The organism is Sphingomonas sp. EC-HK361, assembly GCF_902498785.1.
Classification (GTDB): Bacteria; Pseudomonadota; Alphaproteobacteria; order Sphingomonadales; family Sphingomonadaceae; genus Sphingomonas.
In genome coordinates, this window is the sequence record NZ_LR701493.1 from 806,724 (window position 1) to 921,303 (window position 114,580).

At 66.9% G+C, this 114,580-nt stretch carries 105 protein-coding genes, 2 tRNA genes, 1 pseudogene and 1 riboswitch (1 of these 109 running past the window's edge); of the genes and pseudogenes, 69 read left to right on the forward strand and 39 right to left on the reverse strand.

What is annotated here, in order from left to right; genetic code table 11:
* Positions 1-77 precede the first annotated feature (77 nt).
* Positions 78-923, reverse strand: coding sequence for a 16S rRNA (cytidine(1402)-2'-O)-methyltransferase (rsmI, locus tag BOS5A_RS05285; protein ID WP_151954121.1), 846 nt, complete (start codon positions 921-923; stop codon positions 78-80).
* On the opposite strand from rsmI, the gene BOS5A_RS05290 reads away from it, so the two are divergent.
* Entirely contained in the window at positions 922-2,151 is a 1,230-nt protein-coding gene (locus BOS5A_RS05290) for a penicillin-binding protein activator (RefSeq protein ID WP_151954122.1), read from the forward strand. The genes rsmI and BOS5A_RS05290 overlap by 2 nt on opposite strands.
* Positions 2,152-2,292: 141 nt before the next feature.
* Here BOS5A_RS05290 and hemW read toward each other — a convergent pair whose 3' ends face one another.
* From hemW to rph, 4 genes are all read right to left on the reverse strand, one after another.
* The gene (gene hemW, locus BOS5A_RS05295; protein ID WP_151954123.1) at positions 2,293-3,441 is read right to left on the reverse strand and encodes a radical SAM family heme chaperone HemW; all 1,149 of its coding nucleotides are present in this window, start codon (positions 3,439-3,441) and stop codon (positions 2,293-2,295) included.
* Between the two features lie 137 nt (positions 3,442-3,578).
* Positions 3,579-6,626, reverse strand: a complete 3,048-nt coding sequence (locus BOS5A_RS05300) for a TonB-dependent receptor plug domain-containing protein (RefSeq protein WP_151954124.1) — start codon at positions 6,624-6,626, stop codon at positions 3,579-3,581.
* Positions 6,627-6,798: 172 nt separating this feature from the next.
* Positions 6,799-7,437, reverse strand: a complete 639-nt coding sequence (rdgB, locus tag BOS5A_RS05305; RefSeq protein WP_151954125.1) for an RdgB/HAM1 family non-canonical purine NTP pyrophosphatase — start codon at positions 7,435-7,437, stop codon at positions 6,799-6,801.
* Complete coding sequence (gene rph / locus BOS5A_RS05310; protein WP_151954126.1) at positions 7,434-8,150, reverse strand: ribonuclease PH; 717 nt, start codon at positions 8,148-8,150, stop codon at positions 7,434-7,436. Before rph ends, rdgB begins: the two co-directional genes overlap by 4 nt.
* 146 nt (positions 8,151-8,296) lie before the next feature.
* Between rph and BOS5A_RS05315 the strand changes: the two genes are divergently transcribed.
* Positions 8,297-9,583 carry a homoserine dehydrogenase gene (locus tag BOS5A_RS05315; RefSeq protein WP_151954127.1) on the forward strand — a complete coding sequence of 429 codons (1,287 nt, stop codon included), beginning with the start codon at positions 8,297-8,299 and terminating at the stop codon, positions 9,581-9,583.
* A 140-nt stretch (positions 9,584-9,723) separates the two neighbouring features.
* Here the strand turns inward: BOS5A_RS05315 and BOS5A_RS05320 are convergent, their stop codons facing one another.
* Positions 9,724-10,185, reverse strand: coding sequence for a hypothetical protein (locus tag BOS5A_RS05320; protein ID WP_151954128.1), 462 nt, complete (start codon positions 10,183-10,185; stop codon positions 9,724-9,726).
* Between the two features lie 119 nt (positions 10,186-10,304).
* Here BOS5A_RS05320 and BOS5A_RS05325 point away from each other — a divergent pair, with 119 nt between their 5' ends.
* Complete coding sequence (locus tag BOS5A_RS05325) at positions 10,305-10,499, forward strand: hypothetical protein (protein ID WP_151954129.1); 195 nt, start codon at positions 10,305-10,307, stop codon at positions 10,497-10,499.
* Here BOS5A_RS05325 and BOS5A_RS05330 read toward each other — a convergent pair whose 3' ends face one another.
* Genes BOS5A_RS05330 through BOS5A_RS05340 form a run of 3 tightly spaced genes read right to left on the reverse strand, consistent with a single transcriptional unit; the run spans position 10,500 to position 13,013 of the window.
* The gene (locus BOS5A_RS05330; protein ID WP_199857221.1) at positions 10,500-11,372 is read right to left on the reverse strand and encodes an MliC family protein; all 873 of its coding nucleotides are present in this window, start codon (positions 11,370-11,372) and stop codon (positions 10,500-10,502) included.
* Positions 11,369-11,707: a DNA primase gene (locus tag BOS5A_RS05335; protein WP_151954130.1), complete on the reverse strand. Its 339-nt coding sequence runs from the start codon at positions 11,705-11,707 to the stop codon at positions 11,369-11,371. The genes BOS5A_RS05330 and BOS5A_RS05335 overlap by 4 nt, the downstream gene beginning before the upstream one ends.
* A gap of 58 nt (positions 11,708-11,765) precedes the next feature.
* Positions 11,766-13,013, reverse strand: a complete 1,248-nt coding sequence (locus BOS5A_RS05340; RefSeq protein WP_151954131.1) for a multidrug effflux MFS transporter — start codon at positions 13,011-13,013, stop codon at positions 11,766-11,768.
* Positions 13,014-13,117: 104 nt separating this feature from the next.
* Between BOS5A_RS05340 and BOS5A_RS05345 the strand changes: the two genes are divergently transcribed.
* Positions 13,118-13,615 (forward strand): hypothetical protein, encoded by a 498-nt coding sequence (locus BOS5A_RS05345; RefSeq protein ID WP_151954132.1) that lies wholly within the window; start codon positions 13,118-13,120, stop codon positions 13,613-13,615.
* 47 nt (positions 13,616-13,662) lie between these two features.
* On the opposite strand, the gene BOS5A_RS05350 is transcribed toward BOS5A_RS05345, so the two are convergent.
* The 3 genes from BOS5A_RS05350 to BOS5A_RS05360 form a co-directional block, all read right to left on the reverse strand.
* Complete coding sequence (locus BOS5A_RS05350) at positions 13,663-14,613, reverse strand: aldo/keto reductase (RefSeq protein WP_151954133.1); 951 nt, start codon at positions 14,611-14,613, stop codon at positions 13,663-13,665.
* Complete coding sequence (locus BOS5A_RS05355) at positions 14,610-14,783, reverse strand: hypothetical protein (protein WP_199857223.1); 174 nt, start codon at positions 14,781-14,783, stop codon at positions 14,610-14,612. Before BOS5A_RS05355 ends, BOS5A_RS05350 begins: the two co-directional genes overlap by 4 nt.
* 77 nt (positions 14,784-14,860) lie before the next feature.
* Positions 14,861-15,184, reverse strand: coding sequence for a hypothetical protein (locus tag BOS5A_RS05360; protein ID WP_151954134.1), 324 nt, complete (start codon positions 15,182-15,184; stop codon positions 14,861-14,863).
* 109 nt (positions 15,185-15,293) lie between these two features.
* On the opposite strand from BOS5A_RS05360, the gene BOS5A_RS05365 reads away from it, so the two are divergent.
* The 4 genes from BOS5A_RS05365 (at position 15,294) to metH (ending at position 21,031) form a co-directional block, all read left to right on the forward strand.
* Positions 15,294-16,262 carry an ArsR/SmtB family transcription factor gene (locus BOS5A_RS05365; RefSeq protein WP_151954135.1) on the forward strand — a complete coding sequence of 323 codons (969 nt, stop codon included), beginning with the start codon at positions 15,294-15,296 and terminating at the stop codon, positions 16,260-16,262.
* Positions 16,259-17,200, forward strand: a complete 942-nt coding sequence (metF, locus tag BOS5A_RS05370; RefSeq protein WP_151954136.1) for a methylenetetrahydrofolate reductase [NAD(P)H] — start codon at positions 16,259-16,261, stop codon at positions 17,198-17,200. Before BOS5A_RS05365 ends, metF begins: the two co-directional genes overlap by 4 nt.
* A complete protein-coding gene (locus BOS5A_RS05375) occupies positions 17,197-18,243 on the forward strand; it encodes a homocysteine S-methyltransferase family protein (RefSeq protein ID WP_151954137.1) in 1,047 nt (348 codons plus the stop codon). Before metF ends, BOS5A_RS05375 begins: the two co-directional genes overlap by 4 nt.
* Positions 18,244-18,379: 136 nt before the next feature.
* Positions 18,380-21,031 carry a methionine synthase gene (gene metH / locus BOS5A_RS05380; protein ID WP_151954138.1) on the forward strand — a complete coding sequence of 884 codons (2,652 nt, stop codon included), beginning with the start codon at positions 18,380-18,382 and terminating at the stop codon, positions 21,029-21,031.
* Between the two features lie 165 nt (positions 21,032-21,196).
* Here metH and BOS5A_RS05385 read toward each other — a convergent pair whose 3' ends face one another.
* Positions 21,197-21,805 (reverse strand): flavodoxin family protein, encoded by a 609-nt coding sequence (locus tag BOS5A_RS05385; RefSeq protein ID WP_151954139.1) that lies wholly within the window; start codon positions 21,803-21,805, stop codon positions 21,197-21,199.
* 116 nt (positions 21,806-21,921) lie between these two features.
* Here BOS5A_RS05385 and BOS5A_RS05390 point away from each other — a divergent pair, with 116 nt between their 5' ends.
* The gene (locus BOS5A_RS05390) at positions 21,922-22,371 is read left to right on the forward strand and encodes a hypothetical protein (protein ID WP_151954140.1); all 450 of its coding nucleotides are present in this window, start codon (positions 21,922-21,924) and stop codon (positions 22,369-22,371) included.
* 41 nt (positions 22,372-22,412) lie between these two features.
* On the opposite strand, the gene BOS5A_RS05395 is transcribed toward BOS5A_RS05390, so the two are convergent.
* Together BOS5A_RS05395 and BOS5A_RS05400 are read right to left on the reverse strand one after the other, a co-directional pair.
* The gene (locus tag BOS5A_RS05395; RefSeq protein WP_151954141.1) at positions 22,413-23,774 is read right to left on the reverse strand and encodes an HlyD family type I secretion periplasmic adaptor subunit; all 1,362 of its coding nucleotides are present in this window, start codon (positions 23,772-23,774) and stop codon (positions 22,413-22,415) included.
* Positions 23,771-25,504, reverse strand: coding sequence for a type I secretion system permease/ATPase (locus BOS5A_RS05400; RefSeq protein ID WP_234419218.1), 1,734 nt, complete (start codon positions 25,502-25,504; stop codon positions 23,771-23,773). The genes BOS5A_RS05395 and BOS5A_RS05400 overlap by 4 nt, the downstream gene beginning before the upstream one ends.
* 266 nt (positions 25,505-25,770) lie before the next feature.
* Between BOS5A_RS05400 and cysD the strand changes: the two genes are divergently transcribed.
* From cysD to BOS5A_RS05450, 10 genes are all read left to right on the forward strand, one after another.
* Complete coding sequence (gene cysD / locus BOS5A_RS05405) at positions 25,771-26,682, forward strand: sulfate adenylyltransferase subunit CysD (protein ID WP_151954142.1); 912 nt, start codon at positions 25,771-25,773, stop codon at positions 26,680-26,682.
* On the forward strand, positions 26,682-28,580 hold the full coding sequence (gene cysN / locus BOS5A_RS05410) for a sulfate adenylyltransferase subunit CysN (RefSeq protein WP_151954143.1): 1,899 nt from the start codon (positions 26,682-26,684) through the stop codon (positions 28,578-28,580). Before cysD ends, cysN begins: the two co-directional genes overlap by 1 nt.
* Before the next feature lie 87 nt (positions 28,581-28,667).
* The gene (locus tag BOS5A_RS05415; protein WP_151954144.1) at positions 28,668-30,971 is read left to right on the forward strand and encodes an FdhF/YdeP family oxidoreductase; all 2,304 of its coding nucleotides are present in this window, start codon (positions 28,668-28,670) and stop codon (positions 30,969-30,971) included.
* Between the two features lie 82 nt (positions 30,972-31,053).
* Positions 31,054-32,889 carry a DUF885 domain-containing protein gene (locus tag BOS5A_RS05420; RefSeq protein WP_199857224.1) on the forward strand — a complete coding sequence of 612 codons (1,836 nt, stop codon included), beginning with the start codon at positions 31,054-31,056 and terminating at the stop codon, positions 32,887-32,889.
* A complete protein-coding gene (locus tag BOS5A_RS05425) occupies positions 32,886-34,373 on the forward strand; it encodes a S10 family peptidase (protein WP_151954145.1) in 1,488 nt (495 codons plus the stop codon). Before BOS5A_RS05420 ends, BOS5A_RS05425 begins: the two co-directional genes overlap by 4 nt.
* 50 nt (positions 34,374-34,423) lie before the next feature.
* Positions 34,424-35,185 (forward strand): COG4705 family protein, encoded by a 762-nt coding sequence (locus BOS5A_RS05430; RefSeq protein WP_151954146.1) that lies wholly within the window; start codon positions 34,424-34,426, stop codon positions 35,183-35,185.
* Between the two features lie 28 nt (positions 35,186-35,213).
* A riboswitch (cobalamin riboswitch) is annotated at positions 35,214-35,412 on the forward strand.
* Between the two features lie 100 nt (positions 35,413-35,512).
* Positions 35,513-37,399, forward strand: coding sequence for a TonB-dependent receptor plug domain-containing protein (locus tag BOS5A_RS05435; RefSeq protein WP_151954147.1), 1,887 nt, complete (start codon positions 35,513-35,515; stop codon positions 37,397-37,399).
* Positions 37,396-38,202 carry an ABC transporter substrate-binding protein gene (locus BOS5A_RS05440; RefSeq protein ID WP_151954148.1) on the forward strand — a complete coding sequence of 269 codons (807 nt, stop codon included), beginning with the start codon at positions 37,396-37,398 and terminating at the stop codon, positions 38,200-38,202. Before BOS5A_RS05435 ends, BOS5A_RS05440 begins: the two co-directional genes overlap by 4 nt.
* A complete protein-coding gene (locus BOS5A_RS05445) occupies positions 38,202-39,164 on the forward strand; it encodes a FecCD family ABC transporter permease (RefSeq protein WP_151954149.1) in 963 nt (320 codons plus the stop codon). Before BOS5A_RS05440 ends, BOS5A_RS05445 begins: the two co-directional genes overlap by 1 nt.
* On the forward strand, positions 39,155-39,919 hold the full coding sequence (locus BOS5A_RS05450; RefSeq protein ID WP_151954150.1) for an ABC transporter ATP-binding protein: 765 nt from the start codon (positions 39,155-39,157) through the stop codon (positions 39,917-39,919). The genes BOS5A_RS05445 and BOS5A_RS05450 overlap by 10 nt, the downstream gene beginning before the upstream one ends.
* Here BOS5A_RS05450 and BOS5A_RS05455 read toward each other — a convergent pair.
* The gene (locus tag BOS5A_RS05455) at positions 39,909-40,775 is read right to left on the reverse strand and encodes a LysR family transcriptional regulator (protein WP_151954151.1); all 867 of its coding nucleotides are present in this window, start codon (positions 40,773-40,775) and stop codon (positions 39,909-39,911) included. The two genes, BOS5A_RS05450 and BOS5A_RS05455, sit on opposite strands and share 11 nt — an antisense overlap.
* 107 nt (positions 40,776-40,882) lie before the next feature.
* Here BOS5A_RS05455 and BOS5A_RS05460 point away from each other — a divergent pair, with 107 nt between their 5' ends.
* The 6 genes from BOS5A_RS05460 (at position 40,883) to mmsB (ending at position 46,802) form a co-directional block, all read left to right on the forward strand.
* Positions 40,883-42,382, forward strand: a complete 1,500-nt coding sequence (locus tag BOS5A_RS05460; protein WP_151954152.1) for a CoA-acylating methylmalonate-semialdehyde dehydrogenase — start codon at positions 40,883-40,885, stop codon at positions 42,380-42,382.
* A 58-nt stretch (positions 42,383-42,440) separates the two neighbouring features.
* Entirely contained in the window at positions 42,441-42,830 is a 390-nt protein-coding gene (locus BOS5A_RS05465) for a hypothetical protein (RefSeq protein ID WP_151954153.1), read from the forward strand.
* Positions 42,827-43,972 carry an acyl-CoA dehydrogenase family protein gene (locus BOS5A_RS05470; RefSeq protein WP_151954154.1) on the forward strand — a complete coding sequence of 382 codons (1,146 nt, stop codon included), beginning with the start codon at positions 42,827-42,829 and terminating at the stop codon, positions 43,970-43,972. Before BOS5A_RS05465 ends, BOS5A_RS05470 begins: the two co-directional genes overlap by 4 nt.
* The gene (locus BOS5A_RS05475; protein ID WP_151954155.1) at positions 43,969-45,018 is read left to right on the forward strand and encodes an enoyl-CoA hydratase/isomerase family protein; all 1,050 of its coding nucleotides are present in this window, start codon (positions 43,969-43,971) and stop codon (positions 45,016-45,018) included. Before BOS5A_RS05470 ends, BOS5A_RS05475 begins: the two co-directional genes overlap by 4 nt.
* Positions 45,019-45,030: 12 nt before the next feature.
* Positions 45,031-45,807, forward strand: coding sequence for an enoyl-CoA hydratase (locus BOS5A_RS05480; RefSeq protein WP_199857225.1), 777 nt, complete (start codon positions 45,031-45,033; stop codon positions 45,805-45,807).
* Between the two features lie 113 nt (positions 45,808-45,920).
* Positions 45,921-46,802: a 3-hydroxyisobutyrate dehydrogenase gene (gene mmsB, locus BOS5A_RS05485; protein WP_151954157.1), complete on the forward strand. Its 882-nt coding sequence runs from the start codon at positions 45,921-45,923 to the stop codon at positions 46,800-46,802.
* 25 nt (positions 46,803-46,827) lie between these two features.
* Here the strand turns inward: mmsB and BOS5A_RS05490 are convergent, their stop codons facing one another.
* Complete coding sequence (locus BOS5A_RS05490; RefSeq protein WP_234419219.1) at positions 46,828-47,412, reverse strand: methyltransferase family protein; 585 nt, start codon at positions 47,410-47,412, stop codon at positions 46,828-46,830.
* Complete coding sequence (locus tag BOS5A_RS05495) at positions 47,412-49,136, reverse strand: M1 family metallopeptidase (RefSeq protein WP_442800499.1); 1,725 nt, start codon at positions 49,134-49,136, stop codon at positions 47,412-47,414. Before BOS5A_RS05495 ends, BOS5A_RS05490 begins: the two co-directional genes overlap by 1 nt.
* 55 nt (positions 49,137-49,191) lie before the next feature.
* Between BOS5A_RS05495 and lon the strand changes: the two genes are divergently transcribed.
* The 3 genes from lon (at position 49,192) to BOS5A_RS05510 (ending at position 52,186) form a co-directional block, all read left to right on the forward strand.
* On the forward strand, positions 49,192-51,597 hold the full coding sequence (gene lon, locus BOS5A_RS05500; RefSeq protein ID WP_151954159.1) for an endopeptidase La: 2,406 nt from the start codon (positions 49,192-49,194) through the stop codon (positions 51,595-51,597).
* A gap of 164 nt (positions 51,598-51,761) precedes the next feature.
* Positions 51,762-52,034 (forward strand): HU family DNA-binding protein, encoded by a 273-nt coding sequence (locus BOS5A_RS05505; RefSeq protein WP_151954160.1) that lies wholly within the window; start codon positions 51,762-51,764, stop codon positions 52,032-52,034.
* A gap of 77 nt (positions 52,035-52,111) precedes the next feature.
* Positions 52,112-52,186, forward strand: a tRNA-Val gene (locus BOS5A_RS05510).
* A 169-nt stretch (positions 52,187-52,355) separates the two neighbouring features.
* Here BOS5A_RS05510 and BOS5A_RS05515 read toward each other — a convergent pair.
* The 4 genes from BOS5A_RS05515 to BOS5A_RS05530 form a co-directional block, all read right to left on the reverse strand.
* A complete protein-coding gene (locus tag BOS5A_RS05515; protein ID WP_151954161.1) occupies positions 52,356-53,354 on the reverse strand; it encodes an IS30 family transposase in 999 nt (332 codons plus the stop codon).
* Positions 53,355-53,619: 265 nt separating this feature from the next.
* On the reverse strand, positions 53,620-56,334 hold the full coding sequence (locus BOS5A_RS05520) for a TonB-dependent receptor domain-containing protein (RefSeq protein WP_151954162.1): 2,715 nt from the start codon (positions 56,332-56,334) through the stop codon (positions 53,620-53,622).
* Positions 56,335-56,411: 77 nt separating this feature from the next.
* The gene (locus BOS5A_RS05525; protein ID WP_151954163.1) at positions 56,412-57,986 is read right to left on the reverse strand and encodes a hypothetical protein; all 1,575 of its coding nucleotides are present in this window, start codon (positions 57,984-57,986) and stop codon (positions 56,412-56,414) included.
* 188 nt (positions 57,987-58,174) lie between these two features.
* Positions 58,175-58,855, reverse strand: a complete 681-nt coding sequence (locus BOS5A_RS05530) for a prolyl hydroxylase family protein (protein WP_151954164.1) — start codon at positions 58,853-58,855, stop codon at positions 58,175-58,177.
* A 108-nt stretch (positions 58,856-58,963) separates the two neighbouring features.
* Between BOS5A_RS05530 and BOS5A_RS05535 the strand changes: the two genes are divergently transcribed.
* The 20 genes from BOS5A_RS05535 (at position 58,964) to BOS5A_RS05630 (ending at position 76,205) form a co-directional block, all read left to right on the forward strand.
* A complete protein-coding gene (locus BOS5A_RS05535; protein WP_151954165.1) occupies positions 58,964-59,806 on the forward strand; it encodes a type II secretion system protein N in 843 nt (280 codons plus the stop codon).
* Positions 59,803-62,007: a type II secretion system secretin GspD gene (gene gspD, locus BOS5A_RS05540; protein WP_151954166.1), complete on the forward strand. Its 2,205-nt coding sequence runs from the start codon at positions 59,803-59,805 to the stop codon at positions 62,005-62,007. Before BOS5A_RS05535 ends, gspD begins: the two co-directional genes overlap by 4 nt.
* The gene (locus BOS5A_RS05545; RefSeq protein ID WP_442800500.1) at positions 62,004-63,545 is read left to right on the forward strand and encodes a GspE/PulE family protein; all 1,542 of its coding nucleotides are present in this window, start codon (positions 62,004-62,006) and stop codon (positions 63,543-63,545) included. The genes gspD and BOS5A_RS05545 overlap by 4 nt, the downstream gene beginning before the upstream one ends.
* 119 nt (positions 63,546-63,664) lie before the next feature.
* Entirely contained in the window at positions 63,665-64,888 is a 1,224-nt protein-coding gene (gene gspF / locus BOS5A_RS05550; RefSeq protein WP_151954168.1) for a type II secretion system inner membrane protein GspF, read from the forward strand.
* A gap of 7 nt (positions 64,889-64,895) precedes the next feature.
* Positions 64,896-65,339 carry a type II secretion system major pseudopilin GspG gene (gspG, locus tag BOS5A_RS05555; protein ID WP_151954169.1) on the forward strand — a complete coding sequence of 148 codons (444 nt, stop codon included), beginning with the start codon at positions 64,896-64,898 and terminating at the stop codon, positions 65,337-65,339.
* Entirely contained in the window at positions 65,314-65,820 is a 507-nt protein-coding gene (locus BOS5A_RS05560; protein ID WP_151954170.1) for a GspH/FimT family pseudopilin, read from the forward strand. Before gspG ends, BOS5A_RS05560 begins: the two co-directional genes overlap by 26 nt.
* The gene (gene gspI / locus BOS5A_RS05565; protein WP_267903812.1) at positions 65,807-66,187 is read left to right on the forward strand and encodes a type II secretion system minor pseudopilin GspI; all 381 of its coding nucleotides are present in this window, start codon (positions 65,807-65,809) and stop codon (positions 66,185-66,187) included. The genes BOS5A_RS05560 and gspI overlap by 14 nt, the downstream gene beginning before the upstream one ends.
* Positions 66,188-66,318: 131 nt before the next feature.
* Complete coding sequence (gspJ, locus tag BOS5A_RS05570) at positions 66,319-66,945, forward strand: type II secretion system minor pseudopilin GspJ (RefSeq protein ID WP_234419220.1); 627 nt, start codon at positions 66,319-66,321, stop codon at positions 66,943-66,945.
* Complete coding sequence (gspK, locus tag BOS5A_RS05575; protein WP_151954172.1) at positions 66,929-67,915, forward strand: type II secretion system minor pseudopilin GspK; 987 nt, start codon at positions 66,929-66,931, stop codon at positions 67,913-67,915. The genes gspJ and gspK overlap by 17 nt, the downstream gene beginning before the upstream one ends.
* Positions 67,912-69,000 (forward strand): type II secretion system protein GspL, encoded by a 1,089-nt coding sequence (gspL, locus tag BOS5A_RS05580; protein WP_151954173.1) that lies wholly within the window; start codon positions 67,912-67,914, stop codon positions 68,998-69,000. The genes gspK and gspL overlap by 4 nt, the downstream gene beginning before the upstream one ends.
* On the forward strand, positions 68,997-69,470 hold the full coding sequence (gspM, locus tag BOS5A_RS05585; RefSeq protein ID WP_151954174.1) for a type II secretion system protein GspM: 474 nt from the start codon (positions 68,997-68,999) through the stop codon (positions 69,468-69,470). Before gspL ends, gspM begins: the two co-directional genes overlap by 4 nt.
* Complete coding sequence (gene gspN, locus BOS5A_RS05590) at positions 69,467-70,192, forward strand: type II secretion system protein N (RefSeq protein WP_151954175.1); 726 nt, start codon at positions 69,467-69,469, stop codon at positions 70,190-70,192. Before gspM ends, gspN begins: the two co-directional genes overlap by 4 nt.
* A 48-nt stretch (positions 70,193-70,240) precedes the next feature.
* Positions 70,241-70,317, forward strand: a tRNA-His gene (locus tag BOS5A_RS05595).
* 21 nt (positions 70,318-70,338) lie between these two features.
* Complete coding sequence (locus BOS5A_RS05600) at positions 70,339-71,391, forward strand: Glu/Leu/Phe/Val family dehydrogenase (protein WP_151954176.1); 1,053 nt, start codon at positions 70,339-70,341, stop codon at positions 71,389-71,391.
* Positions 71,392-71,444: 53 nt separating this feature from the next.
* Complete coding sequence (ccmC, locus tag BOS5A_RS05605) at positions 71,445-72,170, forward strand: heme ABC transporter permease CcmC (protein ID WP_151954177.1); 726 nt, start codon at positions 71,445-71,447, stop codon at positions 72,168-72,170.
* 97 nt (positions 72,171-72,267) lie between these two features.
* Positions 72,268-72,699: a cytochrome c maturation protein CcmE gene (gene ccmE / locus BOS5A_RS05610; RefSeq protein ID WP_151954178.1), complete on the forward strand. Its 432-nt coding sequence runs from the start codon at positions 72,268-72,270 to the stop codon at positions 72,697-72,699.
* Positions 72,696-74,630, forward strand: a complete 1,935-nt coding sequence (locus BOS5A_RS05615) for a heme lyase CcmF/NrfE family subunit (protein WP_151954179.1) — start codon at positions 72,696-72,698, stop codon at positions 74,628-74,630. Before ccmE ends, BOS5A_RS05615 begins: the two co-directional genes overlap by 4 nt.
* Positions 74,627-75,154, forward strand: coding sequence for a redoxin family protein (locus BOS5A_RS05620; protein WP_151954180.1), 528 nt, complete (start codon positions 74,627-74,629; stop codon positions 75,152-75,154). Before BOS5A_RS05615 ends, BOS5A_RS05620 begins: the two co-directional genes overlap by 4 nt.
* On the forward strand, positions 75,154-75,558 hold the full coding sequence (locus tag BOS5A_RS05625; RefSeq protein ID WP_151954181.1) for a cytochrome c-type biogenesis protein: 405 nt from the start codon (positions 75,154-75,156) through the stop codon (positions 75,556-75,558). Before BOS5A_RS05620 ends, BOS5A_RS05625 begins: the two co-directional genes overlap by 1 nt.
* Positions 75,558-76,205 carry a tetratricopeptide repeat protein gene (locus tag BOS5A_RS05630; RefSeq protein ID WP_151954182.1) on the forward strand — a complete coding sequence of 216 codons (648 nt, stop codon included), beginning with the start codon at positions 75,558-75,560 and terminating at the stop codon, positions 76,203-76,205. Before BOS5A_RS05625 ends, BOS5A_RS05630 begins: the two co-directional genes overlap by 1 nt.
* On the opposite strand, the gene BOS5A_RS05635 is transcribed toward BOS5A_RS05630, so the two are convergent.
* Together BOS5A_RS05635 and ald are read right to left on the reverse strand one after the other, a co-directional pair.
* Positions 76,206-76,424, reverse strand: a complete 219-nt coding sequence (locus BOS5A_RS05635) for a DUF3072 domain-containing protein (RefSeq protein WP_151954183.1) — start codon at positions 76,422-76,424, stop codon at positions 76,206-76,208.
* A gap of 53 nt (positions 76,425-76,477) precedes the next feature.
* On the reverse strand, positions 76,478-77,584 hold the full coding sequence (ald, locus tag BOS5A_RS05640) for an alanine dehydrogenase (protein WP_151954184.1): 1,107 nt from the start codon (positions 77,582-77,584) through the stop codon (positions 76,478-76,480).
* Positions 77,585-77,707: 123 nt separating this feature from the next.
* Here ald and BOS5A_RS05645 point away from each other — a divergent pair, with 123 nt between their 5' ends.
* On the forward strand, positions 77,708-78,151 hold the full coding sequence (locus tag BOS5A_RS05645) for an Lrp/AsnC family transcriptional regulator (protein WP_151954185.1): 444 nt from the start codon (positions 77,708-77,710) through the stop codon (positions 78,149-78,151).
* Between the two features lie 138 nt (positions 78,152-78,289).
* Positions 78,290-80,206, forward strand: a complete 1,917-nt coding sequence (locus BOS5A_RS05650; protein ID WP_151954532.1) for a potassium transporter Kup — start codon at positions 78,290-78,292, stop codon at positions 80,204-80,206.
* Between the two features lie 127 nt (positions 80,207-80,333).
* Here the strand turns inward: BOS5A_RS05650 and greB are convergent, their stop codons facing one another.
* Both greB and BOS5A_RS05660 read right to left on the reverse strand, forming a co-directional pair.
* Positions 80,334-80,810, reverse strand: coding sequence for a transcription elongation factor GreB (gene greB / locus BOS5A_RS05655; RefSeq protein WP_151954186.1), 477 nt, complete (start codon positions 80,808-80,810; stop codon positions 80,334-80,336).
* Positions 80,811-80,880: 70 nt separating this feature from the next.
* Complete coding sequence (locus BOS5A_RS05660) at positions 80,881-82,878, reverse strand: lytic transglycosylase domain-containing protein (RefSeq protein ID WP_151954187.1); 1,998 nt, start codon at positions 82,876-82,878, stop codon at positions 80,881-80,883.
* Positions 82,879-82,965: 87 nt separating this feature from the next.
* Between BOS5A_RS05660 and dapA the strand changes: the two genes are divergently transcribed.
* The 12 genes from dapA (at position 82,966) to BOS5A_RS05720 (ending at position 97,239) form a co-directional block, all read left to right on the forward strand.
* Positions 82,966-83,850 carry a 4-hydroxy-tetrahydrodipicolinate synthase gene (gene dapA / locus BOS5A_RS05665; protein ID WP_151954188.1) on the forward strand — a complete coding sequence of 295 codons (885 nt, stop codon included), beginning with the start codon at positions 82,966-82,968 and terminating at the stop codon, positions 83,848-83,850.
* Positions 83,851-83,908: 58 nt separating this feature from the next.
* The gene (locus tag BOS5A_RS05670; protein WP_151954189.1) at positions 83,909-84,244 is read left to right on the forward strand and encodes a hypothetical protein; all 336 of its coding nucleotides are present in this window, start codon (positions 83,909-83,911) and stop codon (positions 84,242-84,244) included.
* Positions 84,245-84,312: 68 nt separating this feature from the next.
* Complete coding sequence (gene smpB, locus BOS5A_RS05675) at positions 84,313-84,795, forward strand: SsrA-binding protein SmpB (RefSeq protein WP_151954190.1); 483 nt, start codon at positions 84,313-84,315, stop codon at positions 84,793-84,795.
* Positions 84,795-85,343, forward strand: a complete 549-nt coding sequence (locus BOS5A_RS05680; RefSeq protein ID WP_151954191.1) for a DUF2062 domain-containing protein — start codon at positions 84,795-84,797, stop codon at positions 85,341-85,343. Before smpB ends, BOS5A_RS05680 begins: the two co-directional genes overlap by 1 nt.
* A 72-nt stretch (positions 85,344-85,415) precedes the next feature.
* Positions 85,416-87,491 carry a M13 family metallopeptidase gene (locus BOS5A_RS05685; protein WP_151954192.1) on the forward strand — a complete coding sequence of 692 codons (2,076 nt, stop codon included), beginning with the start codon at positions 85,416-85,418 and terminating at the stop codon, positions 87,489-87,491.
* Positions 87,492-87,647: 156 nt separating this feature from the next.
* Positions 87,648-89,642 carry a M13 family metallopeptidase gene (locus BOS5A_RS05690; RefSeq protein ID WP_151954193.1) on the forward strand — a complete coding sequence of 665 codons (1,995 nt, stop codon included), beginning with the start codon at positions 87,648-87,650 and terminating at the stop codon, positions 89,640-89,642.
* Between the two features lie 106 nt (positions 89,643-89,748).
* Complete coding sequence (locus tag BOS5A_RS05695) at positions 89,749-92,136, forward strand: hybrid sensor histidine kinase/response regulator (RefSeq protein WP_151954194.1); 2,388 nt, start codon at positions 89,749-89,751, stop codon at positions 92,134-92,136.
* Between the two features lie 54 nt (positions 92,137-92,190).
* On the forward strand, positions 92,191-92,544 hold the full coding sequence (locus tag BOS5A_RS05700; RefSeq protein ID WP_151954195.1) for a response regulator: 354 nt from the start codon (positions 92,191-92,193) through the stop codon (positions 92,542-92,544).
* 43 nt (positions 92,545-92,587) lie between these two features.
* Positions 92,588-94,309, forward strand: a complete 1,722-nt coding sequence (gene ilvD, locus BOS5A_RS05705) for a dihydroxy-acid dehydratase (protein ID WP_151954196.1) — start codon at positions 92,588-92,590, stop codon at positions 94,307-94,309.
* Complete coding sequence (locus BOS5A_RS05710) at positions 94,296-94,688, forward strand: hypothetical protein (RefSeq protein ID WP_151954197.1); 393 nt, start codon at positions 94,296-94,298, stop codon at positions 94,686-94,688. Before ilvD ends, BOS5A_RS05710 begins: the two co-directional genes overlap by 14 nt.
* Positions 94,685-96,046 (forward strand): NAD(P)H-hydrate dehydratase, encoded by a 1,362-nt coding sequence (locus tag BOS5A_RS05715; RefSeq protein WP_151954198.1) that lies wholly within the window; start codon positions 94,685-94,687, stop codon positions 96,044-96,046. The genes BOS5A_RS05710 and BOS5A_RS05715 overlap by 4 nt, the downstream gene beginning before the upstream one ends.
* Positions 96,043-97,239, forward strand: coding sequence for a class I SAM-dependent RNA methyltransferase (locus BOS5A_RS05720; RefSeq protein ID WP_151954199.1), 1,197 nt, complete (start codon positions 96,043-96,045; stop codon positions 97,237-97,239). The genes BOS5A_RS05715 and BOS5A_RS05720 overlap by 4 nt, the downstream gene beginning before the upstream one ends.
* On the opposite strand, the gene truA is transcribed toward BOS5A_RS05720, so the two are convergent.
* Both truA and fmt read right to left on the reverse strand, forming a co-directional pair.
* On the reverse strand, positions 97,211-97,957 hold the full coding sequence (gene truA, locus BOS5A_RS05725) for a tRNA pseudouridine(38-40) synthase TruA (RefSeq protein ID WP_151954200.1): 747 nt from the start codon (positions 97,955-97,957) through the stop codon (positions 97,211-97,213). The two genes, BOS5A_RS05720 and truA, sit on opposite strands and share 29 nt — an antisense overlap.
* Positions 97,954-98,859, reverse strand: coding sequence for a methionyl-tRNA formyltransferase (gene fmt / locus BOS5A_RS05730; protein WP_151954201.1), 906 nt, complete (start codon positions 98,857-98,859; stop codon positions 97,954-97,956). Before fmt ends, truA begins: the two co-directional genes overlap by 4 nt.
* Positions 98,860-98,913: 54 nt before the next feature.
* Here fmt and recR point away from each other — a divergent pair, with 54 nt between their 5' ends.
* From recR to rmuC, 3 genes are all read left to right on the forward strand, one after another.
* A complete protein-coding gene (gene recR / locus BOS5A_RS05735; RefSeq protein WP_151954202.1) occupies positions 98,914-99,510 on the forward strand; it encodes a recombination mediator RecR in 597 nt (198 codons plus the stop codon).
* Between the two features lie 50 nt (positions 99,511-99,560).
* Complete coding sequence (gene def / locus BOS5A_RS05740) at positions 99,561-100,085, forward strand: peptide deformylase (RefSeq protein ID WP_151954203.1); 525 nt, start codon at positions 99,561-99,563, stop codon at positions 100,083-100,085.
* 88 nt (positions 100,086-100,173) lie between these two features.
* On the forward strand, positions 100,174-101,544 hold the full coding sequence (gene rmuC, locus BOS5A_RS05745) for a DNA recombination protein RmuC (protein ID WP_151954204.1): 1,371 nt from the start codon (positions 100,174-100,176) through the stop codon (positions 101,542-101,544).
* Positions 101,545-102,096: 552 nt separating this feature from the next.
* Here rmuC and BOS5A_RS05750 read toward each other — a convergent pair.
* The 8 genes from BOS5A_RS05750 to BOS5A_RS05785 form a co-directional block, all read right to left on the reverse strand.
* Positions 102,097-102,894: a TrmH family RNA methyltransferase gene (locus BOS5A_RS05750; RefSeq protein ID WP_151954205.1), complete on the reverse strand. Its 798-nt coding sequence runs from the start codon at positions 102,892-102,894 to the stop codon at positions 102,097-102,099.
* Between the two features lie 2 nt (positions 102,895-102,896).
* Entirely contained in the window at positions 102,897-103,523 is a 627-nt protein-coding gene (locus BOS5A_RS05755) for a hypothetical protein (RefSeq protein ID WP_151954206.1), read from the reverse strand.
* 88 nt (positions 103,524-103,611) lie between these two features.
* Complete coding sequence (locus tag BOS5A_RS05760) at positions 103,612-103,881, reverse strand: HPr family phosphocarrier protein (RefSeq protein WP_151954207.1); 270 nt, start codon at positions 103,879-103,881, stop codon at positions 103,612-103,614.
* Complete coding sequence (locus tag BOS5A_RS05765; RefSeq protein ID WP_151954533.1) at positions 103,878-104,285, reverse strand: PTS sugar transporter subunit IIA; 408 nt, start codon at positions 104,283-104,285, stop codon at positions 103,878-103,880. Before BOS5A_RS05765 ends, BOS5A_RS05760 begins: the two co-directional genes overlap by 4 nt.
* Position 104,286: 1 nt before the next feature.
* On the reverse strand, positions 104,287-105,222 hold the full coding sequence (gene rapZ, locus BOS5A_RS05770) for an RNase adapter RapZ (RefSeq protein ID WP_151954208.1): 936 nt from the start codon (positions 105,220-105,222) through the stop codon (positions 104,287-104,289).
* Positions 105,219-105,653, reverse strand: a complete 435-nt coding sequence (locus tag BOS5A_RS05775) for an HPr kinase/phosphorylase (RefSeq protein WP_442800501.1) — start codon at positions 105,651-105,653, stop codon at positions 105,219-105,221. The genes rapZ and BOS5A_RS05775 overlap by 4 nt, the downstream gene beginning before the upstream one ends.
* Positions 105,653-107,218, reverse strand: a complete 1,566-nt coding sequence (locus BOS5A_RS05780; protein ID WP_151954209.1) for a sensor histidine kinase — start codon at positions 107,216-107,218, stop codon at positions 105,653-105,655. The genes BOS5A_RS05775 and BOS5A_RS05780 overlap by 1 nt, the downstream gene beginning before the upstream one ends.
* Positions 107,187-107,891, reverse strand: coding sequence for a response regulator transcription factor (locus tag BOS5A_RS05785; protein ID WP_151954210.1), 705 nt, complete (start codon positions 107,889-107,891; stop codon positions 107,187-107,189). The genes BOS5A_RS05780 and BOS5A_RS05785 overlap by 32 nt, the downstream gene beginning before the upstream one ends.
* Before the next feature lie 200 nt (positions 107,892-108,091).
* On the opposite strand from BOS5A_RS05785, the gene BOS5A_RS05790 reads away from it, so the two are divergent.
* Positions 108,092-109,699: a phosphoenolpyruvate carboxykinase gene (locus tag BOS5A_RS05790; protein WP_151954211.1), complete on the forward strand. Its 1,608-nt coding sequence runs from the start codon at positions 108,092-108,094 to the stop codon at positions 109,697-109,699.
* A gap of 111 nt (positions 109,700-109,810) precedes the next feature.
* On the opposite strand, the gene BOS5A_RS05795 is transcribed toward BOS5A_RS05790, so the two are convergent.
* Complete coding sequence (locus BOS5A_RS05795) at positions 109,811-110,266, reverse strand: NfeD family protein (protein WP_151954212.1); 456 nt, start codon at positions 110,264-110,266, stop codon at positions 109,811-109,813.
* Between the two features lie 4 nt (positions 110,267-110,270).
* Positions 110,271-111,225, reverse strand: a pseudogene (locus tag BOS5A_RS05800) (SPFH domain-containing protein).
* A gap of 148 nt (positions 111,226-111,373) precedes the next feature.
* Here BOS5A_RS05800 and guaB point away from each other — a divergent pair.
* The 3 genes from guaB to BOS5A_RS05815 are packed head-to-tail and all read left to right on the forward strand — an operon-like array spanning position 111,374 to position 114,577.
* A complete protein-coding gene (guaB, locus tag BOS5A_RS05805) occupies positions 111,374-112,831 on the forward strand; it encodes an IMP dehydrogenase (protein WP_151954213.1) in 1,458 nt (485 codons plus the stop codon).
* Between the two features lie 37 nt (positions 112,832-112,868).
* Positions 112,869-114,044 (forward strand): RsmB/NOP family class I SAM-dependent RNA methyltransferase, encoded by a 1,176-nt coding sequence (locus BOS5A_RS05810; RefSeq protein WP_151954214.1) that lies wholly within the window; start codon positions 112,869-112,871, stop codon positions 114,042-114,044.
* 32 nt (positions 114,045-114,076) lie between these two features.
* Positions 114,077-114,577, forward strand: a complete 501-nt coding sequence (locus tag BOS5A_RS05815) for a tetratricopeptide repeat protein (protein WP_151954215.1) — start codon at positions 114,077-114,079, stop codon at positions 114,575-114,577.
* Here BOS5A_RS05815 and rsmA read toward each other — a convergent pair.
* On the reverse strand, positions 114,555-114,580 hold the final stretch of the coding sequence (gene rsmA, locus BOS5A_RS05820; protein WP_151954216.1) for a 16S rRNA (adenine(1518)-N(6)/adenine(1519)-N(6))-dimethyltransferase RsmA. It continues 811 nt past the right edge of the window; only the last 26 of its 837 coding nucleotides appear in the window; the start codon falls outside the window, past its right edge; it ends in the stop codon at positions 114,555-114,557. The genes BOS5A_RS05815 and rsmA overlap by 23 nt on opposite strands.

The following is a 114,580-nucleotide window of genomic DNA, read 5'->3' on the forward strand; positions in this document are numbered from 1 at the left end:
GGCGGGTGGTGCGGTTCCTCGAGGGCGACCCACCCCCGACCCCTCCCTTCCAGGGAGGGGAGAAAGCGGGCGCTTCTTCACGCCTTCATCGCCATCGCCCGCGCGTAGAGGGCTTTGCGGTCGAGGCCGAATTTCTTTGCGATCTCCCCCGCGGCCTTTGAGGCGGGGAGGCGGGTGAGGGCTTCGGCGAGGGCTGCGTCGGCATCCTCGATGGCGGGCGGGGGCGCGTCGCCCGGCGGGGCGATGACGATCGCGATCTCGCCGCGTGGGGGGGCGTCGGCGTAGCGGGCGGCGAGGGAGGAGAGGGTGCCGGTCACCGCCTCCTCGAACTTCTTGGAGATCTCGCGCGTGACCGCGGCGTCGCGGTCGCCCAGCCCGCCGGCGAGCGCGGACAGCGATGCGGCCAGACGGGGTCCGCTTTCGTAGAGGACGAGCGTTGCCCTGATCCCGGCCAGCTCGGCGATGGCGGTCGTGCGGGCGCCGGCCTTGGAGGGCAGGAAGCCGGCGAAGAGGAAACGATCGGTCGGCAAGCCGGCGAGGGTGAGCGCGGCGATGGCGGCGCAGGGGCCGGGAATGGTCACGATCGTATGGCCAGCCGCGCGGGCGTCGCGGACGAGCTTGTAGCCGGGATCGGAGATCAGCGGCGTGCCGGCATCGGAGACGAGCGCGACCGCCTCGGTGCCCATCCGCGCGATGAGGCCGGGGCGCACGCCTTCCGCATTGTGATCGTGATAGGGGAGCATCGGGCGCTTCACGCCGATGTGGCGGAGCAGGCCGGCGGTGACCCGGCTGTCTTCCACCGCGACCACATCGGCGCGCGAAAGTATGTCGGCGGCGCGCGGAGAGAGGTCTCCGAGATTGCCGATCGGGGTCGCGACGATGTAGAGGCCGGGTTCAAGAGGATTTTCCACGAGGGGTGTCATGGCAGAGGCAGCGATCCTTCCGCAACCGGCGACGGGCGTGCGGATCGGCGAAGAGCGTCGTTGGGGGCGAGAGATCGCCCGGACGGTCGCGGTGGCGGCGGCGCTGCTGCTCGGCGCGTGCCAAACGCTGGTGCCGCGCGGGCCGACGAGCGCGCCGCAACAGACGACGCGTCCCGAACAGACGCGGCCCGAGACCGTCGAGGAAGGCCTGCCGCGCGATACCGAGCGCAACCGCGTCGCGCTGCTGGTGCCGCTGTCGGGGCCGAACGCCGGCGTCGGGCGGAGCCTTGCGAACGCAACGATGCTCGCGCTGCTGGATACGAAGAACCAGAAGGTCCGGATCACCAACTACGATACTGCGACGGGGGCGGGCGTGGCCGCGCAGCGCGCGATTGCGGAAGGCGCGCAGCTGATTCTCGGTCCGCTGCTGTCGGAGGACGTTCGCGCGGTTGCGCCGATCGCGCGGGCCGCACGGGTGCCGGTGCTCAGTTTCTCGAACGATGTCGGGGTGGCCGGGGACGGCGCCTATGTGATGGGCTATGTCCCCTCGCAGTCGATCGAGCGGGTGGTGCAATATGCCCGCGGGCGCGGCGTTTCGAACTTCGGCGGGCTGGTGCCCAACGCGCTCTACGGCACGCGCGCCTCGACGGTGTTCCTGCGCGCGGTGGAGGCGGCGGGCGGCAAGGTCGTGTCGCTGCAGACCTATGACCGGTCGGGCGGCGGGGTGGCCGCCGCGGTCAACCGCATGGCGAAGGACGCGCCATTCGATGGCGTGCTGATCGCGGACGGCGCGAGCAACGCCGCCGCCGCGGTGCCGCTGCTGAAGCGGGCGAGCCCCTCGACGCGGATCCTCGGCACGGAATTGTGGAATTCGGACACGGGGGTCGCGAGCAAGGCGGCGCTGAACGGCGCGTGGTTCGCGAGCGTATCGGACGGACTCTACCGCCAATATGCGGGCAAATACCGCGCCCGGTTCGGCGCGGCGCCCTATCGCCTGTCGAGCCTCGGCTATGATTCGGTGCTGTTGACGGTGCGCATCGCGCGCGACTGGAGGGTTGGCACACCGTTCCCCGAGGCGAAGCTGCGCGCGGCGGATGGCTTTGCCGGGATCGACGGCGCCTTCCGCTTCAACCGCGACGGCGTGGCCGAGCGCGCGCTGGAGGTGCAGGAGATCCGCGGCGGCGCGACGGTGACGGTGTCGCCCGCGCCGACCGGGTTCGGGGGGTGATGGCGGGAAGGGAAATCCGACACCGTTTGCACTGAACCCTTCGGCGAAGGGTTCAGGACATGCTTGTCGAAGTGCCGTTCTCCTCTGCTATCGGACAAGAAGGACAACGGGGCTTCGACAGGCTCAGCCCGAACGGGTTGATTATGCGAAGGCAGGCGTTGTCGTTCGTACCACCTCGGGCAAAATCGAATCGAGCAGCAGCATGCCTGCGTCGGTGACGGTCAGGCGGTCGCCGGCGCGGGTGATGAGGCCGTGGCCGGCAAGGCGATCGACCGCGGCGAGATCGACATGATCCGCGCCGATCCGTGACAGGTCCACGCCTTCGCGCAGGCGCAGCCCCATGACCAGCGCCTCGGTCGCGCGGGTGGGCGGGTCGAGCGGGTCTTCGCTCTGCGCACCGTGCCCGTTGCGCGCGATGGCGTTCATCCAGTTCTCCGGCTTTCTGTGGCGCACCGTCGCCACCCCGGCGCGCCGGCCATGCGCACCGGGACCGACGCCGAGATAGTCCTGATACCGCCAATAAGTGAGGTTGTGGCGGCTCTCCGCGCCTGCCTTCGCGTGGTTCGAGATTTCGTAAGCCGGGAGGCCGGCTGCGGCGGTGAGGGCGCGGGTCGTCTCGAACAGGTCGGCGCCGGCGTCGCCGTCCGGGATGACCAGCCGTCCGGCAGCCGCCTCGGTCGCGAAGCGCGTGCCGGGTTCGATGGTGAGCTGGTAGAGCGACAGGTGCTCGGTCCCGACGGCGAGCGCGCGGGCGAGTTCGGCCTCCCACGCGGCGAGCGACTGATCGGGGCGGGCGTAGATGAGGTCGAAGCTGATCCGCGCGAACGTCGCCTGCGCCACCTCTAGCGCCGCCAGCCCTTCCGTCACGTCGTGGGCGCGGCCGAGAAAGCGCAGCGCGTCGTTGTCGAGCGCCTGCAGGCCGAGCGACACGCGGTTCACGCCCGCCACCGCGAGATCGCCGAACCGTGCCGCCTCGACCGAGGAGGGGTTCGCCTCGAGCGTGATCTCGATATCGGGGGCGAAGCCGAAATGGTGCTCTGCCGCATCGAGGATCGCGGCGGCGGTGGCGGGGGGCATCAGCGACGGCGTGCCGCCACCGAAGAAGATCGAGCTGAGCGGGCGGCGGGGCGCCACGCTCGCCTCATAGGCGAGGTCGGCGAGGAGCGCGGCGCGCCATGCGTCCTGATCGACGCCGTCGCGGACATGGCTGTTGAAGTCGCAATAGGGGCATTTCGACACGCAGAACGGCCAGTGGACGTAGAGGGCGAGCGGGGCATTGTCGGGGGTCATGGCGCGCCCGATATGGCGGGGATGACGGCGGAAGGCCACCGCTGTGGTGCGGGCACCATGACCCATGTCCTCCCATCTCATCGACAAAAAGGGGCGGCATCTCGCGATGCCGCCCCAATGATCAAATGTTTCGGCTCTTAGAACTTGGCCGTCGTATTTACGAAGAACGTGCGTCCGACATAATCATAACCGGAATACAGCGGTGCGTTGCCGATCAGGCTATACGCCCCAGCCGTGATACGCGGCGGATGCTTGTCGAGCATGTTGCGAACACCGACGGTCATCTGGAACTTCTTCTGAACATCGAACTGGATCGAAGCCGAGTGGAGGAAATAGCTCGGGACCTCCAGATAATAGTTGTCGCGCAAGAACTGCTCATAGGACGGATCGATCTCGCCAGTCGTCGTATCCTTGGCGAGATAGCGATAGGTGCGATCGCGATCACCGTTGATCCAATCGAGACCATAGCGAAGCGAAGCGCCGCCGAAGTTGAAGAACGCCTCAAACGTTCCGGACCAGTCCGGCGTCGTGATCGTGCCGTTGGCATCGATCAATGCATCGGTCGGGAAGCGCTGAAGCGACTGTTCGGTATATTTGGTTACCAGCGCGTTGAACCGGATGTTTCCGGCCCCGACATCGTGAGCATAACGAAGGTTGACCTCGAACCCTTTGCGCTTTTCGGTCGAGAGGTTGACGTAGTTGTCGAAAACCGTGAGCGCGTTCGTCGTCGGATCACGATCCACGAAATTGCAGTAGCCGCCATTCGGATTGAAGTTTGCGGCGGCATAGCAGAGGCTCAGAATCCCGGCCGCACCCGCACGGCTGACCTCGTTGTTGACGGTAATCGCGAAATAATCGAGCGAAACCGATAGATCTCCGAAGGCCTTGCCCAATACCGGCGTCAAAACGACCCCCGCCGAGAAGTTCTTGGACGTCTCCGCCTTCAGGCCACCGCTTGCACCGCCGCCGCTGAGGACGGTGACGCCATTGGTTTGCACGAAGTCGGCCGGCAGCCCCAACGCGGCGCAATTGCGCTGAATGATCGGGTTCTGGCTGTTGCCATAATCATCGCAAGGATCGGTGTTACTGCCGAGGAACCCCGACGTGGCGCCGAGAAACTGCTCGAACAGGGCCGGCGCACGATAGGACGTGCCGTAATTGGCCCGCAGCCCGAAACCCCGGAACGGCTGGTAATCAGCGGAAACCTTATACGTCCAGCCACCACCGTAGGAACGATAGTGCGTGTATCGGCCCGATGCGTCGAGATTGAGGCTGTAAGCCAGCGGCACATTCGCCAGCAGCGGCATGTAGAGCTCGCCATAAGCCTCCCACACCTCGTCCGAACCGACCGTGGGCGCTGCCGAGGTCAGGTTATAGAGATCGCCGGCGACGCTCTCGGGCGGCGGCTGGTCGTTGATCGACGAGTGACGGTATTCCGCACCCAGGCTGGCCTTCACCTTGCCGCCAGGCAGCGAGAAGAGCGAGCCGTCGACGTTGAGCGACGCGATATATTCGCGGAACTTGGTCGTCCCGGTGACCGTGTCCGTGATGAAATTGCGATAAGCGTCGCTGAGGTTGCCCCCGATCGACGCCGCATTCACTGCCGGCGCCGCGACGCAATTGTTCGACGCATCCACGCAGGCGAACGAACCATCGGCGTTCTGCACGACGTTTAGCGACTGGGCGAGACGGCTGGTCAGGAAGGTGTCGGACGAATAGCGCGCGTCGGTCCAGCTGCGGCTGCCATACAGATCGTACCGCCAGTCACCGACGTTGATGTCGCCACGCAGCCCGACAGCGGTGCGGTAGAAATCGACGCGCTGCGCACTGTTCAGCTGGCCATAGCCGATGAAAGAGCGAACGGCGGTCGCCTGACCATTGGTCAGCTCCGATCCGCCGGCCGGCAGGAATACACCGTTGCGGAAGATCGTCGGGACAAGCGGGCTGCCGGTCGCATAGTCCAGCGTCAGCTGACGGTAGCCGGGCGACGTGGACTCGCGGCGATTGCCAAGCAGTTCGACATACAGTTCCGCATTGCCCAGAACCCCGGTGTCGTAGCCGGCCTGAAGATAGCCGGTGTAGGTCTGAACGGGCGTAACCAGCGGATCCTGCAGCGTCCGCGGATCGAAGGTGTCGCGGGTGTAATAGCCAACGCCTTCATAGCCCGGGGTGGCCCCGGTCGTTATTGCGGCGTTTGGACGCAAGCGGTTGAAAAGCGTGCCGGTTTCACCAGGGGCGGGCGTCGCGGTTCGGGTCGGAACGCCGAGTGTGTTGATCGTCACACCGCCATTGTCGAGCGTGAAGCATGCAGGCTTGCCAGTCGCCGGGTCGATATAGTCGCCCGAGCCGAATGCCGTTCCTTCGCCGGTCAGATAGCCGGCGATCGGGCAGCGGGCGAAGGGCACGTCACCCGTCGTTACGATGCTGCGCTTGTAATATTCGGCCGAGCCGATGACCCGCCAGCGATCGCCATGCGTCCCATAAGAAGCGGAAAGGCGTTCAGACGAACCAGCGCCGATTTCGGGGAAATTGACCTGCGCGTCGAGCACCAAGCCGTCCAGCTTGCTATCGGTGATGATGTTCACCACGCCGGCAACCGCGTCCGACCCGTAGATCGACGACGCGCCAGCCTTGAGAACCTCGATGCGCTCGATCAGCGCACTCGGCAGGACGTTCGTGTCGACCGAGCCGACCGAGCCGCGCGTGCCGGCCGGCGCGAGCCGGTGACCATTGAGCAGGACCAACGTGCGCGTCGGCCCAAGCCCGCGCAGGCTGACCGTGTTCGCGCCGGTGCCGCCATCGGTGACAAAGCCGCCGTAATAGTTGTTGATCTGCGACGCGCCCTGCGTGATCGCATTGCTTTGCAACGCGTCGGTGGCCGAGCTGAAGCCTGCCTGGGTCATCTCACTGCGCGTGATGACCGTTAGCGGCTCTGTGGAATTGAAGTTGCTGCGACGGATGCGCGAGCCGGTAACCACGATTTCGCCCGCGGCATTGGAAGAACCGTCTGCTGCGGTGGTTTCGGAGGCGGGTAGGCCGTCCTGCGTCTGGCTCGTCGTCGGGGCATCGGTGCCGGACGTCCCGAGGGTTTGCTGCGCGAACGCCGGCGAAGCGACCAGCACCACGCCCGCCATCGAGAGACTGGTCGCACAACGCAACGCGGCTTTCGTCAGCGAATTCTTCATCCCACATTCCCCTTTAAACGCGATTCCGCGGACTTAGCGTCCGGCTGATTGGCAATGTTTCTGACCTAATTTGCGGAAGCGCAATCGCCACGCTGCAATTTTGTGACGACGTTGCGTTGCTGCCACTTCAGGGCCGAACCGGGTGTTTTGGTGTGGTTTTAACTCGTCCGGTTTAAAACACCGCCGCAACCAGCTTCGCGAACGCGTCCGCGCGGTGGCTGATCGCGTGTTTTTCCGCCGGATCGAGCTCGGCGTAGCTGCGGTTATGGCCTAGCGGCACGAAGACGGGGTCGTAGCCGAAGCCGGCTTCGCCGCGCGGGGGCCAGGTTAGCGTGCCGTCGGAGCGGCCTTCGAACCATTCGATGTGGCCGTCGGGCCACGCCAGTGCGAGGGCGCAGACGAAGTGGGCGGAGCGGCTTGCCTCCGGGCCTTTGGTCGCCAGCGCGTCTTCGACCTTTTGCATCGCCATCTGCCAGTCGCGGGTGCCGTCCGCGCGTTCGGCCCAGTTGGCGGTGTAGACGCCGGGATCGCCGTTCAGCGCCTCGACGCACAGCCCGCTGTCGTCGGCAAGCGCGGGGAGGCCGGAGAGGTCCGCCGCCGCGCGCGCCTTCAGTTCGGCGTTTGCGACGAAGGTGGTGCCGGTTTCCTCGGGCTCGGGCAGGTCGAGCGCCTTGGCCGAGATCGGCTCGATACCATAGGGCGCGAGGAGATCGCGGATTTCACGGACCTTGCCTTCGTTATGGCTGGCGATGACGAGCTTGCCGGGGGCGAGCTTCCGGATCGCCTGCGGGGGAAGGCCTTCCCGGCTCATGTGCGCACGGCCTTGTCCTGCGCGGCGAAGATGTCGGCGCAGCCCATGCGGGCGAGACGGAGCAGGCGGAGGAGCGCTTCCTCGTCATAGGTCGCACCCTCGGCGGTCGCCTGCGCCTCGGCGATGTTGCCGTTTTCGAGGAGCACGAAGTTGGCGTCGGCGTCGGCGTTCGAATCCTCGTCATAGTCGAGGTCGAGGACGGGGGTGCCCTTGTAGATGCCGCAGCTGACCGCGGCGACCTTCTGGGTCAGCGGATCGCTCGTCAGCTTGCCGCTGGAGAGCAGGCCGTTGACGGCGAGGCGCAGCGCGACCCAGGCGCCGGAGATCGACGCGGTGCGGGTGCCGCCATCGGCCTGGATGACGTCGCAATCGAGGACGATCTGGCGCTCGCCGAGCAGTTTCAGGTCGGTGACTGCGCGCAAGGAACGGCCGATAAGCCGCTGGATTTCCTGGGTGCGGCCGGACTGCTTGCCCTTCGCCGCCTCCCGGTTGCCGCGGGTGTGGGTCGCACGGGGCAGCATGCCGTATTCGGCGGTGACCCAGCCCTCGCCCTTGCCGCGCAGGAACGGCGGCACGCGCTCCTCGACCGAGGCGGTGACCAGCACCTTCGTGTCGCCGAAGCCGATGAGCACCGATCCCTCGGCATGGCGGGTGAAGCGCGGTTCGATGGTGATCGCGCGCATCTGGTCTGGGGTACGGCCGCTGGGGCGCATGTCTGGTCCTTCGTCAAGTTTGCCCGTGCCCTAGCGCCGCGGCCCCGCGCGCGCCAGTGCGTTGCCCGTGCGGGCGGGCATTGCGGCGGGCGACCGACATCCTTAGGCGCGGGCGTAGGCGCTGGGGCGAGCAAGGGAGGCAGGCGATGGCGGACGTGTTGCGGGTGGCGTTGGCCGGGCTGGGGACGGTCGGCGGCGGGGTGATCCGGCTGCTCGACGCCAATCGCGAGCTGATCGCGCGGCGTGCGGGGCGCCCGATCGAGGTGGTGGCGGTGTCCGCGCGGGACCGCGGCAAGGATCGCGGGGTCGATATCGGGCGCTTCGCGTGGATCGACGATACGACCGCGCTTGCGCATGCGGAGGCCGATGTCGTCGTCGAGCTGATCGGCGGATCGGACGGCCCGGCGCTGACGCTGGCGCGCGCGACGCTTGGGGCGGGCAAGGGCTTCGTCACCGCGAACAAGGCGATGCTGGCGCATCACGGGCTCGAACTGGCGCAGGTGGCGGAACAGGCCGGCGTGCCGCTGAAGTTCGAGGCGGCGGTCGCGGGCGGCATTCCCGTCATCAAGGGTTTGCGCGAAGGCGCGGCGGCCAACGCGATCGCGCGCGTCTACGGCATCCTCAACGGCACCTGCAATTTCATCCTGTCGACGATGGAGGAGGAAGGCCGCGACTTTGCCGAGGTGCTCGCCGAGGCGCAGGCGAAGGGGTTTGCCGAGAGCGATCCTAGCTTCGATATCGACGGGGTGGACGCGGCGCACAAGCTGTCGATCCTCGCCAGCCTGGCGTTCGGAACGCGGCCGGCGTTCGACGCGGTCGCGATCAGCGGCATCCGCCATGTCATCGCGGCGGATATCGCGGAGGCGGCGGCGCTTGGGTATCGCATCCGGCTCGTTGGGATCGCCGAGGAAGGACCGCACGGCCTGTTCCAGCGCGTTCACCCGCATCTGGTGCCGATGAGCCACCCGCTCGCACATGTCTCTGGATCGACCAACGCGGTCGTCGCAGAAGGCAATTTCGTCGGGCGGCTGCTGTTTCAGGGCGCGGGGGCCGGCGACGGCCCGACCGCAAGCGCGGTGGTTGCCGACCTGATCGATATCGCGCGCGGCGAATTCGGCCCGCCTTACGCGATGCCGGCCGCGGCACTCGCCGACGTGAAGCCGGCCGATAGCGGGCAGCGGCGCGGGCGGGCCTATCTGCGCTTCACGGTGGCGGACCGGGTCGGCGTGCTGGCCGAGATCGCGGCGGCGATGCGCGATGCGGGCGTGTCGATCGAAAGCCTGATCCAGCGCGGCATCATGGCGGACGGCAGCGTCCTCGTCGCGATCGTGACGCATGAGGGGCCGGAGAGCGCGGTCGCGGCGGCGCTGGAGCGGCTGCGCGGGTCGCAGAGCCTTTCGGGCGAGCCGATGTGGATGCATATCCTGGGGTGAGGGCGGGCGATCGACACGATCCTCCCCTGCAAGGGGAGGTGTCGCGCATGCGCCGGAGGGGTGTCGCGCTATCGAGAGGACGATACCCCTCCGTCAGCGCTGCGCGCTGCCACCTCCCCTTGCAGGGGAGGATGATTTGCTCACGGCTGTGCGGGCTGCGGCACCGGGTCGTCGAGGGGGATGTCGATGCGGGGGCGTTTGTCGCGGGGCGGCTTCTTCGCGAAGGCGCCCTTGATCAGATCGACCGCCGCCCTTTGCGCGACGTTCAGGAGGTAATCGCCGCCGGCGACGGGGCAGTTCTCGCCATAGACGCCGCATTCGTTGTTGTCCGGGCCGTTCAGCGCGACCGAGGCGAGCATGTCGGGGTTCGAGGGGCCGGCCTTTTTCGACGGGATCTGGTTGCGGAAGGGAACGGCCTGCGAGGGTAGCGCGTCGGCGCACACGACGATATCCTCCTTGTCGCTCGCCGGCTGGCCCGGAGCGGGCGGCGGCGGCTTGCGGGTGCAGCGTTCGTTGGGCACGGGCGCGAGGATCGAGAAGCGCTCGCCAGCGTGCGCGGCGGGCGCTGCGGCCTGGAGGGCGAGAGCGAGCAGCAGCGGCATGGGGTGACGCTGCGCCATTCCGGCCCGCGCGTAAAGCCCTGCGCGGCCTCGATTGTTTGCAAAGCGGTTAACCGTCTTCGTGCGCGGTCGCGAAGGTAATGGTGCGGCAAGGTGAGGCCATGCGCATCACGCGGGTCTTTCGCAGCCGCTGGAACGCCCTGGTCTGGGCGGGCGGGGTGCTGTGGTTCGCCTATGACGTGGCGAACGCGCAGCCGCAGCAACCGGCCAACACCGAAGCCGCCGCCGCGACCGACGCGGCGGGGAGTTCGGTCGATAACGCTGACCTGTCGGTGCTCGCCAACGCGATGCGCTGATCAGGCGGTGCAGGCGCGGGACTTGCCGCCGGGGCCGGTCAGCGTCGCGGCATTGCCCTTGCCGCGCAGCTCGAAACCGTCGCCGCGATACCAGATGCCTGATGCGGCGCGTTGCTGGGTGAGGGTGGCGAAGGGCTTGCCGCCCCTATTGAGCGTGACCGTGCCGGCGCGATTGTCGAAGCGGGCGACGAAACGCGAGCCGTCTTCGCAGGCGTAGCGCGCGACCGCGTTTGCTGGTCGGCCGTCGCCGCTGGCGGCGTCAGCGGGGCGGGGCTTGAGATCGGACGTGTTGATCCGCCAGCTCTTCTGCTCGGCCGTCGCCCCGTCGATATCGCCGGTGCGGTGGAGCGTCACGTCGCCGTCCATCGCGAAGGGCTTGCCGGTCTTGAGCGTGCCATAGGTCTTGACCGGCACGGTGACATACCGCTGGCCGGCACCGGCATCGATGCGGCCGGGCGCGCCGACTTCGGCGTGATACTCGGCATATTTGGCGAAGCTCTGCGCAAAGGCCGGGGCGCTCATTCCCGATCCCTTGCCGCCGTCACGCCACAGCGCCCATGCCTGGCGATATTTGCCCGCCTCGATCAGCGCGAAATAGGTCTGGACGACATTCGCCGCCCCTTGCGCGCTGTCATCGGTGAAGGGCGCTTCCGACACGGTCTCGGGTGGCGGCGAGGGGATCGCCGCGGGCGTCGGAGGCGCCGTCACTGGCGTTTCCGTCGGCGCGGCGTCCGGTTCGTCGATCGCGACGGTGGTGCCATTTTCGGTCGTGGCGGTCGTGGTCGCATTGTCCGCGACCACGGTGTCGTTCCCCGGCGCCGGCTGACCGCACGCGGCCAGCAGCGCGAAAGGTGTCGTCCAGAGCAGCTTCACGGGCGCAGCGCGGTGTCGTCGCGGTCGTCGAGCTCATCCTCGTCGACGCTGCCGTCGTCGAGTTCGTCCTGCACCGTATCTTCGTCGATATCATCCTCGTCCTGATCGGCATCGTCGTCCTGCTCGGCGACCTGACCGTCGGACATTTCGAGGTCGTCCTCGTCCTCTTCGCTGTCGTCCTCGCCGACATCGGGGTCGAGATCGACGATCACGTTGCCGTCGGTCGGTCCGTCGCGGGTCGCCTCGAGGATCTCGGCGCGCTGGCTCTCGTCATAGCCGTCCTCGTCATAGCCGTCGTCGCCGGAGCCGTGGCCCGAAACCTGATGTCCGCCCATCGAAACGATCCTTTGCTGTTCCTGAGCGCGAACGGCGGAAGGCGGGGCGCGGTTCCCTTCAGGGCGTGTCGGGATGGACCGGCTGGAACAGCCGCCCGCGCTCCGTCACGAAGACGCTGGCCAGCGCCGCGACGCCCATCAGCAGGAATCCCCCGGTGAGCGGTGCCGTCGATCCGTCGAAAGCCTGGCCGATGACCGCGCCGATCGCTGCGCCGAAGGTGACGCTCGCGAAGCCCTGCACCGACGACGCGGTGCCGGCGATATGGCCCATATTCTCCATCGCCATTGCGGAGAAATTGGAGGTGGCGAGGCCGAAACAGCCCATGGTGATCGCCTGCAGGACGGCGAAGGTGAGCAACGTCTCGACGCCTGCCAGCGCGAGCGCGAGGTGCAGCGCGCTGCTGACGATGAGCACGCAGAGCGCGCCGTGGCTGATCCGCCGCGTGCCCAGCCGCATGACGAGGCGCGCGTTGAAGAAATTGGCAAGCGCCATCGTCGCCGCGGTCGTCGCGAAGATGACGACGAGGAGCGCGGGGCGGTGGAAGACGTCCGCCATGATCTGCTGGATCGAATTGAGATAGCCGTAGAGCGCGCCGAGCAGCGCCGCCGACGCCAGCGTGTAGCCCAGCGACCAGCGGTCCCCCAGCGTCACCTTCCAGCCGTCGACGATCCGCGCGGCGTCGATCGGGTGGCGATCCTCCTCGTGCAGCGTTTCGGGCATGCGCAGATAATACCAGGCGAAGACGCCGATGCTGACGACCGCGATCGTCCAGAAGATCGCGCGCCAGTTGCCGAACAGCAGCACGAACCAGCCGAAGCTGGGCGCGAGCACCGGCACGATCATGAAGACGATGAACGCGATCGACATGACCCGCGCCATCGCGCGGCCCGAATAGCAATCGCGGACCATCGCGACGGTCGATACGCGGGTCGCCGCGATGGCGATCCCGCCACAGGCGCGCGCCGCGAGGAGCAGCGCGAAGCTCGCCGAGATCGCGCACAGCACGTTGGCGATGGCGTAGGCCGCGAGCGACACGAGCAGCGTCGTGCGGCGACCAAAGCGATCCGAGAGCGGGCCGTGGACGAGCTGGGCGAGGCCGAAGCCGATGACGAAGGCGGTGATGATGTATTGCCGCGCATTCTCGCTCTCGACGCCGAGCGACGTTCCCATCGCGGGCAGCGCGGGGAGCATCGAATCGATCCCGAGCGCGCCGAGCGCCAGGAGCGAGGCGATGAGCGCGACGAATTCGGCGAAGCCGATCGGCGCGGTGTCCTTGGCGAGCGGCTGGGAGACGGGGGCATTCATGATGCGCGTGCCCTAGCGTCAATCGCCCGCGCGCGACACCCGTTGCATCGCGCCACGCATTCGAATACGTGTATTGTCAAAGCAACACACAAAGGATGCCGCCAATGTCTCGCCGTGCCCTGATCATACCTCTTGCCGCGCTGGCGCTGGTGGCCTGCGACCGCTCGGGCGACGGAACGTCGATCTCGATCAACGCCGATGGCGGCAACGTGCTCGGCGCGATCGATGGCAAGTCGGGCGAGATGAAGATCGACGTGCCCGGCTTCAAGGGCGCGATCACCATGCCCAGGATCAAGCTGAACGCCGAGAATTTCGATATCGACGGGGTGCATCTCTATCCCGGATCGACGATCGAGGGGATGAACATCGCAGGCGATACGGGCAAGGACGGCAAGGGCGGAGTCCGGGTGTCATTCTCGAGCCCTGGCAATGCCGATACGGTGCGCAACTGGTTCGTCGAGCGGCTCGGAAAGGCCGGCGGGACCTACCGGGTCGAGGGCGAGTCGATCGTTGGGAAGACGAAGGACGACGAGGCGTTCCGGATGGATATTGCGGGGTCCGGGAGCGACCGGGCGCGCGGGACGATCGTGGTCGGGGAGTAGGCGGGGACCTTCGCGGGCTCTTGATCCTCCCCTTCCAGGGGAGGATTCTACGCCCCTGCCGCGTCGAGCTGTGCCAGTTGCGCCTCGTTCAGCGTCAGGTCCATCGCCGGCAGCAGTTCCTCGATCTGCTTCGCGCTCGTGGCACTCGCGATGGGGGCGGTGACGCCTGGCTGGGCCATCAGCCATGCGAGCGCGACTTGCGCGAGCGTCGCGCCGGTTTCCGCCGCGACGGCATCCATCGCGGCCAGCACCGCCTTGCCCTTGCCGGCGAGAAGATCGCCCATCCGGCCGCCGCGCACGCTCTTCGACAGGTCTTCGCGCGAGCGGTATTTGCCGGTCAGGAATCCCGATGCGAGCCCGTAATAGGTCACGACCCCGATATTTTCGGCGACGCAATAGTCCTGCAGCTCGCCCTCGAATTTCTCGCGGGACACCAGATTATATTCGGGCTGGAGCACATGATAGCGCGGCAGGCTGGCGGCTGACGCGGCGTCGTTCGCCGATTTGAGCCGCGCGGCGTGGAAGTTCGACGCGCCGATGACCCGGACCTTGCCCGCATCGACGAGTTTCCCGAACGCTTCGAGCGCGGCGTCCTGCGGGGTCGCCTCGTCGTCCTGATGCGCGAAATAGAGGTCGATCCGGTCGGTGCCGAGCCGCTTCAGCGACGCGTCGCAGGCCGCAGCGATGCGCGCGGGGGCAAGTTTCTCGCCGCCCTCACCGGGCAGCATCCCGACCTTTGTCGCGAGGAGAACGGAGTCGCGCTTGCCGCTTACCTTCAGCCATTCGCCGATCATCGCCTCGGATTCGCCGCCCTTGTGGCCGGGAACCCAGGCGGAATAGACGTCGGCGGTGTCGATCATCGTGCCGCCGCCAGCGACGAACGCGTCGAGGACGGCGAAGCTGGCGTCGCGATCCGCGGTCCAGCCGAAGACGTTGCCGCCGAGGACCAGCGGCGCGATCTTCAGGTCGGTAGCGCCGAGGCGCCGTAGCTGGGTCATGGCCGCGCTGTCCCGTTGTCGGTGGTCATCACCGCGTTCGCATCGACGCTGTTGGCATCGAGCATCGCGGCGGCGTCGTTCAGTTGCTGTGCCTCCTCGGGCGTAACCGCGCCGGGATCGTCGGGTTGCGACGAGCAGGCAGCGGCGACAAGGAGGGCAGGGGCAATCATTGCGTCACGCCAGCGAAGGCGAGCGGCTCTCCGCACGGGGAAGACGCCGCGGTTCGCTGGCGTGACGCGGCTCACCCTCAATCCTTCAGGCTCTTGCCCGCCTTTTCCAGCGTATTGCCGGTGGCGTCGAGCGCGCGGTCGGTGCCGTTGGCGATGCTGTCGCCGATCCGGTCGGCATGCGCATCGACGTCCTTCTGGGCGTTGTCGATCGACGCGCCGGCCTTGTCGAGCGCGCGGTCGGTCGCCGCATCGACATCGCTGATCGCGTTGGACGTGGTCGCGGCGGTATCGGCGGCGATGGCGTTGCCGGCCTCGGCGGTTTCGTTCTGCGCCTTCTGGCTGCAGGCGGCTGCACCCATCATGGCGACGGCGGCGGCACTGGCAATGAGGATACGCTTCATCTGGGATACTCCCTGTAGTTGGCGAACGGCCCAACGCTACGGCAATCGATTTGGGTCCGCAACGAATGCTCCGTTGACCCCATATAAAGATATCTTTATATCTTTTCGCGTGACTGAGGCTCTCGAAATCTTCCGCGCGCTCGCCGATCCGACACGGTTGCGGATGCTCGCCTTGCTGCGCTCGATGGAGTTGTCGGTGGGGGAGCTTGCGCAGGTGCTCGGGCAGAGCCAGCCACGGGTAAGCCGGCATGTGAAGATCCTGTGCGACGCCGGGCTCGCCGAACGCCGCAAGGAAGGAAGCTGGGTGTTCGTGGCGCTGGGCGATGCCGAGCGGGTGACGCCGGTCGCCGGCGCGATCGATGCGCTGAACGCGGGGGAACCCGATCGCTGGGCGATCGCCGATGCCGCGCGCCTCGCGGCGGTGCGCGCCGACCGCGCGGCGAGCGCGGCGGCGTGGTTCGAGGGGAATGCCGGCGAGTGGGATGCGATCCGATCGCTCCATGTCGCGGAGGACCAGGTCGAAGTCGCGATGGGCGCGGTCATCGGCGATACGCCGATCGGGCGGCTGATCGATATCGGCACCGGCACGGGGCGGATGCTTGAGCTGTTCGCCGGTCGCGCGCGCACCGCGCTCGGTATCGACCGCTCGTCGGAAATGCTGCGGCTGGCGCGCGCGAAGCTGGCGGGCATCGGCAATGCGGAACTGCGTCAGGCCGATCTCTACGCGCTCCCGCTCGACAATGGCGCGGCCGACGTCGCGATCCTGCATCATGTGCTCCACTTCGCGCAGCAACCGGGTGCTGCGATTGCGGAGGCGGCGCGCGTGCTCAGCCCCGGCGGGCGGCTGCTGATCGCCGATTTCGCGCCGCACGACCGCGAGGAACTGCGTCAGCGCGACGCGCACGTCCGGCTCGGCTTTTCGGACGATCAGATTGCGGGCTGGTTCGACGCGGCGGGCCTTGCGCTCTCGCGAACCGAGACGCTGGAGGGCGGGGAGCTGACGGTGAAATTGTGGCTTGGCCGGCGTGCCGAGAAGCTGGATGGGCTCGCGGCCCTGCATGAGGTGAAGGCGGCATGACGTTATCGGTGGATCAGCTCGCGGAGGCGCGCGTCGCCCTAGACGCGCCGCTCTATGCCGATGTCGCGGGCGATATCGACGTCAGCTTCGAGTTCTTCCCGCCAAAGACGGAGAAGATGGAAGAGACGCTGTGGCGATCGATCGCGACGCTCGCGCCGCTCGCCCCGCGCTTCGTGTCGGTCACCTACGGCGCGGGCGGTTCGACGCGCGAGCGCACGCACGCGACGGTCGCGCGGATCGCGCGGGACACCGCGATTCCGGCGGCGGCGCACCTGACCTGTGTCGAGGCGACGCGCGAGGAGATCGATTCGGTCGCGCAGGAATATTGGGCGGCCGGGGTGCGCCACATCGTCGCGCTGCGCGGCGATCCGCCGGTGCAGGGCGCGCGCTATGCCGCGCATCCGGGCGGATATGAGAATGCGGCTGCGCTGGTTGCGGGGCTCCGGCGGCTGCATCCGTTCGAGATTTCGGTCGCGGCCTATCCGGAATGCCATCCCGATTCCGGCGATGCGACGGTCGATCTGGACAATCTGAAGCGCAAGATCGATGCCGGCGCCGGCCGCGCGATCACCCAGTTCTTCTTCGAGCCGGAGACGTTTTTTCGCTTCCGTGATGCCGCGGCGAAGGCGGGGATCGCCGCGGAAATCGTGCCGGGCATCATGCCGGTCAGCAACTTCGCCGCGGTCCAGCGGATGTCGGCGATGTGCGGGACGGATGTTCCGGCTTGGATGGGCCGGCTGTTCGAGGGGCTGGACGACCTGCCCGATGCGCGCCAGCTCGTCGCCGCGACGCTGACCGCGGAGCTTTGCCGCAAGCTGTATGCGGGCGGGGTGAAGCAGTTCCATTTCTACACGCTCAACCGGGCCGAGCTCAGCTATGCGATCTGCCATTTGCTGGGGCTTCGTGCGCGGTTTGCAACCAAGGTCGAAGCTGCATGACTCCACGCGAACGATTGAACGCAGAGGCCGCGAAGCGAATCCTCATCACCGATGGGGCCTTCGGCACCGAAATCCAGAACTGGAAGCTGGACGAGGCCGCGTATCGCGGATCGCTGACGCTTGGCCACGACCAGAAGGGCAACAACGACATTCTCGCGATCACCAAGCCGGAAGTACCCGAAGCGATCACGCGCGCGTATCTGGAGGCTGGGTCGGATATCGTGTCGACCAACACGTTCAGCGCGAACGTCATCAGCCAGGCGGATTACGGCGCCGAGGCATTGGTGCGCGAGATCAATGTCGAGAGCGCGACGATCGCACGGGCGTTGGCGGACGAGTATGAGGCGAAGGATGGCCGCCCACGTTTTGTTGCGGGCGCCATCGGGCCGACGAACAAGACGCTGTCGCTGTCGCCCGACGTGAACGATCCGGGCTTTCGCGAGATCGACTTCGACTATCTGAAGGGTGTGTACCGCGACCAGATCGACGCGCTCGTCGAGGGTGGGGTCGATTTCGTGCTGATCGAGACGGTGTTCGATACGCTGAACGCCAAGGCCGGGGTGATGGCGGCGATCGAGGCGGGAAACGACCTTGGTCGCGATCTGCCGATCATGCTGTCGATGACGCTGACCGATCTCTCCGGGCGCAATCTGTCGGGGCACACAGTCGAGGCGTTCTGGCACGCGGTGCGGCATGCGAAGCCGGTGACGATCGGGCTGAACTGCTCGTTCGGCGCGGAGCAGCTGCGCCCGCATGTGAAGACGCTGAGCGAGATCGCGGATACGCTCATCATGGTCTATCCCAATGCGGGGCTGCCCAACGAGCTCGGCGCGTATGACGAGGCGCCGGCGACGACCGCGGGGCTGGTCGGCGAGTGGGCCGAGGCGGGGCAGGTCAACATCCTGGGCGGGTGCTGTGGATCGACGCCGGAGCATATCAAGGCGATCGCGGACGGTGTGCGCGGGTTGGCGCCGCGGGTGGTCACGACGCCCGAGGTGCGGACGCGGCTGGCTGGGCTGGAGCCGTTCACGATGGCGGCGTGAGGTCATCCTCCCCTGCAAGGGGAGGTGGCAGCGCACAGCGCTGGTGGAGGGGTATCGCCCTCTCGAGAGCGCGACACCCCTCCACCAGCTTCGCTGGTCCCCCTCCCCTTGCAGGGGAGGATTTGAGAAGAAGACAATGACCCAATCCTCCACCAATTTCGTCAACATCGGCGAGCGCACCAACGTCACCGGATCGGCGGCGTTCAAGAAGCTCATCATGGCGGGCGATTACACGAAAGCGGTCGAGGTCGCGCGCAGCCAGGTGGAGAACGGCGCGCAGGTCATCGACGTCAACATGGACGAAGGTCTGCTCGACGCGGTCGAGGCGATGACGACCTTCCTGAAGCTGATCGCCGCCGAACCCGACATCGCGCGGGTGCCGGTGATGGTCGACAGCTCGAAATGGGACGTCATCGAAGCGGGGTTGAAGTGCGTTTCGGGCAAGCCGATCGTCAATTCGATCAGCATGAAGGAAGGCGAGGCGCCGTTCATCCACCATGCGCGGCTGTGCATGGCTTACGGCGCGGCCGTCGTCGTGATGGCGTTCGACGAAACGGGGCAGGCAGACACCGAGGCGCGCAAGGTCGAGATCTGCGAGCGTGCCTACACGCTGCTGACCGGGATCGGCTTCCCGCCCGAGGATATCATCTTCGATCCCAACGTCTTCGCGGTGGCGACGGGGATCGAGGAGCATAACAATTACGCGGTCGACTTCATCGAGGCGACGCGCGCAATCAAGGCGCGCTGCCCGCACGTCCATATCTCGGGCGGGCTGTCGAACCTGTCGTTCAGCTTTCGCGGCAACGAGCCGGTGCGCCGCGCGATGCATTCGGTGTTCCTTTACCACGCCATCCCCGCGGGGATGGACATGGCGATCGTCAACGCAGGCCAGCTCGACGTCTACGACACGATCGATCCTGAACTCAGGACCGCGTGCGAGGACGTCATCCTCAACCGCGATCCCGAAGCCGGCGACCGGCTCGTCGCGCTCGCCGAGAAGTATCGCGGCACCGATGCGGTGGCGGAGAAGGCCGCGGCGGAATGGCGCAGCCTGCCGGTGACGAAGCGGCTGGAATATGCGCTGGTCAAGGGCATCGACGCGCATGTCGTCGAGGACACCGAAGAGTGCCGCCTGGCATTCGCACGGCCGATCGAGGTCATCGAGGGGCCGCTGATGGACGGGATGAACGTCGTCGGCGACCTGTTCGGCAGCGGCAAGATGTTCCTGCCGCAAGTGGTGAAATCGGCGCGCGTGATGAAGAAGGCGGTCGCGCACCTGCTGCCCTTCATCGAGGCCGCGAAGGAGCCCGGCGCAAAGGGCAAGGGCAAGGTCGTGATGGCGACCGTGAAGGGCGACGTCCACGATATCGGCAAGAATATCGTCGGCGTGGTGCTCCAGTGCAACGGGTTCGAGGTCGTCGATCTGGGCGTCATGGTACCGTGGTCGAAGATTCTCGAAGCCGCGAACGAGAATGACGCCGACATGATCGGGTTGTCGGGGCTCATCACGCCGAGCCTCGACGAGATGGTGACCGTCGCCGAGGAGATGAAGCGCGCGAAGATGACGATGCCGCTGCTCATCGGCGGCGCGACGACATCGAAAGTCCACACCGCGCTCAGGATCGCGCCGGCCTATGACGGGCCGGTCGTCCATGTCCTCGACGCGAGCCGCGCGGTCGGCGTTGCGACGACGCTGGTCAGCGACACGATCCGCGACGACTTCGTGGCGAAGACCGACGCGGATTATGCCGCGGTGCGCGCGGCGCGCGAGGGCAAGGGACAGAACGAGCTGCTGCCGATCGCCAAGGCACGTGCGAACCCGTTCGTCGCCGACATGGCGCTGAAGCCGGGCGCGCCGGCGAAGCCCGGGGTGCACGTGTTCCGCAGCTGGGATCTGTCCGATCTGCGCGAGGCGATCGACTGGACGCCGTTCTTTCGCGCCTGGGAACTGGCCGGCAATTTCCCGGCGATCCTGGACGATGCGGTCGTCGGGGACAGCGCGCGGTCGCTATATGCCGATGCCAACGCGATGCTCGACCGGATCATCGCGGAGAGATGGCTGACCGCGCGCGGGGTCGCCGGGCTGTGGCCGTGCGCGCGTTACGAGGACGACGTGGTCGTCGACCTGAAGGGCGACTTCAACGCCGACGAGCTGCGCGGCTTCGACATGCTGAACCTTGTCGAGGGCACCGATATCGTCCGCCTGCCGTTCCTGCGCCAGCAGATCGTCAAGCGCGAGGGCCGCGCGAACATGTGCCTTGCCGACTTCATCGACGAGAGGGGCGACTGGATCGGCGGGTTCGCGGTGTCGATCCACGGCATCGAGCCGCATCTGGCGCGGTTCAAGGCGGGGATCGACGATTACAGCGACATCCTGCTGAAGGCGCTTGCCGATCGTCTGGCCGAGGCGCTGGCCGAGCGGCTGCACCAGCATGTCCGCACCGACCTGTGGGGCTATGCGCCCGACGAGCAGCTGACCAACGAGGCGCTGATCCGCGAGCAGTATCGCGGCATCCGGCCGGCGCCGGGCTATCCGGCCTGCCCGGAGCACAGCCTGAAGGTGAAGCTGTTCGAGATGCTCGACGCGCACCGCGCGACCGGCGCGAGCCTGACCGAAAGCTTTGCGATGCTGCCGACGGCTGCGGTGTCCGGCTTCTATTTCGGCCATCCGCAGGCGGAGTATTTCGGCGTCGCGCGGATCGGGCGCGATCAGCTGGAGGAATATGCGGGGCGGCGCGGGGTCAGCGCGGAACTTGCCGAACGCTGGTTGCGGCCGAATCTGGATTGAGCGCCATCTACTCCCCTCCCTGACAAGGGAGGGGCTGGGGGTGGGTTGTTCTCGATCGTCCGCAAGCGCGCCGCAAGGGCGTGACGGTGGAATTGCCGGACGGCCAGGCGTGCTCTCGCCGGCCTACCCACCCCCGACCCCTCCCTTGTCAGGGAGGGGAGGACGTCACGCGGCGCCCGGAATGGGATTGTCCTTGAGCAGCTTCGCGAGATGCGCGGCGTTGGTCGCGACCATGCCGGCGGTTTCGAGCACCTTTTTGGGCGTTTCCTTCAGGTCCTTGAAATCGGTCGACCCCATCGCCTCGCCGACCCAGTAACAGGCGGCGACGGGCGGGATCGTCCAGCCAGTGTCGTTGAGTGATTGAAACGCCTGTGCGGAAGAGAAATGGGCGCCGTCCTCGTTGCCGACGATCGCCATCACCGCGACCTTGCCGTAGCTTGGCATGCGGCCCGCATCGTCGGTCTCGGACAGGAACGCGTCCATCCGCTCTAGCACGCGCTTCGCGACGCTGCCCAGCTGACCCATCCAGATCGGGCCGCCGAGGATGAGGATATCATGGGCGAGGATCTTTTCGCGGATTGCGGGCCAGGCGTCGCCGTCGCCCTCGTCGCTGGTGACCCCCGGCTTGACGTCATGCGCGGCGACGCGGATCGTCTCCGTCACCTCGACATTGGCCTTGTTGAAGGCATCTGTCAGCACGCCGATCATGACGTCGGTCGAGCTCTCGCCCTCGGGTTTCAGGGTGCAGTTGAGCGCTATCGCCTTGATCGTCATCGGGGAACTCCGTGCGGTGTCCGGCAAAGGACGCGCGGGAGGGTCGAGGGGTTCCGGCGGAACCACGGGCGATCGTTACGGGTTTCGCGCTGATCCTGTCTGAAGGAGCAACGCCAATGCAGTCGTTCAAGCTCAGTCTCGCCGTCGCGCTCGCCGCGGTCGCGCTTCCCGCCGTCGCACAGACGACCACCGCCGATCCCGGCACGCCGCACAAGCCGCTTCCCTATGATCGCGGCTATGACAAGGATACGCCGCGCACCCGCGCGATCAACGACGCGGCGCGCCCCGGTGTGGAGAGCGCCAATGCCGAGGTGCTGGCCAGCGCGCAGGCGCAGACCAGCGGCGGCACAGCCGACAGCGCGCAATATTCGCGCGACATGGCCGCCTATCGCCAGGCGCTGCGCACGCGTCGGCATGTCGCCAACGCCGATATGCGCCGCTACGACCGGCAGCAGCGGGCCTATGCCGATGCGATGCGCGATTGGCGGCGGCAGAGCTATGCCTGCCACCACGGCAGCCGGCGGGCGTGCCGGGCGCCGACGCCGAACCCCGCGAATTACTGGTGACGTGAAACCAAGCGCCGTGCGGGAAGACGCGGCGCTGGGTTTCAGTGCTCGCGAAAGGACGACCAGAAGCTGCCGATCAGCGGCTCGAGGGCGTAGTCGAGCGCGGTTCGCTTTCTCAGCGGGATCAGCAGCTCCACCGGCATGCCCGCGCGCAGGGCGAAGTCTCTGCCGCGGGCGCGCCGGATCAGGCCGAGCTGGCGTTCGGGGACGGTGACTTCGCCGGTGAAATAGCTTTGCCCCGTCTTCTCGTCGGTGAAGCTGTCGGCGGAGAGCCGGGTGAGCGTGCCTTCCAGGTCGGGCAGTGAGCGATCGTGCAGGCCGGGAAACTTCACGAGCGTTCGCTGGCCGACATTCAGGTCGTCAGCATCGTCGGGCGCGATGCGTGCCTGGATGCGCAGCGGTTCATGCTCGGGGACAATATCCATGAGCTTCTGGCCGGGCGCGATCACCCCGCCGGGGGTGAAGACGGACAGGCCGACGACCGCCCCCGTCGCGGGCGCGCGGATCGCGGTGCGTTCCAGCTGGTCGCGCGCGGCGGTCCATTTGGGGAGGATTTCGCCAAGCTTGTCCTCGACATCGCGCAGATCGGCGGCGGTGCGCTCGCGAAAGCTACGCTGCGCCTCCAACGCCTGGATTTCGCTTTCCCGCGCCGCGCCGCGGGTCTGCGATACGCTTGCGGTGTACTGGCCGCGCTGGCCTTCGAGTTCGGCGCGGGCGCGCTCCAGCTCGCGCATGCGGGTTGCCGAGACATAGCCCTTGTCGGCGACGGGGCGCAGCGCCGCGATCTGCTCGTCGATGAGGCGTAGCTGCTCGCGTGCGGACCGCGCCTGCTCGTCATAGCCGCGGCCCTGCTCGCCCGACTGCGCGACCCGCTGGCCGAGCGCGCCGCGCTGCGCGGAGAGGACCGCGGTGCGCGCGGCGAGTTCGGTGCGCTGGAGCTTCATCGCGAGCGCCGCCTCGGGGCGATCTTCCGGGGCGAGATCGGCGAATTCGCGCGGGGCCGGAATGTCGCTGCGGCCGAGCTCTTCCGATTCGAGCCGCGCGCGCTGGGCGAGGAGGCGGATGGCCTGCGAGGCGAGGGCGCGTTCCTGCGCGCGGACCTCCGCGGCGGCGAGCGTCATCAGCAATTGCCCGCGCATCACCCGCTGGCCCTCGCGGACATGGATCACCCCGATGACGCCGCCGTCGCGGTGCTGGACCGACTGGCGCTGGCCGGATACGACGAGCGTGCCCGGCGCATAGGCCGCCGCGTCGAGCCGGGCGAACGCCGCCCAGCCGAGAAAACCGATGAAGAACAGCGCGGCGACGATCGCGCCGATGCGGATATCGCGCGCCGGGTCCGCGATCTCGACGGCGCGTGGCGTGGCCGCGCCCCGGGGTGGCAGGATAACGGCGTCGCTCATGATGCTCTCGCGGCCGGCGGCGGGGGTACGACGCGCCGGACATTGGCGGGCGCGATCCGTGGCAATACCTCTTCGCGCGGGCCGAACATCTCGACCCGTCCGTCGCGCAGGACGAGGATGCGATCGACGACGGGGAGGATGCCGAGCTTGTGCGAGACGATGAGGATCGTGCGCCCTTTCGCCTTGAGCGCGCCGAGCGCCGCGACGAGCGCGGCGTCGCCCTCGGCATCGAGATGCGCGTTGGGTTCGTCGAGGATGAGGATCTGCGGGTTGCCGTAGACCGCGCGGGCGAGCGCGATGCGCTGCGCCTGGCCGGCCGAAATCCCGCGTCCGCCGAGGCGAAGCTGGTGATCGTAGCCGTTCGTCATGCGCCGGATGAGCGGATCGGCGCCGACGCTGGTCGCGGCTGCGACGATGGCGGCATCGACACCCTCGCGCGGGGCGCCGATCTCGCCATCGAACCGCGCGATATTCTCTGCGATGGAGCCTGCGAACAGCGCAGAGTCCTGCGGGAGATAGCCGATATGCCGCGCGAGGCGCTCCGGGTCCCAGTCGCGGGCATCGGCGCCGTCGAAGCGCACGGTGCCGCGGTCGGGAAGCAGCGCTCCGGCGATCGCCCGGACCAGGGTGGACTTGCCCGCGCCGCTCGGCCCGACGATCGCGACGACTTCGCCCGGCGCCACTGAAAGAGTGATGGCCTGCAGCAGCGCGCCGTCGCGCGCGTCGTTGAGGACGGTCACGCCCTCGAGCGATACGGCGCCCCGCGGGGGCGGGAGGTGGGTCGAGGCGGCGAGGGGCGGGGCGGTATCGAGAAGCGTTTCGAGGCTGCGATAGCTTTGCCGCGACTGGATGATCGGCCGCCACGTGCCGATCAGCTGCTCGATCGGGGCGAGCGCGCGCGCGATCAGGAAGGACGACGCGAAGATCGCGCCAGCGGAGATGAGGTTGTCGACGGCGAGCAGCGCGCCGAGGCCGAGCGCGAGCGACTGGAGCGCGAGGCGGACGAACTTGGTGAGAGTCAGGAACCCGCCGGCGGCGAAGTTGGCCTCGGTCTGCGCGACCAGCATCGCCTCGCGCTGGCGCAGCTGGCGGGCGACGAGCGCGCGCCGCATGCCGAGCGCACGGACCGTGTCGGCCGATCCGAGCAGCGTCTCCTGCGCGGCATAGGAGGCGCCTGCGACCACCTGCGCCCGGTCCAGCCGTGTCCGCGTCGCGCGTTCGTTGGCAAGCGCGATGAGCGGGAGGGCGATACAGCCGAGGAGCGCGACGAGGCCGATCCAGGGATGCACGAGGAAGCAGACGAGGACGTAGATCGGCACCCACGGCGCATCGAAAAGCGCGAGGATGCCGGGGCCGGTGAGCGTCTGGCGCATCGCATCGAATTCGCGCAGCGCCGCGCGTGCGACGGGGAGATCGGGCCGGCCGAGCGTCGCGTCGAGGACAAGGGGCGCGAGCGCGGCGTCGATCTGCACGCCGGCGCGAACCAGCAGGCGCGCGCGGATCCGGTCGAGCAGGGCGAGCGTCGCGAGGGCGAACAGCAGCACGACGGTCAGGAAGAGAAGCGTCTGAATCCCGCGCGTCGGCACCACGCGGTCATAGACCTGGAGCATGTAGAGCGTCGGGACGATGTAGAGCAGGTTGACGAGCGCGCTGAACCCCGCCGCTGCGACAAAGTGCCGCCGGCACAGCGCGAGCGCGCCGCGCATCGCTCCCAGAGGGTCCGCCGCCATCGCGCGAAGCCTAGCGTGAAATCGGACAGGCTGGCGAGGGAGAAAGGCTGGGTCGAGGGCTAATCCTGTCCGGCCGACTAATCCCTTTTCGCGCGACCCCTGTCCGAAAGTCTTAGCCTGTGTGTGGCTTGGCTGAATGCGGATGTCGGGTTGATAGACAAGCTCCGGTTGACCGGAATGAGAAAAAGCCATGCGACGATGGCGGGATATCGGCGATATTGCCCCGGTGTGCGCCGGCTTGCCGCCGTCGCCCGAGGATCGACCGTATGCGCCACGCCAGCCCGCTGACCCATCTGCAACGCCTCGAGTCCGAGAGCATCCACATCCTGCGCGAGGTCGTGGCCGAGGCGGAGCGGCCGGTGATGCTCTATTCGGCGGGCAAGGATTCGGCGGTGATGCTGCATCTGGCGCGCAAGGCGTTCCACCCCGCACCGCCGCCATTCCCGCTGCTGCATGTCGATACGACGTGGAAGTTCCGCGCCATGTACGCTGCGCGCGACGAGGCGGCCGCTGCCGCTGGCATGGAATTGATCGTCCACCGCAACCCCGACGCGGTGGCGCGCGGCATCAACCCGTTCGATCACGGCAGCAGCGTCCATACCGATCTGTGGAAGACGCAAGGGCTGAAGCAGGCGCTCGACGCGCACGGCTTCGATGCGGCGTTCGGCGGCGCCCGGCGCGACGAGGAGAAGAGCCGGGCGAAGGAACGCATCTTTTCCTTCCGCTCCGCCGCGCACCGCTGGGACCCGCGGGCGCAGCGGCCCGAGCTCTGGCATCTCTACAATGCGCGCAAGGCGAGGGGAGAGAGCATGCGCGTCTTCCCGCTGTCGAACTGGACCGAGCTCGACATCTGGCAATATATCCATCTGGAAAACATCGCGATCGTGCCGCTCTACTTCGCGGCAATGCGGCCGACGGTGGAGCGCGACGGCATGATCGTGATGGTCGACGACGACCGCTTCCGGCTGGCACCCGGCGAGGTGCCGGTCGATCGATCGATCCGGTTCCGGACGCTCGGCTGCTATCCGCTGACCGGCGCGGTCGAGAGCGAGGCGACGACCTTGCCGCAGATCATCCAGGAAATGCTGCTCGCGACCGGCTCCGAGCGGCAGGGCCGCGCGATCGACCACGACCAGAGCGCGTCGATGGAGCGCAAGAAGCAGGAGGGCTATTTCTGATGAGCGGACCCTACCGCCCCGATGCGCTGATCGCGGAGGATATCGACGCCTATCTCGCGCGGCACCAGCGCAAGACGATGTTGCGCTTCATTACCTGCGGGTCGGTGGACGACGGCAAGTCCACGCTCATCGGGCGGCTCCTCTATGACAGCCGGATGATCTTCGACGACCAGCTCGCGGCGCTGGAGGCGGACAGCAAGCGGATCGGGACCCAAGGACAGGGCATCGACTTCGCGCTGCTGGTCGACGGGCTGGCAGCGGAGCGCGAGCAGGGAATCACGATCGACGTCGCCTACCGCTTCTTCGCGACCGACCGGTGCAAGTTCATCGTCGCGGATACGCCGGGGCACGAGCAATATACGCGCAACATGGCGACGGGCGCATCGACCGCCGACCTCGCGGTGATCCTGATCGATGCGCGCAAGGGCGTGCTGACTCAGACGCGGCGGCATTCCTATCTGGCGCATCTGATCGGCATTCGCCACGTCGTGCTGGCGGTGAACAAGATGGATCTCGTCGGGTACGACCGCGACACCTATGACGCGATCGTTGCCGATTATGCCGCGTTCGCAGAGCGGATCGGGATCGACGCATTTACCGCCATCCCGATTTCCGGGATCAACGGCGACAATATCAGCGCGCGATCGGACGCGATGCCGTGGTTCTACGGGCCGACGCTGATCGAGCATCTCGAGACCGTCGATCTTGGCGACGATACGGCGCGCGACCGGCCGTTCCGCATGCCGGTGCAATGGGTCAACCGGCCCGATCTCGATTTTCGCGGGTTCGCCGGCACGATCGCGCAAGGGGCGGTCGCGCCGGGCGACAGCATCCGGATCGTGCCGTCAGGCAGGACAGCCAGGGTCCAGCGCATCGTCACCTTCGACGGCGACCTCGATCGCGCGGTGGCGGGGCAGGCGGTGACGCTGACGCTCGACGGCGACCTCGATTGCGCGCGCGGCGACGTGATCGCTGCCGCCGACGCGCCGCCGGAGGCCGCCGACCAGTTCGAGGCGACGATCGTGTGGCTGGCCGACGAGCCGATGCTGCCGGGGCGCGGCTACACGTTGAAGCTGGCGGCGCAAACCGTCGGCGCGCAAGTGCAGCAGCCGAAATACGAGATCAACGTCAACAGCTTCGAACAGCTGGCGGCAAAAACGCTGGAGCTGAACGCGATCGGGGTCGCGACGGTGACCACCGATATGCCGCTGGTGTTCGAGCCCTATGCCGACAGCCGCGAGCTTGGCGGATTCATCCTCATCGACCGGGTCACCAACGCGACGGTCGCGGCCGGGATGCTGCACTTCGCGCTGCGCCGCGCGCAGAACGTCCACTGGCAGCCGACCGACCGCTCGCGCGAGCATCACGCCGCGATGAAGCATCAGGCGCCGGCGGTGCTGTGGTTCACCGGGCTGTCGGGCGCGGGCAAATCGACGATCGCGAACCTCGTCGAGAAGAAGCTCGCGCGGATGAACCGCCACACCTTCCTGCTCGACGGCGACAATGTGCGCCACGGGCTGAACAAGGACCTGGGCTTCACCGATGCCGACCGGATCGAGAATATCCGCCGCGTGGGTGAGGTCGCCCGGCTGATGTCCGATGCGGGGCTGATCGTGCTCACTGCCTTCATCTCGCCGTTTCGCGCCGAACGCGCGATGGTGCGCGCGATGATGGCGCCCGGCGAGTTCATCGAAGTGCATATCGATACGCCGCTCGCCGAGGCGGAGGCGCGCGACGTGAAGGGACTCTACGCCAAGGCGCGCAGCGGGGCGCTGAAGAACTTCACCGGCATCGACAGCGCCTATGAAGCGCCCGAGGCGCCGGAAATCCGGATCGACACCACCATGATGACCGCGGACGAAGCGGCGGACCTGATCGTGAAGCGGCTCATTCCCTGAAAACGACCGCGCGCGGAACCGGGCTTGTCGCAAAGTCTTATCCTGCAATAGTCGCGCTGCCCGAACGGCAGGAGTGCAAGGAACGCCATGGCCGACGAGAAGACGCTGCCCCATTCGTCCGGCCCCGCGGGGGGATGGGGGTCGCTGAAGGGGATCGCGCGGATCTTCGGCGAGACATGGGCGGGGCCGCAGACACTCGCGACGCTCGGCAAGCTCAACAAGCCGAAGGGCGTGATGTGCGTGTCGTGCGCTTGGCCGAAACCCGCCAATTATTCTGCGTTCGAATTCTGCGAGAACGGCGCCAAGGCGACGCTGTGGGAAATGACGAGCGCGCGGTGCACGCCCGAATTCTGGGACGAGGACGGGCACAGCGTCACCGCGCTGCGATCATGGCGTGACCATGATCTCGAGAAGACCGGCCGGCTGACCCATCCGCTGCGTTACGATCCCGCGACCGATCGGTATCGCCCGGTCGGCTGGGACAAGGCGTTTGCCGAGATCGGCGCGGAATTGCGCAAGGTGCAGCCGGACGAGGCGGTCTTCTATGCCTCCGGCCATGCGGGGCTCGAGGCATCGTATCTCTACGCTCTGCTCGCCCGCGCGTTCGGGACGAACAACCTGCCGCAAAGCTCGAACATGTGCCACGAAACGACGTCGGTCGGGCTGACCAAGGTCATCGGATCGCCGGTCGGGACGATCGTGTGGGACGACCTGCGCCAAGCCGATGCGTTCTTCTTCTTCGGGCAGAATCCGGGGACGAACAGCCCGCGGTTCCTTCATCCGCTGAAGGAGGCAAAGGATCGCGGCGCGAAGATCGTGACCTTCAATCCGGTGATCGAGCAGGGGCTGGTGTCCTTCGTCGATCCGCAAAGCCCGGCGGCGATGCTGACCGGCAAGGCCACCGTCATTTCCGATCAATATCACCAAGTGCGTGCCGGGGGCGACATCGCGGCCCTGCTCGGCATGTGCAAATGCGTGGTAGAGGCCGACGACGCGGAAAAGGCGGCGGGCAAGGCTGAGGTCATCGACCACGGCTTTGTTGCGCAGCATACGACGGGGTTCGACGTGTTCATCGGCGCGTGCCGGGGTGCCGATTGGGCCGATATCACGCATGAAAGCGGGCTGGACGAGGCCGCAATCCGCGCCGCGGCGGAGGTGTATATGAAGGCCGAGCGGGTCATCGGCGTATACGGCATGGGGCTGACCCAGCATGCCCATGGCGCGCTCAACATCGCGATGCTGGTCAACCTGCTGCTGCTGCGCGGCAACATCGGCCGGGCCGGCGCGGGATGCTGCCCGGTGCGCGGGCACAGCAACGTGCAGGGCCAGCGCACCGTCGGCATCGCGGAAAAGGTGCATCTGGTGCCGGTGGACAAGCTGAAAGCGCTCTTCGGTGTCGAGACTCCGGCCAAGGACGGTTTCAATATCGTCGAGGCGGTGGAGGGGCTGTTTGCCGACAAGGTCCGCGCGTTTGTTTGCTTGGGCGGCAATTTGCTGCGCGCCGTTCCCGATCAGGAGCGGATGGAAAAGGCGTGGGCGGCGCAGGACCTGACCGTGATGGTGTCGACGAAGCTCAACCGCAGCCACCTGTTCCCCGGCAAGGTCGCCTATATCCTGCCATGTCTGGGCCGGATGGAAGCGGATGAGCAGGCCGGGGGTCGCCAGACGGTGACGAGCGAGGACAGCTTTTCGATGATCAACGGATCGATCGGCAATCGCAAACCGCCGTCCGACATGTTGAAGAGCGAGCTCGCGATTGTCGCCGGGATCGCGAAGACTGCCCTCGCCCCCAATCCGAAGCTGACATGGGACGCGTGGACCGGCGATTACGGTCTTGTCCGCGATCTGATCGAGAAGACCTATCCGGACGATTTCCGCGACTACAACAAGCGGATGTATGACGCCGGCGGCTTCTACCGGGGCAATGCGGCGCATGAGCGGGTGTGGAAGACCGAGTCCGGCAAGGCCGTATTCACGACGCCCGACGAGGCGAACGCGATCGGCTTCGCGGACGCGCCGGGGCGTTACCGGCTCGTCACGCTGCGATCGAACGACCAGTTCAACACGACGATCTACGGCTATTCGGACCGCTTTCGCGGAATCGAGGGCACCCGCGACGTGCTGTTGATGAACCCCGATGACATCGCCGAGGCGGCGCTGGTGGACGGGCAGACGGTGCGGCTGATCACCGATGTCGACGACGGACAACACCGCGCGCTGGGTGGCTTGAAACTCACTGCGTACAAGCTGCCGCGCGGGACAGTTGCGTCCTATTATCCGGAGTGCAACGTGCTGGTGCCGATCGGGCATCACGACCAGCTTTCAAAGACGCCCGCATCGAAATCGATTCCGGTGCGGATCGAGGCGGATCGCGAGGCTAAGGGAGCCTGAAATTCGACCTGGGCGGTGTCTTGCCGGGTTAGCGCAGCGGCCCTAGGGTCGCGGCTTCCAACCGTCGCAAGGACCGCTCCCTTTGTCGCTCAAGCTAATTTTCGCCGCGGCGCTGCTCGCCGGTGTCGCTACCCCCATTCTCGCGCAGAGCACGCCGACCCCGCCCGCCGCGCCGGGGGACGTCCCGGAGGACGCGAAGCTGAAGCAGCTGTTCCACGACAGCGACGAGGCGAGCCTGAAGCGCAACCCGGTGCAGGCGATCTTCCGCGGCGACCTGCGCTATGCCGACCATCTCGGCGATTTCCTGTCGGACGCCTATTTCGCGGGCGAGCGCAAGGCAGGGGAGGCGGACCTTGCGGCGCTCCACCGGATCGACCGGGCGAAGCTGACCGCGACCGACAAGATCGCGTATGACGTCTTCCAGAACCAGACAGAAGTCGCGTTAAAGGGGCTCTCCCCCGATATGCTCGCGCTGACCGCGGTGCGGCCGATCGATCATTTCTATGGTTTCCAGACCTTCTATCCGGATTTCGCGTCGGGGCAGGGCGCGGCGCCGTTCAAGACGCTGGCCGATTACGAGAATAACCTGAAGCGCAGCGCGCAATATGCCGCGCTGCTCGACGAGGCGATCGTGCGCTTCCGGCAAGGCATGAAGACTGGCGTCGTCCAGCCCAAGCTCGTCGTGCGCAACATGATCGGGCAGTTCGACAACCTCATCAAGGAAGGCGTCGAGACGTCGACCTTCTATGGCCCGGTCAAGACCTTCCCCGCGAGCATTTCTGCCGCCGACCAGGCGCGGCTGCGCGCCGCCTATGCGGCACAGATCCGCGACGTCATCATTCCGGCCGAACAGCGGATGCGCGATTTCCTGGCGAACACCTATCTGGCGGCAGCGCGCGAAAGCGTCGGGCTGTCGGGAATGCCGGGCGGCGACAAGCTCTACGCCTACCTGATAGAATCGAACACCACGCTGCCGTTGAAGGCCGAGGACGTCCACCAACTCGGCCTGAGCGAAGTCGCGCGCATCCTGAAGGAAATGGAAGTCCAGAAGGCGAAGGTCGGCTTCAAGGGGACGCTTCCCGAATTCTTCACCTTCCTGCGCACCGACAAGCAGTTCCAGCCGACATCGGCCGAGCAGCTGCGCAAGGGGTATGAGGCGATCGGCAAGCGCGTCGATGCGCGTGTGGGCGAGCAGTTTTCGCTGATCCCAAAGACCCGGCTCGAGATCCGGCCCGTCCCGGCGTTCAAGGAAAAGGGCGAGGCCGGCGGCTCCTATCAGGGCGGCACGCCCGACGGATCGCGGCCTGGGGTGTTCTACTACAATACCTACGACCTGCCATCGCGCTACATGTGGGAAATGGAGACGCTGTATCTCCACGAGGCGGTGCCGGGGCATCACTTCCAGATCAGCCTTGCGCAGGAAAACACCGCGCTGCCCGCCTTCATGCGGTTCGGCGGGAACACGGCCTATGCGGAAGGCTGGGCGCTCTACACCGAGTCGCTTTGGCCCGAACTCGGCATGGAGACCGATCCGTATCAGCGGATGGGTGGGCTGTCGGACGAGATGCTGCGCGCGATGCGCCTCGTCGTCGACACCGGCATCCATGCCAAGGGTTGGACGCGCGATCAGGCGATCGACTACATGCTCGCGAACTCGCCGATGGCGAAGACCGATGCGACAGCCGAGGTGGAACGCTACATCGCGATCCCGGGCCAGGCGCTCGCCTACAAGATCGGGCAGCTGACGATCAGCCGCGCCAAGGCCAAGGCGAAGGCGGCGCTGGGTGCCGGGTTCGATCCGCGCGCCTTCCATGCGCAGGTGCTCGATACCGGCGCGCTGCCGATGCCGGTGCTGGAAAGGAAGATCGACGACTGGGTCGTTCTGACCAAGGGCCGTATCGCGGGTGGCGCCAAGTGAGGGCGATCGCGTTCGCCGCGGTCGCGCTGCTGGTGGCGCCGCCGGTCTACGCGCAGGACAAGCAGACGACGACGGTTGAGAAGAAGACCGACGACGATGCCATGAAGCTGCCGCCGCTGCCGGAGGACAGGACGATCCGGCAGTCGGCGACGGTCGGCGGGCGCGCGGTCGCCTATGACGCGACGGTCGGCAAGATCACGGTGCGCGACGACAAGGGCAAGGCGATCGGCGAGGTTGTCTACACCGCCTATGTCGCACCGGGGCGCGATCCGTCGCGTCCCGTGACGTTCGCGTTCAACGGCGGGCCGGGCGCGTCGTCCGTCTATCTCAACATGGGCGCGATCGGGCCTAAGCATGTCCAGTTCGGCGCACAGGGCGATGCGCCCTCCGACGCGCCGATCGCTCGCGACAATCCGAACAGCTGGATCGATTTCACCGATCTCGTCTTCATCGATCCGGTCGGGACCGGCTTCAGCCGCAGCCTCGTCGATGAGGACAAGACGAAGAAGGCGTTCTACGCCAACGATCCCGACATCAAATATTTGTCGAAGGTCGTCTATGACTGGCTGGTGAAGGCGGGGCGGCTGCGTTCGCCCAAATACCTCGTCGGCGAAAGCTATGGCGGCTACCGCGTGCCGCGCATCGCCTATGAGCTGCAATCGCAGATTGGTGTCGGCGTCAACGGCATCGTGATGGTGTCGCCCTATCTCGATCCCGCGTCGGGGGACGGCGCGACCGCGCTGTCGCCGCTGCCGTGGATGATCGACCTGCCGTCGATGGCGGCGGCCAATCTCGAGCGCAAGGGTCAGCTGACCCCGGCCGCGATGGCACAGGTCGAGGCCTATACCCGCGGTGCGTTCGCGTCTGATCTGCTGAAGGGCCGGTCCGATCCGCAGGCGACCGCGCGCATCGTGGCGAAGGTGACCGAGCTGACCGGGCTCGACCCCACGCTGGTGCGCAACCTGGGCGGGCGCGTCGATTCGCGGACCTATCTTCGCGAGGTGCACCGCGCCGATGGCAAGATCGGCAGCGTCTATGATTCGAACGTGACCGCGTTCGATCCCTTTCCCTGGTCGCCACGTCAGCAATCGAACGATCCGATCCTCGACGCGCTGATCGCGCCGACGACGAGCGCGATGGTCGATTTCGTGACGCGCGAGGTCGGCTGGAAGACCGACGCGCGCTACAATGCGCTGTCCTATGCGGTGAACGTGGCGTGGGACCGCGGCAAGCCCGATGATTCCCCCGTCAGCGATCTGCGCAAGGCGATCGCCAACGACCCCAAGATGTCGGTGATGATCGCGCATGGCTGGGACGATCTGTCCTGCCCGTTTTTCGCTTCGCGGCTGATCGTCGACCAGATGCCCGATTTCGGCGCGGCCGACCGGGTGAAGCTGGACGTCTATCCGGGCGGCCACATGTTCTACAGCCGGTCCGACAGCGGCGCGGCGTTCAAGCGGGATGCGCGCGCGATGTATCGCTGACCGCGCCGGCCTATAACGAAGCGGATGCGAATCGGCGAAAGGGATCGGCGATGACGGAAGGACAGCGGGACGCGCTCAGCAAGGTGCCCGCCGTGACGCTGGGGTTCTGGATCATCAAGATCCTGGCGACGACCTTCGGCGAGACGGCGGGCGATACCGTCAGCATGACGTTGAACCTCGGCTATCTCGTCGGCACGGCGATCTTCCTGGTCGTGCTGGCTGCGTTCGTGGCGTGGCAGATCGCGGCGAAGCGATTCCATCCGATGCTCTATTGGGCGACGATTATCGCCTCGACGACGGCGGGCACGACGCTTGCCGACTTTGCGACGCGCTCGCTCGGCATCGGTTATGCGGGCGGCTCGACGCTGCTGCTGGGCGGGGTGCTCGCTTCGCTCTTGGTCTGGCACCGCGTGATGGGATCGGTGTCTGTCGAGACCGTGCGCGAGCCGCGGGTCGAGATGTTCTACTGGGCGACGATCACGCTTTCGCAGACGCTGGGCACCGCGCTCGGCGACTGGACGGCCGACAGCATGGCGTCGGGCTATCTCGGTGCGGCAGCGGTCTTCGGCACGCTGCTCGCGGTGCTGGCGGTGCTGTATTTCTTCACCGGCATCAGCCGGGTCTTCCTGTTCTGGGCAGCGTTCATCCTCACGCGCCCGCTGGGTGCGACGGTCGGCGATTTCCTCGACAAGCCGGTCGATCATGGCGGGCTGGATTTCAGCCGGCCGCTCGCGTCGGCGGTGCTGGCGGCGGCGATCCTGGCGCTCGTCCTCATCCTGCCGCAGCGGGCCGGGGCGCATCCCGCACACTGACGCTTGCCAGCGGCGCTCGGTGCGGACTACAGCTCACCGCGTGAACGGTTCCCCGCGAGGGGATCAAAAGGGAAGACCGGTGTGGGGCAACCCAAGGCCGGCGCTGCCCCCGCAACTGTGACCGGATAGCCGGCACTCCATCATGCCACTGGGCCGTCGGGCCTGGGAAGGCGGAGTGTCGGCGGTGACCCGGGAGCCAGGAGACCTGCCGTCCACGGTCGATCCATTCGCGCGGGCGGGGTGCACCGGGCGGTCGAGGCAAGTTCCTCGTGCGAGCGACGTCGGTGGTCATCCGATGGTCGGGTGGCCCGAGCGAGGACGTGCCCAATGCTGAAATCCCTGATTCCCCTGATCGCCGCCGGTGTCGCGGCGCCTGCCGTCGCGCAGGATCTGCCCGACGACGCGTCGATCGTCGTCACCGCTTCGCGCGTGCCGCAGGACAGCCGCGAGGTCGGGCAGGCGGTGACCGTGATCGACCGCACCACGATCGATGCGCGCCAGACGACCGTCGTCTCCGACCTGCTGGCGACGACGCCGGGCGTGTCGGTGACGCGCAACGGCGGGCTCGGCAGCTTCACCGGCGTGCGCATCCGCGGCGCCGAGGCCGAGCAGACGCTGGTCGTCATCGATGGGGTTCGGGTGAACGATCCGTCGTCACCGGGCGGCGGGTTCGACTTCGCGAACCTGCTGGCGGGCAGCGTCGAGCGGATCGAGGTGCTGCGCGGGCCGAACGCGGTGCCGTGGGGCAGCCAGGCGATCGGCGGCGTCGTCAATATCGTCACCACGACGCCTGAGGAGGGCGTGCAGGCGCGGGCGCGGGCGGAATATGGCTATGCCGATACGCTGTTCGCGAGCGGCGGGATCGCAGGGAAGAGCGGTGCGGTTTCGGGCGCGCTCAACGCAGGGTATCTGCGCAGCGACGGCATTTCGGCCGCAGCGGACGGCAGCGAGCGGGACGGCTACCGCCAATACGGCGCGAGCGGGAAGCTGGGCGTCGCGATCGCGCCGGGCGTCAGCGTCGATTTGCGCGGTTACTGGGCGGACAGCCGGGTCGACCTCGATGGCTTTCCGCCGCCCAACTACACGTTCGCGGATACGAACGAGTATTCCAAGACGCAGGAAATCTATGGCTATGCCGGGCTGAATGCCGCGTTCGGCGCGCTGCATAACCGCGTCGCGTTCACCATCGCCGACATCAACCGCGACAATTTCGATCCGAGCTTCGGCACCGAGCCTTCGTTCATCGGGCGCGGGCGGAGCGAGCGCTACGAGTATCAGGGCGACTATCGGCTGAGCAGCGCGGTGCGGCTGGTCGCGGGGGTCGAGCGCGAGAACACGCGCTTCGTCGACGACAGCGCGGTGAAGCGATCGACCGGCGTGACGAGCCTGTGGGGCGAAGCGATCGTCAAGCCCATCACCGCGCTGACGCTGACCGGCGGGGTGCGGCATGACGATCATGATGCGTATGGTGGGCAGACGACCTTCGGCGCAGACGCAGCGCTGGCACTGACGCGGGGCACGACGCTGCGGGCGAGTTACGGCGAGGGCTTCAAGGCGCCGACGCTGTATCAGCTTTACGGCGCCTATGGTTTTGGCGGGCTCATCCCCGAGCGCGCGCGTAACGTCGATATCGGGATCGACCAGACTGCGCTTGGCGGGCGGTTGCGTGCATCGGTGACCTATTTCGACCGGGTGACGCGCAACCAGATCGTGTTTCGCTCGTGCAGTGCCGCGGAGCAGGCGGTCGCGGGCGGCATTTGTAACGCGCGGCCGTTCGGCGTCTATGACAATATCGCGCGGACGACCGCGCGCGGGGTCGAGCTTGGGCTGGCGCTCACGCCGATCGACCCGCTGACGTTCAGCGCGAACTACACCTTCATCGACGCCGAGAACCGCACGCCGGGCGCCGATTTCGGCAAGCCGCTCGCGCGTCGGCCGCGGCAACTTGCGAACGCCAGTGTCGATTACCGATTGCCGTTCGGGCTGTCGCTCGGCGCGACGGTCAGCCTGGTCGGCGACAGCTTCGATGATGGCGGCAACTTCACGCGGCTGGACGGCTATGCGCTGGCGAGCGTGCGCGCGGAATTGCCGATCGGTGACCGGTTCGCGCTCTATGGCCGCGTGGAGAATATCGCCGACGCGCGCTATCAGACGGTCGCCGGCTACGGCACCTATGGCCGCGCGGCCTATGGCGGGGTGCGGATAAAGCTGTGACGCGCCGGGCGATCCTGCCGCTGCTGTTGCTCGCGGGATGCGCGCCTGCACACCCCGCGGTGCGGGGCGGCGGGATCGTCTCGACCAATCCGTGCGCCGATGCGATTTTGCTGCGTTTTGCTGCGCCCGATCGGATCGCAGCAATCAGCCGCTATTCGCAGGATCCGGCCGCGACCTCGATCGATCTCGAGACCGCCCGTAAATTTCGGGGGGTCGCGGGGACGGCGGAGGAGGTCATCGCGCTGAAACCGGCGCTGGTGCTCACGTCCAGCTTCACCCCGGCGGCGACGCGGCGCGCCTATGCGCGGGCAGGCTTGCGCCTATTGTCGCTCGACGCGCCGGCGACGATCGCCGCCAGCGAAGCGCAGGTGATGCAGATCGCCGACGCAATTGGCGAACCGGCGAAGGGCAGGGCGATGGTCGCGGAGATCGAGGCCTCGGTCACCCCGCAGCCATCCGGGCAGGAACCCTCGGCGCTGCTGTTCATCGGCGGTAATCTCGTCAATGGGTCGGGGACCCTGCTCGACGCGATGATGCGCCGCGCCGGGTTCCGCAACGCTGCGGCGGATTACGGACTCGCGTTTACCGGCACGCTGCCGACCGAGACGATCGTGCGGCGACCGCCCGATATCGTGATCGCGCCCGAAGGGACGACGCGAAGCGGGACGCTGCGCACCCATGTGCTGGCGGCGACCGGCGCGCGAGTCCCGCAGGCGGCATTTCCGCGAAGGCTGATCAATTGCGGCGGACCGACGATCCCGGTGGCGATGGCGCGGTTGCGCGCGATCCGGGCAGGAATGTGATGAGGGTGCGGCTCGCCATTCTCGTGCTGGTGACGGTTGCGGCCTTCGCGCTGTCGATCGCTGCGGGCAAGGTGTGGATCGCGCCGTGGGCATGGCTTTCGGGTGGGTCGACGGGTGCGATCCTGTTCGAACTGCGCCTTCCCCGCGCTCTGCTCGGCTTCGCGGTGGGCGCGATCCTTGGCCTGTCGGGCGCTGTGTTGCAGGGATATCTGCGCAATCCGCTGGCGGACCCGGCGGTCGTCGGCGTGTCGTCGAGCGGCGCGCTTGGCGCGGTGGCGGTGCTGCTGCTGGGGCTTGGCGGATCGCTGATCGCGGTTTTTGCAGGGGCGATGGCGACCGCCGGGGGCGCGATGGCGCTGCTCGCGGTGCTGACGTGGCGTAATCCGAGTACGGTGCAGTTCATCCTCGCCGGCACCGTGCTGGCGACGCTCGCGGGCGCGCTGACCGCTTTCCTCATCAGCCTCGCGCCCAATCCCTATGCGGTCGCCGAAGTGATCGACTGGCTGATGGGCGCGCTGACCGATCGCGGGATGGACGAGGTGACGCTGGCGCTGCCGTTCATCGCAGTTGGCGCCATCGCGCTCGCGCTGACCGCGCCCTCGCTGGATGCGCTTGCGCTCGGCGAAGACGCCGCGCGGTCGCTGGGCGTGCGGCTCGGGCGGCTGCAGGCGCTGGTCGTGCTCGGCACCGGGCTTGGCGTCGGAGCGAGCGTCGCGGTGACCGGGGTCGTCGGTTTCGTCGGGCTCGTCGTGCCGCATCTGCTGCGCCCCGTTTTCGGCTACCGGCCATCGGCGCTGCTGCTGCCGAGCGCGCTTGGCGGGTCGGCGCTGGTGCTGGTTGCGGATAGCCTGTGCCGGCTTGCGCCGGGGGTCGGCGAAGTTCGTCTCGGCGTGGCGATGGCGCTCATCGGCGCGCCCTTCTTCCTCCTGCTGCTGGTGCGGGGGAGGGCGGTGTGGAACTGACGCTCGATGACGTGACGCTGACGCTCAGCGGGCGCACCGTGCTGTCGGATGCGCATGTCGCATTCCGTCCCGGCCGTGTCACGGTGATCGTCGGCCCCAACGGGGCGGGGAAATCCAGCCTCGTGCGGGCCGCCGCCGGCCTTTTGTCGCCGGCGACGGGGCATATACGGGTCGGCGTCGATGATCTCGCGACGCTCGATCCGCGCGCGCGGGCGCGGCTGATCGGCTATCTCCCGCAGGAGGCGAGCGTCCACTGGAACGTGCCGGCGCGGGAGGTCGTGGCGCTCGGCCGCCTGCCGCACCGGTCGCCTTTTGCTGCTCCCGCGCCGGAGGATCGCGCGGCGATCGACCATGTGCTCGCGCTCACCGATACCACGGCCTTTGCCGACCGTCCGGTCCATACACTCTCGGGCGGCGAGCGGGCGCGGGTGCTGTTCGCGCGCGTGCTGGCGGGGCGCCCGCGCTGGTTGATCGCCGACGAGCCGCTCGCCAGCCTCGATCCGGCGCACCAGTTCGCGCTGCTTGATCTCGCACGCAGGGCCGCGGACGATGGTGCAGGCGTTGTCCTCGTATTGCACGATCTGGCGCATGCAGCGCGGATCGCGGACGATGTGCTGATCCTGCGCGACGGCCGGGTCGTCGGCTTCGGGCCGGTCGAAAAAGTCCTCACACCGGACGCGGTAGAAACGGTGTTCGGTGTATCCGCGCGGCGGATCGATGGCGCGTTGATTATCGAGGGTCCGCTCAGCCGATAGCGGGCGCCAGCGCGCGCAGCCAGCCGCTCACCGCCTGGATGCGCGGGGTCTGGTGGCCGTCGGCGTGGGTTACCAACCAGAAGCTGCGGGTCAGCGTCACGGCGGGCAGGATCGCGGTCAGCGCTGGATCGCGAGCGCCGATGAAATCCGGGAGAATGCCGATCCCCGCGCCCGATCGGATCATCGCATGCTGCACGTTGATGCTGGTGCTGCGCAGCCGTGCGACGAGGCCGTCATGCACCTCCGACAGATAATCGAGTTCGGGCGCATGGATGTGTTCGGGGACGTAGCCGGTAAGGACGTGGGTCGCGAGATCGGCGGCAGCGTCCGGCAGCCCATGTTGCGCAACATAGCGAGGCGTCGCGTAGAGGCGCAGGCGGTAGTCGGCGAGGCGACCGGCGCGGAGCTGTCGGTTGCGCGGGCGGGCGAGCATGACCGCGATATCGGCTTCGCGCTTCGACGGGTCGAGGAAACCCGATGCGGTGATGAGGTCGAGCCGGATATTGGGATGACCTTCGCGAAACCCCGCCAGTTGCGGCGCGACGACGTGGGTGGCGAGGCCCTCCGCAATGCTCATCCGGACATGGCCCGCGATCCCGGCCCCGCCCGGCGCGTCGGTTGCCGACAGGACCGCCGCATCGATCGTCTCGGCATGGTGGAGCAGCGCCTGCCCCGCTTCGCTCAACCGCCGCTCGCCAGCCAGCGTCTCGAACAGCGGCACGCCCATCTCGCGCTCCAGCCGGGTGAGGCGCCTGCCAACCGTCGTCGCGTCGATGCCGAGCGCCCGTGCCGCCGGCGCCACCCGCCCGGCATGCGCGACGGCGAGGAATATTCGCAGGTCGTCCCAGTTGCGCACCCCGACCCCCTTCTCCCGCAAAAATGCATGGCACTTTGGCGAATATGGAGGGTTGTGTGCAGAAATGCGGGGAGGATACAAGCCCGCCAAACATTCGGAGAGGCTGCATGCGTATCATCGACCATGTCATCGTCGGTCATCAGGGCGGCGGCGGCGCGCGAACTGGCGACGTTTTCGATCCCAACACCGGCAAGGTGCAGGCGTCGGTCGCGTTCGGAACGCTGGCCGATCTCGACACGGCGGTGGCCGCTGCGCAGAAGGCGCAACCGGGCTGGGCGGCGACCAACCCGCAGCGCCGCGCCCGCGTGATGTTCGAGTTCAAGCGGCTGGTCGAAGCGAATATCGACGAACTGGCGCACATGCTTTCGTCCGAGCACGGCAAGGTGATCGCCGACGCGAAGGGCGACGTGCAGCGCGGGCTCGATGTGATCGAGTTCGCGTGCGGCGTGCCGCACGTCTTGAAGGGCGAATATACGCAAGGCGCCGGCCCGGGCATCGACGTCTATTCGATGCGCCATCCGCTTGGTATCGGCGCCGGCATCACACCGTTCAACTTTCCCGCGATGATCCCGATGTGGATGTTCGGCGTCGCGATCGCATGCGGCAATGCGTTCATCCTGAAGCCGTCCGAGCGCGACCCGTCGGTGCCGGTGCGGCTGGCCGAGCTGATGCTCGAGGCCGGCGCGCCCGAGGGCATCCTGCAGGTCGTCCACGGCGACAAGGAGATGGTCGACGCGATCCTCGATCACCCAGGGATCAGCGCGGTCAGCTTCGTCGGATCGTCCGACATCGCGCATTATGTCTATCGCCGCGGCGTCGATGCCGGAAAGCGCGTCCAGGCGATGGGCGGCGCGAAAAACCACGGCATCGTCATGCCCGACGCCGATCTCGATCAGGTCGTCGCCGATCTGGCGGGCGCCGCCTTCGGGTCGGCGGGCGAGCGCTGCATGGCGCTGCCCGTCGTCGTGCCGGTGGGCGAGAAGACCGCCGAGGCGCTGCGAGACAAGCTGATCCCAGCGATCGATGCGCTTAGGGTCGGCGTATCGACCGACAACGACGCGCATTACGGGCCGGTCGTGAATGCTGCGCACAAAGCTCGCGTCGAAAACTGGATCCAGACCGGTGTCGATGAGGGCGCGGAACTCGTCGTCGATGGTCGCGGCTTCAAGCTGCAGGGGCATGAGGAAGGCTTTTTCATCGGCCCGAGCCTGTTCGATCACGTCACGCCCGAGATGCAATCCTACAAGGAGGAGATTTTCGGGCCGGTCCTCCAGATCGTCCGCGCGGCCGATTTCGAGCATGCGGTGCGCCTGCCGAGCGAGCATCAATACGGGAACGGGGTCGCGATCTTCACGCGCAACGGTCATGCGGCGCGCGAATTCGCAGCACGCGTCAATGTCGGGATGGTCGGCGTCAACGTGCCGATCCCGGTGCCGGTCGCCTATCACACCTTTGGCGGGTGGAAGCGCAGCGCGTTCGGCGACACCAACCAGCACGGCATGGAAGGCGTGAAGTTCTGGACGAAGGTGAAGACCATCACCCAGCGCTGGCCCGATGGTGGGACGGGCGACGCCGCCAACGCCTTCGTCATCCCGACGATGGGGTGAGCGTGACAGCATGAGCGTCATCGGATAAGCCGAACCCGTGACCCGCAAAGATGCCGCAATGACCTACCGGATCCGGTTCGATCCGGATCGCGCCATGCTCGTCATTGCAGCCGAGGGGTTCTGGGACCGGTCGATGCTCGATCGCTTCGGCGACGAGTTGCTGCGGGAGATGCGAGCGCTCGGCGCGACGGGCAAACGCTTCACCGTGTTGGCCGACGCTCGGGAATTCCCGGTTCAGTCGATACCGGTCAGCGCGGGCTTCATGGGCATCGTCAACCGTATCGAGGACGGCCTGCTCGTCCCCACGGCGATCGTCACCGGCGGCGGGTTGCTGAAGCTTCAGGCGTTGCGCGTGCTGGTCGCCCCCCATATCCGCGTGTTCAACGACTATGCCGCCGCGCTGGCGTGGCTGACCGAATCCCGCACTGGAATGACCGAAGAGCAATGACCGACCAATTCGACCTCACCGACGACCAGCGCGAGATCCAGGACCTCGCGCGCAAGTTCACCGCCGACCGGATCACGCCGTTCGCCGCCGAGTGGGACGAGAAGCACCATTATCCCGTCGATGTGTGGAAGGCCGCGGGCGAGCTTGGCTTCGGCGCGATCTATGTCGGCGAGGAATCGGGCGGGATCGGGCTCGGCCGGCTGGAAGCGGCGCTGATCATGGAGGCGATGGCCTATGGCTGCCCCGCGACCAGCGCCTATATCTCGATCCACAACATGGCGACGTGGATGATCGACCGCTTCGGCGGGCAGGCGATCAAGGACCGGTTCCTTCCCGATCTGGTCAGCATGAACAGGATCGCGAGCTATTGCCTGACCGAGCCGGGTTCGGGCTCCGATGCTGCCGCGCTGAAGACGACCGCGCGGCTGGACGGCGATCATTACGTGCTCAACGGCACGAAGCAGTTCATCTCGGGCGCGGGCTACAACGACCTCTATGTCTGCATGGTGCGCACCGGCGACGAGAAGGCGAAGGGCATTTCGTGCCTGGTCGTCGAGAAGGACACGCCCGGCCTGTCCTTCGGCGCGCCGGAGCGTAAGCTTGGCTGGAATGCCTCGCCGACCGCGCAGGTGATCTTCGAGGATTGCCGCGTGCCGGTGGAGAACCGCGTCGGTGCCGAGGGGGACGGCTTCCGTTTCGCGATGGCGGGGCTCGACGGCGGGCGGCTCAACATCGGCGCCTGCTCGCTCGGCGGGGCGCAGCGCTGCCTCGATGAATCGGTGAAATATACCAAGGAACGGCAGCAGTTCGGCCAGCCGGTCGCCGATTTCCAGAACACGCAGTTCATGCTCGCCGACATGGCGACCGATCTGGAGGCGGCGCGCGCGCTGCTCTATATCGCGGCGGCAAAGGTGACGGCGAACGCGCCCGACAAGTCGCGCTTTTCGGCGATGGCGAAGCGGCTGGCGACCGACAATGGCAGTTCCATCGTCGACCGCGCGCTCCAGCTGCATGGCGGCTACGGCTATCTGATGGACTATCCAATCGAGCGTTTCTGGCGCGACCTGCGGGTGCATTCGATCCTTGAGGGAACGAACCAGGTGATGCGGATGATCGTCGGTCGGGACCTGATCCGCCAATGACACCCGATCTCATCGTCGAAGCAAGCGGCCCGGTCGGCCGTATCCGGCTCAACCGGCCAAAGGCGCTCCACGCGCTGAACACGGCGATGTGCGAGGGCGTGCTGGAAGCGCTCGAATCATGGCGCGGCGACGAGGCGATCCGCGCGGTGATGATCGACCATGCGGAGGGACGCGGTTTCTGCGCGGGCGGCGATATCCGGATGCTCGCCGATAGCGGGGCGACGGACGGGGAGGCGGCGCGGGCGTTCTTCCACACCGAATACCGCATGAACCACCGGCTCTTTACCTATGTGAAGCCGACGATCGCGTTCATGGACGGGATCACGATGGGCGGCGGGGTTGGTATCGCGCTGCCGTGCAAATACCGCGTGGCGACCGAGAACACGAAGCTGGCGATGCCCGAAACGGGGATCGGGCTGTTTCCCGATGTGGGCGGCGGCTGGTATCTTTCGCGCCTGCCGGGTCGGATCGGGCAATATCTGGCGCTGACCGGGCACCGGCTCGACGGGGCGGAATGTCTTGCGCTCGGCCTCGCGACGCATTTCCTGCCGAGTGAACGTCTTGAGGAGGCGAAGCGGCGGATCACGGGCGAGCCGGCGGCGATCGAGGCGATCCTCGACGAGCTCTCTGCGCCAGCCGCCAGCGCTGCGATTCTGGAGCGCCGCGAGACGATCGACCGTCTGTTCGAGTCCGATCGGCTCGAGGACATTTTCGCCGCGCTGGAACGCGATGTCAGCGAATGGGCCACCGCAACGCTTGCCACGCTGAAAACCAAGTCTCCGCAGACGATGAAGGTGTCGCTGCGCCTGCTGAAGGACGGCGCGGCGATGGCAAGCTTCGCGGACGAGATGCGTAAGGAATATGCCGTCGGCGCGCGGGTGGTGCAGCGGCATGATTTCCTGGAAGGCGTCCGCGCGGTGATCGTCGACAAGGACAATGCGCCGCGCTGGGACCCGGCGACGCCGGAGGGCGTGACCGACCACGTCATCGACCAGATTTTCGCGCCATTGCCCGACAACGAGGCGTGGACCCCCGACGACCGCTGAATGGAGAGCGACGTGGCTGAATACGAAACCATCCTTGTGGAACAGCGCGGCGCGGTGACGCTCGTCACGCTCAACCGTCCGCAGGCGCTGAACGCGCTCAATAGCCAGGTGCTCGCCGATCTGCTCGCCGCGTTCGCTGCGTTCGATGCTGACGAAACACAGGGCTGTGCCGTGCTGACTGGCAGCGACAAGGCGTTCGCGGCCGGCGCCGACATCAAGGAGATGTCGGGCCAGGGCTTCGCCGCGATGTATGGCGGCAATTTCTTCGGTGGTTATGAGCGCTTCACCGCGACCCGCAAGCCGATCATCGCGGCGGTCGCCGGCTATGCGCTCGGTGGCGGGTGCGAGCTGGCGATGATGTGCGACTTCATCCTCGCCGCCGACACCGCGAAGTTCGGACAACCCGAGATCAAGCTCGCGGTTTCGCCCGGCATGGGCGGATCGCAGCGGCTGACCCGTGCGGTCGGCAAGGCCAAGGCGATGGAGATGTGCCTGACCGGGCGGATGATGGACGCCGCCGAAGCGGAGCGCGCCGGGCTGGTGAGCCGTATCGTCCCCGCCGCCGATCTGGTCGAGGATGCGGTGAAGACCGCGGCGACGATCGCGGCGATGGCGCCGCTTGCGGTCAAGGCGAACAAGGAAATGGTCAACGCCGCGTTCGAGACGGGTTTGGCGATGGGCGTCCAGTTCGAGCGGCGGCTGTTCCACGGGCTGTTCGGGACCGAGGACCAGAAGGAAGGAATGGCGGCCTTCGTAGAGAAGCGTCCGGGGAACTGGACGGGGAAGTAAGGCGTGATGTGCTCCTGCGAAGGGCTTCCCTTCAAAGTAGTATTTTGAAGGGGTCCGAAGGCGGGAGCCCAGTCTGGGTCCCCGCCTTCGCGGGGACACAAGGAGAGTAGATAATGGCACGCGTCGCATTCATCGGACTTGGCAATATGGGCGGCGGAATGGCCGCCAATCTCGCGAAGAAGGGGCACGATGTCCGCGCCTTCGATCTGTCCGCCGAGGCGCTGGAGCGAGCCAGGGCCGCCGGATGCCTGGTCGCCGAGAGCGCTGCCGCTGCGTGCGATGGCGCCGAAGCGATCATCACGATGCTGCCCGCCGGCACCCATGTCGAGCAGGTCTATGCCGACAGCATCTTCGGTGCGGCGCCCGCATCGGCGATCCTGATCGACTGTTCGACGATCGACGTCGCTACTGCGAAGCGCGTGGCAGAAGCCGCGCAGGCGAAGGGCTTTGCCGCGGTCGATGCGCCGGTGTCGGGCGGGATCGCGGCTGCGAACGGGGGCACGCTGACGTTCATGGTCGGTGGCAGCGAAGCCGCGTTCAAGCGCGCCGAGCCGTTCCTCGCCGATATGGGCAAGGCGGTGATCCGCGCGGGTGTCGCAGGCGCGGGCCAGGCCGCGAAGATCTGCAACAACATGATCCTCGGCGCGACGATGATCGCGACGTGCGAGGCGTTCGTGCTCGCCGAAAAACTGGGCCTCGATGCGCAGGCGTTCTTCGATATCGCGAGCGTCTCTTCGGGGCAAAGCTGGTCGATGACGAGCTATTGCCCGGTCCCCGGCGTCGGCCCCGAAACGCCCGCGGATCGTGGCTATGAGGGCGGCTTCGCGACGGCACTGATGCTGAAGGATCTGCGGCTTGCGATGGCAGCGGCGCAGGATGTGGGCGCGGACACCCCGATGGGCGCAAAGGCAGCCGAGCGGTATGAAGCCTTTGCGGCGGCGGGTGAGGGCGGCAAGGACTTCTCGGCGATCATCACCGCGCTGCGGGAAACGTAAGTTCGTCTTCGCGGGGTGACGGGCGCTAGAACACGCCCGGCACGAAGCGCCTGACTCGTGCAGCATATGCGCCATACTCGTCGCCGAACATCGCGCGCAGCAGGCGTTCCTCTTCGCTGATCCTGAGCCACGTCCCGATCGCGAAGAGCGGCACGCCGATCAGGAGCGCGCGCTCATGGCCGAGCGCGATGCTGGTGGCGAGCATGGTAAGCGCCATCGCGACATAGATGGGATGGCGGACATGGGCGAACGGGCCGGTCGTCACGAGTTCGTGGTCGGAGCGGGTGCGCGCGACGAGGCTCCAGTTGCGCCCCATGGTGCGCGATGACCAGACGAACAGCGTGACCGATGCGGCCATCAGGAGCGTCACGACCGCCGCTTCGCCGGCCGCGACTGCCCCGAGCGGATCGAGGCGAACGCTGACCGGGCCGATGAACACCAGCGCCATTCCGAGGCCCTGCACCACGATCCCCGCGATCGAGCGCGACGATCGCTTGCCCCCGCTTTCGCGTTCGCGCCGCGAGCGGGCGACGATCAGCGCGAGGAAAAAGGCCAACCCGCCCGCCGCGAGGGCGGCCAGGCCGGGAAGGCCGACGGGTGCCAGTCCCATCATTTGGGCTTTTTCGCCTGCGCGGCCTTCCAGGCCTGAAATGCATCGATCGCAGGATTGCTGCGCAGCACCCGCGCCATCGGATCGACGACGACATGCGCGCCTGCCGGCGCAGCGACGAACCCGCGCCCGTCAGCCATGGCGACGCGTTGCACCTTGCCATCGACGGCGACGTCGATCGGCATCGGGAAGGCCGATTTGCCCTGCGTCGTCCAGGTGAGGCGGTAGCCGCCGCCTTCCCGCGTCATCGTCAAGGCCGGCAGCGCGGCCTGGCGCAGATACACGTCGAAGAACCAGCCATAGTCCTTGCCGGTGACCTGCCGCACGATCCCCTCGAACTCACGCGTCGAGCCGAAGCGTGGCGTGAAGTTGCCGGGTTTGGGGTCGGGCCTGCCATAGACGATGCGCCGCGTCGCGTCGAAGAACGCCTTGTCGCCGATGAGGCCGCGCAACGTGTGGAGCATCCACGACGCCTTGTTGTAGATGTCGAGCCCGGCGCCGCCCTTCGACGGCTCGTAGACCTCCTCCTCGGTCATCAGCCGGTCGCGGACGATCGGTGCCTTGTTGAGAATGCCGTTGCGCTCTCCGTCGAGCATCACCGCGTAGCGAATGTCGCCCTCGCGCCATTGGCCGTAGAGCGGCTGCATGTAGGTGCCGAAGCCTTCGTGGAGCCAGTAATCGTCCCAGTTCGCCGCGGTCAGCTGGTTGCCGAACCACTCATGCGCGAATTCGTGCTGGAACAGCCAGTCGAAGCCCTCGGGCGCCTTGGCATAGGCGTTGCCGTAGGCGTTGATGGTCTGGTGCTCCATGCCCTTGTGCGGCGTCTCGACCACGCCGACCTTCTCGTCGCCGAAGGGGTAAGGGCCGATCATGGTTTCGAAGAAATCGAGCGTCGGCGCGAACTCGGCGAACAGCGCCTGGGCCTGCGCCTTTTCGCCCGGCAGATACCAGTAGAACATCGGGATCGTGTTGCCGAAGCGGCTCTTGTAGGTGCCGCTGATCTCCTCATACGGCCCGACATTGAGCGCGATCGCGTAGGTATTGGGGTGCTTCGTCTCCCAGTTCCACCGCGTCCGGCCGTCAGCGAGCGTATCGACGCCAAGCAGGCGGCCGTTGGACGGCGCCTTCAGGCCCCTGGGCACGGTGATGTGGAGCGTCACCTTGCCGGGTTCGCCCATGGGGAAATCGAGGCAGGGCCAGAACAGGTCGCAGCCATAGCCCTCCGCGGTCGTCGCGAACCATGTGCGGCCGTCGGGCGTCTTCGACCAGACGACTCCGTCGTCCCACGGCGCGTTGACCGCGACGTGCGGGGTGCCGCCATAGGTGATCCGCGCGGTGACGCGGTCGCCCCTGGCCAGCGGGTTGGGCAGGGTGATCGTCAGCTGGCCTTGCGGATTCGACCAGGCCGAGCGCGCGAGGGGCGCTCCGTCGATAACGATCGCGCTGATCGGCAGGTTACGGTCGAGGTCGATCACCAGCCGGTTCAGCGGTGACCTGGCGGTAAAACCAAGTGTCGCGACTCCGTTCAGCACGTGCGTGTCGGGCACCACCTCGAACGCGAGATCGGCCGAATCGAACGTCATCGCCAATTGCTCGGCGGGGCGCTGGCCACCGGACTTCATCGTCTGCTCGGTCAGCGGCGGCTCGCCCTTGCCCGGCACGCTGGCGGCACACAGGAAGGCGGCGCCGAGCGCGAGCCCAACGACATGATTGATGGATTTCACGCGCACCCCATATATGATCCGAACGGCGCCCTGTCGGCGCTGTGCGGAGTTTTGAATGATCCAGACCTACCCCGTCCTGCCGCTGCGGGACATCGTCGTCTTCCCGCACATGATCGTGCCGTTGTTCGTCGGCCGCGACAAGTCGGTCGCCGCGCTCGAGGCTGCGATGGCGGCGGACAAGGAAATCTTCCTCGTGGCGCAGCTCGATCCCGGCGAGGATGATCCCGACCGCGACGACCTCTATTCGATCGGCGTCACCGCGACCGTCCTACAGCTGCTGAAGCTGCCCGACGGCACGGTGCGCGTGCTTGTCGAGGGCAAGGCGCGAGGCACACTGGAAACCATGCGCGAGGGCGACGGCTATCTGACCGCCGATATCGTGCCGCTGGAGGACAAGCCGGTCGAAGGACCGGAAGCCGCGGCGCTGATGCGCTCCGTCGTCGACCAGTTCGAAAATTACGCGAAACTCAACCGCAAGCTGCCGGCCGAAACGCCGGTGCAGCTGCGCGAGCTGCTGGAGACCGCCGAGGCGTCGCGGCTGTCGGACGCGATCATGGCGAACATCTCGGTCAAGGTCGCCGAGAAGCAGGCGCTGCTCATGGAGAGCGATCCCATGAAGCGGCTGGAGATGTCGTTCGCACTGATGGAAGGCGAGCTCGGCGTTCTGCAGGTCGAGAAGAAGATCAAGAGCCGCGTCAAACGCCAGATGGAGAAGACGCAGCGCGAATATTACCTCAACGAGCAGTTGAAGGCGATCCAGCGCGAGCTCGGCAATGAGGGCGAGGAAGGCGAGGGCGACGAGATCGCCGAGCTGACCCAGAAGATCGCGACGCTGAAGCTGTCGAAGGAAGCGCGTTCGAAGGCGACCGCGGAGCTGAAGAAGCTGAAGACGATGGCGCCGATGTCGGCCGAGGCGACGGTGGTGCGCAACTATCTCGACGTGCTGCTCGGGCTGCCGTGGGGGAAGAAGTCGAAGCTGAAGAGGGATATCGCGGCGGCGCAGGCGGTGCTCGACGAGGATCATTATGCGCTGGAGAAGGTGAAGGACCGGATCGTCGAATATCTGGCAGTGCAGGCGCGGACCAATAAGCTGAAGGGCCCGATCCTGTGTCTCGTCGGGCCGCCGGGCGTCGGCAAGACCTCGCTCGGCAAGTCGATCGCCAAGGCGACGGGGCGCGAGTTCATCCGCCAGTCGCTGGGCGGGGTGCGCGACGAGGCGGAGATCCGCGGCCACCGGCGGACCTATATCGGGTCGCTGCCGGGCAAGATCGTGACGAACCTGAAAAAGGCCGGCGCATCGAACCCGCTGTTCCTGCTCGACGAGATCGACAAGCTGGGGCAGGATTTCCGCGGCGATCCGGCGTCGGCGCTGCTCGAGGTGCTCGATCCGGAGCAGAACAACAAGTTCAACGACCATTATCTCGAGATCGATATCGATCTGTCCGACGTGATGTTCGTGACGACCGCGAACACGCTAAACCTGCCGCAGCCGTTGCTCGACCGGATGGAGATCATCCGGCTGGAGGGCTATACCGAGGACGAGAAGGTCGAGATCGCCGAGCGGCACCTCATTGCCAAGCAGATCGAGGCGCACGGGCTGAAGGCCGGCGAATTCACGCTGACCAATGAGGGCCTGCGCGCGCTGATCCAGCGCTACACGCGCGAGGCGGGTGTGCGGACGCTGGAGCGCGAAATCGCGAAGCTGGCGCGCAAGGCGCTGCGCCGCATTCTGGAGGGCAAGGCGGAGTCGGTGACGATCACGCCGGAAAATCTCCACGAGTTCGCCGGCGTCCAGAAATATCGCCACGGTCTGTCGGAAGAAGAGAACCAGATCGGCGCAGTGACCGGACTCGCTTGGACCGAGGTGGGCGGCGAGTTGCTGACGATCGAAAGCGTGACCGTCGGCGGCAAGGGCGCGGCGAAGGTCACCGGCAAGCTCGGCGACGTGATGAAGGAATCGATCGAGACCGCGTTCAGCTTCGTCAAGGCGCGCGCCCCGAGCTACGGCATTCGTCCCAGCATCTTCGCGCGCAAGGATATCCACATCCACCTTCCCGAAGGCGCCGTCCCCAAGGACGGACCGTCGGCCGGCATCGGCATCGTCACCTCGATCGTTTCGACCCTGACCGGGGTGCCGGTGCGGCGCGAGGTGGCGATGACCGGCGAGGTCACGCTGCGCGGCCGGGTGCTCCCGATCGGCGGCCTGAAGGAAAAGCTGCTCGCGGCACTGCGCGGCGGGATCGAGACGGTGCTGATCCCGAAGGAGAACGAGAAGGACCTCGCCGACGTGCCGGCGTCGATCAAGGACGGGCTGAAGATCGTGCCCGTCGCCCATGTCGACGAAGTGCTGAAACTGGCGCTCGTCGATCCGCTGGAGGCGATCGACTGGACCGAGGCCGACGAGCTGGCGGCCTATCCGCCGGCGCCGATCGCGCCTGCCGGTGGCGAACTGCACCACTGATCGTCGCACCTGAGACACGCAAGCCGCCGCCTGGGACACCCCGCGCGGCGGTTTCGTTTGACTCGCGCGGGCCAACCCTCCTTATTGGAGGTTCGGCACTGCGCCGCGATTCCATTCTTATTCCACGCTAATCCATCACGTCGTGTTTTTGGGGGTCTACGAGTATGAACAAGCAGGAACTGATTGCGTCCGTGGCCGATGCGTCCGGGCTCGCCAAGGGCGATGCGATGCGCGCCGTCGAGGCGGTGTTCGACACGATTTCGGGTTCGCTCAAGAAAGGCGACGAAGTGCGCCTCGTGGGCTTCGGCACCTTTTCGGTTTCCAAGCGCAAGGCATCGACCGGCCGCAACCCGCGCACCGGCGAGCCGATGACGATCAAGGCATCCACCCAGCCCAAGTTCAAGGCGGGCAAGGGGCTGAAGGACTCGGTCAACTGATTGCGCGCGTCGGGGGTGGACAGCGGCGCTGACGCCCCCTAAACGCGCGCTTCCCGGATCGTTTCGGCAAGAGACACGGGCGCGTAGCTCAGCGGTAGAGCACACCCTTCACACGGGTGGGGTCACAGGTTCAATCCCTGTCGCGCCCACCATTTTCACCCCCGCGCGGCATACCGCGCGGGGGTTTTGGTTTTGGGCTTTGTCGCAAGGGATCGAAGCCTCAAGCGAGGTGGCGTCGTACGGCGCGCAGCTTTCCGTCGATCGTAACGCCTGGAAGCTTTGCGCCTCCGCCGTCATCCCCGCGCAGGCGGGGGTGTGAATTCACGTTTGAAGTGCACCGGTTGAGATGCGGAGGAATGCCTCGGCGGGGGTCTGGAAGTCGAGACATTTTCTTGGGGTGTCGTTGAGGCGCTGTGGGTAGGCGCGCAGTTGTTCGGGTGAGAGTGTGTCGAGGTTGGTTTTGCGGGGCAGCAGGCGTCGCAGGCGGCCGATGGTGTTTTCGACCCCGCCCTTTTGCCAGGGGCTGCGCACGTCGCAAAAGAAGGTCTGCAGGCCGAGGTGATGCAGGCGGTGATGTTGGGCGAACTCGGTGCCATTGTCGAAGCTGATGGTGCGGCGCAGGTCCTGCGGGAGGCCGCACAACCGGCGTGCCAGGCGCTGTGCGGTCATCGCGGCCTTGCGGTGTGGTGGGTGGTCGAGAAGCGTGAAGCGGGTGGCGCGTTCGTGCAGGACGAGGACGCCTTGGCCATAGGCGGCGAACAGCATGTAGTCGGCTTCCCAATGGCCTGGTTGCCGGCGCGTATCGGCTTCGGGCGTGCGCTCGGTGATGGGGCGACGATGCTTGATGAAGCTGGCCGGGCTGCCGCCGTGCATACGGTATCGGCCGCGCCGGGACTTGGCGCGCGGCAGCAGGCGGTGCCAATAATCCTTCTGGGCGGAGCGGTGGTAGACGAAGCGGTAGATTGACTCGTGGCTGATGACGGTGCGACCAGCCTCACGCGCCAGTCGGCCGGCGATCTGCTCGGGCGAATGTCCCATCGCAAGGCTTTGCCGGACGCGGTCCTGCAGGTCCGGCTGGCGCACCAGCTTGAACCGGCAGTCCCATCGTCGACGTCGCACCGCCAACTCCTGTGCGCGCACCGGTGCATAACCATCCGACCACAGCTTGGTGGCGCGACTGTTACGGCTTACCTCCCGGCTCACCGTCGTGTGGCTGCGCCCGATCGCCGCGCCGATCCGACGCAACGACCAGCCTGCCTCCTTCAGCCGCGCAACCTCGATACACTCGTCAAGGCTGAGCTGCCTATACCCTCGTCCCATCGCGCCACCACACTATCAGTGGTGCACTTCTTTCGTGAGTCCGCCGAATCCATGTCTGCAAGTTCCGCGCGAATGCGACAGACATGGGTCCCTGCCTCCGCAGGGACGACGGAGAGGCTTGCGTCGCGTCCTAGAGCGAAAAAAGGGTGGCTGGAATCACCACCTCCGTTCGTTTCGAGCGACGTCGAGAAACGCTGAACAGCGGCTGGAAACGTTTCTCGACTACGCTCGAAACAAACGGGAGAATCAACTCAGGTCGAAAACGCTAGAACGTCACGCCCAGCCCGATCTGGAACGAGGCGCCGACCTTGTAGAGGTTGTAATAGTTCCGGTTGTCGCCGACCTGCTGATATTCCTGATATTTCGTGCCGGTGATGTTGCGCGCCTCGAACTTCACGGTCGTATCGACGCCCGCGATGGTCAGGCCTTCGCGCGCCACGAAATCGAGGTGGAAGCCGGGAATTTCGTAGATGTCGGGCAGGCCGACCGCGCCGCGGCTCGTCACCCGCTTGCTGGCATAGGTGAGCAGGAAGGTCTGCTGCGACAGGCCACTCTTGTCCTCCAGTCCGAACTGCAGGTTGGCGATGTGATCCGACTGGCCGGTCAGCGGCGCCCCATCGCGGAAGAAGTTCGTGGCGGGCTGCGGCGTGGTGCCGAAGACGTTCACGATATCGCCGTCGCCGACTTTGATCTTCGACTTGGTGTAGGTGTAGTTCGCGATGAACACGCCGCGCCGCGTGCCCCAGAAGGGATCGCTGCCACCGCCGATGCCGGACAGGTCGAAATATTTCTGCAGCTCGAACTCGCCGCCATAGAGATTGGCCTTGGGGGCGTTTGCGAAGCTCGTCTGCGGCTGGTTGTCCGAAAAGCCGGTGAACGCCTCGATCGGGTTGTCGATGCGCTTGAAGAATCCGGCGAGCGAGACGCGCTGGTCCTTGGCGAAATACCACTCCCACCGCGCTTCGGCGTTGTAGAGCTGGCTGTCGATGAGCAGCGGGTTGCCGCGATATTGACGGTTCGTTTCCGGATCATAATATTGCTGGAAGATGAGTTCGCGGAACTGAGGCCGCGCGATCGTCTTCGATGCGTTGAGGCGGACCTGCATCTGCGGCGCGACCGTCCAGGTGAGCGTGGCGCCCGGCAGCCAATAGTCGCGGTTGATCCGGGTCGAGGCCAGCGAGTTGCTCGGCGTGGTGAACACGCGGGCGGGATCGACCGACTGCTCACCCTTTTCATAGCGCACGCCGAGATCGAGATCGAACGCATCGAACAGCGTCGCGCGGACCTTGGCATAGCCCGCCTGCGTCTTCAGCCGCGCGTTGAACGCGGGATCGGACTCGGTCGTCTCGACGAGGTTGATGTTGAACGCGTTGATGACCGATGGCTGGAGCAGCAGATCGGGGCGGAACAGATCGACCCCGTTCGGAAAGTTGCTCGGCGCGATGAACTGGAATTCGCGGCGCGAGGAAAAGCGCTTCGTGTCGCTGAACGCCCAGCCGACCGTTGCCGTCACCTTGTCGAGGATCGGGTAGGAGAGATCGACCCCGGCGGAATACAGGTCCTCGTTCAGCTTGGAAAACGCGACCGACGCGCTGCCAAGCTGTCCGTTGTTCAGCCGGTTGACGAAATACTGGCCGAACGGATCGTTCGCGCGGTTGGTGCGAACATAGCCGTAGGACAGCTCGAACGGGGCATCGCGCTTCGTGTTGGCATAGCCGCCGCGCGTCTCCAGCTTGAAGTCGCCGAGCTTGAACTCGCCGGTGAACTGCGTGTCGAACAGCTGGCGCTGATACCAGGCGGTATCCTGTTCCAGGCGGGTGAATCCGCTCGTCGCCTCGAACCCCTGGCCCAGACGCGTCTGCTTCAGCGTATCGCGCACGAAGAGGTTGGTGACGCGAATCTTGTTCTCGTCCCATTCGAGGCCGAGCCCGAGCAGGCCGTTCACGACGATACGGTTGTCGGTGATGACCCGCTGGAAATCGAGCTCCTTCTGGCTGAGGTCCAGCGTCGACGGCGTTTGCTGCGTCGTATCGCGGGTCTGCCACTTGTTGCTGATCCCGGCGGTCGCGATGACGCCGAGCAGCGCGCCGCCGACGTCGAACGACTTGCCGCCGGTGATGTTGCCGGTGAAGTTTGCGGGAAGCTGGCTGATCCGCTGCGCGATGCTGTTGCGACCGGTGACGATCTGGCTCGCGATCGCCTTGGTATCGACGGTGCCGTCACCGATCCGCGCACCGCTCTTGAAGAAGGCGTCGAGCGCGGGTGGCAGGCTGCGATTGCCGTTGTCGAAGCCGGTCCAGTCGGTCTTGCTGCCATAATAGGTGTAGCCGAGCCGGGCGGTCGTCTCGCTGTCGCCGCCGACCCCGCCCGAGATCGTCAGGAACGCGTCGCGCGGTGCTGCGATCGTGGTCAGGTTGATGACGCCGCCGCCGAATTCACCGGGGAAGTTTGCCGAATAGCTTTTCTGGACGAGGCTGGACGCGATGACATTGGTCGGGAAGATGTCGAGCGGGACGACGCGCTTGAGCGGTTCCGGGCTTGGCAGCGGCGAGCCGTTGAGGAGCGCGAGACTGTAGCGATCACCCAGCCCGCGGACGTAGACGAAGCCGTTACCGACGACGCTGAGGCCCGTCACGCGGGCGAGCGCGCCGGCGATATTGCCTTCGCCGGTGCGCGCGATATCGGCGGTCGACAGCACCGAGACGACCTGCGGCGAGGTGGCCTGCACATTGGCGGTGCGGCGACCGGTGACGACGATGTCGGCGCCGCCGGGAATGGAGACGTCAGGCGCCTGGTCCTGCGCGGCGGGAGCGGCGGTCTGATCGGCCGGCGTGCCCTGCGCCGTATCGGTCGATTGCGGCGCGGGCTGGCCGCTGGGATTGGACGATGCGGTGTTCGTGGTCTGGGCGGCGGCGAGCGCCGGCATCACCAGCGCGGTGGAGACGAGTAGCAGGCCGGCAAGGCGCGACGGCTTGGTCATGAAGACCCCCTTTGAAAAATCCGAAAGGGGCGGGGCGCGACCATCGCCGCACCCCGCCCCCGTTCAACAACCGACGATCAGGTGGTGGGGAGCGAGGTGCAGCTGCTGCCCGAACCGAAGCTTGCGACCGAGCTGTCGCAGGTCCAGCCCTTGTACCAGGTGTCGTTCGCGTCCCGCACCGCGCCGACATAGGTCGTCGTGTCGAAGAACGCGTTGACCGTCTTCGCGTTGAATGCGGTCGCCGCGGCTTCGGTCGCGCCGTTGATGAACAGGCTGGCAAGGGTCGGCGTGTAGGTGTCGCTGTTGCCGTTCGCGCCCGCACCGAAGATCGCCTGGGTCTGCGCGGCGGTGACGCCGTTGGTGCCCAGATACTTGGTCGATCCGCACTGCATGAGGACCGAGCGGAAGACGGGGGCGCCGAGTTCGTCGATCGATGCGTCCGCCGTGGTCGAGGCAGTCTGCGGACGGCTGATGTTCAGGCACGGATAGTTCGGCGAGACGAGCAGGCCGTTATACAGGCCGTAATCGGTGCCGCCGCGCAGCAGGACTGCGGCTGCGTCCGGGCCGCCCGGCGAACGATACAGGAAGGTGAAGTTCACGACCTGCGTGTTCTGCCGCGGGGTATTGCCGTCCGCCGCGTTGTCCGAATCGGCTTCGATGATCGCGTCGCCGATCGAGGTGCGCTGCGCGACGATGGCATACTGGATGTTGGCCTTCACGCCGGTATCGGTGTCGAGATTGTCGTCCTCTGCGCCGACCGCGACGAAATACTTCATGTTCACGCGCCCGCCGAACATTTCGACCGCGTCGTCCGAGCTGTTGAACGACATGATGTGATCGAGCTGGGTGCCCGATCCGATGCCTTCGGTCGTCAGCGACTGAAGCTCGTTGTTCGCGGACAGGACATAGCCGGAATAACGGATCTGGACGTAGCTCATCTTGCCGCTGTTGTCGGCTGTCTGGGTGCCGCCGTAGATTGCGGGATCGACGGCGCCTTCGGTCTGGCGTTCGCACTGCGCGCTGCCCGGGGTCGCGGCCGGCGCGACGGTGCAGTCGGTGACGGGCGCGCGGCCCATCAGCACGACGCCGCCCCACTGGCCCGACGAATTGTCGTTGTTCAGCCCCAGGATGTTGTCGCGGCTGGTAAAGATGATCGGCTGGGTCGCGGTGCCGACCGCGTTGATCTGGTTGCCGCGGTTGACCGCCAGCCACGACACGCCGGTGCCGCCATAGACGATGACGCCCGGATCGATCGTCAGGACGACGTTGGTGCTGGTCGAGGTGGCGCCCTGATCGGTGCCGACATCGACGCGGCCGCCGAGCTGGTAGAGAAGCCCTGCGACCTTCGTCAGGCGAACGCTGGTGTTGATGCGCGCGGGCAGCGTGCAGACGCGGTAGGTGCCGGTCGGTCCGGTGATCGTGCCGGCGTCGGTCAGGCCCTGCGGATCGGCGATCGTCGGGCAGCCGGTGGCCGGCGTTACCAGCGATGCGGTCGGGGTCGGGGTCGGCGACGGCGCGGGAGTCGGTGCGGGATAGCTGATATTGACGTTGCCGCCGGTGCCGGGCGACGCGATGTCGTCGGCGCCGCAGCCGCCGAGCGCGAGGAGTGAAGTCGATACGATAAGCGCACGGCGCACGTTGAAACTACGCATTTTTCCCGGTCTCCAGCCCTGAATGCCGACGCTGATGTCGGCCCCTGTTCGGCAAGGCCCCCGTGAGTCGTGCCCACGAAGCCTCCGATGGCCCGGTCCTAGGAACGCAATGTTACACGCAGCGGTGATTCCGGTGACGGAACGGTAACGAAACGGTGACGCTTATGTGACGCCGTATCGGCGGCGGGCTATGCCCAGACCCGTTCGCGATACCATTTGGTGATGACGTATTTCGTGCCGGCCCGCACCTTCATCCCCTGGTGGATCGTCGCCGGGTTCGGCGTGCCGTCCGCGCGCAGATTGTTCCACGCGAGAAGCTTGCCGGTTTCGGGCTGGACGATCTTGTCGATCGTCTTGAAGCGCGTCGCGCCGCCGGCTTCGGGCAGATTCAGATAGATCATCGCGGTCCAGGTGCGGTTTCCGGCGACCGAACAGTAGCGTGCGAAGTCGATGCCCTGCGGATCGAAATAGTCGGTATGGCCTTTGAACTCCTGCCCCACGGCATAGCGCTGTCCCTGGAGCGGCTCGCCATAAACTGGGTCGAGGCCGAGAAAATCCGCGATTCGCGCGTCGATCGCCGCGGCAACGGGGTCATCGGCGCGCAGATCACAGGTTTCGCTGGTGCGAAAGGCTGCGTCACCGTTGAAGTCGGACACGGTGGATGGGCGCCGTTCGGCATCGATTCGCTCCACGAGCGCGGCGCATTCATCGGTGCGGAGGAAGTCGCGCTTGATGAACAATGTCAGCTTCGGGCTGGGCACGCGCTGAATGCCGGGCTGCTGTAAAAGGTGTGTAACGACCGGCTCGGAAGGGTGGCCCGAGCCGTATGGGCGGGGTGACGGTTGGGTGGGTGGCAGGGCGTCGATCATGGCGTGCACGCTTATATCACCGCAGCCCCACGAGAAATATTACACAAGCCTGCAACGCCACTGTAACATGGCGCTCATAGCGCGGGACCGCGGGGACGGGTCACTCGAATGCGATTGAAGTTCGACGCCCGCACGCGGGCCATCTTCCGGCGGGTGCCGGTCATCAATGTCTATTCGCTGGCGGAACTCGCGCTGCTGGCGCTGCTTGCGCTCCAGACGGCGCGGCTGGTGTGGGCGGTGCTGACCCCGGTATCGCCGCTCGGCGAATGGAAGCTCGCCGCGGTCGGTGCGCCCGGCTCGCCGGCGGACATCCTGAAGGGTTTCGATCCCTTCTTCCGCTCCGCACAGGTCGCCGGCCCTTCCACCGTCACGTCATTGCAGCTGAAGCTGTTCGGCACGCGGATCGACGAGGCGATGGGCCGCGGGTCTGCGATCATCGCTGGGCCGGACGGGCTGCAGAAGAGCGTTGCGGTGGGCGAGGAGATCGTCCCCGGCGTGAAGCTGAAATCGGTCGCGTTCGACCATGTCGTCCTAGATCGCGGTGGCGCGGACGAGGATCTGTTCCTCGATCAGTCCGGCGGCGCGACCCCGGTTTCGCCCGATGCCGGCGCACCGTCCGCTGCCCCGCTGCCGGCCGATCCGTCCGCCCCGCCGGGAGGCGGCCCCGGTGTCAGCGTGCAGCAGCTCCAGTCGGATATCGGGTTCATCCCGCGGCTCGACGGCGGGCGGATCAGCGGGCTCGTGGTCCGGCCGCAAGGGACCGGAGCGACCTTCCGCAGCGCAGGGCTTCGCGACGGCGACATCATCACCGCGATCGGCGGCCGCCCGGTGACCGGGCAGGGCGACCTCGACCGGGTGGCCGCGGATATGGCAAAGGGCGGCACGCTTTCCATCACGGTCGAACGCGGCGGCCAGACGCTGCCGATCGCCATCAGCATCAAGGCACAATGACCCGAAACCTTCTCATTCCGGCGGTCGCGCTCGTACTCGCCGCGCCTGCGATCGCGCAGACCACGCTCAACGTGCGAGACGCCGATATCCGCGCGTTCATCGCCGATGCCGCCAAGGTGACGGGGCGGACCTTCATCATCGACGCGCGCGTGCAGGGGAAGGTGACGGTCGTCACCGACCGGCCGCTCAGCCGCTCCGAATATTTCGAGGTCTTCCTGTCCACGCTGCGCGCCAACGGGCTGGTCGCGGTGCCGACCGGCAACGGCGCGCTGCGGGTGCAGCCGATCGATAACGCCGCGAGCCAGCCGAGCCGCGTCGGCGTGGCGGGGGCGGCGCGGAACAGCTTCGTGACCGAGATCGTCCGGCTGCGCGCGATCGATGCGCAGAGCGCTGTCGACACGGTGCGCCCGCTGGTGAGCGCGCAAGGATCGGTGACCGCGAACCGCGGCGGGAATTCGCTGGTCGTCGTCGATTTCGCCGACAATATCCGCCGCATCCGCGAGGTGCTGCGCAAGATCGACGCGGACGGCAACGCGACGCGGGTGGTTGCGCTGAAGAACGCCAATGCCAAGGAAATCGCGGCCGCGCTCCAGTCGCTCGGTGGCGCTGGGGGCGGTGCGCCGGGGCAGCCCGCGGCGGCGGGCGGCGTGTCGGTCGTCGCGATCGACAGCTCCAATTCGGTTGCGCTCAGGGGTGATCCGTCGTCGGTCGCGCGGCTCGCGCAGGTGGCGCTGGAACTCGACCAGAAGGCCAAGAGCGGCACCGAGATCAAGGTCGTGTTCCTCGAGAATGCCGATGCCGGGCAGCTGCTGCCGGTGCTCCAGCAGCTTGTCGGGCAGCAGCCCGATGCGGTGCCGGAGCAGGCGCTGTCGCAGTCGAATTTCGGATCGAACGGGACGAACGGCAGCAATGGCGCCGGCCAGACCTTCGGGTCGCAGCGCAACCAGCCGCAGCCGCAGGCGACGCCGCAGACCGGCAATGCTCCCGCACAAGCCGCGATCACGACGCAGGGCGGGCGCACCGCGGCGGTCGTCACGCGATTTGCGGGCGCGAACGCGATCGTCATCGCGGCGCCTGCCGATATTCAGCGGCAATTGACCGAAGTGATCCGCCAGCTCGACACGCGGCGCGAGCAGGTGCTGGTCGAGGCGATCGTTGCCGAAGTTTCGGATTCCACCGTGCGGCGACTGGGCGCGCAGTTCCTGCTTGGCAACCTGAGCGGCGGCGCGTTCGCGGCATCGACGTTCAGCAATTCGGCGCCCAACATTCTCCAGATCGCCGGCGCGATCGGCGCGCGGTCGCTGGCCACGACGACGACCACGACCAATGGCAACGTGACGACGACGGGCACCGATACGACCATCAGCGATCAGCTCGCACAGTCGGCGATCCAGTCGATCCTTTCGAGCAGCGGCGGGTTCGGCGGGTTCGGGACCAAGATCGGCGACACGATCTTCGGTGCGATCATCAATGCGGTGAAAAGCGACACGACGTCGAACCTGCTCCAGGTGCCGCACCTCGTCACGCTGGACAACCAGGAAGCGCACAGCCTGGTCGGGCAGGAAATCCCGATCACGACCGGCCAGGCGCTCAGCAACAATTTCGACAATGCGTTTCGCACCACCCAGCGCGAGAATGTGGGCATCGAGCTGACGGTGCGCCCGCAGGTCAATTCCAGCGGCACGGTGAAGCTGAACCTGCGTCTGGAAGTCAGCTCGATCGCGGGGCCGGTGTCGAGCGACAACAGCGACCTCATCCTCAACAAGCGCGAGGTCGAGACGGTGCGCACCGTCGACGACGGCCAGATCGCGGTCATCAGCGGCTTGCTCGACGATAATGAGCGCCGGACGATCGAGAAGATTCCGCTGCTCGGCGATATCCCGGTCCTCGGCAACCTGTTCAAGTCGAAGGCGAAAGAGCGGACGAAGACCAATCTGATGATCTTCATTCGTCCCACGATCATCCGCAATGCCGATGACAGCCGCAAGATCACCGAGCAGCGTTACGGCTATCTGCGGCTTCAGCAGGGGCTGGCCGATCCGACGCGCGAGCCGACGATCGACGAGTTGATCCGCAACTATATGGGCGCAGCACCGCCGATCCCCTCGGCACCGTTGCCAGGCAATATCGAGGACCCGCGGGTCAACGTGCCGATCGTCACGACGACGAGCACCGTGCGGGTGAAGCGGCGGAAGCAATGATGATCCGGCCGGGTTCCGTGGTGGACGAAGAGGGGGCGGCCGCGGCTGAGCCGGTCCTCGCGCATCCGTTGCCGATCCTCCCCTATATCTTTGCGCGCAAGTTCGGCGTGGTGCTCGACGGCGAGCGCGTCGCGATGCGCGACGGGGCCGATCCCAAGGTGCTGATCGAGGTGCGCCGCTTTCTCGAACGCCCGTTCGACGTCACCTTCGTGGAGGCGACGGCGTTCGATCGGCTGTTGTCGGATGCCTATGCGATGGACGGCCAGGCAAACGCGCTCGCCGCAGTCGGGATGGGCGACGAGCTGGACAGTCTCGCGGGCGATCTGCCGACTGCGGAGGACCTGCTCGACACCGCCGACGATGCGCCGGCGATCCGGCTCATCAACGGCGTGATCGCGGACGCGGCGCGCAACGGCGTGTCGGATATTCATATCGAGCCCTACGAAAGCGGCCTCGTCGTGCGGATGCGGATCGACGGGGTGCTGCGCGAGACGCTCCGGATGCCGCCGCATGTCGCGCCCGTGGTCGTAAGCCGTGTGAAGGTGATGGCGCGGCTCGACATCGCCGAACGCCGCGTGCCGCAGGACGGGCGGATGGGGCTGACGCTCGGTGGCAAGCTGCTCGACGTGCGCGTCTCGACGCTCCCCAGCCGCGCGGGTGAACGCGTGGTTCTGCGCATTCTTGACAAGGATAATGCGGGGATCGATCTCGACGCGCTCGGCATGGCGCCGGCGATGCACGCGCTGCTCGACGGCGCGGTGCACGAGCCCAACGGCATCGTGCTGGTGACCGGCCCGACCGGCAGCGGCAAGACGACGACGCTCTACGCGGCGCTGCGCCTGCTGAACGACGGCAGCCGCAACATCCTTACGGTCGAGGACCCGGTGGAGTATGCGGTCGACGGGGTCGGGCAGACGCAGGTCAACGCCAAGGTCGGGCTGACCTTCGCGGCGGGGCTGCGCGCGATCCTGCGGCAGGACCCCGACGTGGTGATGGTCGGCGAAATCCGCGACCGCGAAACCGCCGAGATTGCGGTGCAGGCATCGCTCACCGGGCATCTGGTGCTCTCCACCGTCCACACCAACGACGCGGTCGGCGCGATCACGCGGATGCGCGACATGAAGGTCGAGCCGTTCCTGCTCGCCTCCACCCTGCGCGCGGTGATCGCGCAGCGGCTGGTGCGGCGGCTGTGCCCGAATTGCCGCAAGCCGGTGAAGGCGGGGGAGGGCGTCGCCGCGCTCCTCGGGATTGCGGACGATGTGACGGTGTACGAGCCGGTCGGCTGCGACCAGTGCGGGCGCACGGGCTTCAAGGGGCGGATCGGCGTGTTCGAGGCGGTACGCGTCGATGAGACGATCCGCCGGCTCATCAACGAGGGCGGCGACGAAAGCGCGATCGCGGCGCATGCGTTTGCGCGCGGCGATACACTGGCGGATGCGGCGAGGCGGCTGGTGGAGAGCGGGCAGACGACGGCCGAGGAAGCGGTGCGTGTTTCGCGGCGCGATGCGATGGATGTGGCGGAGGTTGTGGATGCTTAGGCGCGACCTGCTCCCCTCCCTGAAAGGGAGGGGTTGGGGGTGGGTTGGTCCGCGAGGGAGCGTCGCGTCTGGCCCCCGGCGAGCCCACCCCCACCCCCTCCCTTTCAGGGAGGGGAGACTTGCCTGACTTCGATTACCTCGCGATCGACACCCGCGGCAACGAGACGCGCGGACATGTCGCCGCCGACAGCATCGATGCGGCGCGCAGCACGCTCGATCGCAAGCGCCTTTACGTCGTGCGGATCGAACCCGGTTCGGCGCCCGCCACCAAGGGCCGGCCGCTGTTCGGGCTGCAACTCGGCCGCGCGAAGATGTCGGCCAAGCAGCTGACGCTCTTCACCCGCCAGCTCGCGACGCTCAACCGTGTCTCGCCGCTGGAAGAATCGCTGCGCACGATCACGCGCCAGACCGAGCAGGAAAGCGTCCGCGCGATCGTATCCACGGTCCATGCCGGCGTCGTCGAAGGGCGGCGGCTGGCGGACGCGATGGCGCGCGAGCCGAAGAGCTTTCCACCGCTCTACCGCGCGATGGTCGCGGCGGGGGAGAGCTCTGGCACGCTGCCGACGATCCTCGAGCGGCTTTCGGTGCTGCTCGAACGGCAATCGGAAATCCGCGGCAAGCTCATCACCGCGATGGCCTATCCGGCGATCCTCGCAATCGTCGCGCTAGGCGTCGTCACTGCGCTGATGATGTTCGTCGTGCCGCAGGTGGTCGAGCAGTTCGACACCGTCGGGCAGGCGCTGCCGCTGTTGACCCGGCTCGTGATCGGGCTATCGGACCTGCTGGTCCACTGGTGGTGGGCGATGCTGCTGGCCGCGGCGCTGATCGGGGTCGGGGCGTGGCAGGCGCTGAAACAGCCAGCGATCCGGCTGTCGTTCGATAGCTGGCTGCTGCGAATTCCGCTACTCGGGCGGCTGTTGCGCGATCTGCACGCGGCGCGGATGGCGCGCACCCTCGGCACGATGGTCGCGAGCCGGTTGCCGCTGCTCGAAGGACTGACGCTGACCGCGAGCACGATCCACAACCGGCGGCTGCGGTTGGCGTCCGACGAGATCACCGATGCGATCCGAAAAGGGGGCAGCCTGTCGGCTGCGATGCGCCGCACCGCCGTCTTTCCGCCGCTGCTGACGTATCTGGCTGCGAGCGGCGAGGCCGCGGGTAGGCTCGACGAGATGCTGGAGCGCGGGGCGGATTATCTCGAAAAGGAGTTCGATCGCTTCACCGCGACCGCGCTCTCGCTGCTGGAACCGGCGATCATCGTCGTCATGGGCGGGATCGTCGCGACGATCGTGCTATCGATCCTGCTGCCGATCCTCCAGCTCAACACGCTTGCCGGACAATGAGGTTATGATGCGTACCCAAGACCAGAAGACGCGCCGGAAGACCGAAGAGGGATTTACCCTGGTCGAGCTGATGGTGGTGATCGTCATCATCGGCCTGCTCGCGACGATCGTGGCGCTCAACGTGCTGCCATCGGGCGACAAGGCGCGGGTGGAGAAGGCGAAGGCCGATATCGCGACGATCGAGCAGGGGCTGGAGATGTACCGGCTCCAGAACTCGAACTACCCGACGACGACGCAGGGCCTCGCGGCGCTTACCAGCGTGCCGGCGGGAGCGGATGCGAGCAAATATCAGGCGGGCGGCTATCTGAAGAAGCTGCCGAACGACCCGTGGGGCCGCGCGTATCTCTATGCCTCGCCCGGCCAGCACGGCGCGGCGGATGTCTGGACCTATGGCGCCGACGGCAAGGAAGGCGGCGAGGGGATCGATGCCGATATCGGCTCCTGGCAATAGGGCTGTCTCGTCCTGGGTCCCCGCCTGCGCGGGGACACTTTCGCGCAAGCGCGAAAGTGGCTTCACGCTTGTCGAGCTGATGGTCGTCATCACGATTATCGGGCTGGCATCCGCTGCGGCGGTGCTCGCCATGCCCGATCCGCGCGGGCGGCTCGCCGATGAGGCGGCGCGCTTTGCGCTCAGGGTGAAGGCGGCGCGCGACGTGGCGGTGGTGGAGGCGCATCCGGTGAGCGTGTGGGTGACGCCGGGCGGCTACGGCTTCGATACACGGCAAAGCGGGCAATGGGTGGCGATGGCGGACAAGCCGCTGAGGGTCGAGCGCTGGAATGAGGGCACGGTGGTGACGGTGCCCGGACGCGCACGCGTGACGTTCGATCCGACCGGCACTGCCGACCGCGGGCTGACGGTGCCGATGCTCCGCGACCGGGTGCGGACAAGCGTCTCGATCGGTGCGGACGGAGGCGTGCGTGTCGATCGATAGGCGTCCGGATGCGGGCTTTACGCTGATCGAGATCATGGTTGCGCTGGCTGTGTTCAGCCTTGCGGCGATGGCGCTGATCCGGCTTGAAGGCGCGGCGATACGCTCTGCGGGGACGGTCGATGAAACGGTGATGGCGCAGATCGTCGCGCGCAACGTCGCGATCGACGCGGTAGCCGATGCGCGCGCGCCCACGCTCGGCGCGTCGAGCGGGGTCGAGGCGAACGGCAAGCGCCAGTGGCGCTGGACGCGCAATGTCGCGGCTACGGGGGATCAGCGGATCGTGCGGATCGACGTGACGGTGCGCGACCAGTCGGGGCGGCAGGCGGCGCAACTGACGATGGTCCGTCCGCCGGATGTGGCGTCGTGATGAAGGCTGGGATTTTCTCAATCGGCCTCCCCTCCCTGAAGGGGAGAGGCTGGGGGTGGGTTGGCCGCCCCAGCCGGTGCGCTCGCGGTAACCCACCCACCCCCGACCCCTCGCTTCCAGGGAGGGGAGGAGTGCTCTCCAACGGCTTCACCCTCGTCGAGGTCATGGTCTCGCTTCTCATCTTCGGGATGCTGGCGGCGGCCGGTGTTGCGCTGCTGTCGTTCAGCGTCCGCGCGCAAGGCGTGACGGCCGCCAAGATCGACGAGACGACTGCGATCGTCCGGCTCTCGTCCGCCATGATGGCCGATTTTGCGCAGGCGGTGGATCGCCGTTCGCGCGATCGCGGCGGGGCATCGGGGCCAGCCTTTGTGGGGGCAGAAACGGGCGAGGGCGCGGCAGTCCGGATGGTGCGCGATGGCTGGACGAATATCGACGCGGCACCGCGGTCCAGCCTGCAGACGGTTGCTTACCGGCTGAACGGAACCGTCCTCGAGCGCGTCGCATGGCCGTTCGTCGATGGCGCCGAGCCGCTGCCGGCAACCGCGATGCTGGACGATGTGACGCAGATGGCGCTGCGCTACCGCTATGCCGGTGCGTGGAGCGACCGGTGGGACGGCGCCACCGGCCCTGCCCTGCCCGACGCTGCGGAACTGGTCGTCGTGCGCAGGGACGGCCAGCGTTACCGCATGGTCTTCGTGGTCGGCACGCATCGTCGGCCGCGACCGGGGGAGGCGCCCGCCAATGCACCCCCGGCGTGAGCATCCACAAAGCGAGCGCGGCGCGGCGCTGCTGACGGTGCTGCTGCTCGTCGCGATCATCTCGGTCGTTGCGGCGACGACTCTGGAGAAATTGCGGGTATCGACCCGCCTCGCGACCAATGCCGGGGCGATCAGCCAGGGTCGGTCGCTCGCGATGGCAGCGGAGACGCTCGCGGTGACCAAGGTGACCGACCTCCTGGGACGCGATCCCAGTCGGGTGACGCTGGCGGGCGGCTGGAGCGACCGCCCCTATGTACTGCCGCTGCCGGGGGGCACCGCCACCGCGCGGGTGCATGACGGCGGCAATTGCTTCAACCTCAACAGCCTCGTGACGAAGCAGAACGACCTCTATGTCGCCAATCCGGCGATGGTGACGCAATTCGCGCGGCTGCTGCGGCTGGTCGGGGTCAACGCCAACGGGCAGGCGATCGCGGCGGCGACGGCGGACTGGATCGACAGCGACGACAGCGTCTTGCCGGGCGGCGCGGAGGACGGCGCCTATGCGGGGCTCGACCCGGGGTATCGCACGGCGGGCACGTTGATGGCGGATGCCACCGAACTGCGCGCGGTCGCGGGCGTCTCGCCCGAAGTCTATGCCGCGGTCCGTCCGTGGATCTGCGCGCTGCCGCAAGCAAGGCCTTCGACCCTGAACGTCAACACGATGACGCCCGAACAGGCGCCGCTTTTCGCGATGCTGTTCCCCGACACGATGGGGGTGGAGGGCGCGCGGGCGATCCTCCTGCGCCGGCCGCCGCAAGGGTGGGACAGTGCCGCCAATTTCTGGACGGCACCGGCTTTGGCGGGCAAGTCGCCGGGCGACGCACAGGCGCAGGCCGATGTGACCTCGCGCTGGTTCGCGCTGCGTATCGATGTGCGGTTCGGCGGCAGCGATCTTGAAGAACATGGGCTGATCGATGCGACGGCTCTTCCCGCGCAGCTGGTTCGGCGGCAATGGGGCGAAGACTTATGAGCGACCGCCTCGTCCTTTTTCTGCCGCCCCCCGATTCGCCCTGGCGCTGGCTGCGCGTGGCGGACGGTGCGGTCGTCGCGCGCGGGGAAGCGATGCCGGAGGGTGACTTCGGCGATGTCGAAATCGTGGCCGTTGCCCCGGCGGACGCGGTGACGCTGCACTGGGCGACCCTGCCTGACCGATCGACCGCGCAAGCCGTGGCCGCTGCACGCATCCTCGCGGGCGACGCGAGTGCCGCGCCGATCGATTCGCTGCATGTCGCGGTCGGTCGCGAAGCCAGCGAAGACCGCCCGATCGGCGTGGTCGCGACCACGCGGATGCGCGAGTGGCTGGAGGCGATGGCGCGCATGGCGCTCGACCCGGCGGCGATCATCCCCGCGCCGATGCTGCTGCCGCGCCCGGAGGAAGGGTATGTCCGCGCCGATATCGGCGGGCAGGCGGTGGTCCGCGGTGCGACCGCCGGTTTTGCGGACGAGGACCGGGTCACCGCACTGGTGACTGGCGATCATGCCCCTGCGACACTCGACCGCGACACGGTCGAGGCGGCGATCGTCGCGGCGAGCGAATTGCCGGCGCTGGATCTGCGTCAGGGGCCGTTCGCGCGGCGTCGCCGGATCGGCATCGACTGGAAGCTGGTCCGGCGGCTCGCGGTGCTGGCCGGCGCCGCACTGCTGGTGACGCTCGCGATCGATCTGGTGCGAATCGCCAAATACAGTTTCGGTGCGGATGCGGTGGAGGCCGAGGCCGATTCGCTGGCGCGCCAGGGCCTGCCGCGCGGTGCCGTAGTGAACGATGCGAATCGCGAACTCGACACGCGCCTGTCGGCGCTGCGCGGGCCGGGCGCCGGGTTCGGCACGACCGCGGCGGTCGTCTTCTCTGCGGTGCAGGCCGTGGCGGGGGCGGAGGTGACGGCGCTCAATTTCGACACGAACGGCGATCTGCGCGTGACCTTGTCCGCGCCCGGACAGGCGGAGGCGAACGCGGTGGTCCAGCGGATCGAACAGGCCGGCTTTACCGTGCGGCCGAGTCCCTTCACCTCGGCGGGCGGACGGATCACGGGAGAGCTGACGGTGGCGCTGCCGTGACGGGTCTTGGCACCTGGTTCAATGCGCGTTCGCTGCGCGAGCGGCGAATGATTCTGGCGATGCTCGCGCTCCTTGCGGTCGTCATCCTATGGGCTGGGATCATCCGCCCGGTCAGCGACGGGCTGGCCTCGTCGCGCGAGCGCTACGACGACGCCGTGCTGCGGCTGGCCTCGACGCGCGCGCGGGTCGATGCGGTGAAGCGGGCGCAGAAGCTGGGCGCCGTGCCGCTGTCGGGATCGCTCGCCGAAACGGTCAGGATGCGCGCGGACGAAGCAGGCTTTGCGCTCGCGAGCCTCGATGCCGATTCGCCGGGCAGCGTCCGGCTGACGATCGCGACCGCGCGGCCGGCGGCGTTCTTCGCCTGGGTCGCCTCGCTCGAAGCGCAGGGAATCCTCGTCGATGATCTCGCGGTGACACCGAACACCGATCAGACGGTGGGCGTCCGCATGACGTTGAAGGCGCGCGCATGAGCCGCATTCGTCTCGCGAGCGGGCCGGGTGCGATCTTCGCCGCGCTGCTGGTGCTTTTCCTCCTCGTCTTCCTGCCGATGCGCCTCGCGCTTGGCTGGGTCGGGCTCGATACTGCCGGATTCACGGCGCGCAAGGTGAGCGGCAGCGTGTGGGATGGGCGCCTGACCGAGGCGCGGTTCGGCGACGTCGCGCTGGGCGATCTGCGCGCTGGCCTGTCGCCGCTGCAGCTTCTCGTCGGCCGCGCGCGGATCGATCTGGCGGGGCAGGCGGGCGGTCAGGAAAGGGCGCTGACGGGCGCGATCGGGCTTACGCGGCACAGCCTTGGCCTCGACGATGTGACTGGCGCCTTGCCGGTCGGCCGCGTCTTCGCGCCGGTGCCGGTGACGTTGCTCGATCTCGACGACGTCACGGTGCGCTTCGTCGACGGCAATTGCGACCATGCGGAGGGCCGGGTGCGCGCCGTGCTCGCGGGCGATTTCGCGGGCGTCGCGGTGCCGGGGTCACTCGCCGGGACCGCGCGCTGCGATGGCGGCGCGCTGTATCTCCCGCTCGGCAGCCAAGGCGGGGGCGAGGGGGTCGCGCTGCGCATGTGGCAGGATGGCCGTTACCGTGCCGAACTGACGCTTGCCCCCAGTGATCCTGCCGCCGCGGCAAAGCTGGCGATGGCCGGGTTCGGGCAGACGGCCTCTGGCTATCAGCTTTCGATCGAGGGACGCTTCTGATAGGGTTGACCACCGGCCCCGCTGCCCGCTAGGGCCGCGCCTTCTGTGGCGACCGTAGTTCAATTGGTTAGAGCGCCGGCTTGTGATGCCGGAAGTTGCGGGTTCAAGTCCCGTCGGTCGCCCCATCCTTTTTGCCCGGAATTAGCATGACCACCGGCTGGGGCTTTCCCGACTTCGACGACCATGAGGGCGTCCATCTCTTCACTGACCCCGCATCGGGTTTGCAGGCGGTGATTGCAGTCCATTCGACGGCGCTCGGACCGGCGGCCGGCGGGGTGCGGTTCTGGCACTATGCCGACAGCGACCGCGCGATCACCGACGCGCTGCGCCTGTCGCGGGGCATGAGCTTCAAGAATGCGATGGCGGGGCTGGAGCTGGGCGGCGGCAAGGGCGTCGTGCTGGCCGACAAGCCGGGCGCCGCGATCAGCCACGCGCAGCTCGAGGCGTTCGGCCGCGCGGTCGAATCGCTCGGCGGGCGCTATGTGACGGCCGAGGATGTCGGCATGTCCGAAGCCTCGATGAAGGTCATCGCGGGCCAGACGAAATATGTCTCCGGCCTGCCGGTGACCAGCGGCGCCGCCGGCGGCGATCCCGGGCCATACACCGCGCACGGCGTGTATCTGGGTGTGAAGGCCGCCGCGAAGCGCGGGCTCGGCACGGACGACATGAAGGGCGTGCGGGTCGCGATCCAGGGCGTCGGCTCGGTCGGGGGCGGGCTCGCGCGCCTGCTTGCCAGGGACGGCGCGGACCTGACGCTGGCGGACGTGAACGCAGCGAAGCCGGAAGCGCTTGCGGCCGAGCTCGGCGCGAAGACGGCGGCTGCCGACGAAATCCTGACGATCGATACCGATCTCGTCAGCCCGAACGCGCTTGGTGCGATCCTCGACGAGGCGACGATCGGCCAGTTGAAGGCGAAGGTCGTCGCAGGCGGCGCGAACAACCAGCTCGCGGTGCGCGACGACGGACGGCGCGTGCACGAACGCGGCATCGTCTATGCGCCCGATTACGTCATCAACGCCGGCGGCATCATCAACGTGGGCCTCGAATATCTCGGCCAGGGCGACGAGGCAGAGGTCATGGCGCGAATCGCGCGCATCCCCGATCGCCTCAACGAAGTGTGGGACGAAAGCGAAGCGACCGGACGGCCTGCGTCCGAGGTTGCGGACGGCATCGCCAGGCGACTGATCGGGCGCGCCTGAGCCGTCAAAAGTCGTGGTGACGGGTGCGAAAATTTGACGTAACCCTCACGTCAGTGCCCGCTCTCCACGCCTTCGCCAATCCGGCCCGTTTCCTGAAAATCGCACGGCCGCTGACGCCCGTGCTGTTCTGGGGCGGCGTGCTGCTCATCGCGATCGGCTGCTGGGGCGCGTTGCTGCGTATCCCGCCGGACTATCTGCAGGGCGATACCGTGCGCATCCTGCCAATCCATGTTTCCGCCGCCTGGCTCGGCATGGGCGGATGGAGCGGGATCGCGATTTCCAGCATCGCCTATCTCGTCTGGCGCCACCCGCTCGCATCGATTGCGGCGCGCGCGATCGCGTTGCCGGGCGCGGTCTTCGCTGCGCTGTGCCTGGTCACCGGATCGATCTGGGGGCGGCCGACCTGGGGAACGTGGTGGCAATGGGACGGGCGGCTGACGTCGATGCTGCTGCTGTTCTTCGTCTATCTCGGCTACATGGCGCTTGCGCGCGCGGAGCAGGAGCGTGGCGGTGATGGGCGCATCGCGGCGATTTTCGGGATCGCGGGCAGCGTGCTGCTGCCGATCATCCGCTATTCGGTGATCTGGTGGAACACGCTGCACCAGGGGCCGAGCATCGGGCTGACGAGTTCGACCATCGACCGTTCGATCCTGTGGCCGCTGCCCTTCATGCTCGGCGGGTTCACCCTGTTCTTCGGCGCCGTCGTGCTGATGCGGATGCGCGCGATGCTCGCGGTGCAGCGCGCCGAGGCGCGGATGCGCAGGATGGCGACCGCATGAGTCAGTGGCTGTTCGTCGCAGCGGCCTATGCCGTCACGCTCATCGGCGCGGTCGCGCTTGCGATCGTGAGCTATGCCCAGATGCGGAAGGCCGAGCGATGAAGGCGAAGCATCAGCGGCTGACGCTCGCCGCGCTCGCCATCGCTGCGATCGTGGGGGCAGGATTCCTCGCGCTGTCGGGGCTGAAGGATCAGGCGGCGTTCTTCTACGCCCCGTCGGACCTGCACGGGGCGCCCCCGCTGGGTCGTGCGGTGCGGCTGGGCGGCATGGTCGAGGGCGGGTCTGTCAAGCGCGCTGCGGACGGTGTGACGGTGCATTTCGTCGTGACCGACGGCAAGGCGACCGTGCCGGTCAGCTATGCCGGGATCACGCCCGACCTGTTCCGCGAGAGATCGGGGGTGGTCGCGGAAGGGCAGTTCCGCCCGGATGGCAGCTTTACCGCGACGAACCTGCTGGCGAAGCATGACGAGAAATACATGCCGCCCGAACTCGCCGGCAAGATGCACGAGACGAAGACGCTGCAGCAATGATCGCCGAAGCCGGGCTCGCCATCTTGTGGTTCGCAGGCGCGCTCGCCGCGCTGCAACTCGCGCTTGCTTTCGTGGGGTTGCGGCGTGGGCAGGCCGACGTGCGGGCGGCGGTGCGTCCCGTCGCGGTCGTGCAGGGCGTGCTGGCCGCGCTCGCCATGCTGCTCCTCATCACCGTGTTCGTGCGATCGGATATGTCGGTCGCGCTCGTCGCCAACAACAGCCATTCGGACAAGCCGCTAATCTACAAGATTGCAGGCGCATGGGGAAACCATGAAGGGTCGATGCTGCTCTGGGTCACGATCCTGGGGATCGCCGGCGGTGCGGTTGCGCTCCTTGAGCGGCGGCTGCGTGACGACACGCTGATCGCGACGCTGGGCGGGCAGGCGCTGATCGCGCTCGGCTTCTACGCCTTCCTGCTTTTCGCCTCGAATCCGTTTGCGCGTGCTATCCCTGCACCCCCCGACGGGGCCGGACTCAACCCGCTGCTGCAGGACCCCGGCCTCGCCTTCCATCCGCCGACCCTCTACATCGGCTATGTCGGGCTGTCGGTCGCGTTCAGCTTCGCCGTCGGTGCGCTCGTGACGCGCGATGTGGGGCCGGCGTTCGCCCGCGCGATGCGGCCCTGGGTGCTGGGCGCGTGGATTTTCCTTACGCTCGGCATCACCGCGGGCTCCTACTGGGCCTATTACGAGCTTGGCTGGGGCGGCTGGTGGTTCTGGGATCCGGTCGAGAACGCGTCGCTGATGCCCTGGCTTGCGGCGACCGCGCTCCTGCATTCGGTCACCGTCCTCGCGACGCGTGACGGCCTGCGGGCATGGACGGTGATGCTCGCGGTCGTCGCCTTTTCCATGTCGATGATCGGCACCTTCCTTGTCCGGTCGGGTATCCTGACGAGCGTCCACGCCTTTGCGGTCGACCCGAAGCGCGGCGCGTTCATCCTCGCGCTGCTCGCCATCTATATCGGGGGCGCGCTGGTGCTCTTCGCGCTGCGCATCGGGACCGTCCGGGCCGGATCGACCTTCGAGCTGGTCAGCCGAGAGGGCGGACTCGTCGCGAACAATCTGCTGCTGTCGGTGATCCTCGGGGTCGTGCTGATCGGCACGCTCTACCCGATCGTTGCGGCTGGCTTCGGCGTGCAGCTCTCGGTCGGGCCGCCCTTCTTCAACAAGGCGGCGGGGCCGGTCGCGCTCGCGCTCGTTGCGTTCATGGTGGTGGGGCCACTCATCCGCTGGCGGCGGGACGATGCGCAGGATCTGCTTTCGCGGATCACCGTGCCGATCGCGGTTGGATTGTTCACGATTGTCGCCGTGTTTCTCGGAACCGGCGGGATCAACCTTTTGCCGTTGCTCGGGCTGGGCTTCGCCGCAGCCCTTGCGGCGGGCAGCGTTGCGCCGCTGTGGAAGCGCGATCTGCGCAGGACGCCGCTGTTCACCTGGGGCATGGTGCTGGCGCATCTCGGCATCGCGGTGAGCCTCGCTGGCATGGCGAGCGACAGCGCGTTCACCAAGGAAACGCTCGTTTCTGTCGGCGTCGGTGAGCCGCAACGGGTGGGGCCGTGGTCGGTGACGCTCGACGGGATCAGCCCGGTCGTCGGCGAGAACTGGTCCGCGCTGGAGGCGCGCCTGACCGCGCGGCGCGATGAAGGCGCGGTCGTCATCCTGCGCCCGCAATCGCGGTTCTTCGCGTCGCCGGTGACGACGACGAGCGAAAGCGCGATCGCGACCCGGCTCGATGGCCAGCTTTACACCGTGCTCGGCCAGAGCGACGGCGCGGGGCGCTGGCAGTTGCGGCTGTGGTGGAAGCCGTTCGTGACGCTGATCTGGCTGGGCGGTGTGTTCATCGCGCTGGGTGGCGCCCTGTCGCTGCTCGGGCGGGTCCGCCGTGAGCGCCGCGCCGTCGTGCGCGAGATGCATGCGGGATGGGCGGCATGAAGCGCTGGGTCGTGTGGCTCCCCCTGCTCGGCGCGGCGCTGCTTTTCGCGGTTGTCGGCTATGCGCTTTGGAAGCCGCAGGACCGCACCGTGCGATCGGCGATGATCGGCAAGCCGATGCCGGCGATCACGCTGCCCGCGGCGATTCCGGGAAAGCTGGGCTATGAACCTGCCCGGCTCGCGAGCGGCAGTCCAAGGCTGGTGAATGTCTTTGCCAGCTGGTGCGTCCCCTGTGCTGCCGAATCGCCGCAGCTGATGGCGCTGAAGCAGGCGGGCATTACGATCGACGGCCTCGCGATCCGCGACAAGCCGGCGGACGTGGCGGATTTCCTCGCCCGCTACGGCGACCCCTATGCGTCGATCGGCGACGATCGCAACGCCCGCGTCCAGCTGTCGCTCGGCTCGTCGGGCGTGCCCGAGTCGTTCGTGGTGGACGGCAAGGGGCGGATCGTCCTGCAGCATGTCGGTGATATCCGTGCCGACGACGTGCCCGCGATCATCGCGGCCGTCCGGGACGCTCAGTGATGCGGCGCTTGGCCCTCACGATCGCTCTCATCGCAGCACCGGTGGCCGCGGACACCACGCTGCCGCCCGCGCACTTTGCCAACACGCAGCTCGCCGATCCCGCGAAGGAAGCGCAGGCCCGCGCGCTGATGGAGGAACTGCGCTGCCTCGTCTGTCAGGGGCAGGCGATTGCGGACAGCAATGCCGACATGGCCGGACAGATGCGCGCGCTCGTCCGCGAACGGATCGCGAAGGGGGAGCAGCCCGCCGCGATCCGCAATTGGCTGATCGAGCGTTACGGCGATTACGTCACCTATGATCCGCCGCTGTCGGGGGTCACCGCGCCTTTGTGGATCGCGCCGCTCGCGCTGCTGCTGATCGGGCTGCTGATCGCGCGGGTCAGCTTCCGGCGGAGGGCGCGCTGATGGGCTATGCGTGGATGGCGCTGATCGGGTGCGTGATCTTCGCGGTGCTGTGGCGCGCCGGGCTTTCGCGCCCGCTATGGTCGTTCGCTGGCGCAGCGCTGATGCTCGGCGCGGCGGGCTATGCCTGGCAGGGGCGACCGACGACGCCGGGACAGCCGGTTGCCGCCAACGCCGAGCCGATCGACGTCGATCCCACGATGACCGCGCTACGCGATGCGATGATCGGGCGTTATGCGGGCGACACCGCCTATATCGTCGCGTCGGACGCGATGATCCGCTCCGGCGACCTCGGATCGGCGACCGCGGTCATCCTTGGCGGCATCCGCAAATACCCCGACAGTCTCGCGCTGTGGACCGCGCTCGGCATGACGATGGCGCAGCATGACGGAGACGAAGTCTCGCCGCCTGCGCTGTTCGCGTTCCAGCAGGCGATGCGCCTGTCGCCGGATCATCCGGCGCCGCGTTTCTTCCTGGGGACGGCCTATATCAAGGCGGGGCAGTTCCGTGAGGGGCGCTTCTGGTGGGCAAGGGCGCTGGCGTTGACTCCGCGCGAGGCGCCCTATCGTGCCGAGGTCGCGGGGCGGCTCGTCGTACTCGACCAGCTGCTGGCGATGGCGGCAGCCACATCGCAGCCGCCGCCCCGCTGATTACTGCCCGCGGCCGGTCGCGGCCTGCAACTTGTCGATCCGCTTCGATGCATCGGCTTTGGTCAGCGTATCGTCGAACGGCTCGCGAGCCTCTTCGCTGAGGGTCTTGAGGTAACTCGCCTGCGCCCCGGTCATCGCTTCGTCGCCGGTGGTCCAGTCGTCGGGATCCTTCTCCGCGTTCGAGAAGGGCTCGGTCTTGGGGTTCGCATGATCGGTCATCGGGGACTTCCTTTCGAAAGCCCCCAACGCCGCATGTTCCATCAATGTTCCGTTCAGGCGATCCAGGCGTTGAACGGCAGGTCCAGCGCCTCGGCGACCGCGCGGTGGCGGATCTTGCCGCCCGAGACATTCAGGCCGTTGGCGAGATGCGCGTCGGCCTTCATCGCGGCCTCGGCCCCCATGTTGGCGAGACGCAGCGCGAAGGGCAGCGTCGCATTGTTGAGCGCGAACGCCGAGGTGCGCGCGACCGCGCCCGGCATGTTGGCGACGCAGTAATGGATCACGCCGTCGATCTCGAACACGGGATCCTCGTGCGTGGTCGCGTGGCTCGTCTCGAAGCAGCCGCCCTGATCGATCGCGATATCGACGAGCACCGATCCGCGCTTCATCGTTTTCAGCATGTCGCGCGTGACGAGCTTGGGCGCCGCCGCGCCCGGGATCAGCACGGCGCCGATGACCAGGCTCGCGCTCTTCACCGCCGCCGCGATCGCTGCCTTGGAGGCGTAGGCGGTCTTGATCTGGCTCGAGAAGAACATGTCGAGTTCGGCGAGACGATCGTTCGAGATATCGTAGATCGTGACGTCGGCGCGCATTCCGACCGCCATCTGTGCGGCGTTCACGCCCGAGATCCCGCCGCCGAGAATCGCGACCTTCGCCGGCGCAACGCCGGGGACGCCGCCGAGCAACACGCCGCGGCCGCCCTGCTCCTTTTCGAGATAATGCGCGCCGACCTGCACCGCCATGCGGCCGGCAACTTCGGACATCGGCTTCAGGAGTGGCAGGCCACCGCGCGGCGAGGTGACGGTTTCATAGGCGATACACGTCGCGCCGGACTTCATCAGCCCTTCGGCCTGCGGCTTGTCGGCGGCGAGGTGAAGATAGGTGAAGAGCAGGTGGCGCGGTTCGAGCAGCGCGATCTCACTGGCCTGCGGCTCCTTGACCTTCACGATCAACTCGGCTGCGGCGAACACTGCGGCAGGATCGGGCAGGATCGTCGCGCCCGCCTCGACATAGTCCGAATCGTCGAAGTCGATGCCCGAACCCGCCTTTGTCTCTACGAAGACCTCGTGGCCAGCCGCTGTCAGCTCCGCGACCGAGGGCGGGGTGAGCCCGACGCGGTATTCGTGATTCTTGATTTCCTTCGGAATGCCGATCTTCATGACTATTCTCCTCTCGTTTGATCCGCTCTTAGCCCGTAGGACACGCGAGAGGCTGGCAAAGATCGCACCAAATCGCGGCCGAATCTGGAAGAATTTGCAGATAATGTGCGCTATCCGCACGAAATGCCCGATCAGATCGAAGCCCGGATTCTCGCGCTCCTGACCCGCGATGCCGATCTGACGAGCGCGGCGATCGGCGAGGCGGTGGGGCTGTCGGCGAGCGCGGCGCATCGCCGGGTCAGCCAGCTTCGCGCGCGCGGGCTGATCGAGGGCTACCGTGCGGTGCTGTCCAAATCGGCGCGGGGCGACCCCACGATCGTCATGGTCAACGTGACGCTGCGCGATCAGCGGCAGGAGACGATGGTCGCATTCGAACGCGAAATCGTCGGCTGTCCGGAAATCCGCGAATGCTATCTGATGAGCGGGGAGGCGGACTATATCCTGCACGTCGAGGTGACCCGCGACGACAGCTACGAGCGCGTGCACCGCGAAATTCTCGCCCAGCTCCCCGGGGTCACGCGGCTGGCATCGCACTTCGTCATCCGCGAAGTCATCAGCCGTTCATAACTCCCCCAATGCGGTCGTGATTGCCGTGCTCGTAAGCCCGTGCTAGGGGCGCCGCCTTCGCGATGAGGGGCTTCAAGCGATAATGCGTGATCCTGACGCACGTTCGGACGTTTCGACCGTCTTGTGACCGACACATCCATCGTCGACTCGCCGCCCGCATCGTCGCCCGACGATGCAGGGCACGGCGCGCACGGACACCATGACGGGCTGCTGAAGCTCGCGGTGGGGGCCGTCGGTGTCGTTTTCGGCGATATCGGCACCAGCCCGCTCTATGCGTTTCGCGAAACCTTCGCAGGGCACCACAAGCTCGCGCTCGACCCGGCGCATATCATGGGCGTCGTCAGCCTGATGTTCTGGTCTATGATGATCGTGGTCACGCTGAAATACGTGTCGATCATCATGCGCGCGGATAACAAGGGGGAGGGCGGGAGCCTCGCGCTTCTGGCGCTCGTGTCCGGCAAGACGAAGACGCGGCGCTGGTCGTCGGGGATCATCGTGCTCGGCGTCTTCGCGACCGCGCTGTTCTACGGCGACAGCATGATTACCCCTGCGGTGTCGGTATTGTCGGCGGTGGAAGGTCTCGCGGTCGCCGCGCCGGCGTTCAGCGGGCTCGTCCTGCCGATCGCGCTCGTGATCCTCGTCGCACTCTTCACCATCCAGAAGAGCGGGACGAACAAGGTCGGGCTGTTCTTCGGACCCGTCATGCTCATCTACTTCGCGGTCATCGCGGTGCTCGGGTTGCTGAGCGTCATCAAGACGCCGGGCATCCTGTGGGCGCTTTCCCCGCATTATGCGGTCGAGTTCTTCCTCATCGATCCGGTCCGCGCGTTCCTCGCGCTCGGCTCGGTCGTCCTCGCGGTGACGGGGGCGGAAGCGCTCTACGCCGATATGGGGCATTTCGGGCGCAACCCGATCCGCGTGTCGTGGCTGTTCTTCGTGCTGCCGGCGCTGATGCTGAACTATATGGGGCAGGGCGCGCTGCTCTACCGGCTGGGGATGCCGGCGCTCGAAAGCCCGTTCTACATGCTGGCGCACGAGAGCCTGCGGCTGCCGCTGGTCGCGCTGGCGACGATGGCCGCGGTCATCGCCAGCCAGGCGGTGATATCGGGCGCCTTCTCGGTCACCCACCAGGCGATCCAGCTCGGCTTCATGCCGCGCCTCAGGATCGCGCACACCAGCGCCGCGACGGTCGGGCAGATCTACATCCCGATCGTGAACTGGGTGCTGATGACGATGGTCATCATCCTCGTCCTGTTCTTCCGCACCTCGTCGAACCTCACCTCGGCCTACGGCATCGCGGTGAACGGTGCGATGACGATCGATACCTGCCTGCTCGGCGTGCTGCTGTTCCGCCTGTGGCACTGGCCGAAATGGGCGGCGATCCCGATCCTGACGCTGTTCTTCATCGTGGACGGCGCGTATCTCGCGGCGAACCTTACCAAGGTGCCCGCGGGCGGCTGGTTCCCGCTGCTCATCGGCCTCATCATCTTCACCTTCCTGACTACGTGGTCGAAGGGGCGCAAGCTGATGATCGCGCGGATGCGCGACGGAGCAATGCCGATCAAGATCTTCATCGAATCCGCTGCCAACGCCGCGACGCGGGTGCCGGGCACGGCTGTGTTCATGACGTCGTCGCCGGACGGCGTGCCCCACGCGCTGCTGCACAATCTGAAGCACAACCGCGTCCTTCACGAGCGCATCATCCTGCTGACCGTGAAGGTCGTCGACAGTCCGTATTTTCCCGATGCCGACCGCTTCAAGCACGAGGATCTGGGGCAGGGCTTTCACCGTCTGATCCTGCGCTATGGCTTCATGGAGGAGCCCGACGTGCCGGCATGCCTCAAGACGTTCGGCGAGTGTGGCGCGGCGTTCAAGATGATGGACACCAGCTTCTTCCTGTCCCGCCAGACGCTGCTGCCGGCGGAGCGCCCCGGCATGTCGATCTGGCGCGAGAAGCTGTTCGCGTGGATGCTGCGCAATGCGGAAAGCGCGATGGAGTTCTTCCGGCTGCCGACGAACCGCGTGGTCGAACTGGGCAGCCAGGTCGAGATTTGAGCGTTGGCTAATCCTCCCCTGCAAGGAGAGGGGGACCAGCGAAGCTGGTGGAGGGGTGTCGCGCTATGGAGAGGATGCTACCCCTCCGTCAGCGCTGCGCGCTGCCACCTTCCCGTCCAGGGGAGGATCAGGGATAGCGGATCGCCAGCACCTCATAGTCGCGTTCGCCCGCCGGCAGCATCACGCGCCGCACGTCGCCGATCGCGGCCCCGCGCAATGCTCGCGCGAGCGGCGAGTCCCAGCCGATCCGGCCTTTGCCCGCGTCCGCTTCGTCGTTGCCGACCAGCGTCAGCACCCGCTCGCGGTCGTCCTCATCGACGATCGTGACGGTCGCGCCGAAGAACGCGCGGTCGCGGTCGCCGGCTCGCGCGGGATCGACGACCTTCGCCGCCTTCATCCGCTTCGAAAGCCAGCCGAGCCGCCGGTCGATCTCGCGCAGGCGCTTGCGGCCGTAGATATAGTCGCCATTCTCCGATCGATCGCCATTGCCAGCCGCCCAGGCGATCGTCTCGACAAGTGCAGGGCGCTCGGTGGCGAAGAGCCGCTCATATTCGGTGCGAAGCGCAGCATAGCCGGCGGGCGTGATGTAGTTCGGGCGGTCCATCCAAACCCAATCTACCCCCGCGAAGGCGGGGGTCCAGTCTGGGTTCCCGCCGTCGCGGGAACACATCAATTCAACCCGGCCGGTTCTTGCCCAGATACCAGCTGAGGTTCGCCGGTCCGCGGCTCTTCGCACGCTGCGGGTTGATGAGGTCATAGACGACCGCATTTTCCAGCACGCGCTGGACGTAGTTTTTCGTCTCCATGAACGGGATCGCCTCGATCCAGTCGACCATGTCGGTGCCGCCGGTGCGCGGATCGCCGTTCGCGGCCAGCCACTTGTTCACGTTGCCGGGGCCAGCATTATAGGCCGCGATGGCGAGCGGGTAGCTGCCATACATGTTGAAGATGCGCTGGAAGTAGCTGGAGCCGAGCTGGATGTTGTAGCCGGTGTCGGTCGTCAGCGAGGCGGGATTGTAGCCTAGGCCGAGCTTGCCCGCCTGCTCGCGTGCCGTCCCCGGCATCAGCTGAAGGAGCCCGCGCGCGCCGGCCGAGCTCACAGCCGCCCGGTCGAACTGGCTTTCCTGCCGCGCGATCGCGTGGATCATCGTCCATTGATCGCCGAAGCTGGCGGGAATCGCGACCGTCGGAAACCCCGCCGCGCTGTAGTCCGTAAAGCCGTTCTGCATCGCGCTGCGCCCGACCATCACGCCCAGATCGGGCCTGTCGAGCGTGCCGGCAAGCTCGGTAGCAAGGACATGATCGTCGTCGGTTGTAGCGTCGTTCGCGATCTGCCGCACGAACGCGCTCTGCGTCTGCCAGTCGCCGATCGTGCCCAGCATCTGCGCCGCGCGCACGACCTCGCTGTTGTAGAAGGTGCTGCGCTGCGCCTGCGATACCGCGCGCGGCTGGAACGCCGGCGGCGCGGTGAGCGCGCGGCCGAGCCTTTCGTTCGACAGCTGTCCGTAGAAATTGTCGCGATAGCCGCCGGCGCGTGCGAGAAACGCCTGCGCGTCCGATTGCCGCCCCGCGCTCTCCGCCGCGCGTCCGGCCCAGTAGAAGCCCTTCGCCTTCGTCGTCGGCGCGAGGGCGGCACGACCGTAGCGATCGTACATCGTCATCGCGTCCGCCGGCCGGCCGAGCTTCATCGCCGCCTGACCCGCAAGCCAGGCGAGGCTGGTATAGTCGTCGCGCTCGCCATAACCCTGCGCCGATACATCGGTGCCGGCGGGATAGGCGTCGTCGATCTGCCGCGCGATGTCATAGGCGTTCTGCCACTGGCCATCGGCCGCCGCGGCGCGCGCGTTGGTCAGCAGCACTTCGTAGAATTTCTCGACATTGCCCGGGCGCGTGGTGAGCGTGCGGGTGCGCGCGAGCCAGCTGCGCGCGCTTGGCGACGCGCCCGAATTGCGCAGCCATGTCGCGCGGTCGGCAATGTAACCGGCATCGCCAAGGCCCTGCGTCATTGCGATGTCGCCGAGCTGCGACGCATCGGGGGTGTTCATCCGAAACGCGAGCCGGGCCGCGAACAGCGCGCGCCGCTGCGGGCTGACATAGGCGAGCTGGCGCTGCGCCGCGCCCGTCTGGTTCTGCCACAGCAGCGAATCCATCCGCGTGTCGTGGATTTCGGGGGTGAACGCGCTGCCGAAGCGCGCCAGCGCCGCCGCTTCATCGGCGGGGGTCAGGGCACCCTTGCGCCAGGCACTGCGCGCGGCCTCGTAAGCGGCGCTCTGATTGCCCATCGCCATCAGCGCATTGGCATAGGCGATGCCGGCGGTTGCGGTCATCGGCGGGAAGCGGCTGAAATACGCGACTGCGCTGGACGGCGAGGCGGTAGTGGCCTTGCCCTCCGCCATCCGCCGGATCGCAGCCTGGGCGGGCCAGCCGGGATGCGCCATCAGGAAGGAGGAATAGCTGTCGAAGGGAAGCGCGCTCGTCTGTTGCACCGCCTTCCACTGCGCGATGCCCTGCGCGATCACGCCGTTATTGGCCTGCGCCGCCGCCGGATTGGCCGACATGTTGGCCATCTGGGTCCGGTATTTCTCCAGCCCGTCCTGAACCGCGGGAGTGGAGGCGGCTACCCCGGCCAGCAGCCCCACCAAAATGCTCGATCTGGTTACCGTTACGCCCATGTGGACAGAGTAACCCACGAACCCGTATCTGTCCTGAACGAAATCCCCCTTTCGCCGCATTTTTTCGCGCGCAGGAGCTGCAAGTCCATGTTTTCCGGATCGATCCCGGCGCTCGTCACGCCTTTCGACGATGACGGCAACTTCGTCGAATCCGCCTATCGCGACCTCATTGAATGGCAGATCGCGGAAGGGTCGAGCGCGCTTGTCCCCTGCGGCACGACCGGCGAAGCGGCGACGCTGACGCAAGGCGAGCAGTTCGCGATCGTGCGCGTCTGCGTCGATCAGGCGCGGGGGCGGGTGCCGGTGATCGCGGGCGCAGGATCGAACGATACGCGGGTCGCGGCCGACAACATGCGGCTGGCGAAGGAGAGCGGGGCGGACGCCGCGCTCATGGTTCCGCCCTACTATAACCGCCCGAGCCAGGAGGGCATCTTTCGTCATTTCGAGGCGCTGGCGAAGGACGCGCCGCTGCCGGTGGTCCTCTACAACGTGCCAGCGCGTACCGTGACGGACATCCAGCCCGAGACGCTGGCGCGGATCGTGACGGCCTTTCCCGAGGTCTTCGTTGCGGTGAAGGACGCCAGCGGCGCGCTTGCCCGCGTCAGCGAGCACCGGGCCGGCGTCGGCGCAGACTTCTGCCAGCTATCGGGCAATGACGATCTTGCGCTTGCGTTCAATGCGAATGGCGGGGTGGGGTGCATTTCGGTCAGCGCGAATGTCGCACCGGGGTTGTGCGCGGCGTTTCAGGCTGCCTGCGCCGACGGCGATTATGCGACGGCCCGCGATCTCCATGATCGGCTCTTCCCGCTCCACGTCGCGCTGTTCACCGATGCGTCGCCGGGGCCGGTGAAATATGCACTGTCGCGGGTGAAGCCCGAATTCCCGCGCGGGCTGCGGCTGCCGATGACATGGCCGGGCGAGGCGTCGCGCGCCGCGGTCGATGCTGCGCTGACGCACGCCGCAATCGTCTGACGGGACGCCCTTATTCGGCCCCAATGCACGCGCACCTTCCAAATCCAGGGAGTGCGCGATGCCGGCGATGTCGATGGTCATGCTTCAGGTTGTGACGGTCGCCGGCCCACCCGCTCCGCAGCCGCACGTGGTTCCGAAGCCGATCGAGGTCACGGGGCCGTGTGCCGCGGGGCATCAGCCGCGGCAGGATGACGAGATCGTCGTCTGCGCGCGCCCGCAGGAGGCATTCCGGTTGCGGCCGCTTCCTGACCGCTACGTGCCCACGAAGGGCGTTCCCAAGGCCGAGGTCAAGGTGTTTGGCAACGCCAAACTTTCCGCCGAGGCGGAGCAGGGGGCCGATGCGCAGGGCGGGCCGATCAATCGGGCGATGGTCCGTCTGAAAATCCCGTTCTGACCCCTGCGCCGCATCATCTGGACGAACCGGCCTTGCCGTAGGTCCTCCCGACCCCCTACATCGCCGCCATGTCGCGTCCCAAACCCGCCACCTTCGACAAGAAGAAGATCGTCGCCGAAAACCGCCGCGCGCGGTTCGACTATGCGATCGACCAGACGTTCGAGGCGGGAATCGCGCTTACCGGTACCGAGGTGAAATCCCTGCGCTTCGGCGAGGGATCGATCGCGGAGAGCTATGCCGAGGTGAATGGCGGCGAGGTTTGGCTCATCAACGCGAACGTGCCCGAATTCGCGCACGGCAACCGTTTCAATCACGAGCCCAAGCGGCCGCGTAAACTGCTGCTTCACGAGCGTGAGATAAACAAGCTGCACGGTGCGGTGGCGCGCGAGGGCATGACCCTTGTCCCGCTCGTCGTCTATTTCAACTCGCGCGGGCGCGCGAAGGTGGAGCTTGCGTTGGCGAAGGGCAGGAAGGCGCACGACAAACGCGAGCATATCAAGGAGCGCGACTGGAAGCGCGAGGCCGGTCGCATCATGCGCGATCACAACTGATGGCATCCGCACCGGCGAGCGGATGGGGACGGATCGCGGCGTGGAGCCGGCGCAACCTGCCGACCCGCGAATCGATGGAGAAGAGCCGGCTGCTGCGCCCCGTCGCGCACCGTGTCCTTGCGCCCGAACTCTGGCGTTTCACCCGCCGCTCCGTGCCGCGCGGCGTTGCGCTGGGGATGATTACCGGCATTCTGTTCCCCGTCGCGCAGATACCGTTATCGGCGCTGCTCGCGCTGCCGTTTCGCGCGAACGTGCCGACCGCTGCGCTGACGACCTTCATCACCAACCCGTTCACCACGCCGTTCCTGTGGGCGCTCGCCTACTGGATCGGACGGATCGTGCTGCGGCTCGATCAGGTCGTGCCCGGCACGCCGCTTCAGGACGCGGCGCAATCGACGTGGATGCAGTGGCTGATGTCGGATGCCGCCCCGGCGATCGCGGTCGGGCTGTTGATCGTCACCGCGGTGTTCGCGGTCGGCGGCTATTTCCTCAGCCTGTTCGGCTGGCGGGTGTGGATCGCACACAAATGGAAAACTCGTCACAGCTGAAACGGAATTGACGAGGCGTATCAGCCGGCTACAACACGCAGCATTCGACTCCCGAAAAACAGAGGATGCTCAATGCGCAAGTCGTTCGTCGTCGTCAGCCTGCTCGCCACCGTCGCCGTCGGCACGGTCGCCTTCGCCCAATCCTCGCCGCCGGCACCGGTTCCCGCCGCTGCGACGACCAGTGCTCCCGGAAAGCCGAAGCTCGGCGATTTCGGCGTCGATCTGACCGCGATGGACAAGAACGTCGCGCCGGGCGACGATTTCTATAATTACGTCAACGGCGCGTGGATGGCGCGGACCGAGATTCCGGCGGACAAGGCCAGCTGGGGCGGCTTCGGCATCCTGCGCGACCTGTCCGACACCCGCACGCGCGCGGTGATCGAGGATGCGGCAAAGGGCAGTCCGGCGCCCGACAGCATTCAGGGCAAGATCGGCATTACCTATGCCAGCTTCATGGATCAGGCCGCGATCGAGAAGGCGGGTGCCGCCCCGCTGAAGCCGTATCTGGACAAGATTGCGGCAATCAAGACGCCGACGGAACTCGCGGCGGCGTTCGGTGAGGCAACCAAGCACGGCATGGACGTGCCGATCGGCGCCGGCATCCAGCAGGACCTGAAGGACAACACGGTCTACGCCGTCTATATGGGACAGGGCGGCCTCGGCCTGCCGGACCGCGACTATTACCTCGTCGACAATCCCAAGTTTGCCGACGTCCGCACCAAATATGTCGCGCATATCGCCAAGATGCTGCAGCTCGCCGGTCAGCCCGATCCGCAGGGCGCCGCGCAGCGGATCTACGATCTCGAGAAGCAGATCGCGCAGGTCCACTGGGCACGCGCGGAGCTGCGTCAGGTCGAAAAGGGCTACAACCCGATGATGGTCGCCGATCTCGGCACCAAGATGCCCGGGTTCGACTGGAAGACTATGCTGGCCGCGCAGGGCTTGGGCACGCAGACCCGCGTCATCGTCGGCCAGCCATCGGCGCTGACCGGCACCGCGAAGATCGTCCAGGCGACGCCGATGTCGACGTGGAAGGAGTATCTTGCCTATCACACGATCAGCGACAAGGCGTCGCTGCTGAGTTCGCCGTTCGTCAACGAGAATTTCGCCTTCTACGGCACCACGCTGTCGGGCACCCCGCAGCTGAAGGAGCGGTGGAAGCGCGGCGTCGATCTCGTCAACGGATCGATGGGCGAGGCGGTAGGCCAGATCTATGTCCAGCGCTATTTCCCGCCCGAGGCGAAGGCCAAGGCCGACGAGCTGGTCCGCAACCTGATCAAGGCGATGGACCTTCGCCTGCAGAAGTTGACCTGGATGGCGCCGGAGACGAAGGTGAAGGCGCGCGCGAAGCTCGCCGCGTTCACGCCGAAGATCGGCTATCCCGACAAATGGCGCGACTACACCTCGCTTCAGGTCAGGTCTGGCGACGTGCTCGGCAATGCGGAGCGCGTGGCGGAGTTCGAGTATAATCGCCAGCTCAACAAGATGGGCAAGCCGGTCGATCGCAGCGAGTGGTTCATGACGCCGCAGACGGTCAACGCCTATGCGAACCCGCTGATGAACGAGGTCGTCTTCCCGGCCGCGATCCTCCAGCCGCCCTTCTTCGATCCGAACGCCGATCCGGCGGTCAATTATGGCGGGATCGGTGCTGTCATCGGGCATGAACTGAGCCACCACTTCGACGATCAGGGCCGCAAGTTCGATCCCAAGGGCAATTTCGCCGACTGGTGGACGCCGCAGGATGTCGAGCGCTTCAATGCGCTGACCGACAAGGTCGTTGCGCAGTATGGCGCGTATCAGCCGGTCGCGGGAATGAACGTCAACGGCAAGCTGACGCTGGGCGAGAACATGGCGGACCTCGCAGGCATCAACGTCGCCTATGATGCCTACAAGATGTCGCTGAACGGCAAGAAGGCGCCGGTGATCGACGGCTACACCGGCGACCAGCGCTTCTTCATGGGCTTCGGCCAGGTCTGGCAGACCAAGAGCCGCGAGGATGCGATCCGTCAGCAGCTCACCACCGATCCGCACACCCCGGGCCAGTGGCGCGCCTATGTCGTGCGCAACCTTGACCCCTGGTACACGGCGTTCAACGTCAAATCGGGCAAATACTACCTCGCGCCCGACCAGCGTATCCACATCTGGTAAGGACATAATCCTCCCCGGCACGGGGAGGGGGACCGTTCGCGAAGCGAATGGTGGAGGGGCCCCAGCCACAAGCGCTATCGCCTTCGGCGAGGCCCCCTCCACCATGCTTTGCATGGTCCCCCTCCCCGTGCCGGGGAGGAACTAAGGAGGAAGATCATGAAAGCCTATTGGATCGCGGGCCTGCTCGCCGCCACCGCCGCCGCCGCGGTCGCTGCCGGCCCGCAATATGGCACGTTCGGCTTCGATGAGGCCGGCATGGACAAGTCGGTCGCGCCTGGCGACGATTTCTATGCCTATGCCAATGGCACATGGGCGAAGAAGACCCCGATCCCCGCCGACGAATCCAATTACGGTGCCTTCAACGTTCTCGCCGACCAGTCGCGCGAGCAGACCCGCGGCATCCTGGAGGCCGCTAAGGCCGATCCCAATTCCAAGATCGGCACCGCCTATGCGACCTATCTCGATACCGCCGCGATCGACGCCGCTGGACTGAAGCCGATTCAGCCGTGGCTCGCGAAGATCAAGGCGACCGACAAGGCTGGCTATGCAGCACTCGTTGCCGAGGCGGATCGCAACGGCGTGGGCACGCCGTTCAACTCCGGCGTCGGGCAGGATTCCAAGGCGCCCGACACCTATATCGTCGGGCTGCGCCAGTCGGGGCTCGGACTGCCCGACCGCGATTATTACATCAGCGCCGACCCCAAGCTTGCCGAGGCGAAGGCGGCGTATCGCACCCACATCGCGAAGATGCTGACGCTCGCCGGCGAACCGAATGCCGACGCGCGCGCCGCCGCGATCGTCGATTTCGAGACAGAGATCGCGAAAGTCAGCTGGACGCGAATCGACAGTCGCGATGCCGACAAGACCTACAACAAGATGGCGGTCGCCGATCTGGTGAAATCGGCGCCCGGGTTCGATTTCGTGACCTATTTCAAGGGCGTCGGGACGCCGGTCGACACGCTGATCGTCGCGCAGCCGACCGCGGTCACCGGCATTGCTCGCCTCGTCGGCGCGGCACCGATCGGGGTGCTGCGCGACCAGCTTCTCGTCCGCTCGCTCGACGGGTTCGCGCATGTCCTGCCGCGCGCCTTCGATGCCGAGCAGTTCGCCTTTTACGGCACGACGCTGAACGGCACTCCGCAGCAGCAGGAGCGGTGGAAGCGGGGAGTCGACTGGACGCAGGGCGCGCTGACCGACGACGTGTCCAAGCTCTATGTCGCGAAATATTTTCCGCCCGCCACCAAGGCGGCGGCGGATGCGCTGGTCAAGAACGTCATCGCCGCGATGAACCGGCGGATCGACAAGCTCGACTGGATGGCGCCCGAAACGAAGGTGAAAGCGCACGCCAAGCTCGCGGCCTTTACCCCGCGGATCGGCTATCCCGACAAGTGGCGCGACTATTCGGCGCTTCGGATTGCGAAGGGCGATGCGTTCGGCAATGAACTGCGCGCGAACCAGTGGAGCCACGACTACAATACTGGCAAGCTGGGCAAGCCGATCTATCGCTGGGAATGGGGAATGACCCCGATGACGGTGAACGCGCAGGCCAATTTCGGGCTCGTCGCTATCACCTTCCCCGCCGCGATCCTGCAACCGCCCTTCTTCGATCCCAAGGCCGACCCGGCGGTCAATTACGGCGGCATCGGCGCGGTCATCGGGCACGAGATGAGCCATCATTTCGACGATCAGGGCGCGAAGTTCGACGCGAAGGGACGCCTCGTCCAGTGGTGGACCGACAAGGATGTCGCGGCGTTCAAGGCGCGCACCGATGCGCTCGCGGCGGAATATGATGCGTACGAGCCGCTCCCGGGCATGCACGTGAAGGGCAAGCTGACGCTGGGCGAAAACACCGCAGACCTTGCCGGGCTGACAGCCTCCTACGACGCGTATCATGCCTCGCTGAACGGCAAGCCCGCGCCGGTGATCGACGGGTTCACCGGCGACCAGCGCTTCTATCTGGGCTGGGCGCAGGTCTGGCGGCGCAACTACCGCGAGGCGAACCTGCGCCAGCGGCTGCTCACCGATCCGCATTCCCCGTCGGAGCAGCGGACGTGGATCGTGCGCAATCTCGATCCCTGGTATGCGGCCTACAAGCCGACGCCAGGGCAGAAGCTGTATCTGAACCCGGATCAGCGCGTCAGGATCTGGTGACCTCGCGGATTTGACCGCACGCGCGGCACGCGGCTCGACCGGCGGTGCTGCGCGCAGCGGTGAAGCGCCTTGACGACGGCCGCTCGCGGGCGTGAAGAGGACGGCGATGGCCTCCCTTCCGATCAGTGTGCAATCCGGGTTCGGCCCGCGCGGGGCGATGGCGATCGCGGTGGGGGCGGGGATCGCAGCGGCGCTCGTCATCCTCTGGCTCGTCGGCAGCGTAGAGCTGGCGGCAGGATTCCTGGCGAGCAGCCTCGTCTTCGGCGGCACGGTCATAGCCTGGCGCTTGTTCGGCAAGCGCGGCGAGGCGGATGTGCCCGCGGTTGACTGGGGCCTGGCGCGGGAGATCGCGCAGGCGAGCGACGACGCGGTCGCGATCACCGATCGCAGCGGACGGCTGGTCTGCGCGAACGACCGCTATGACGATCTGTTCGCGGGGTTTCCCACGCCGCCGAACCTGCCGCTCGACGGCAATGGCGTGGCCGAACTCGGCGCGGCCGGGCGGGCAGCCTGGCGCGACGGCACGGCCGCGCTCGATCGGCTTGCGATCCGGGGCTTGCCCATCACCGTCGCCATCGCGCGGACGGGAGCGGAGCAGGACATGCTCGTCTGGCGCTTCGGCGGCGGTGTCGTGCTCGACCGGCTCGTGGCCTTCGCACAATCGCTGGGCGGCGAAACAGGGGACCGCCTGGCATCGGCGGGGATCATGGCCGCGCTCATCCAGCCCGATGGCCGCATCCTCGCCGCCAACCGCGTCCTGCGCGCCCGCGCGGTGGGGCGCGAGGGCGCCTCGATCGATGGGCGCGATTTCGCGCAATTCCTGATCGCCGATGCCGAAGGACTGGTCCGGTTCGAGCGCGAGGGGCTGGACGGCAATCCGCTGCGTCTCGTGCAGATTCCCTTTCTCGACGGCGAGGAGACGCCGCTGCTCGTCGCGCTGCTCGATGAGGATGGTCGGGGTCAGCCGAGGCTCGGCGCGAGTGCTGCGGCTGATATCCGCAGCCTTGTAGGGCTGATCCCGTTCGGCATGGCACTCGTCGATCGCGAGGGGCGGTTCATCCAGTTGAACGAAGCATTTGCGCGCGCCGCCGGGATCGATCCGGCGAGCGCACCGCTATATCCCGGCGATCTCGTCGTGCGTGAGGACAAGACCGCGGTCGCCGACGCCGTTCGCCGGTTCGCTGGCGGCGCGACGCATTCCACCGACATGGCGGTGCGACTTAAGGATCACCCCGACGAACCCGTCGCGCTGACCATCGCGAGCGCGCGTGGGCTCGGCGATGCGGCGGTGCTGCTCAGCCTCAAGGACAATAGCGAGGAAAGCCGGCTGAAGCGCGAAGTCGCGCAGGCGACGAAGATGCAGGCTGTCGGCCAGCTTGCCGGCGGTGTCGCGCATGATTTCAACAACATCCTGACCGCAATTATAGGCCACTGCGACCTGATGCTGATGCGTCATTCGCCGGGTGACAGCGATTATGACGATATCCAGCAGATCAGGACCAACTCTAACCGTGCCGCCGGCCTGACGCGCCAGCTGCTTGCGTTTTCGCGCCAGCAGACGCTTCGCCCGCAATTGTTGCAGTTGCCCGACGTCGTTTCCGAAGTGTCGAACCTGCTGAAACGCCTGATGGGCGAGACGGTGAAGCTGGTGGTCAAGCACGGCCGCAACCTGGGCCCGGTCCGCGCCGATCCGGGGCAGCTCGAACAGGTCGTCGTCAATCTCGCGGTCAACGCGCGCGACGCGATGGTGTCGAGCAACGCGAGCGGCGGTACGCTCACCATCCAGACGCGGTCCGTGTCGATCGCAGAGGTACGCCGGCTGGGCGAGGATATCCTGCCGCTCGGCGAATATACCGCGCTCGAAGTGTCCGATACCGGCACCGGGATTCCGCCGGAAGTGCTGCCCAAGATTTTCGAGCCGTTCTTCACCACGAAGGAGGTCGGCAAGGGCACCGGGCTCGGCCTCTCCACGGTCTATGGCATCGTCAAGCAATCGGGCGGGTATATCTTTGCGGATTCCAAGGCCGGGCAGGGCGCGACCTTCACCATCTATCTGCCCGTCCACACCGCCGCCGCGACGCCGAAGCAGAAGGCCGCCGCCAAGCCGCGCCAGAGCGATCTGTGGGGATCGGGGACCGTCTTGCTGGTCGAGGACGAGGACATGGTCCGCGCGGTCGCCGAACGCGCGCTCGCACGGCAGGGTTATACTGTGCTGACCGCCGAGAATGGCGAGGCCGCGCTGGAGGTGATCGAGAAGAATCCGCGCCCCGATCTGCTCATTTCAGACGTGGTGATGCCGACGATGGACGGGCCGACGATGGTCCGCCAGGTGCGCAAGCGCTATCCTGATCTGCCCATACTGTTCATGTCGGGCTATGCCGAGGAGCAGATGCGCAAGTCGATCGACCTCGACAATGTTTCCTTCCTGCCCAAGCCCTTCTCCGTTCAACAGCTTGCCGAGGCGGCACGCGACGCGCTGACCCCGCTCGGCTGACGCAGCCTCGCAGCGTCGCTTGCGCAAATCCGCGATGCCGTTATGCATCGCCGCATGACGTCGCCCTCCCGTGTCCTCATCGTGGAGGACGAGCCGCTGATCGCCATGATGCTCGAGGACTTTCTCGACATGCTGGATCGACAGGTCGCAGGCACCGCCGATAATTGCGCGCACGCGCTGGCGCTGATCGAAGGCGGCGGCATCGATGCAGCCATTCTCGATGTGAACCTGCGCGGCGGCGAGCGGAGCTGGCCGGTGGCGGATGCGCTCGCGGCACGCGGGGTGCCCTTCGTCGTGGCGACGGGCGGCGGCGATGATAGCGTAGAGCCGGCACATCGCGGGCGCCCGCGGCTGCAGAAGCCCTTTACGATGGATCATGTCGAAAAGGTTCTGGGCGAACTCGCGTAATTTCCTTGCGTCTTATGTCATGGGAACGACATAGGCGATCGCCATGAGCCAGAGATTCGACAAGTCCCGCCTGCCGAGCCGTCACGTGTCGGTCGGCCCCGAACGCGCGCCGCATCGCAGCTATTATTACGCGATGGGGATTCCTGAGGCGGACATCGCCAAGCCGTTCGTCGGGCTGGCGAGCGCGGGGAACGACAGCGCGCCGTGCAACACGACGCTCGATGCGCAGGCCGATGCGGCACGCGCCGGGGTGATCGCCGGCGGCGGGATGCCGCGGCGCTTCAACACGATCACCGTCACCGACGGCATCGCGATGGGGCATCAGGGGATGAAATCCTCGCTCGTCAGCCGTGAGGTCATCGCTGATTCGGTGGAGCTCTCGGTGCGCGGCCATTGCTACGACGCGCTCGTCGGCTTTGCCGGCTGCGACAAGTCGCTGCCGGGCATGATGATGGCGATGCTGCGGCTGAACGTGCCGTCGATCTTCGTCTATGGCGGGTCCATCCTGCCCGGCCACTTCCACGACAAGGACGTGACCGTCGTCGATGTGTTCGAGGCCGTCGGCCAGCATGCGGCTGGAAACTGCCCGTTGCAGGAACTCATCGAGCTGGAAAAGGTCGCCTGTCCCGGTCACGGGGCGTGCGGGGGCCAGTTCACCGCGAACACGATGGCGTGCGTCGGCGAGGCGATCGGGCTGTCGCTGCCCAATTCGAACATGATGCCCGCCGCCTATCCCGATCGCGCCGCGCTGGCCGTTGCGGCGGGCGAGCAGGTGATGGAGCTCGTCGCGCGCAACATCCGCCCGCGCGACATCTGCACCCGCGCCGCGTTCGAGAATGCCGCGCGCGTCGTGGCCGCGACCGGCGGATCGACCAACGGCGCCTTGCATCTGCCGGCAATGGCGAGCGAGGCGGGGATCGCGTTCGACCTGTTCGACGTCGCGGAAATATTCAAATCAACGCCTTACATCGCCGATCTCAAGCCCGGTGGGAAATATGTGGCGAAGGACATGTATGAAGCCGGCGGCGTGTACATGCTGATGAAGACGATGCTCGATGGCGGGTTTTTGGACGGCAATTGCCTGACAGTTACGGGCAAGACGCTCGGCGAGAATATCGATGAGGTGACGTGGAACCCGGACCAGAAGGTCATCTATGACGTGAAGACGCCGCTCAGCCCGACCGGCGGCGTGGTGGGCTTGCGCGGCACGCTCGCGCCCGATGGGGCCATCGTGAAAGTCGCCGGCATGCACCGCCTGCAATTCGAGGGACCGGCGCGATGCTTCGACTGCGAGGAGGACGCCTTTGCCGCGGTCGAGGCGCGCGCGATCCGCGACGGAGAGGTCATCGTGATCCGCTACGAAGGGCCGAAGGGCGGACCCGGGATGCGCGAGATGCTGTCGACGACCGCCGCGCTCTACGGCCTTGGGCTTGGCGAAAAGGTGGCGCTCATCACCGATGGGCGCTTTTCGGGCGGAACGCGGGGATTCTGCATCGGCCATGTCGGCCCGGAGGCGGCGGACGGCGGACCGATCGCGCTCGTCGAGGATGGCGACCTGATCCGCATCGACGCCGAGGCGGGCACGATCGATCTTGAGGTGAGCGAGGATGTGCTTTCCGCGCGCCGGGAGGCGTGGCGCCCGCGCGTCAACGATTATCAGGCGGGCGCGCTCTGGCGCTATTCGCAGACCGTCGGGCCTGCGTATAAGGGCGCGGTCACGCATCCGGGAGCCGCCGCCGAACGCCATGTCTTTGCGGATATCTGACGCCTCATCGCGGCTGCTCCTCGCTAGTGTTGCGCTCGCGGTGACGAGCGGCTGCGGCCGGCCCAAGCCCGACGATGCGGCGGTGACGAAGGTGGAGACTCAGGCGCGCGCCGACGCGGGCGAGGTGCTTTGCGCACGTGGTGATGCACCGCTGGCCAAGGTCTGTTCGCTCGCCCGCGCGCAGGACGGGCATGGGCTGTTCCTGACGATCGCCTTTCCGGACGGCGGCTTCCGGCGCTTCGTCATCCCGAACGACGGAACGGGAATCGCCGCCGCTGACGGAGCCGAGCGGGCGGAAGTGACGACGCCAGCGCCGGACCGCGTCGATGTGGCAATCGGTGGCGATCGCTTCCGGTTGCCCGCGACGATCGCGCCGTGACCCCCATCGCCGGGATGCCGGTGCTGACCGCCGATCAGATGCGCGCGGCAGAAGCGGCGCATGGCGATCTGGCAGGACTCATGGAGCGCGCCGGGACCGAGGTCGCCGAGGCGGTGCGGCGGCTGGCTGGCGGTGCGGAGGTGCTGATCCTCTGCGGCCCCGGTAATAATGGCGGCGACGGCTATGTCGCCGCGCGTATCCTCGGCGATCACGGACACAGGGTGCGGGTCGCAGCGGCCGGCGAGCCGCGCACGGAGCTGGCACGGGCCACGCGGCAGAGGTGGCCCGGCGCGGTAGAACCGCTTGCCGACGCTGCCCCGGCGCCGATCGTGGTCGATGCGCTGTTCGGCACCGGGCTGACCCGTGCGCTCGACGTGGGCCATGCCGAACCGCTCGCTCGTCTCTGCGGCAAGGCGCGGCTCAGCATCGCGGTCGATCTGCCGAGCGGGGTCGCGACGGACGATGGCGCGGTCCTTGGCGACGTGCCGCGCTTCGACCTCACCCTGGCGCTGGCGGCGGTGAAGCCCGCCCATGTCCTTCAACCCGCGGCGAGCCGCTGCGGAACCATCCGCCTGCTCGACATCAGGCTGGCGATGAGGAGCGATGCGGCTGTCCTGGCGCGGCCTGACCTTTCACCGCCGGCGGCGGACGCGCACAAATACAGCCGCGGGATGGTGGCGGTCGTCGCGGGCGCGATGGACGGGGCGGCGCGGCTGGCGGCGACGGCGGCGATGCGAAGCGGCGCGGGGTATGTCCTGCTGCTCGGCGGCAGCGGCGGGCCGGATGCGCTCGTGCGGCGCGATCATGATGCGGATGCGCTGGCGGATCCGCGGATCGGCGCGATCGTCATTGGACCCGGCCTTGGACGCGACGACCGCGCACGAGAGCGTCTGTCGGACGCGCTGGCGTCGAAACACCCGGCGATCATCGATGGCGACGCGCTTCATCTCCTCGATCTGGCCGAGATCGCTTCGCGCAAAGTGCCGGCGATCCTCACCCCGCATGCCGGGGAATTCGACGCCCTGTTCGGCAAGTCGGACGCGAGCAAGATCGACCGGGCACGCGATGCGGCGGCACGGAGCGGCGCGGTGGTCGTGTTCAAAGGCGCCGACACCGCCATCGCATCGCCCGATGGCCGCATCCGCATCGATACAGGTGCATCGCCCTGGCTATCGACCGCGGGAACGGGGGACGTGCTCGCCGGCGCGTGCGGCGCGATGCTCGCCGGGCTGCACGATCCGTTCCGGGCGGCCTGTGCCGCGGTCTGGCTTCACACCGACGCCGCACGCCGGTGCGGCGCGGCCTTTATCGCGGATGATTTGGCGGGAGCGCTCACCGCGGCTAGAGCCCGCGCATGACCTCCATCATTCGTGTCGCGGCTCGCGGCGAGGGCGTCGCAGTGGACGGCCGCCACATTCCCTTTGCCGCGCCGGGCGATGATGTTGCGGCGGACGGCACGGTCGTGCCCGGCCCGCACCATCAGACGCCACCATGCCGCCACTTTCCGACCTGCGGTGGCTGCCAGCTCCAGCATCTCGACGACGAGAGCTGGTCGGGTTTCATCGTCGATCGCATCGCGGGGGCGCTTGCCGCGCAGGGGATCGAAACCGACATCCGCACGCCGCTGCTGTCCCCGCCGCGGACCCGCCGCCGCGCGACGCTGCATGCCGAGCGCAAGGGCGGCCGCATCGTGCTTGGCTTCACCGAACCGTCGAGCCACACGATCGTCGACATCACCGAATGCCACGTCCTTGCGCCCGATCTTTTCGCGGTCGTGGCGCCGCTGCGCAAGCTGCTCGCGACGCTGAGGTTGAAGCGCCGCGCCGACATTCACCTGACCCGCGCCGATCAGGGCATCGACCTTCTCGTCACCGGGCTGTCGCCCGACGGGCTGGCGGCGGCGGAAACGGTGACGGCCTTTGCCGAACGCAACGCGCTGGCCCGCTTCGCCTTTGACGATGGCTATGGCGCCGAGGTGCGCTGGGAGCCGCAGCCCGTCACGATCACCCTCGGCGGCATCCCCGTCGCACTGCCGCCGGCGTCGTTCCTGCAGGCGACCGAGGAAGGCGAAGCGGCGTTGGTTGCCGCCGTGCGCGAGGGGATGGGCGATGCGCAGCTTGTGGCGGACCTGTTCTCCGGCCTCGGCACCTTTGCGCTCTCGCTTGCGGGCAAGGTCTATGCGGCGGAGGCGGCACGCGATGTCGTTATGGCGTTGAAATCGGCCGCTTCCGCCCGCCACCGGCCGGTCTTTGTCGAGCACCGCGATCTTTTCCGCCGACCGCTGACGCCAGCGGAACTCGATCGCTTCGAGGGGGTCGTTCTCGATCCCCCGCGTGCCGGAGCGCGCGAGCAAGCGATCGCGCTTGCTGCCAGCAGGACCGGGCGTGTCGCCTATGTTTCGTGCAATCCCAGCAGCTTCGCACGCGATGCGAAGACTTTGGTCGAAGGCGGGTGGCGGCTCGATTGGGTGCAGCCGGTCGGTCAGTTCCGCTGGTCGACCCATGTGGAGCTCGCGGCGCAGTTCAGTCGGTCGGATAATCCGCCCGGGTGAAAAACAGCCCGTCAGGCGGCGCATTCAGCCCGAGCGCTGACCGATCGCGGGCGTCGAGCGCGGCGGCCATGTCGTCGGGCGACCATTTCCCCTGACCCACCAGCGCGAGGCAGCCGACCATCGAGCGGACCTGATGGTGCAGGAACGAGCGCGCGGACGCGAAGATATCGATGCGGTCGCGGTCCGCGACGACATCCAGCCGGTCGAGCGTGCGGATCGGGCTGTCCGCCTGGCAGTGTGCGGAGCGAAAGGTCGTGAAGTCATGCCGCCCGACCAACCGCGCGGTGCCGTCCGCCATCGCGGAGGTGTCGAGGGGCGCGGGTATCCGCCAAGCCAGCCCGCGTTCGAAGGTCAGTGGCGCGCGCCGGGTGATGATGGTGTAGCGATAGTGCCGCTTCACGCAGGTGAACCGCGCATGCCAGTCGTCGGGAACCGCGGCGCAGGCGAGGATCGCGACGGGCGCAGGCCGCAGGCGCGCATTGATCGCTTCCATCAGCCGGAATGCGGTGATCGGCTTTTCGATATCGACATGCGCGCGCATCGCGGTGGCGTGGACGCCCGCATCGGTTCGCCCCGCGGCATGAACCTGCGCGGGAGCGCCGGTAATGGCGAGCAGCGTGTCCTCGATCGCCTGCTGCACGCTTGGTCCATGTGACTGGCGCTGCCAGCCCATGAACGGGCGGCCGTCATATTCGATCGTCAGCGCAAAGCGCGTCAAAGCTGGGTGCCCGCGGGGATCGGGAAGCCGCGCAGAAGGTCCGCCACGCTCATGACGCCGCGCCCGGCGCGCTGCACGGAAAGCGGCTGGATCGCGCCGGATGCGCAGGCGATGGCGAGGCGATCGTCGATGACCTGACCGGCGCGGCCAACGCCGGTTTCCGCGATTGCCGCCGCGAGCACACGCACGCGCTCGCCTTCGTGCTCGAACCACGCGCCGGGCGGGTTGAAGGCGCGGACCTGCCGCTCGACCGCTTCGGCGCTTGCCGAGAAATCGAGCCGCGTTTCCGCCTTGTCGATCTTTGCGGCATAGGTGATCCCTTCCTCCGGCTGGGCGCGGGGCGGATAGGCGTCCGGGTCGGCGAGGACCTGAACCATCAGTCGCGCGCCCATCGCGGCCAGTTCCTCGGTCAAGGCGCCTGCGGTCTTGTTCGCGGTTCGCGTGCGTTTCTCGAGCAGCACCGGGCCGGTATCGAGCCCGGCCTCCATCTGCATGATGCCGACGCCCGTTTCCGCATCCCCGGCGAGGATTGCGCGCTGGATGGGTGCGGCGCCGCGCCACCGCGGAAGGAGCGATCCGTGCACGTTGAGGCAGCCCAGGCGGGGAGCGGCGAGGACGGGTTTGGGGAGGATCAGGCCATAGGCCGCCACCACCGCGACGTCGGCCCCGAGGGCCGTGAAATCGGCTTGTGCCGCGGGGTCGCGCAGCGTCACCGGCGTCCGCACTTCGATGCCGAGCGCCTCGGCCCGTTGGTGGACGGGCGAGGGCATCAGCGCCTTGCCGCGCCGCCCACCCGCGCGGGGCGGCTGGCTATACGCTGCGACGACGTCGTGCCCCGCGCCGACGAGCGCCTCCAACGTGGGCACGGCGAAGGCAGGCGTTCCCATGAAGATGATCCGCATGCCGCTTCTCAACGCGCTGGCGCCGCCACGTGCAACCCCCTATCTGTTCGCGCGATGGCTTCTCCCGAGATCGAGACCTTGACCCAGGCGCTGTCGCGGCTCCCCGGCTTCGGCCCACGCAGCGCACGCCGCGCCGTGCTGCATCTGGTGAAGAAGCGTGAAGCCGCGCTGATCCCGCTCGTCGATGCTCTGACCGCGGTTCAGGAACGGCTCGCAACCTGTTCGATCTGCGGCAATGTTGATACGATAGACCCCTGCGCGATCTGTGCCGACCCTCGCCGCGACGCGCGGGCGCTGTGCGTCGTCGAGGATGTCGCGGACCTTTGGGCGCTTGATCGGGCACGGTTGTTTCCCGGGCGCTATCATGTCCTCGGCGGGCGTTTGTCCGCGCTCGAGGGCGTCCGTCCCGAAGACCTGGCGATCGACACGCTGTTGCGGCGGATCGAGGCGGGCGGGATCGACGAGGTGGTGCTGGCGATGAACGCGACCCTGGAGGGACAGACGACTGCACATTACATCGCCGAGCGGATCGAGCGTTTTCCCATACGTGTGACGCAACTCGCGCATGGCCTGCCGGTCGGTGGCGAGCTCGACTATCTCGACGAGGGCACGCTGGCGCAGGCGCTGCGGGCGCGGCGCCCGGTCGCCTGAGCCACCCCGCTCCGCTTGACGCTGCGGAGGCGTTTACCTAGCTAGCCGGGATGGCTGCGCTCCCCATTGTCGAGATTCCCGATCCCCGCCTCCGCCTCGTCTCCGAGCCCGTGGCCGAGGTGGACGACGGGGTACGCACACTCGTCGCGGACATGATCGACACGATGTATGCCGAACACGGAATCGGCCTTGCCGCGATTCAGGTGGGCGTCGCCAAGCGAATCCTGGTCATCGATCTGCAAGAGGAAGAGGGCGAGGACGGCAAGCCGATCCGCGCTCCCCATGCCTATATAAACGCGGAAATCCTTTCGGTTAGCGACGAAACGTCCGTCTGCAACGAAGGATGCCTTTCGATTCCCGACCAGAATGCCGAGGTCGAGCGGCCGGCGACGGTGCGGGTCCGCTGGCTCGACGAGACGGGCAAGGCGCAGGAGGCCGAGATGACCGGGATGCTCGCGACCTGCATGCAGCATGAGATCGATCATCTGAACGGCGTGCTCTTCATCGACCACATTTCTCGCCTGAAGCGCGAGATGGTGCTCAAGAAGCTGGCGAAGGCGCGCAAGGCGGCCTGATACGCCGGATGGCAAAGTGCTGTCCGCTCCTGCATTTTCACCCTGTCGCGCGGCCTTCGTTCGATCTATGTTCCCCGTCTGAGGTAACATGGACGGATCGATGATCGAGATTGTTCTGGTGGGAATTCTGGCGCTCGCAGCGGGGCTTGCGATCGGCTGGCTCGTCGCGTCGCGGCTCGGTCAGGCGCTTGCGAGCGATCTCGCGGTGGCGCAGGCGCGCGCGGCCGACGCCGAGATCGTGCGCGCCGCGCGCGACGCGGTCGAGCGCGAACGCAACGAGGCGATGCAGGAGGTTTCGCGCCTGCGCGCGCAGGCCGAGGAGCGCCAGGCATCGCATGAGGCTACGGTGCGCCAGTTGAACGAGGCGCGCGATGCGATGACCGCGCAGTTCAACGCTGCCGCCGCCAAGGCGCTGGAGTCGGCGCAGGCGCAGTTCCTCGAACGCGCCGATGCGCGCTTCCGGCAATCGGAAGAAAGCGCGGGGCAGAACCTCAAGTCGATGCTCCAGCCGGTCAGCGATCGGCTGCAACGCTACGAACAGGCGGTCGAAAAGGTCGAGAGCGAGCGCAAGGGGGCGTTCAGCGAGCTCAAGGGCCAGATCGAGCAGATGCGGCTCGGCCAGGAAAAGGTCAGCACCGAGGCGGCCAAGCTCGTCAATTCGCTGCGCAACGCGCCCAAGTCGCGCGGGCGCTGGGGCGAGCAGCAGTTGAAGAATGTGCTGGAGATTTCGGGACTAAGCGAACATATCGACTTTGAAACCGAGGTCAGCGTTGAATCGGAGGAAGGGGGGCGGTTACGCCCCGACGCTGTCATCCGAGTGCCCGGTGGCCGTAACCTCATTATTGACGCGAAGGTTTCCCTAAACGCGTATCAGGACGCGTTCGGTGCGATCGACGAGACGGAGCGCGCGCGCGGTCTGGATCTTCACGCCGCTGCGATGCGCGCCCACGTCAACGCGCTGAGCAACAAGGCCTATTGGAGCCAGTTCGCCGATACGCCCGATTACGTGATCATGTTCATCCCAGGCGAGCACCTCCTGTCCGCAGCGCTAGAATACGATCCGAAACTATGGGAGTTTGCGTTCGATAAGAAGGTGTTGCTTGCCACTCCTACAAATTTAATTGCAATTGCTCGGACAGTTTCCGCGGTCTGGAGACAAGAAAAGCTGGCCGTAGAGGCGCAGCGAATCGGGCAGCTTGGCAAGGAGCTCTACGAACGTCTCGCTAAGGCGGCGGGCGATCTCCGGAAGGTTGGCGGCGGGCTGACCTCAGCGGTCAACAACTACAACGCCTTCGTCAGCAGCTTTGAAAGTCGCGCATTAGTCACTGCGCGTAAATTTCGGGACCTGAACATCGACACAGGCGCGCGCGAGATCGAGGATGTGGCGCCAGTGGAGGCGCTAGCGCGCTATGGGCAACCGCTATTGAGCGAGGCAGAAAACAAGGAAGGGAATAACTAATCTCTCCCCTCAATGACAGGGCTTGCAGAAGACCTGTTATATTCTACCATCGTGCTGCCGCTTCACGGCACTCGCGTTGCGAGAGATAGGAGGTGCGATGACCTAGTTAATCAGACCGATAGCAAACGACTCGATGAGCTCTGCTGCATTGAATTGTCAGATCCGTGGCCAATGCTGGATGGCGGGCAGATAAATATAAGCCGGCAACACCCAGAACCCAGTCAGCCAGATATCGACGATCTTTCGAACAGACGGCACAACGAGTTAGCGGCCCACCTATACAAGGGGAGGCAGCTATGTGCGACATTAATCCGATGTTCCATATGGACACCGATTACATGTGGCGTTGGTTCGTAACCGACGTTTACGGAAATCTGGTGTGCATATCAGCGAATGCGTTCTTCTCGTTTGAAGACGTTCGCTTGGACTACGATAATGCCCGCCGAGCGTTCATGCCCTTAGCGGCCTGAGGTAATCGGCATAGAAACAATGTGAAGCGGTCGGGCGGCCTTTAAAGGCCGCCCGCAATTGCAAATCACGCACACCATATCGTTAGACTTGCCGCGCCAGCACCTCATACGCCATGACGGCGGTCGCCACGGCGGCGTTGAGGCTGTCAGCCTTGCCGAGCATCGGGATCTTGACCAGCGTGTCGCAAGCGCCGGCCATTTCGGGCGGCATGCCTTGCGCCTCGTTGCCGGTAAGGAGGAAGGTCGGCGCGGAGTAGCCGGCGGCGCGGTAGTCGGTGTCGGTATCGAGGCTCAGCCCGACCAGCTGGCCGGGTCCGCTGCGCAGCCACGGCAGGAAGTCCGCCCATTCCGCACGGACGACGGGCACGGTGAACAGCGCGCCCATGCTCGCGCGCACCGCCTCGACCGAGAAGGGATCGACGCACTCGCCGATCAGGATCAGCCCGCCGGCGCCGACGGCGTCGCCGGTGCGCAGGATCGTGCCCAGATTGCCCGGATCGCGCAGGCGCTCCGCAACCAGCCAGATTCCGGCGCGCGATCGGTCGAGGTCGTCCAGCGTCGCGCCGAATTCGTCGAAGACACCCACGACGGCCTGCGGGTTGTCCTTTCCCGACAGTTTGGAGAGGATGTCCGGCGTCGTCTGGATCGATTCGCCGCCGGCCGCCTCGACATCCATCGAGAGCGCGTGGACGAGCGGGTGCCCGGCGCTGGCCGAGGCGTAGAACAGCTTTCGCGGTAGCCGGCCCGTCTCGCGCGCCTCGGTGAGGATGCGCAGCCCTTCGGCGAGAAACTGACCTGCCGCACGGCGATGGCGCTTGTCGCGCAGGTCGCGGACTTGCTTGACGAGCGGGTTCGAGAAGGCGGTGATTTCACGGGGCATGGTCAGGATATATCGTAGGTGGCCAAGGCCTCTTCGATCACATTGCTATGGCAATACATCGCCGTGTGCGCGCGACGGGCCGCAACCCGCCAATTCCACCGGCGAAACCCGGCCGACGGGTGCACGATCTTGACGGCGATCGTGAAGGTCAGCGTATCGTCGATCTCGAGCGGATAGAGCCAGGCGTCTTCGAGGATCGGCCAATCGGGTTCGCAGGCGAATTGCAACGGGGACAGCTTCACGCCGTCAAGCGGCAGCTCTTCCCATAGCCGCGTCCCCAGAACGACCAGGACATCCGGCCTGGAGATGGCAAGCTGTCCGAAGAAGCAGCTTCGGGCTTCATCGAGCATGGCCGGAGTCGGCGGTTTCCTTGGGCCATCGAGCAGCTGCTGAACGAAATTTGAATAGGCAATACCTTCCCAAGTCGATCTCCGATCAAAACTGCCCGGTTCCTTGTTTTCCACCACAGCACCCACGCGGGTGAAGAAAGATCCACCCGCGGATTTCTCTAACGCCCAATCGCTGATGACAGTTTGAGTCAGGTCGGGCGTGCGCTGATATGCGCCGTCTTCCAGCCGGGTGTAGTGAGACTCCCCCATAACATGCCAGCGTACGCCGCCTTCATGCATCGCATTCTGACCGATCCACGGCTTCAGAAACGGGGTCGCTTCGACCCTTCCACATACAAGCCGTGGCCTGACCGGCGTTCGCGCGCCGTCAATCCTCACCAAATTTTGCCTCAACCAGCTGGCAGAGATTCGTCACCGCTGTTTCGGCGCCGTCGCCGACCGCGCTGATCGTGATTTCGTCGCCCATCGCGGCGCCGAGCATCATCAGCCCCATGATCGACGTGCCCGTCACGTCGGAGCCGTCCTTGGCCACGCGGACCTCGACCGGCTGGGTGGAGGCGAGGGTGACGAACTTGGCGCTGGCGCGCGCGTGCAGGCCGCGTTTGTTGGTGACGAGCACCGTGCGGGTCACCGTCACGCGGCCGCCTCGCCGAGTACTTCCGAGGCGACCGAGATATATTTGCGCCCCGCCTCGCGCGCGGCGGCGACCGCGGCGACGACGGTCATCGCCTTACGCGCCGATTCCAGGCGGATGAGCATCGGCAGGTTGATGCCGGCGATCACCTCGATCCGGCCGCGCTCCATCAGCGATATGGCAAGGTTCGACGGGGTGCCGCCGAAAAGATCGGTTAGTACGATGACGCCGCGGCCCGAATCGACCGCCTTGATCGCGTCGTCGATATCGGCGCGGCGCGCTTCCATATCGTCGTCGGGGCCGATCGCGACCGTCCCGATCTGGGTCTGCGGGCCAACGACATGTTCCATCGCGGTGACGAACTCGTCGGCCAGCCGGCCATGCGTCACCAATACCAAACCGATCATGTCAGACTTGTCCGTCACTCATGGGCCGCTCAGGCTGTCCTTCGAGCGAGTCCTGCGGCGCTGCCGCCAGGTCGCGATGATCGACCGTGGGCGAAAATCCCGCGTCGCGCAACCGCCGAGCGATCCTGTCGGCGACATGGACCGACCGGTGTCTCCCCCCGGTACAGCCGATCGCGACGGTCAGATACGACTTTCCCTCCGCGCGGTAACGCGGGAGCAGCAGCAGAAGCAGCGCCTCGATCCGGCCGACTGCTTCCTCATAGACCGGGTCGCCCGCGACATAGGCGGCGACGTCGGGGTCGAGCCCGGTGCCGGGGCGCAGGGCGGGCACCCAGTGCGGGTTGCGCAGAAAGCGCATGTCGAAGACGAGATCGGCGTTGGCGGGCAGCCCGCGTGCGAAACCGAACGACATGACGGTCAGCGTGGGCGAATCGCCGGTCTGGCCGGCAAAACTCGCGCGGATGCACTGCGCGAGTTCGTTGGAGGACAGGGTGGTCGTGTCGATGAGCCGGTTCGCCCAGGCGCGAAGCGGCGCCAGCAGCACGCGCTCCTGTGCGATCCCGTCGCGCGCCGGGCGATCGAGCGCCATCGGGTGACGGCGCCGCGTTTCCGAATAGCGCCGCTCCAGCTCCGCGCCGGCGCAATCGAGATAGAGCACGCCGATATCATGGCCGTGCGCCTCGCGCAGCGCCTGGATTCGCGCGATGATCCGCTCGGGGTCGAAATCGCGGGTGCGCGCCCCGATGCCCAGCGCGAGGGGGCGACCGATGCCGTCGCTTCCAGCGGGTGGCGGGGCGGAGAGCAGGCGTTCGAGCAACACCAGCGGCAGGTTGTCGACGACCTCCCAGCCGAGATCCTCCAGCGTCTTGAGCACGGTCGACTTGCCGGCGCCCGACAGGCCGGTGACGAGGAGAATATCGGCGGGCGAGCGGCTCATTCCTCGCCCGCCTCGACCTGGCGGAGCGCCATCTCGACCTTGATGGCGGCGGAGTGTTGCCAGGGATCGATCGCGATCTCGCGGATGGCGACTCCGGCGATCCGGCGGCTCGCAGGTTCGGGCATTCGGGTGATCGCGTCGGTCAATCGCACGATCAGGCCGACGGGCACCTGCTTTGCGGACGGCAACTCGACGATGCCGAGCCCCCGAACCTCCATCTTGCCTTCGATCGTCGCCGGTGCGCTCGCGAGCAGCAGCTTGCCCGAACGGGTGAACCAGGTCTGGTCGTCAGACACCAGCACGGCGCCGCGATCGATAAGGCGAAGCGCGAGGTCGGATTTGCCAGCGCCCGATGGCCCCTCGATCACGACCGCGCGGTCGCCGATCGCGACCGTCGTCGCGTGGAGCGTCTCCCCGGAAATGATCGCCATCAGCGCGCCTCCGCCAGCGGCAGGCGGACGACGAAGCGCGCGCCACTCATCCTGTCCTCGCGCGATTCGACCATGATCGTCCCCTGATGCGCCTCGACGATGGTCCGTGCAATGGCGAGACCGAGGCCGGAATGCTCGCCGAACGTCTCGCCGCTCGGCCGGATCGACTGGAAGCGCCGGAAGATTGCGTCGCGCGCGTCCTCGGGGACGCCGGGGCCTTCGTCCTCGACGCGGACTTCGAGCATGTCGGCCTGGCGCTGCGCCGCGATCGCGATGACCCCGTTGTCGGGGGAAAAGGACATCGCATTGTCGATCAGGTTCTCGAACACACGCTCCAGCCGCGCACCTTCTCCGAGCACGATCAACGCCTGGTCCGGCCGTCGATCGAAGCGGATGCGCACCTGGCGCTCGTTGCCGCGCGCCTCACGCTGGGCGAGCAGGCTGTCGATCATTACGCCGACATCGACCGGATCGAACTTCGCGCGGCTGAGCTGGGCATCGAGACGCGAAGCTTCGGAAATGTCGGTGATGAGCCGGTCGAGTCGCTGCACGTCGTCGCGCACGATCGCGAGCAGGCGCTGCTGGAGCTCTGGGTCCTTCACCGATTCGAGGCTTTCGGTGGCGGAGCGGAGCGAGGCGAGGGGGTTCTTGAGTTCGTGCGTCACGTCGGCGGCGAACGCCTCGGTCGCGTCGATCCGCGCACGCAGCGCGAGACTCATGTCAGAGAGCGCACGGGCGAGCATGCCGATCTCGTCGCGACGGGTGGGAAGGCGCGGCACCACCACCTCGCGCGCGCGGCCGAGGCGCACGCGCACCGCGGCGCGCGCGAGCCTGCGCAGCGGCCGCACGATCGTGCGCGCGAGGAACAGCGAGAGGAGGATCGACACCAGCGTCACCGCGCCGAGGACTACCCCCAACCGAAACCGCTCGACGCGCACGGTATCGGTGATGTCGCGCGCGCTCATCGTGGTGAGTAGGGCCGCACCGCCGGGCAATTCGCTGGCCGCGGTGATGACGGGGGTGCGGTCGGGCGCGCGCCAGACCGTTGTCGCGATCGCGCTCGTCGCATGTGCCGTCGCGATATCGGGCCAGCTGCCGTCGGCGCGGTCGCGGAAAAGCGGCGGACGTGCCGCACCGACGACGGTGTCGATGACCTTGTCGAGAAACCGCGCGGCGCGCTGGCCCCACATTTCCTCGTCGGGATCGCGCAGCACGACGTTGCGAATGCCGAGCGCCTGGCTGTCGAGCATCAGCGTGCGGTCCGCGGTGTAGACGCGGATGCGGCTGTCGCTGTCATGGGCGAGTCGCACCGTCAGGGCGGCACGGTCTGCAGGCGCGGCCGAGCGGATCGCCTGTGCGATCAGCCGCGCCTCACGCGCCGCCTGCACGACGCGGCTGTCGAGCAACCGGCTGCGATAGGAATCGAGGTAGAAGAACCCGCCCGCCAGCAGTGCGAGCGCGAAGATGTTGACCGCAAGGATGCGGCGGGTGAGCGAGACGCGCCCCGACCAGCGGAGCGCGAGGTCGCTCGCCTCACTCCTCGGAAAATCGGTAACCGGCGCCATAGAGCGTTTCGATGGCGTCGAACTCGGCGTCGACCTCGCGGAACTTGCGGCGAACGCGCTTGATGTGACTGTCGATCGTCCGGTCGTCGACATAGATGTCGTCCTGATAGGCGGCATCCATCAGCTGGTTGCGGGTCTTCACGATGCCCGGCCGCTGGGCGAGCGTTTCCAGGATCATGAACTCGGTGACGGTCAGCGTCACCGGCTCGCCGCCCCACAGCACCTTGTGCCGTGCGGGGTCCATCGTCAGCCTGCCGCGCTCGATCGGGCCTTGCACCTCGCCGTCGCTGGCATCGGTCGCGTTCGACAGCTCGGCGCGGCGCAGGATCGCGCGGATGCGGGCGATCAGCAGTCGCTGGGAGAAGGGCTTGGCGATGTAATCGTCCGCACCCATCGCGAGACCCAGCGCCTCATCGAGCTCGTCGTCCTTGCTCGTCAGGAAGATGACCGGGGTCTGATGCTTCTCGCGGTAGCGGCGCAGCAGCTCCAGCCCGTCCATCCGCGGCATCTTGATGTCGAAGATCGCGAGGTCGGGCGGGTTGTCGCCCAGCGCCTTCAGCGCGGCCTCGCTGTCCGAATAGACGCGGGTGAGGAAGCCCTCGGTCTGCAATGCGATGGACACGGAGGTAAGGATATTGCGGTCGTCGTCGACGAGCGCGATGGTCGCTGTCATGGCTACGCCCGGATGGTTGTTCCCATATGGTTCCGGTTAGGCGAAAGCGCACCCACGCTCAATGCTCGTCATGCTGACGCTGCCTCTTATGGGGATTACTCGCGTGCCCGGTTTGACGCCCTCCGGCCCTGCCGGTATGCGCGGAGGCAAGGCCGCATACGTATGCGAGCCCATAAGCAATTGAGTTTAGGGGAGTTGAAGTGAGCGAGCGCACACCGGACGCCGGCCTCGAATCGCAGGATATCGAGACCCGCGCCGTCCTTCACTGGAATCTGGTTACCGCGCGTCTGGTCGATGCCGCGGTCTCGCGGCGTGAGGGCAAGCTGTCCGCCGACGGGCCATTGGTGGTCGAGACGGGGCGCCACACCGGCCGCTCCGCGCAGGACAAGTTCATCGTCCGCGATGCGGAGACGGAGGGCACCGTCTGGTGGGGCAAGAGCAACAAGGCGATGGAACCACGGCATTTCGCCGCGCTCAAGGCCGATTTCATGAAGGCGCTGCGCGACAAGGAGGACCTGTTCGTGCAGGACCTGTTCGGCGGATCGCAGCCCGATCACCGCGTCAACGTCCGCGTCATCAACGAGCTCGCCTGGCATAACCTGTTCATCCGCACGATGCTGGTTCGGCCCGAAGCGCACGAACTGCGCGGCTTCGTGCCCGAATACACGATCATCGACCTGCCGAGCTTCCAGGCGGACCCAGCGCGTCACGGCACGCGCAGCGAGACGGTGATCGCGGTGAATTTCAGCGAGAAGCTCATCCTCATCGGCGGCACCAAATATGCCGGCGAGATGAAGAAATCGGTCTTCGGGCTGCTCAACTATCTGCTGCCGCCGTCGGGCGTGATGCCGATGCACTGTTCGGCGAACATGGGCGCGGACGGATCGACGGCGGTGTTCTTCGGGCTTTCGGGCACCGGCAAGACGACGCTCAGCGCGGATGCGAGCCGCACGCTGATCGGCGACGACGAGCATGGCTGGTCCGACACCGCGGTCTTCAATTTCGAAGGCGGCTGCTACGCCAAGATGATCCGCCTTTCGGCCGATGCCGAGCCGGAGATTTTTGCGACGACGAAGCGCTTCGGCACGGTCCTCGAAAACGTCGTCATGGACCCGGTGACCCGCGTGCTCGATTTGGAGGACAACAGCCTGGCGGAGAACAGCCGCGGTGCGTATCCGATCGATTTCATTCCGAATTCGTCCGAAAAGAACATGGGCGGATTGCCGCGCAACATCGTGATGCTGACCGCGGACGCTTACGGCGTCTTGCCGCCGATCGCGAAGCTGACGCCGGAACAGGCGATGTATCACTTCCTGTCGGGCTATACCGCGCGCGTCGCGGGGACCGAGATCGGCGTGACCGAGCCCGATGCGACCTTCTCGACCTGCTTCGGCGCGCCGTTCATGCCGCGCCACCCGTCGATCTACGGCAATCTGCTAAAGGAGCGGATCGCAAAGGGCAATGTCGATTGCTGGCTGGTCAACACCGGCTGGACGGGCGGCAAGTACGGCGTCGGCAACCGCATGCCGATCAAGGCCACGCGCGCGCTGCTGAACGCTGCACTCGACGGCAGCCTGAACGACGCGGAGTTCCGCAACGATCCCAACTTCGGGTTCAAGGTGCCCGTCGCGGTGCCCGGCGTCGACAGCGCGATCCTCGATCCGCGCGCGACCTGGGCCGACAAGACGGCTTACGACGCGACGGCGGCGAAGCTCGTCGACCTGTTCGTCGACAATTTCGCGCAGTTCGCCGAGCATGTCGACGAAGGTGTCCGCCAGGCGGCGCCGCGGGCGACCGAAACCGCCTGATCCGCTCGGTCATGGCCGGGCTACCTAAAAAGCCCGGCCGTGACGATCATTCTATCGCTTTCTTCGCCGACGAGCCGCTCGTCGCGCTGACGCGAGTCTTCTACCGGCGGTTCACGGGAGCGCCAGCGGCTCAACGGCCACAATACCGTTCTCTACTGCGACGACGCGCACGCGGGTGCCGGTCGCAGCGTCAGGGCCGGTCGCCGGCCAATCACCATCGCCGATGTGCACCCGGCCATGTCCGCCCTCAATCGCGGCGCACACGGTCGCCGTCGCGCCGACCATTCGCGCCGACCGGTTGTTGAGCAGCGGGTCCGACGTCGCAACGGGATAATCGCGGTACCAGCGTCGCCCCACCAGAACCGCGATCGCGCTCCAGATCGCGAAGGCGACGAGCTGCGCGACGACCGGCAAGTCGGGCAGCGCAAGCGTCGCGAGCCCGACGATTCCGGCGGCGATCGCCAGAAAAACAAGGAACACCCCCGGAATCGCCAGTTCCGCAAGGCCGAGCACCGCGGCCGCGAGCAGCCACAGGATGCCGGCATTGGTCCACCACTGATCGTCCATCGTCTCAGCCCTGGTTCTGCTCGAACGGCCCCTTCACGCGTGACTGGTGGGGCGGGTGCGGCCTTTGACGGAGCGGCAGCGAGCGCATCCTTGGCAAGCTCGCCGATGCCGCCGAGCGTGCCGATCAGCTGAGTGGCCTCGACCGGGAAGAGGATCGTCTTGGCATTCGGGCTGGTCGCGAACTTGCCGACCGCCTCGACATATTTCTGCGCGATGAAATAGTTGATCGCCTGCGTGCTGCCGCCCTCGATCGCGTCGGACACGACCTGGGTCGCACGCGCTTCTGCCTCTGCAGCCCGCTCGCGCGCCTCGGAGTCGCGGAACGCCGATTCCTTGCGACCTTCGGCCTCGAGAATGCGCGCCTGCTTCTGCCCCTCGGCGCGCAGGATTTCGGAGGCTCGCGTGCCCTCGGCGTCGAGGATGTTCGCACGCTTCTCACGCTCCGCCTTCATCTGGCGCCCCATGGCGTTCACGATATCGGCGGGCGGGCGGATGTCCTTGATCTCGACGCGGGTGATCTTCACCCCCCACGGCGTCGTCGCGTGATCGACGACCGACAGCAGCCGTGCGTTGATCTCGTCGCGCTTCGACAGAGTCTCGTCGAGGTCCATCGATCCCATGACGGTGCGCAGGTTCGTCGTCGTCAGCTGGAGCAGCGCGACATAGAGGTCCGAAACCTCATAGGCGGCCTTGGCCGCATCGAGCACCTGGAAGAACACGACCCCGTCGGTCGAGATCATCGCATTGTCCTTGGTGATGATCTCCTGCCCCGGGATATCGATCACCTGCTCCATCATGTTCACCTTGCGGCCGACACGGTAGAAAAAGGCGGGGTAGAAATTGAAGCCCGGCGCCGCGGTCGTCGTGTAGCGGCCGAAATGTTCGATCGTGTATTGATAGCCCTGGCGGACGATCTTGATGCTCGTCATCAGATAGAACAGCACCAGAACCAGCACCATCGCTGCGGCAATGAACAGCATCACGCTCCCCCGAAACACCTGTGTGACAGGCGTCTAGCACAGCGCCGCGGATCACAGCTAGCGATACCGGCACGACTTGGTTACATGGCGCGCCACTCCCTCGCTCTCCCGCAGGATTCGGCATCTCATGGACATTCGCCTCGGACTCACCTTCGACGACGTGCTGCTGGTGCCGGGTGAATCCGACGTCCTGCCGAGCAGTGCCGACACGCGCACGAAGCTGACCCGCGAGATCGGACTCAACATTCCGGTTCTGTCGTCCGCGATGGACACGGTGACCGAGGCCGACATGGCGATCGTCATGGCGCAGCTTGGCGGGATCGGCGTGCTTCACCGCAACCTGACGGTCGAGGAACAGGTCGCCGCGGTGCGGCAGGTGAAGCGCTTCGAAAGCGGGATGGTGGTGAACCCGATCACGATCACGCCGACCGCGACGCTCGCCGATGCGCGAGCGCTGATGACACAGAACCGCATCAGCGGCATTCCGGTGGTCGAGCGCGACGGCAAGCTCGTCGGCATCCTGACGAACCGCGACGTGCGCTTCGCCGAGAATCCGCGCCAGCCGGTCGCCGAACTGATGACGCACGACAATCTTGCGACGGTTTCGGTCGGGGTCGGGCAGGAGGAGGCGCGGCGGTTGCTTCACCAGCGGCGGATCGAGAAGCTGCTCGTCGTCGACGAGTCCTATCGCTGCGTGGGGCTCATCACCGTCAAGGACATCGAAAAGGCGGTGACCTATCCCGATGCGACAAAGGACGAGGCCGGGCGCCTCCGCGTCGCCGCAGCTACCACGGTCGGCGACAAGGGCTTCGAGCGCACCGAGGCGCTCGTCGATGCCGAAGTCGACTGCGTCGTCATCGATACCGCGCACGGTCACAACCGGGACGTCGCGCGCGCGGTCGAGCGGGTGAAGAAGCTGTCGAACACTGTCCAGGTCATCGCGGGCAACGTCGCGACGGGCGAGGCGACGAAGGCGCTGATCGGCGCGGGCGCGGATGCGGTGAAGGTCGGTATCGGGCCGGGTTCGATCTGCACCACCCGCGTCGTCGCCGGCGTTGGCGTGCCGCAGCTGACCGCGGTAATGGACTGCGCCGAGGAGAGCCACAGGCACGGCGTCCCGGTCATCGCCGATGGCGGTCTGCGCACCTCGGGCGATCTCGCCAAGGCGCTGGCGGCGGGCGCATCGACCTGCATGGTCGGGTCGCTGCTCGCCGGCACCGAGGAAGCGCCGGGCGAGACGTTTCTGTATCAGGGACGCGCATACAAATCCTATCGCGGCATGGGTTCGGTCGGCGCGATGGGGCGCGGCTCGGCCGATCGCTATTTCCAGGGCGATATCAAGGACCAGATGAAGCTGGTGCCCGAGGGGATCGAAGGGCAGGTGGCGTTCAAGGGACCGGCCCGCGACGTGATCCACCAGCTCGTCGGCGGGATCAAGGCGGCGATGGGCTATACCGGTGCGGCGACGATCGGCGATCTGCGTGAGCGCGCGCAGTTCGTCCAGATCACTGGCGCCGGATTGAAGGAAAGCCACGTCCATGACGTGACGATCACCCGCGAGGCGCCCAACTACCCGACGAGATAATTCCCCGATCGCTCCCGCAAGCGGCTAGGGGGACGCGATGACCCCCGCTGCCAGAACCCAAGCCGCCATCGAATTGCTCGACTCGATCGTCCTCGCCGCGCGCGAGGGCGGGGCGGCGGCGGACACGCTGATCGCGCGCTATTTCGCGACCCGCCGCTACGCCGGATCGAAGGACCGCCGCGCCGTGCGTGAGCTGATCTACGCCGCTGTTCGCACATGCGGAGAACGCCCGGCGAGCGGCCGCGGCGCGATGCTCGCGCTGGCCGCGAACGATCCTGCGTTGGCGGCAACGTTCGATGGCTCCACCCACGGCCCCGCGCCGATCGATCCGGGCGAAGCGGCGGCAAAGCGCGGTGTCGCGCCCGCATGGCTCATCACCGCGCTCAAAAAATCAGGGGTCGATCACGACGCGATCGGTTCGCTCGTCGAGCGCGCGCCGCTGGATATCCGCGTCAACCGGCTGATGGGCACACCCGACGACGTGATCGCCAGCCTGGGCACCGGCGACCCGATCGCCGGTCTGCCCGACGCGCTGCGCTTGCCTGCCGGCACGAATGTCGAACAGCTTGGCGGGCTGGCCGAGGTGCAGGACGCGGGCAGCCAGATCGTGACGCTGGCCGCGGACGCGAAGCCCGGCCTGCGCGTTGTCGATCTGTGTGCGGGCGGCGGCGGCAAGACGTTGGCGCTGGCCGCGGCGATGGCGAATGAAGGGCGCATCCTAGCGACCGACACCGATCGGTCGCGCCTGTCGCGGCTCTCGCCGCGCGCCGAAAAGGCGGGGGTGACGATCGCCGAGACACGGCTCCTCGATCCTGGACAGGAAGCGACCGCGCTCGAGGATTGGCGGGCGAGCGCCGATATCGTGCTGATCGATGCGCCGTGTTCGGGCACCGGCACATGGCGCCGCAACCCGGAGGCGCGGTGGCGGCTGACCCCGCAGCGGATCGACCGGCTCGTCGATACCCAGCGCCGCATCCTTGCGCTGGGCAGCAATCTCGTCCGCCCCGGCGGCGCGCTCCTCTATATCGTCTGTTCGCTGCTCGATGCCGAAGGGGCCGAGCAGATCAATGTCTTCCTCAACGGCCATCCTGCCTGGAGCGCCGAGAAGCTGGCGCTTCCCGCCGGCACCCCGCACGGCGGCGGCACCCGCCTGACCCCTGCAACCGATTCCACCGACGGCTTTTTTGTCGCGCGTCTGCGTGCGCCATGCTAGCCGTCTGAGCCGTGTCGAAGCTGGAGCCGATCATGCGTTATACCTCCGTCGCCGTCGCAGCCGCGCTCGCCACGGCGTCGATCTCGACCTCGCTGATGGGCCAGCGTCCCGACGACCAGATCGATCCGCGCTCGCTCAGCCTGCTCCAGCAGGGCCGGGCCGCGCGAGCGGCGGGAAACCTCGACGCGGCAACCGACGCGCTGGAAACCGCGGTCGCGGTCGATCCGCGTAACCGGGCGGCGTTCAACGAGCTTGGCCAGGTCGCGCAGGCGCGCGGTTTGCCGGGCAAGGCGATCCGGCTTTATCGGGAGTCGCTGGCGCTCGATCCGAACGACCTTGTCGCGTTGCAGGGGCAGGGCGAGGCGCTGGTCGCCAAGGGCGCGGTGAACATCGCGCGGACCAACCTCGCCAAGATCAAGACGCTCTGCAAGACGGCGTGCGCGCCCGCGACGACGCTTGCCGCCGTGATCCAGAAGGGGCCGCCGATCGCCACTGCACAGGCGGCGCCGATCAAGCCGGTCGAGAAGGACTGAGCG

Coding starts and splice junctions, on each gene's coding strand:
- BOS5A_RS05530 (WP_151954164.1), bottom strand. CDS start 58,855: ATGATCGACGCCCTGCCACCCACCCAACCGTCACCCCGCCCATACGGC.
- BOS5A_RS05635 (WP_151954183.1), bottom strand. CDS start 76,424: ATGACCGATCATGCGAACCCCAAGACCGAGCCCTTCTCGAACGCGGAG.
- gspK (WP_151954172.1), top strand. CDS start 66,929: ATGCACCCCCGGCGTGAGCATCCACAAAGCGAGCGCGGCGCGGCGCTG.
- BOS5A_RS05515 (WP_151954161.1), bottom strand. CDS start 53,354: ATGGGACGAGGGTATAGGCAGCTCAGCCTTGACGAGTGTATCGAGGTT.
- BOS5A_RS05680 (WP_151954191.1), top strand. CDS start 84,795: ATGGCATCCGCACCGGCGAGCGGATGGGGACGGATCGCGGCGTGGAGC.
- gspD (WP_151954166.1), top strand. CDS start 59,803: ATGACCCGAAACCTTCTCATTCCGGCGGTCGCGCTCGTACTCGCCGCG.
- BOS5A_RS05375 (WP_151954137.1), top strand. CDS start 17,197: ATGACTCCACGCGAACGATTGAACGCAGAGGCCGCGAAGCGAATCCTC.
- rmuC (WP_151954204.1), top strand. CDS start 100,174: ATGGACGGATCGATGATCGAGATTGTTCTGGTGGGAATTCTGGCGCTC.
- BOS5A_RS05630 (WP_151954182.1), top strand. CDS start 75,558: ATGGGCTATGCGTGGATGGCGCTGATCGGGTGCGTGATCTTCGCGGTG.
- BOS5A_RS05475 (WP_151954155.1), top strand. CDS start 43,969: ATGACACCCGATCTCATCGTCGAAGCAAGCGGCCCGGTCGGCCGTATC.
- def (WP_151954203.1), top strand. CDS start 99,561: ATGGCTGCGCTCCCCATTGTCGAGATTCCCGATCCCCGCCTCCGCCTC.
- cysD (WP_151954142.1), top strand. CDS start 25,771: ATGCGCCACGCCAGCCCGCTGACCCATCTGCAACGCCTCGAGTCCGAG.
- BOS5A_RS05415 (WP_151954144.1), top strand. CDS start 28,668: ATGGCCGACGAGAAGACGCTGCCCCATTCGTCCGGCCCCGCGGGGGGA.
- BOS5A_RS05320 (WP_151954128.1), bottom strand. CDS start 10,185: ATGCCGCTGCTGCTCGCTCTCGCCCTCCAGGCCGCAGCGCCCGCCGCG.
- BOS5A_RS05290 (WP_151954122.1), top strand. CDS start 922: ATGGCAGAGGCAGCGATCCTTCCGCAACCGGCGACGGGCGTGCGGATC.
- BOS5A_RS05670 (WP_151954189.1), top strand. CDS start 83,909: ATGCCGGCGATGTCGATGGTCATGCTTCAGGTTGTGACGGTCGCCGGC.
- BOS5A_RS05445 (WP_151954149.1), top strand. CDS start 38,202: ATGAGGGTGCGGCTCGCCATTCTCGTGCTGGTGACGGTTGCGGCCTTC.
- BOS5A_RS05560 (WP_151954170.1), top strand. CDS start 65,314: ATGCCGATATCGGCTCCTGGCAATAGGGCTGTCTCGTCCTGGGTCCCC.
- rph (WP_151954126.1), bottom strand. CDS start 8,150: ATGCGCCCCAGCGGCCGTACCCCAGACCAGATGCGCGCGATCACCATC.
- rdgB (WP_151954125.1), bottom strand. CDS start 7,437: ATGAGCCGGGAAGGCCTTCCCCCGCAGGCGATCCGGAAGCTCGCCCCC.
- BOS5A_RS05490 (WP_234419219.1), bottom strand. CDS start 47,412: ATGGGACTGGCACCCGTCGGCCTTCCCGGCCTGGCCGCCCTCGCGGCG.
- BOS5A_RS05465 (WP_151954153.1), top strand. CDS start 42,441: ATGACCTACCGGATCCGGTTCGATCCGGATCGCGCCATGCTCGTCATT.
- BOS5A_RS05600 (WP_151954176.1), top strand. CDS start 70,339: ATGACCACCGGCTGGGGCTTTCCCGACTTCGACGACCATGAGGGCGTC.
- BOS5A_RS05695 (WP_151954194.1), top strand. CDS start 89,749: ATGGCCTCCCTTCCGATCAGTGTGCAATCCGGGTTCGGCCCGCGCGGG.
- metF (WP_151954136.1), top strand. CDS start 16,259: ATGACGTTATCGGTGGATCAGCTCGCGGAGGCGCGCGTCGCCCTAGAC.
- BOS5A_RS05535 (WP_151954165.1), top strand. CDS start 58,964: ATGCGATTGAAGTTCGACGCCCGCACGCGGGCCATCTTCCGGCGGGTG.
- BOS5A_RS05755 (WP_151954206.1), bottom strand. CDS start 103,523: ATGCATGAAGGCGGCGTACGCTGGCATGTTATGGGGGAGTCTCACTAC.
- BOS5A_RS05390 (WP_151954140.1), top strand. CDS start 21,922: ATGCAGTCGTTCAAGCTCAGTCTCGCCGTCGCGCTCGCCGCGGTCGCG.
- ald (WP_151954184.1), bottom strand. CDS start 77,584: ATGAAGATCGGCATTCCGAAGGAAATCAAGAATCACGAATACCGCGTC.
- ccmE (WP_151954178.1), top strand. CDS start 72,268: ATGAAGGCGAAGCATCAGCGGCTGACGCTCGCCGCGCTCGCCATCGCT.
- BOS5A_RS05785 (WP_151954210.1), bottom strand. CDS start 107,891: ATGACAGCGACCATCGCGCTCGTCGACGACGACCGCAATATCCTTACC.
- BOS5A_RS05775 (WP_442800501.1), bottom strand. CDS start 105,653: ATGGCGATCATTTCCGGGGAGACGCTCCACGCGACGACGGTCGCGATC.
- BOS5A_RS05335 (WP_151954130.1), bottom strand. CDS start 11,707: ATGGGCGGACATCAGGTTTCGGGCCACGGCTCCGGCGACGACGGCTAT.
- BOS5A_RS05470 (WP_151954154.1), top strand. CDS start 42,827: ATGACCGACCAATTCGACCTCACCGACGACCAGCGCGAGATCCAGGAC.
- gspN (WP_151954175.1), top strand. CDS start 69,467: ATGAGCCGCATTCGTCTCGCGAGCGGGCCGGGTGCGATCTTCGCCGCG.
- greB (WP_151954186.1), bottom strand. CDS start 80,810: ATGGACCGCCCGAACTACATCACGCCCGCCGGCTATGCTGCGCTTCGC.
- BOS5A_RS05795 (WP_151954212.1), bottom strand. CDS start 110,266: ATGGACGATCAGTGGTGGACCAATGCCGGCATCCTGTGGCTGCTCGCG.
- BOS5A_RS05385 (WP_151954139.1), bottom strand. CDS start 21,805: ATGACGATCAAGGCGATAGCGCTCAACTGCACCCTGAAACCCGAGGGC.
- BOS5A_RS05300 (WP_151954124.1), bottom strand. CDS start 6,626: ATGAAGAATTCGCTGACGAAAGCCGCGTTGCGTTGTGCGACCAGTCTC.
- BOS5A_RS05765 (WP_151954533.1), bottom strand. CDS start 104,285: ATGATCGGTTTGGTATTGGTGACGCATGGCCGGCTGGCCGACGAGTTC.
- cysN (WP_151954143.1), top strand. CDS start 26,682: ATGAGCGGACCCTACCGCCCCGATGCGCTGATCGCGGAGGATATCGAC.
- gspL (WP_151954173.1), top strand. CDS start 67,912: ATGAGCGACCGCCTCGTCCTTTTTCTGCCGCCCCCCGATTCGCCCTGG.
- BOS5A_RS05345 (WP_151954132.1), top strand. CDS start 13,118: ATGTCTCGCCGTGCCCTGATCATACCTCTTGCCGCGCTGGCGCTGGTG.
- BOS5A_RS05645 (WP_151954185.1), top strand. CDS start 77,708: ATGCCCGATCAGATCGAAGCCCGGATTCTCGCGCTCCTGACCCGCGAT.
- mmsB (WP_151954157.1), top strand. CDS start 45,921: ATGGCACGCGTCGCATTCATCGGACTTGGCAATATGGGCGGCGGAATG.
- guaB (WP_151954213.1), top strand. CDS start 111,374: ATGGACATTCGCCTCGGACTCACCTTCGACGACGTGCTGCTGGTGCCG.
- BOS5A_RS05525 (WP_151954163.1), bottom strand. CDS start 57,986: ATGCGTAGTTTCAACGTGCGCCGTGCGCTTATCGTATCGACTTCACTC.
- BOS5A_RS05720 (WP_151954199.1), top strand. CDS start 96,043: ATGACCTCCATCATTCGTGTCGCGGCTCGCGGCGAGGGCGTCGCAGTG.
- BOS5A_RS05520 (WP_151954162.1), bottom strand. CDS start 56,334: ATGACCAAGCCGTCGCGCCTTGCCGGCCTGCTACTCGTCTCCACCGCG.
- BOS5A_RS05315 (WP_151954127.1), top strand. CDS start 8,297: ATGGCGGACGTGTTGCGGGTGGCGTTGGCCGGGCTGGGGACGGTCGGC.
- BOS5A_RS05700 (WP_151954195.1), top strand. CDS start 92,191: ATGACGTCGCCCTCCCGTGTCCTCATCGTGGAGGACGAGCCGCTGATC.
- rsmI (WP_151954121.1), bottom strand. CDS start 923: ATGACACCCCTCGTGGAAAATCCTCTTGAACCCGGCCTCTACATCGTC.
- BOS5A_RS05625 (WP_151954181.1), top strand. CDS start 75,154: ATGCGGCGCTTGGCCCTCACGATCGCTCTCATCGCAGCACCGGTGGCC.
- BOS5A_RS05460 (WP_151954152.1), top strand. CDS start 40,883: ATGCGTATCATCGACCATGTCATCGTCGGTCATCAGGGCGGCGGCGGC.
- BOS5A_RS05435 (WP_151954147.1), top strand. CDS start 35,513: ATGCTGAAATCCCTGATTCCCCTGATCGCCGCCGGTGTCGCGGCGCCT.
- BOS5A_RS05400 (WP_234419218.1), bottom strand. CDS start 25,504: ATGGCGGCGGACCCTCTGGGAGCGATGCGCGGCGCGCTCGCGCTGTGC.
- BOS5A_RS05620 (WP_151954180.1), top strand. CDS start 74,627: ATGAAGCGCTGGGTCGTGTGGCTCCCCCTGCTCGGCGCGGCGCTGCTT.
- BOS5A_RS05780 (WP_151954209.1), bottom strand. CDS start 107,218: ATGGCGCCGGTTACCGATTTTCCGAGGAGTGAGGCGAGCGACCTCGCG.
- BOS5A_RS05325 (WP_151954129.1), top strand. CDS start 10,305: ATGCGCATCACGCGGGTCTTTCGCAGCCGCTGGAACGCCCTGGTCTGG.
- BOS5A_RS05505 (WP_151954160.1), top strand. CDS start 51,762: ATGAACAAGCAGGAACTGATTGCGTCCGTGGCCGATGCGTCCGGGCTC.
- smpB (WP_151954190.1), top strand. CDS start 84,313: ATGTCGCGTCCCAAACCCGCCACCTTCGACAAGAAGAAGATCGTCGCC.
- BOS5A_RS05815 (WP_151954215.1), top strand. CDS start 114,077: ATGCGTTATACCTCCGTCGCCGTCGCAGCCGCGCTCGCCACGGCGTCG.
- BOS5A_RS05430 (WP_151954146.1), top strand. CDS start 34,424: ATGACGGAAGGACAGCGGGACGCGCTCAGCAAGGTGCCCGCCGTGACG.
- dapA (WP_151954188.1), top strand. CDS start 82,966: ATGTTTTCCGGATCGATCCCGGCGCTCGTCACGCCTTTCGACGATGAC.
- ilvD (WP_151954196.1), top strand. CDS start 92,588: ATGAGCCAGAGATTCGACAAGTCCCGCCTGCCGAGCCGTCACGTGTCG.
- BOS5A_RS05810 (WP_151954214.1), top strand. CDS start 112,869: ATGACCCCCGCTGCCAGAACCCAAGCCGCCATCGAATTGCTCGACTCG.
- BOS5A_RS05350 (WP_151954133.1), bottom strand. CDS start 14,613: ATGACCCAGCTACGGCGCCTCGGCGCTACCGACCTGAAGATCGCGCCG.
- BOS5A_RS05750 (WP_151954205.1), bottom strand. CDS start 102,894: ATGCCCCGTGAAATCACCGCCTTCTCGAACCCGCTCGTCAAGCAAGTC.
- BOS5A_RS05690 (WP_151954193.1), top strand. CDS start 87,648: ATGAAAGCCTATTGGATCGCGGGCCTGCTCGCCGCCACCGCCGCCGCC.
- BOS5A_RS05340 (WP_151954131.1), bottom strand. CDS start 13,013: ATGAATGCCCCCGTCTCCCAGCCGCTCGCCAAGGACACCGCGCCGATC.
- lon (WP_151954159.1), top strand. CDS start 49,192: ATGATCCAGACCTACCCCGTCCTGCCGCTGCGGGACATCGTCGTCTTC.
- BOS5A_RS05615 (WP_151954179.1), top strand. CDS start 72,696: ATGATCGCCGAAGCCGGGCTCGCCATCTTGTGGTTCGCAGGCGCGCTC.
- BOS5A_RS05355 (WP_199857223.1), bottom strand. CDS start 14,783: ATGATTGCCCCTGCCCTCCTTGTCGCCGCTGCCTGCTCGTCGCAACCC.
- BOS5A_RS05685 (WP_151954192.1), top strand. CDS start 85,416: ATGCGCAAGTCGTTCGTCGTCGTCAGCCTGCTCGCCACCGTCGCCGTC.
- hemW (WP_151954123.1), bottom strand. CDS start 3,441: ATGACCCCCGACAATGCCCCGCTCGCCCTCTACGTCCACTGGCCGTTC.
- fmt (WP_151954201.1), bottom strand. CDS start 98,859: ATGCGGATCATCTTCATGGGAACGCCTGCCTTCGCCGTGCCCACGTTG.
- BOS5A_RS05360 (WP_151954134.1), bottom strand. CDS start 15,184: ATGAAGCGTATCCTCATTGCCAGTGCCGCCGCCGTCGCCATGATGGGT.
- gspG (WP_151954169.1), top strand. CDS start 64,896: ATGCGTACCCAAGACCAGAAGACGCGCCGGAAGACCGAAGAGGGATTT.
- rapZ (WP_151954208.1), bottom strand. CDS start 105,222: ATGAGCCGCTCGCCCGCCGATATTCTCCTCGTCACCGGCCTGTCGGGC.
- recR (WP_151954202.1), top strand. CDS start 98,914: ATGGCTTCTCCCGAGATCGAGACCTTGACCCAGGCGCTGTCGCGGCTC.
- BOS5A_RS05395 (WP_151954141.1), bottom strand. CDS start 23,774: ATGAGCGACGCCGTTATCCTGCCACCCCGGGGCGCGGCCACGCCACGC.
- metH (WP_151954138.1), top strand. CDS start 18,380: ATGACCCAATCCTCCACCAATTTCGTCAACATCGGCGAGCGCACCAAC.
- BOS5A_RS05660 (WP_151954187.1), bottom strand. CDS start 82,878: ATGGGCGTAACGGTAACCAGATCGAGCATTTTGGTGGGGCTGCTGGCC.
- BOS5A_RS05545 (WP_442800500.1), top strand. CDS start 62,004: ATGATGATCCGGCCGGGTTCCGTGGTGGACGAAGAGGGGGCGGCCGCG.